Genomic DNA, 87,004 nt, shown 5'->3' on the forward strand with positions numbered 1-87,004 from the left:
TTCGGGAAAGTCCGCACCGAAATAGTTCACGTCGACGCTGAAGGAGTGCGCATTGCCGGGCACGCGCACATTCAAGGTCAGCATCACGGGATCGTGGGCCAGGTTGACCGGAACGGCGGGACAATTGGGTGGCCGGGGAATGGCGTTTCCGTTCGCAGCCAACCAGTCTCCGGGCAAGGCACTGGAGATGGCATGGTTGAAGCCGGGCTCGAACGCGACAAAGCTCGGCGCAGTGTCGCCCTGACCCGCCGCCGCACCGGTGGATAGCACCACGGTGGAGTCGCCGAAGGTGGGTAGCGTCCCCGTTCCGAAGCGCGGACGCACCGCGTAAGAGGAAGCGGCCGGCGAGCCGGTGCCGTCGACCCGGCTCAGCACGGCGCTGACCACGCCGGACGTCTGCGCACCGGGCGCGTACACCGAGCACAGGTCCATGGCCTTGGCATAATCCTTCAGATCGCCGGGCTGGGTCGGAATTGCCATATCGCAAGGAGGCGGATCAAAGCCCTCGAAATCGTCACCGTAGATCTCGTCGGGATCGGCATGCGCCGATGTGGAAAAGACCAGACTGCAGCAGGCCGTCGCGGCATGCAGGAAGCGGGAAAGACCCTTCGTACGCTTCATCGGAACCTCCAAAGTCCCCGGTTCGCATTCAGCGAAAGCGATTGGTACCACTGCTTGGCGGCTCGAGGCAAGTCAGGGCGTGACTTGGTCGCCCGGCACAGGGCGCGAACCGACCCGCTGCGACGCCAGCCGCCAAGGGCTGGCCGCCCGATCTCGGTGGCAAGGCCGGCGCGGAGCGGTCGGGCGACGATCGCTCAAGGATCGAAGCCGTCGGCGAAGATCCGGTCCGGCAACGGTGTGCAGTGCTGGTACCACGGGCTTTCGCCGGTCGCCCGATCCCAGTCGGCATTGGGAATCGGGGTCAGGTAGTTTCCGCACAATTGCGAATCGCCGTCGAGGAGGATGCCAGGGTTCGGTGGTGACGGCATATCGCCACGCAACTGGTTGTCGTTGAGTTGGATCCGCTTCAAGCGTTGCAGGGCATCGAGCGAGGGCACGAAGCCGGTAAGTTCGATGTAGTCCACATAGAACGATTCGAGACTGCCGAGCGCATCGAGAGACGGCAGTGATCCGCTCAGCCGATTGCCCAGAGCCACAAATCCGCGCAGTGCGGGAAGATCCGCGAACGGGGGGATCGGGCCGCTCAGCTGGTTGAGTTGGGCGCCGAAAATTCCCAGGTTTTGCAGGTCCGACAACGAGGGCAACGGTCCGCTCAGTTGATTGACGCTGACTTCGAAGTAGCGCAGGTTCGCCATCCCCGCGAGCTCGGGAATCCCGCCCGACAACGCATTGCCGAACGCGGAGATTGCTTCGAGCGCGGTCAATCCGGTCAGCGAAGGCAGGCTGCCGGCCAGATGATTCGAGTCAAGAAATAGCCCGGTCACGTGGTCGCCACTGCATTCGACGCCGTACCAGGTGCACTCGCTGCCGGCTGCTCCGCCCCAGCCGGCATGGTCGGTCCAGCCGGCGCCATTTGTATTTGTGTACAGCACCAGCAATACGTTGCGTTCGGCTTCCGGAATCGCCGCCCGGGCCGGACCGGCGCTGCCCATCAGGGCGGCCATGAACAGGCTTGCGCCGGCAAGGGAGAGGCCGTGTTTGCGCGTCTGGGGAACGATCTTCATTTTGCACTCCTTCCGGTCTGTGCACGGCTCTGAAGCCGGGGCGCGATGATCCCGATCGGTGCCCCTTCCCACGCATTGCGCCCGCGTTCCGGGCGCCGGCGCGTGCGCATCCATGGGCTGCTCACTGCGCATCCGAGATGCACTCCAGCAAGCGGATCGCGCAGGCGTATGCGGAGCGGGTGTAGTTTTCGGAGCTGACGCCATGGCGCGGCGAACCGAGGAAGCCGCCACGCTGCCGCTCCGGGGTGGCTGCGACTTCGACGATGCCGGTCGCGCCGTCGGCGAGCACGCCAGCGTGGACCACGGACCTGGCGAAGTTCGAACCGCAGGCATACAGATCTGTGCCCTGCACGCGGCCCCTGCCGGCAGCGAACGCGGTGACGAGGAACGGCCGGCGCGTGCCCGGGTCGACCATGTCGCCGAGCGAGTCGGTGGCGCAGGCCGCGTGGTACTTCGCCACGGCCCTTTCGATGCGCGTGCGCCGGTCCGCTTGGCCGCCGGAGCGGACGCTCCCGCGACCAGTCCGGCGGCTCGGGTTGGGCTCAGGCCGCGTTGCGCAGGCGCGCAGCCGGGAAGTCGACTTCGACGGCGAGGGCGTTGTTGACGTAGTTCGTGAACAGGTTGAGGGCGACGTGGGCGAGGATCTCGACGATCTGTTCGTCACCGTAGCCGGCCTCGCGGATGGCTTTGACGTCGGCGTCGCTGACGCGGCCGCGCGTATCGACGATGCGGGCGGCGATCTGCAGGGCGGCGCGGGTCTTCGGGTCGGTCGATTCGGCGTTCTGTGCCTCGCGCATCTGCTCGGCCGTCGCGCCGGCCTTCTTGCCGAGCATCGTGTGCGCGGCCAGACAGTATTCGCAGCCATTGCGGTCGGCGACGGCGACGGCGATCTGTTCGCCGAGCTTCGCATCGAGGGTGCCGCCGCCGAGGGCGCCGAACGAACCCCAGAGGCTCTTCAGTGCGGCCGGCGAGTTGGCGACGGCGCGGAACATGTTTGGGGTCGCGCCGAAGGCGCCGTGGATCGAATCGAGCAGTTGCTTGCGATCGGGACTGGTGGCGCTGCGGTCGATCAAGGGAACACGGGTCATGATTGTCTCCAATGGATGGTGGGGAAGGAGCCGGGCCGGTTGAACCCCGATGGGTCCGCTGCGGTGATCCGGTGGGCGGCAGTTTCGTGGAAGATGCAGGACTTATGGTTCTATTTAGTCCATTATTCGATCCAATTCGTCCAGAATCGCTGCCGGCCATGGAATCGATCGACCGTCTCTCCTCCCTGCTCGAACGCTTCCGCGTGCGCGCCCATCTGTTCCACAGCGGCTCGCTTTGCGGGCTGACCCGCTTCGATGCGCGGCCCGGGCGCGCCTTCCTGCACCTGCTCAAGCGCGGCGAGATGGCTGTGCTGCATCCGCGCGGCTCGGGTGCACCGGCTCGGGTGCAACTCGACGAGCCGACCCTGCTGTTCTATCCGCGCGCGTTCGAGCACACGTTCGAGAACCCGCCCGAGGACGGCGCGGACCTGGTCTGCGCGACGCTCGATTTCGATGGTGGAGCGAACCATCCGTTGGCGGCCGCGTTGCCGCCGGTGCTGGTGCTGCCATTGCGTCGAATCGACGGAATCGGCAAGACGCTCGAACTGCTGTTCGCCGAGGGCGAGCGGGTGCAGTGCGGCCAGCGCCTGCTGGCCGATCGCCTGTTCGAAGTGCTGGTCCTGCAACTGCTGCGTTGGCTGCTCGACCATGCCGAGGAAGCCGGCCTGCAGGATGGCCTGCTCGCCGGGCTTTCGCATCCGCGCCTGGCCCGTGTGCTGACGGCGATCCATGAGGAGCCGGGCAAGCCATGGACGCTCGCGTCGATGGCCGAGGCGGCCGGCATGTCGCGCAGCGCGTTCGCGGCAAGCTTTCGCGATGTGGTCGGTTCGACCCCGGCCGACTACCTGCAGCGCTGGCGCATCGCGATTGCGCAGTCGCTGCTGCGCGAAGGCGCGTCGATCAAGACGGCGAGTTTCCAGCTCGGTTATGCAAGTCCAGCCTCGTTGTCGCGCGCCTTCACGCAGACCCTCGGCGAGTCACCGCGCCAGTGGTTGCAGGCGCAGCGTACGGCGGCCTGATCTCTCGTTTCCTGGTTGCGCGGACGAGACCGTGCGCGGGCGGCTGCGCCTGCAGTGGAATGTGCATTGCACCATCGACCCGGGACGATCGGCAGTTGTGAATGCGCGCCGCGCTTGTCACAGTGGCCGTCGATGTCCGAATTCCGGACGAGATGGGGAAACGACGCATGAGCCTGTTCCGCGCCCTGATGGCGACCGCCGTGCTGGTGATGCTGCAATCCGCGGCGCAAGCCGATGAATCATTCAGCGTGATCTTCGGCGGCAAGGTGCTCGGCCACCTGACCACGACCACGAATGACGGCGAAACCCGCGTCGACTTCGACTACAAGAACAACGGCCGCGGCCCGACCCTGGCCGAGACGATCCGCCTCGACGGCAAGGGCCTGCCGACCGCCTGGACGATCCAGGGCGCGACCACCTTCGGCAGCAAGGTCGACGAACACTTCGAGCAGGTCGGCGACAAGGCGCAATGGACCGATTCGGTCGGCAGCGGCAGCCTCGATTCGCCCGAGCACCGGCTCTACATCGGCCAGGGTGCGAGCCCGTGGGCACTCGGCCTCTATGCGCGCGCCCTGCTCGGCGATATCGACCGCACCCTGCCGACGCTGCCCGGCGGCAGCGTGCATCTCGACGAAGGCGAGCCGATCAGCGTCAGCGACGGCAAGACGACCGAGCGCGTGCGCAGCGTGGCGCTGAGCGGCCTCGAGCTCAATCCGTCCTACCTGTTGCTGGACGAAAAGCAGGCGCTGTTCGCCTACATCACGCCGAGCTTCGTGATCGTGCGCAAGGGTTTCGAGGGCGAGGAAGTGCGCCTGCGCGGCATCGCCGCACAGCTCTCGACGACGCGCTTCGAGACGATCCAGAAAGAGACCGCGCATCGCTTCGAGGCGCCGCTGCGAATCCGCAACGTGCGCGTGTTCGATCCGCACACGCTGGCGCTGTCAGCGTCGGTCTCGGTGCTGGTCTCCGGTCAGCGCATCGCTGCGGTCGAACCGCTCGACAGTCCGGCGACGCCCGGCGAAGTGCTGATCGACGGCGAAGGCGGCAGCCTGGTCGCCGGCCTCAACGACATGCACGGCCATGTCTCGCAGGAAGGCGCCCTGCTCAACGTCGCGGCCGGGGTCACTTCGATGCGTGATATGGGCAACGACAATGCCGTGCTGGCAAAGCTGATCGAGCGTATCGAAGCCGGCACGATCGCCGGCCCGCGCATCACGCGCAGCGGCTTCATCGAAGGCAAGAGTCCGTTCAGCGCCAACAACGGCATCCTCGTCGACAGCCAGCAGGCCGCGATCGACGCGGTGCGCTGGTACGGCGCGCGCGGCTTCTGGCAGGTCAAGCTCTACAACAGCATGAATCCGGCCTGGGCCAAGGCGACCGCGGCCGAGGCACACCGGCTCGGCATGCGTGTCGACGGCCACGTGCCGGCCTTCTCGAATGCCGACGCGATGATCGATGCCGGCTTCGACGAGCTGACTCACATCAACCAGATCATGCTCGGCTGGGTGCTGGCGCCCGACGAGGACACGCGCACCCTGCTGCGCCTGACCGCGCTGCGTCGCCTGCCGGGACTCGACCTGCAATCGACGAAGGTGCAGCACACGATCGACCACATCGTCGCGCGCAAGGTCGCGGTCGAGCCGACCATCGGTATCCACGAAGCGCTGCTGCTGTCGCGCGACGGCGAGGTGCCGGCCGGCAAGGTCGACACGATCGAGCACCTGCCGATCGGTGTGCAGCGTGATGCGAAGAGGGCCTGGTCCGACATGTCCGCACCCGGCGATGCCGAGGCCTATGCCGGCGCATGGCAACAGATCCTGGCCACCCTGCGCATGATGCGCGAGCGCGGCATCCTGCTGATTCCCGGCACCGACACCGGCGGCTCGTTCAGCTACCACCGCGAACTCGAACTGTTCGAGAAGATCGGCTACAGCGCGCCCGAGGTGCTCAAGCGGGCGACCTGGGACATGGCCGAATACCTCGGCCGCGAACAGTCGCTCGGCTCGATCGAGAAGGGCAAGCTGGCCGACTTCTTCCTCGTTGCCGGCGACCCGACGAAGGACCTCAAGGCCATCAAGCGCATCCGCATGGTGGTCAAGGACGGCGTCGTCTACTTCCCCTCGGAAGTCTATCCGCACTTCGGCATCAAGCCATTCGCCGAGCCGCCAAAGCTGACCGCGCCGAAGTCCTGACGCCGACGGCGCGCGGATCACTGGCCGAGGTCGGCCCGAGCTCGCCACCGCGCGCGGGGACCGCTCGCGTGCGGCTCAACGAGGCCCGCCGTCCGACCCGTTGCCCGGGTCGGCGAGCGGACCCGGACGGCTCATTGCTGCGCGTCGCCGAGGGCCGACTGGGCAAAGCCCAGATTGGCCTCGATCCGCGCGCGCTCGGTCCCGGGCAGCAGCGGATTCGCCAACAGTTCGCGTGAGAGTTCGGCGCTGCGTGCGTACTCGCCACACCAGTAGCTCGATACGGCCAGCTCGTCGCGCGCACGCCAGGCGTAGACGCTGTGATCGACGAACAGGACATCCTCGGTCGGCGGCAGGGCGACCGCGATGGCGGCGAAATCGCGACCCAGCGCGTAGTGCTTGTGCAAGCGGCAATAACGGGCCAGTTCGCACGGCGCTTCGGCACGGCCGGGGCGATAGTCGTAGGCATGCAGGTAGGCGGTCAGCACCTCCGCTTCCGGGCGCCCGCTGCGTTCGCCGAGCAGGGCGATCTGCAGCATCGACTGATAGACCTCCTCGCTCCAGCCGCCCATGGCCACGCGCTGGCGGTAGGCCGTGATTGCGTCCTCGATGCGACCTGCATCGCGCAGGCTCTGGGCCAGGTAGAACGCGTAGCGGGCATTGTCCGGCTCGTCGGCCAGGGCGCGTCGCAGCACTTCGGCATCGGCGGCGAATTTCTCGGCCTGCGGGCGCTGGCTGCGCGCGCCATCCGAATGCACATGGATGCGCAGACCGGGCAGATAGCGCGCCTCGGCGGCGCGGCTCGAGACCAGGGCCTCGTGCAGGACGCCGCGCCAGCACCAGTCGAGATCGAGGCGCGGCAGCGCGACGCGCCGGTAGCGCGTGGTGCCGTAGACGAGTTCGAGCAGGTAACCCGGCGCGTCGAGCGCCGGCCAGCTGAAGTCCGCATCGCCGACCAGCACTTCGTCGGCATCGATGATCAGCGCGTAGTCGCCGTGCGCTCGCGCCAGTTGCAGGGCCTCGTTGCGGTTGTGGGCGAAATCGACCCAGGGCCGCTCGATCAGCTCGCCGGGCAGATCGGCCATGGTGCGCCGAACGAGGTCCTGGGTGCCGTCGTTCGATCCGGTATCGGCGATTGCCCAGCTGTGGATGTACGGTCGAACCGAGCGCAGGCAGCGCTCGATCACGGGCGCCTCGTTGCGGACGATCATGGACAGGCAAATTCGCATCGGATCAGTGTGCCGCAAGCGGGTCGCGACTGGCCAGTCGCAGGGCCACGGTCAGCCTTCGTGCGGCACGGACGATCCGCACGGGCCGGTTTTCCGCATCACGCACGAAGGTCGGATCGGCCAGCGGACAGGCAAGCGGCCCCCGCGCGTTGCATCCTTCGAACGAACAGTGCGCCTGAGCCGTTCGCTTGCGCCCAACCTGCGCTGGCAGCATGGGTGGCCGGCGAACCGGCCACTTTGTCTGCTCCGCGACGCCCCGAACGCGGCCTACTGCAGTTCCTGCTTGGACGGCGCCGCAGGTTGCGGCGCGGTGTCGAAGCGCACCTTCTGGCCGTCCCACCAGATCGGCTTGGCCGAGTGCGCGGTGTCGGCTTCGTTGAACATGACCGCCTTCAGTTGCGCATCAAAGCCGCCATTGGCGAGTTCGGCTGGCAAGGACTTGACCTTGCTCGCGTCGGTACGGCTGCCGACCGCGATCCAGCTGAAGCGCACATTGGCCGTGCCCGAGGCCACCGCGACCGTAAAGCCGTTCTTGTCGATGCTCGCGATGTACAACTGCGCGGGCGAACCGACCGGGGTCACGGTGACGTCCGGCACGCCACCGAGCATGCCGGCGTAGGTGCTGCTGAACGGCACGAACACCGAAGCGCCGGCGATCTGCGCCGAGCCGTTGTCGTAGACCTTCAGATCGGGCGAGGTGACTGCGAAAGCCGGCGCGCGCGGCGCGGCGGCGTTGGTGCTGTTGGCGACCAGATCGGCCGAGTAGCCGCTGGTATAGACGTTGCCGAGGTTATAGGAAGCGAACATCTCGCCGCTGCTGACCGCGCCCATGACCTCGCCGTGCGACCACGAGCCGATCATGCCGCCGTAGAAGCCGCCGCCGATGCCTTGCTGGTCGGGTGCCTGCGGACTTCCACCGCCGCTGGCATAGGCGGAACTGCCGTAGACGCCGTAATTCGCCAGGCCGCTGCTTCGGTAACCCAGCGATCCCCAGTAGGCACCGTTGACCTCGGCGCCGAGCACGCCGCCCGTTCGCGTATAGTCGTTGTAGTTGTGACCGGCCACGCCGAAGGTGTAGACGTCCCCCCAGAAGTTGTAACCCGCAACGGCGCTGTTGACTTCGCTCTGCCTGTAGCTGAACCCATCATTTTGCGAATCGCGCGTGCGGTAGCCGAAGATGGTGGATTGCCCATCACCGTTTGCAGTCAGTTGCTGGCGGTAGACGTACTGCTGGTAAATCGCGGTAGGCGCGCCATTGATTGCTACGCTGGTGCCATTGTCCTGGATCAGGGAATTGCCCATGGTCGTGGCGGCCGTGAACTTGCCGACATAGTTCGGGGTGCCGGCCACGGTGCCGGTTCCGGCCGGACCCGTGGCACCGGTCGCGCCGGTCGCGCCGGTCGCACCCGTGGCGCCGGTCGGACCCGGCGCGCCGTCCGTGCCGGGGGGGCCGGGGGGACCGATGAGTCCATCCAGTCCGGTTGCGCCGGTCGGGCCGGTCGGACCGATGTCACCGGTTGCGCCGGTTGCGCCGGTTGCGCCCGTTGCACCATCTGCACCGGTCGGACCTGCCGCGCCGGTCGCGCCCGTTGCCCCGGTCGCACCCGTGGGACCGGCGGTGCCGTCCGCGCCGGTCGGGCCGGCGACGCCCGTGGCGCCGGTGCTGCCGGTCGCGCCGGTCGGACCCGCCGGGCCGGTGGCGCCCGTTGCACCGGTCGCACCCGTCGGAATCGTGTTGCAGGTTCCGAGCCGGCCGCTGACCGTATCGAAGCAGAGGAACTGGTCGACGCCGGCACTGCCGGGCAGGGCCGGCACGACGACGCTACCGTCGTCGTTGACGCGCAGCCGGACCACCGAGCCGGCCTGGCTGTTGACGACGAAACCATCGCCGGGGGCGAGTTGCGCCTCGATGTCGGCGGCGCTGGCGGCGCCGCTGACCAGGGCAAGCTGGAGCGCGAGTGTGAGCGGATGACGGAGCATTTGGATCGGGCGCATTAGTGTTCCCCTCGGTTCAGCGTACGCAATTGGGTCAGGGCGAAACCGGCAACCAGCAGCAACAAGGCCAGCAGGCCGCCCGGCGAAAGCGTCGGGAGCGGCAAGGCCAGTTCCTCGCCGAGGAAGCGCGGTGTGTTGCCGCGATCGATACTGTCGTAGAACTCGGGCGCCTGCGGAGCCAGGAACTGGCCGAAGGGCGCGCCACCGACATCGATGGCATCGACGCGACTGACGAGCTGGCTACCGCCGCCCGGCAGGTCGAGGAAGCCGACCGCACCCGGACTGCTGCTGCGCATGACCAGGCGTTCGGCGCCGCCGGCCAGTTGCAGCGAGCTCGCAATGAACTGGGTGCCGCCGGCCGGCAGCTCGAGGGCATGGGCCGCCGAGGTCTGCACGACGAAGTTGTTGAACTGATGATTGCCGATGATTCGGCTTTCGCTGCTGCCGCAGCCGTCGCCGATGCGCACCGTGCCCGTCTGCGGATTCAGGCCGCCCGCCGCGGCCAGATCGCCACTGAGCGAAATCAGGCCCGAGCCGCCGTCGAGCTGGCCGCTGACGGTGAGATCGCGCACGCCCTGCAAACTGCCCGAGCCGATCGCGAAATTGCCGGGGATCTGCACGTCGCGACAGCCCGCATCGATCACCGAGCTGCCCATGACCAGACGGGCGCCGCTGCCGACGACGATCTGCTGGGCAAAGAGTGCGGACGACAGCGCGCATCCAGCCAACGCCGCGCAAACGAGTGCGCGTCGAAACCTCGAGTTCATTGCCTTGCCCCCTGTGGCTCAGCAGCATCTTTGCGATGCGAGTGGGGCGAGATTGTCACTTCGATTCGTGCTTGTAAATAGGGCCCGGTGCGCTTGCCTCGACGCATGCCCGCAGCCTGGCGCCCTCGCGCTTCGGCGTTTCCCGCGAAATCCGATCGGGCCGCGGCATCGTCGATGCGCACCGCGAATCAGCCGCACACCGAGGACTCAGATTCGTTCCTGTGGCGGCAGGTAGCGCCACTGCCCGGGCGGCATCTTGCCGAGCGGTATGCGGCCGATGCGGATACGCCGGATGGCCAGCACCTCAAGGCCAACCTGTCGGCACATGGCGCGCAATTGCCCGCCCTGGACAGCCTTGATCGCGAAGCGCAGGCGCGTTTCGCTCTGCCAGCTGACCTTGCACGGTGCCAGTTCGCGGCCTTCGTAGCTGAGCCCGTGATTGAGCCGGCGCAGCCCCCACGGCGCGATCTCGCCGGCGACCTCGACCACGTATTCGTGTTCGATCTCGTCACCATCCTCGCTGAGCCTCCGCCAGACGCGGCCATCCTGGGTCAGCACGACCAGGCCGCTGGCTTCACGATCGAGTGGCACGAGCGGAGTCAGGTTGACCAGGTGACGGCGCAACGGACGCACGCCGCTGCCGTCTTCGCTCCAGTGCTTTGCCGGGGTGGCCAGGACCAGCGCGGGTTGGACGCCGCTGATCGCGTCGTAGCCGGGCGGCTTGTGCAACAGCAGGGTCGCCGGTTGCGGGGCTTCGAGCCGCGCCGCGGGATCGATGGCGACGTGCTGGTCGGTGACCTTGTGCTGCGGCCGGTCGACGATCACGCCATCGACCGTGACCCAGCCGTCCTCGATGTAGCGCTCGGCATCCGCGCGCGAGCACTGCACGATTTCGGCGACGCGTTTGGCCAGGCGGATCGGATCGGTCATCGTTGTTGCCGGGAAGCGGGACGGCCAGTGTACGGCGCGCCGTCGAATCGAGGGCGCTCGATTCGGCTCGTGCCTACTCGCGAGCACGCAGGCGCAGGCCGCGCGGCATCAGGATCCGTTCGAGCCCCTCGAACAGGCCCTGCACGACCAGTGCCAGCAAGGCCGCGGGTACGGCGCCTTCGAGGATCAGCGCGAGATCGTCGAGGCGGATGCCGGCGAGGATCGGCTGGCCGTAGCCGCCGGCGCCGATCAACGCCCCGAGCGTGGCCGTGCCGACATTGATCACGGCGGCGGTCTTGATGCCGGCCAGGATCGAGCGCGAGGCCAGCGGCAGTTCGATGCGCCACAGGCGGGTCGAATGCGGCAGTCCTATCGCAGCGGCGGTTTCGCGCAACTCCGCCGGGATTCCAAGGATGCCGGCGTGCGTGTTGCGCACGATCGGCAGCAGGCTGTAGAGGAACAATGCGGCAATCGCCGGTCGCGCGCCGATGCCGAGCAAGGGGATCATGAACACGAACACGGCCAGCGACGGCAGGGTCTGCAGCAGACCGGCCACGGCGAGCACGACCTGGCCGAGTCGCGGCCGGCGCGCGGCAAGGATGCCGAGCGGCAGCGCCACGAGCAGGGCCAGGCCGAGCGAGACCACGACCAGGGCGAGATGCTCGCGCGTTCGCTGCGCGATGCGCTGCCAGCGATCGGGCGAATGCTCGGCGGCGATGCCGATCCAGCTCGCGGCGACATCGGCTTCCTGTTCCTTGTCGATCTTCACGCGGCCATTGAGCGCCTGCATGGTCGCTGCATCGAGGCGCCCAGCCATGCCTTCGAGGGCGGCGACCCAGGTCGGCGCGCGCCGCACGAGATCGTCGCGGTAGAGATAGATCGCCTCGTAGACCGGAAAGTACCGACGGTCGTCCACGAGCACGCGCAAGCCGTAGTAGGGGATCTCGGCGTCGGTGCTGTAGAGATCGGTGGCATCGAGCGCATCGCTGGCGAGGCCGCGATAGGCGAGGTCGTGGTCGAGACCGTTGGCCGTCTGCGGCAAGGCATACGCCTGGCGCAGGCCGGGCCAACCGTCGGCACGTTGCATGAATTCGTTGCTGAGGCCGAGGCGCAACCGCGGATGGTTGCGCAGGTCGCCGATCGTGCGGATACCGAGCGTGCTGGCCTTTTCTTCGCGCATGCCGATCGCGTAGGTGTCGTTGAAACCGAGCGAGGCGGTCATGCGCAAACCGCGCATCGCGAGCGCCTTGCGCACAGCGTCCTCGTCGGCATCGGGTATCTGCAGCAGTTCCTGCAGCAAGGTTCCGCTGTATTCCGGATAGACGTCGATTTCGCCATCGAGCAGGGCGCGCCAGAGGATGCGCGTGCCGCCGAGCTGGCGCCGATGCGAGACCTCGACCCCGGCCTGACGAGCGAGCCCTTGCGCAATCTCGCCGAGGATCACCGATTCGGTGAAGTTCTTCGACCCGACGGTCGGCGTCTGCGCGTCGAGTGCCGGCGCGAGCAGGAAAAGCCCGAGCCCCAGCAGCGCCGTTGCAGCCTGTCGACCGCTCACGCGGATACCTTGAGGCTGCGTTGCGCCGTCATGAAAGGGCGCACGAACGGTTCCGCCGGCGCGTCGAGCAGATCGCGCGCGCTTCCCTGCTGGATGATCGCGCCATCGCGCATTAGGACGAGGCGGTCGGCCAGGAAGGCCGCCTCGGCGACATCGTGGGTGACCAGCACGACGGTCTTGCCGAGCGTGGCAAACAGTTCGCGCATTTGCGCCTGCAGGTCATGGCGCACGATCGGATCGAGCGCACCGAGCGGTTCATCGAGCAGCAGCGCCGGCGGATCGAGCATCAACGCGCGGATCAGGCCGACGCGCTGACGCTGGCCGCCGGAGAGCTCGGCCGGATAGCGTGCCAATGCGTCGACCGGCAACTGGCAGCGTTCGGCCAACTCGCGGCTGCGCTCCGTGATGCGTGCCGGCGACCAGCCCAGCGTGCGCGCGAGCAGGCCGACATTGGCCGCGCAATTCAAGTGCGGAAACAGGCCACCTTCCTGGATCACATAGCCGATACGTCGCCGCGTCGAAAGCAGGTCGGCGCGTCGCAGCGGCGCGCCGTCGAATCGGACTTCACCGGCATCGGGCCAGTCGAGCCCGAGCAGCAGGCGCAGAATCGTCGACTTGCCGGCACCGCTCGGTCCGATCAGTGCGGTCGTGCTGGCTGGCGCCAGGGCCAGGTCGATAGGACCCAGGGCGAAGCCGGGCCCGTAACGCTTGCTGACGGCGGTCATCGAGAACATCGCGGCACCATAGCGCAACCACGCGATACGTGGCGGCATCACGTGCCCGGTCGGCGCCGGGTACGCAAGGCGCCGGACAATCTTGCATCTCTGCAAAAGGGCTCCATGTTCAGGCATTCGTGGCCGCCCCTCGCCCTGGAGCTCGCGATGATTCCGTTGTCGATCCTCGATCTTGCCCCGGTCACCGAAGGCAGCGATGCCAGCCAGACCTTCGCCAACACCCTCGACCTGGCCCGCCACGCCGAACGTCTCGGCTACAAGCGCTACTGGCTGGCCGAACACCACAACATGCCCGGCATCGCCAGCGCGGCGACCGCGGTGCTGATCGGCCATGTCGCTGGCGGCACGGCGGCCATCCGGGTCGGCGCCGGCGGCATCATGCTGCCGAACCACGCGCCGCTGCAGGTCGCCGAACAGTTTGGCACGCTCGCTTCGCTGTACCCCGGCCGCATCGATCTCGGTCTCGGTCGCGCCCCGGGCACCGACCAGGCCACCGCGCGTGCATTGCGCCGCTACTACGAGAACGCCAAGGAGTTTCCGAACGACGTGGTCGAACTGCTGCACTATTTCGAGCCGGCAACACCGGATCAGCCGGTGCGCGCCGTACCCGGCGCCGGCGTTGCCGTGGAGACCTGGATCCTCGGCTCGAGCCTGTTCGGCGCGCGTCTGGCCGCCCTGCTCGGCCTGCCCTATGCCTTCGCCTCGCACTTCGCGCCGGCCGCGCTGAGCGAGGCGGTCGCGCTCTATCGGCGCGAGTTCCGGCCCTCGGCGCGACTCGACCAGGCCCACGTCATGCTGGCCCTCAACGTGGTCGCCGCCGACAGCGACGAAGAGGCGCGCCGCCTGTTCACGACCCAGCAACAAGCCTTCGTCAACCTGCGCCGCGGCCGACCCGGCCTCGTGCCGCCACCGCTCGAGCACGCCACCGACATCGAAAACTGGTGCAGTCCGGAGGAGAAGGCCGGCGTCGACCAGGCCCTGGCCTGCGCGGTGGTCGGCTCGACCACGACCGTGCGCGATGGCCTGCGCCAGTTCATCGAAACCCATCGCCCCGACGAACTGCTGCTGACCGCCAATGTATTCGACCATGACGCGCGCATGGCCTCGTTCCGGCGCGCCATGCAGGCGCATCGCGCCAACGCCTGAATTCGGCCGCCAACGACGTCCGCTGAAGCGGCAGGGGCGCGACGAGGCTGCCACCGCCGCGCCCGGTCAAGCGCCTGGCGCGCGCTCCCGGCGGACCCGAGTTCGCGTCGCCTGTTCGCCCGCAGCCGGTTCGACCGTGCCTCGCCATTTCCACAGCAAGAGGATGACGCCGAGGTCGACGAGCACCGCGAACACGCTCGACTCGGGACCGAACTCACCGCCGCTCAGCCATTGCGGCCGATCCGAGAAAACCGGCTGGAACCAGCCCACGTAATCGAAGCCGCTGACGCCGAAGCCGAGCACGTGGCCCTGCATCCAGTTCCAGCCGAGGTGCAGTCCGACCGGCAGGGCGAGGCTGCGCGTGCGCAGCCAGGCCAGCCCGAGCATGATCGCGCCAAGGGCCAGATCGAGACTGGCGACGACTTCGGTGGCGCCCTGCATGCCCGGATTGCCCCAATGCCCGGCGGCGAACAGCAAGGCGAGACTGAGCTGGGCGATCCAGATCCCGGCTCCATCGACGAGACGCTGGAACAGGAAGCCGCGGAACAGGGTTTCCTCGAACAGGGCCACGCAGAGAAACAGGTACAAACCGTAGCCGAGCGTGCCGAAGTTGCGCGCAGGCTCGAGGACGAGACGCACGCCGCCTGCCATCCAGATCAGGCCGACGATGACCAGCATCGAAGCGATGCCGAGTCCGCTGCCGATCATCAGCTGGACCAGCCACTGGCGATTGAGGCGGAAACCGACGCTCGCCAGCGGCTCGCCACGCAGGCGTACGCAGATCCAGGTCACCAGCAGAACGAACATCAACCGCAGCGGCTCGAGCCAGGTGGCCGGAACACCGGCATGGCGGAGCGCCTGTGACAGCGGCGTGTAGAGGGCGCGACTGAGCAGGAACAGCGTAACGAACAGCACAATCCACCAGCCGTTGCGCAAACGACGGTTCGAATCGAGAAAGAGGGTCTTCAAAGTCGGCGCCCGGCAACGGAAAGGCAAGAATGGCGCAAATCCGTCGGCGAACCTGCACGGCGCCATCTTCGCAGAATGTACCCGATCGACGATGTGCCATCGGTCTGTTCAACGTCTGGTGCCGAAAGCGCATCGCCTCGTCGGTCGCCAGCCGTGTCCGGAATGGCCGGACGCCCCAGAATCAGTCCGGGGCAAGGTCACCGTCGAGGTAGAACCAGCGATCTGCTTCGCGCACGAATCGGCTGCGTTCATGCAGGCGCTCGGCGCGCCCGCCGCCGACGCGGAAGCGCGCGACGAACTCGACCTCGGCACGATCGGTCGCCATGGGCCGGTGAGCGCTGACCGAAAGCCCGAGCCAGCGTGGCTGCCCTGGCACCAGCCCGAGCGCCGCGGGTCGCGTCGAGGGATGCCAGGTTTCGAGCAGGTAAGGCTCGAGCCCGAGCGCGTAGGCGCTGTAGCGCGAGCGCATCAGGCTCTCGGCATCGGCGGCCGCCGCACCCCCGTGCAGCGGCCCGCAGCAACGTGCATAGGCGCGGCCCGAGTCGCAGGGACAGGGGCTATTTGGCGGATTTCTCGCGGACATGTGTCCATTCTCGCAGCACCTGGGTCCGGCCGCACGCGGGAATCGTCCTGGAGGCGCGCCGGTGTTTGCATTTGGACGTCTAGACGTCGACACGTTAGAGTGCAGGATCAGTCAGCCTTGCCGGGATCCCGATGTCGCGTCTTCTCGTCTTCCAGCACGTCGCGGCCGAGCCGCTAGGCACGCTGGATCCGCTGATCCGCCGGCGCGGCCATCGCATCAAGTTCGTCAATTTCGAGCGCCAGCCCGAGGCCCGGCCGAACATGGACCGCTATCGCGGCCTCATCGTGCTCGGCGGGCCGATGAACGTCGAGGAACAGGCAGCGCGGCCGCACCTGCGCACCGAACTGGCGGTGATCGAGCAGGCCCTGGCCCAGGGCAAGCCCGTGCTCGGCATCTGCCTCGGCGCGCAACTGCTGGCGCATGCTCTTGGCGCGCTGATTTCGCGCAGCGCGCAGACCGAAATCGGCTGGTACGAGCTCGAAACCCATGCCGAAGGTGCCGCCGACCCAGTCATGGCCAGCTTCGGCACGCGTCTACCGGTGTTCCAGTGGCACAGCCGCACTTTCGCCATTCCGCACGGCGCCGTGCACCTGGCCCGCACGGCCAGCTGCGCGCACCAGGCGTTCCGGTACGGCAGCAACGCCTACGGCTTCCAGTTCCACCCCGAGGTCAACCAGGCCCTGATCGAGCGCTGGCTCGGCATTCCGGCCTATCGCACCGAGTTGGCCGAGGCCGGCCTCGGCCACGACGCCGACGCGATCCGGACACGCACGCCGGATGCACTGGCCTTGATGCAGACGCGCGCGCTGGCCGCCTTCAACCGCTTCCTCGACCAGGTCGGACGCCCGCGCCGGCTTCAGGTTGGACCCGCCGCAGCCCTTGCCGGGGCTTGAATCCTGCCGAATATCGCGGCCGTTCAGGTTGCAGGCGGCACGGCAGCCGCAGTTCGTGTAAAATCCGCGCGCCCATTCAGGCCGGACCTGGATGTTCGTGCGGGTCCAGACCCGCCACGGGACAGGGCAGCAAGTGCAGTTTCCACGACAACCACCGGACAGCAGCGCGATCAAACGCGCCGATGCTGGTCGGACGGGTGTCGTCTTTTTCGTGGTCGAAAGCTGGCGCGTTTCTTGATCGCCTGTCGGTTCGGCCCAGCATTTTCATCTTAGGCATCAGAGAAGAACCATGGCCAGGCAGAAAGAGCTCAAGCTCTACCGCAACATCGGAATCATCGCCCACATCGACGCGGGCAAGACGACGACCACGGAGCGCGTGCTCTATTACACCGGTCGCAAGCACCAGATCGTCGACGTGCACGACACCAAGGACGGCAAGGGCTCGACCACGACCGACTACATGGAACAGGAGCGCAAGCGCGGCATCACGATCCAGAGCGCGGCGGTCTCGACCGAGTGGAAGGGCTTCCAGATCAACGTCATCGATACCCCGGGACACGTCGATTTCACGATCGAGGTGAACCGTTCGCTGCGCGTGCTCGATGGTGCGGTCGTCGTTTTCGACGGCGTCGCCGGCGTCGAGCCGCAGACCGAGACCAACTGGCGCCTGGCCGACCAGTACAACGTGCCGCGCATGTGCTACGTCAACAAGATGGACCGCATTGGCGCCAACTTCGGCCATTGCGTGAAGGGCATCCGCGAGCGCCTCGGCGCCAACGCCCTGCTTTGCCAGATCCCGCTCGGCAGCAACGACGAATTCGTCGGCATGGCCGACCTGGTTGCCGGCGTCGGCTACATCTGGGCTTCGCACGACAAGGACAGCACCTGGGAAACGGTGCCGCTCGAGGACCTGCGCGCGCGCCTGAACTTCGCCTCGACTGCCGACAACGACTGGATCGACCAGCTGCCGAAGCTGCGCCAGGACATGCTCGAAACCGCCCTGGCCATGGACGATGACGCCTTCGAGCGCCTGCTCGAAAGCGGCGAATTCGATCCGGCCATGCTCAAGCAGTGCATCCGCAAGGGCACGGTCAGCGGCAAGCTGGTGCCGGTCTTCTGCGGCTCCTCCTACCGCAACAAGGGCGTCCAGCAGCTGCTCGACGGCGTCATCGACTACCTGCCGTATCCGGGCGAGAACGGCGGCATCTCAATGGTCGACGCCGACGGCAAGGTCATCGGCGAGCAGGAAGTGCGCGACGACGCGCCGGCCCGCGCGCTGGCCTTCAAGGTCATCAACGACCAGTTCGGCACGCTCACGTTCTGCCGTATCTACTCGGGCGTGATCAAGAAGGGCGACACCCTGCTCAACGTGACCCGCGGCAAGAAGGAACGCGTCGGCCGCATCGTCGAGGTGCAGGCCAACGCGACCAAGGACATCGACGAAGTGCGCGCCGGCGACATCTGCGCGTTCGTCTCGATGAAGGACACCGAGACGGGCGATTCGCTGTCCGATCCGGCGCATCCGGTCCTGCTCGAGCGCATGCGCTTCCCGGATCCGGTGATCAGCGTCTCGGTCGAACCGAAGAACCGCAACGACATCGACAAGATGTCGACCGCGCTCTACAAGATGGCCAAGGCCGATCCGTCGCTGCGCCTCGAGGTGGACAAGGAAACCGGCGAGACCGTGCTCAAGGGCATGGGCGAGCTGCACCTGGAGATCACCGTCGACCGCATGCGTACCGAACTCGGCGTCGAGGCCGTCATGGGTAAGCCCAAGGTCAGCTTCCGCGAAGCCTTCGGCGGTCCGATCGAACTCGTCTACACGCACAAGAAGCAGTCCGGCGGTTCGGGCCAGTTCGCCGAGGTGAAGATGATCTTCGAGCCGGCCGAGCCGGGCACCGGCATCGAGTTCTCCGACGAGATCGTCGGTGGCCGCATTCCGCGCGAGTACATCCCGGCGGTCGAGCACGCGATCCGCACCGAGAGCCGCAAGGGCCAGGTCGCCGGCTACGAAGTGGTCGACTTCAAGGCGCGCCTGATCGACGGCAAGTTCCACGACGTCGACTCCTCGGCACTGGCCTTCGAGATCGCCGGCAAGGGTGCCTTCCGCGAAGCGCATCGCGGCAGCCGTCCGAAGCTGCTCGAGCCGATCATGGGCGTCGAGGTGGTGACCGAGGCCGAGTTCCTCGGCGACATCATCGGCGACGTCAACCGCCGCCGTGGCACGGTCAGCGAGCAGGGCCAGAAGGGCCCGCAGTCGTTCGTGCAGGGCCAGGTGCCGCTGTCGGAGATGTTCGGCTACATCAACTTCCTGCGTTCCGCCACGCGCGGCCGCGGCACGTTCACGATGGAGTTCGACAACTACGCCGAAGTGCCGGCCAACCTGGTCGAGAAGCTGATGGAGAAGGAAGCCAAGTAATCGGCTGACTTATCCGCGCGGCCCTTCGAGCCGCCGAGAGAACGCCTGCGTGCCGTATCCCGGCCGCAGGCGTTTTCGTTTCCGGCCCTGCGATCCGGGCAACAGACGGCGGCGCGCAGGTGCGGAATAATGCCGCCTCCTCCGCAGTCGGCCGATCGATGACGACACCCGACGAGACACCGCCAGCGGCCGCCGGTCGCAACGCCGCCATCGACCTGTTGCGCGGCTTGTCGATCCTGCTGGTCGTGGTGCATCACGTTGCACTGCGCATTCCCCTGCGCGATGGCGCCCTGCAGACCTTCCTGCCGCGCTCCGTGCTTGGTGCCCTGAGCTACAACGGCTATGAGGCCGTGTTCCTGTTCTTCGTCGTCTCCGGGTTCCTGATCGCCGGCAACGCCCTCGAACGTTGGGGCAGCCTCGCCGCGATCGACCTGCGCGTTTTCTATGCCCGGCGCGCGGCGCGCATCCTGCCGTGCCTGGTCTTGCTGATGCTCGTGTTGAGCGCCCTGCACGTGGCAGGCGTGCCGTATTTCACGATCGAGCGCGACGGCCAGTCGCTCGGCCGCGCCGTGCTGGCCGTGCTCGGCCTGCACCTGAACTGGTACGAGGGCGTGACCGGTTACCTGCCCGGCAACTGGGATGTGCTGTGGTCGCTGTCGATCGAGGAAGTGTTCTACCTGGGCTTTCCGCTGCTCTGTCTGGCGACAAGAAGGGAAACCACGCTGTTGGCATTACTGGCGTTGCTGATGCTTTCATTGCCGATAGCGCGAGCGGCACTTGTTGGGAACGAGATCTGGCAGGAAAAAGCCTACCTGCCGGGCATGGCCGCGATCGCGAGCGGCGTGGTCAGCGCGATCCTGGTGCGCCGCTGGCGCGGGGTTCCGCGGATGCTGCGGTCCATCCTTTGCGTCCTCGGCTGCGTCGGCATCGCGGCCAACCTGCTGTTCGGCTCGATGCTGTGGCCCGTGCTCGGCAACGGCCTGATGCTGGTGCTGACGCTGGGCGCGGCCGTGCTGCTGTTCGCCCTGCACGGCGAGCACGCCGCGGCGCCGCGCGGCACCGGCTGGCTCGCATCGATGGGCCGACTCAGCTACGAGATCTACCTGACCCACATGTTCGTCGTGTTCGCGGCCGTGGCGCTGTACCGGCACTTCGAAGGGAATCCGTGGTTCGGCTTCCTCTGGTACGCACCGGTGGTATTGCTCTGCTGGTTGCTCGGTGCGGCGCTGGCCCATGCCTGGTCGATTCCCTGCGATCGCGCGTTGCGCCGGCGCTGGCTTGCCGATATGCAGCACGCGCCCATGCCATCCGCGCCGGCAGCACCGGTTATCTCGCGCTAACCCTGACGGCGTTAGCATCCGCCCAACCTCAAGGAGACCCCGCCATGAGCACCAAGACGAACGTAAACCCCATCCCCGAGGGCTATCACTCGGTCACCGCCTACCTGACCGTCGATGATGCGGCCCGGGCAATCGAGTTCTACAAGGCCGCTTTTGGCGCCGAAGAGCTGTACCGCCTGCCGATGGGCGAGCGCATCGGCCATGCCGAGATCCAGATCGGCGACACGCGCCTGATGCTTTCCGATGAATTCGCCGACATGAACATCCGCGGGCCGAAGGCGCGCGGGGGCCCGACCGCGGCCTTCATGATCTACACCACCGACGCCGACGCCGCCTTCGTGCGCGCAATGAAGGCCGGGGCAATCGAGGATCGACCGGTCAGCGACCAGTTCTGGGGCGACCGCATGGGCTCGGTGTTCGATCCGTTCGGCCACAAATGGTCGCTGGCGACCCATGTCGAGGATGTCTCGCCCGAGGAAATGCAAAAGCGCATGGCCGCCTGGAGCGCCTCCCAGGGCGGCTGATCCCGGCACGGCGCGGATGCTCGCGCCGACGCGGAGTATCTGCGACGGTCGATCGCCGCGGCGTGGCCACGCTTTGCAGCGCGCGGGAACAATGCGAGCATCCCGGGATGGAGCTACGCACCGTCACCGCAACCCGCTATGTCACGCCGCTGCGCGAGGGTGGCTCGCTGCCGGCCATCATCGAAGCCGACGATTCGGGCATGTACGTGCTCAAGTTCCGCGGCGCCGGCCAGGGACCGAAGGCGTTGATCGCCGAACTCGTTGGCGGCGAACTGGCCCGCGCGCTGGACCTGCCGGTCCCCGAGATCGTCTTCGTCGAGGTCGATGCCGAGCTCGCGCGCACCGAGCCGGACCCGGAAATCCAGGACCTGATCCGGGCCAGCACCGGCCTCAATCTCGCCCTCGACTATCTACCCGGCGCGGTCACGTTCGACCCGCTGGCCTGGCCGGTCGATGCCGAACTGGCCTCGCGCATCGTCTGGTTCGACGCGTTCGTGACCAACATCGATCGCAGCCCGCGCAATGCCAACATGATGGTCTGGCATCGCCAGCTGTGGCTGATCGACCACGGCGCGGCCCTGTATTTCCACCATGCCTGGGACGGTGCGCTGGCGCGCAGCCGTTTCCCACTCGCGCAGATCCGCGACCACGTGCTGTTGCCGATGGCGAGCCGCCTGGCCGAGATCGATGCCGACATGGCGAGCCGCCTGGATTGCGGGCGGGTGCGCGATATCGTCGCTTCGATACCCGATGCCTGGCTCGGCCACGAACCGGGTTTTGCCAGTCTCGACGCGCACCGCGCGGCCTACCTCGATTGGCTCCAGCAGCGCATCGAGGCACCGCGCGCCTTTGTCGAGGAGGCCATCCGTGCCCACGCCGCACTGGTATGACTATGCGATCGTTCGCGTCGTGCCGCGCCCCGAGCGCGAGGAGTTCCTCAACGTCGGCGTGATCCTCTCGTGTGCCGCGGCAAAGTTCCTCGAGGCCCGCATCGAGCTCGACAGCGGCCGGCTGCTTGCCTTCGATCCGTCGATCGACCTCGACCTGGTCGAGGGCCACCTGGCGACCATGGCACGCATCTGCGCGGGCGGCGCCGCGGCGGGCCCGATCGGCCGGCTCAGCCAGCGCGAACGCTTCCACTGGCTGGTCGCGCCGCGCAGCGCGGTGATCCAGACCTCGGCTGCGCACAGCGGCCGCTGCGCCGAGCCGGCCGAGGCCGTCGAGCACCTGCTGGAAACCATGGTCCGCCTGCCCGATTCCTTGCGCTGACGCGGCAGGTTCCCGCGCCGGCCCCGGCATCGATGGCTGGTCGCCGGATTGCGCAACCGAAGAGCCCTGTGCCGGTACTCACTGCATGCGCGGTTGCACTTCCGCGATCCGTCGCGTTCCTCCACCCACGTTTTCCACAGGGAGATCCAACCATGGCCTTGCGTCCCTTTAGCCCGCGCGCCCATGTCCGCACGGCACTGTTCGCCATCGGCCTGCTCGCCGCCAGCTCATCCGCCTGGGCCGGCGATCCGCCGATTTCGATGGATGTCGTCAACAACGGCATGAGCAGCTGGAGCATCGATGGCGTCGCCAATCCGCCACTGACCCTGCTGCGCGGCAAGACCTATGCCTTCGTCATGCAGAACGTCAGCGGCGCCCACCCGTTCAACATCAACACGACCAACACCACCGGCTCGGCCAACCTGTACAACGACGGAGTCACCAACAATGGCGCCACCGGCACCCAGACGCTGACCTTCGTGGTGCCGCTCAATGCGCCCGACAGCCTGCACTACAACTGCGGCAACCATGCCCCGATGAACGGTCCGATCACGATCCTGAGCGACGCGATCTTTGCCGCCGGATTCGACTGAGCGACAACCGGGCTGGCCAGGCCGCGGTCGGACCACATCCAACCTGAACCGTCTCGACGCAGGGCCTGAGACGCGTTCGGGTGTAGGCTTGCTTTTCCCGTCAAGCCGACGCATATCGCCTCGATGTCCGCTTCGTCCGCCCTCGATGCCTTCCATCCGGCCGTAGCGGCGTGGTTCGCCCAGACCTTCGCCGCCCCGACGCCGGCCCAGTGTGACGCCTGGCCGGCGATTCGCGCCGGCCGGCACACCCTGGTCGCGGCGCCGACCGGCTCCGGCAAGACCCTGGCCGCGTTTCTCGCTGCAATCGACGGCCTCGTGCGCGAAGGTGTCAGCTCGGGCCTGCCCGAGCAGACCACGGTCGTCTACGTGTCGCCGCTGAAGGCCTTGTCCAACGACATCGCGATCAATCTCGAGGCACCGCTGGCCGGAATTCGCGACGAGCTGGCGCGGCGTGGACTCGGCGACCTCGAAATACGCACCGGCGTGCGTACCGGCGACACACCCGCGGCCGAGCGCCAGCGCATGCTGAAGCGGCCACCGCAGATCCTCGTCACCACGCCCGAGTCGCTGTACCTGCTGCTCGGTTCGGAATCCGGGCGCCTGATGCTGGCCGGCACCCGCTCGGTCATCGTCGACGAGATCCACGCCATTGCCGACGACAAGCGTGGCAGCCATCTGGCCCTGAGTCTCGAACGCCTCGAGGCGCTGTGCCAGCGCCGGCTGATCCGCATCGGCCTGTCGGCCACGCAGAAACCGATCGAGGAGGTTGCGCGATTCCTGGTCGGCGCCAGCCATGTCGATGCGCACGGCGTACCCGACTGCGCGATCGTCGACAGCGGCCACGTGCGCCCGCGCGACCTCGCCATCGAGATGCCGCCGGTGCCGCTCGAGGCAGTGATGTCGAACGAGGCCTGGCAGACCGTCTATGACCGCCTCGCCACCCTGGTCGACGCGCATCGCACGACCCTGGTCTTCGTCAACACGCGGCGCATGGCCGAACGCGCCGCCCGCCATCTCGGCGAGCGCCTCGGCAAGGAACATGTCGCCGCCCACCACGGCAGCCTGGCCCGCGAGTTGCGCCTCGAGGCCGAGCAGCGCCTCAAGCGCGCCGATCTGAAAGTCCTCGTGGCCACGGCATCACTCGAGCTCGGCATCGACATCGGCGATGTCGACCTGGTCTGCCAGCTCGGCTCGCCGCGCTCGATCGCGGCCCTGTTGCAGCGCGTCGGCCGCTCCGGACATGCGGTCGGGGCGACCCCGAAGGGGCGCCTGTTTCCGCAATCGCGCGACGATCTGGTCGAGTGCGTGGCCCTGCTCGACTGCATCCGTCGTGGCGAACTCGATGCCCTGAAGATTCCGACCGCGCCGCTCGACGTGCTCGCCCAGCAGATCGTCGCCGAGGTTGCCTGCGGCGAGTGGGACGAGAGCGCGCTATACGACTGGCTGCGTCGGGCCTGGCCCTATCGCGAGCTGGCGCGCGCTGATTTCGACGCGGTCGTGCGCATGCTCGCCGAGGGTTACACGACGCGGCACGGCGCGCGCGCTGGCTATGTGCACCGCGACGCCGTGCACGGCAAGCTGCGCGGCCGGCGCAATGCGCGCCTGACCGCACTGACCTCGGCCGGCACGATTCCCGATACCGCCGACTACGCCGTCGTGGTCGAGCCGGCCGCGCTGACGGTCGGCAGCGTGCACGAGGATTTCGCCATCGAGAGCATGGCCGGCGACATCTTCCAGCTCGGCAACACGAGCTACCGGGTTCTGCGCGTCGAGCGCGGCCAATTGCGCGTCGAGGATGCGCAAGGACTGCCGCCGAGTATTCCGTTCTGGATCGCCGAGGCACCGGGGCGCAGCGACGAGCTCTCGCTCGGCGTCTCGCGCCTTCGCCAAGCGGTCGAGGCGCGACTGACTGGCGCCACGCAAGCGATGGTCAGTGCGAATGCGGATCGTGCTGTCGTAGGAGGCGGCTTCAGCCGCGATGCTTCTGATCCCTCGACAGATGACGCAAAGGCATCGCGGCTGAAGCCGCTTCCGACGATGGACAGAGACAGTATCGCGTCGGCCTGCGCCTGGCTGGTCGACACGGTCGGCATCGATGCGGTCGCTGCGCAGCAACTGGTCGACTATCTGGCCCGTGCGCGCAATGCCCTCGGCGTGTTGCCGACCCGGCGGCAAATCGTCCTCGAGCGCTTCTTCGACGAATCGGGCGGGACCCAGCTGATCGTGCACTCGCCGTTCGGCAGTCGCATCAACAAGGCCTGGGGACTGGCCCTGCGCAAGCGCTTCTGCCGCACCTTCAACTTCGAGCTGCAGGCCGCGGCCACCGAGGACGCAATCGTGCTGTCGCTGTCGACCAGCCACAGCTTTCCGCTGATCGAGGTCTCGCGCTACCTGCATTCGGCCAGTGCCGGCGACGTGCTCGTGCAGGCCCTGCTCGATGCGCCGCTGTTCGGCGTGCGCTGGCGCTGGGCGGCGACCACGGCCCTGGCCCTGCCGCGTTATGCCGGCGGGCGTCGCGTCGCTCCGCAGCTGCAGCGCATGAAGTCCGAGGACCTGCTTGCCAGCGTGTTTCCAGATCAGGTCGCCTGTCTCGAAAACATCGTCGGTGAGCGCCAGATTCCAGACCACCCGCTGGTCGCGCAAACCCTCGATGATTGCCTGCACGAAGCCATGGATGCCGAAGGCTGGCTGGCGGTGTTGCGTGGTCTCGAGGACGGCTCGATCGGCATCCTCGCGCGGGATCTGCCCGAGCCCTCGCCGCTGGCTGCCGAGATTCTCGGCGCGCGGCCCTACGCCTTCCTCGATGACGCGCCGCTCGAGGAGCGTCGGACCCAGGCCGTGCAGATGCGGCGCTGGAGCGATCCCGAATCGGCCGACGATCTCGGCGCGCTCGATGCGGCCGCGATCGAGGCCGTGCGCGAGGAAGCCTGGCCCGACCCCCGCGATGCCGACGAGATGCACGAGACCCTGATGGGCATCGGCTGGGTCAGTGCCGAAGAGGCCGCCAGCCATCCGCATTGGGCCGACTGGCTGAACCAGCTTGGGCATGCGAAACGAGCCACCCGGCTTTCTGTAGGAAGCGGCTTCAGCCGCGATGCTTCTGCGTCTGATGGAATCGAAGCATCGCGGCTGAAGCCGCTTCCTACGCCACCGGGCGACGGCGGGGGCGACGGCGCAATTTGGGTCGCCGCCGAACGCCTCGGCCAGTTCATGGCCATCCATCCCGGCGCGTCGTTGCAGCCCGCGATCGCGGCGCCGGCGGAGTATGCGGCGATCCCGTGGACGCAGGACGATGCCCTGGTCGAAGTACTGCGCGCGCGGCTCAGCGCGCTTGGACCCGTCACGGTCGGCACCCTCGCAGGATCGCTGCATGTCAGCCCGGCGCAGGTCGAACAGGCCGTGCTCGCGCTCGAGGCCGAGGGCACGGCGATGCGCGGTCGCTTCAGTCCGGGCAGCGCGGACGAAGAGTGGTGCGAGCGCCACCTGCTTTCGCGCATCCATCGCTACACGCTCAAGCGTCTGCGGCGCGAGATCGAGCCGGTCGAGGCGCGCGACTTCATGCGCTTCCTGTTCGACTGGCACCGATTGACGCCGGGAATGCAGGCGCGCGGTGCGGATGCGCTGCCTGGCGTGCTGGCCCAGCTCGAGGGCTTCGAATGCGCGGCCGCGGCCTGGGAAGCGGAGGTGCTGCCGGCGCGCCTGGCCGACTACGCGATCCACTGGCTCGACGAACAGTGCCGCAGCGGTCGCATCGTCTGGGCGCGTTTCGCATCGGCCCATACCGCGAGCCGCGAGCGCGTCGCGAGTCCGCTGCGCAGCACGCCGGTCGTTCTCCTGCCGCGCCGCGCGCTGGCCCTGTGGAGCCGACTGGCCGCGGCGACGGTGCGCGAGCCCGCGCGCACGTCCTCGCGTGCCGGCGCCGTGCTCGACTACCTGCGCCGCAATGGCGCGTCGTTCTTCGACGAGATCGCCCACGGGGCCCATCTGCTCAAGGTCGAGCTCGAGGAGGCACTCGGTGAACTGGTCGCCCGGGGTCTGGTCAATGCCGACAGCTTTGCCGGGCTGCGTGCACTGCTCGTGCCCGCGGCCAGGCGCAACTCGCGCCGTGGCCGCTCCTTCCGACGCGCCAGCCTGCTCGGTATCGAGGACGCCGGACGCTGGGCGCTGAGTCCTGCCGCGGCGGTGGCGATCGAGGACAGCGGCGAACCCGCGCGCTCGGGGACCGCCGCCAGTCCGGCTGGCGCGATCGGCGCCGATGCCGAAACCGTCGAGCATGTCGCGCGTACCCTTCTGCGCCGCTATGGCGTGGTCTGCTGGCGACTGCTTGCGCGCGAAGCGGCGTGGCTGCCGCCCTGGCGCGAACTGTTGCGGGTTTTTCGCCGGCTCGAGGCGCGCGGCGAGATCCGCGGCGGCCGCTTCATCGCCGGCCTGAGCGGCGAGCAGTTCGCGCTGGCCGAGGCGATTCCGCTGCTGCGCAAGGCGCGTGCACGCGATCGCGACGGCCAGGGTGTGGTGGTGGCGGCCGCCGACCCGCTCAATCTGGTCGGCATCCTCGGTGGCGGGGCCCGCGTTGCGGCGGTGGCGCGCTCACGGGTCCTCTACGTCGACGGCGTGCCGGTCGCGGCCCTTGTCGGCGGCGATTGTGTGCGCCTCGACGGTGCGGCAGACCCGTTGCCGGCCAGCTGGCGACAGCGGTTGACCTCGGCACGGCAGGACGAAAACCAGCTACTTCAGGTCGACCCGGGCTGATCCGCCAGCGAAGTCGGATTGGCAAGCATCAGCTGTGCGAGAATCCGGCATGCGGAACCGCATACAGTACCGACGATTCTGCCCGCGCTGCCCCATCACCCAGGGAGTACCGCCATGATTCGCATCGCCCTTGCATTCGCCCTGTTCATCCTCGCCGGCGCCTTGACCCCCTCGTCGGTGCGCGCCGATTCCGGCGCCGACGCAAGCTTCCAGGGTGAGCTCAAATCCATCCTCGCCCGTGGACTGGAGTCGAAGCGCGGCATCGTGTTCCACATCAATGGCCAGGAGGTGGCGGGCGTCGTCAAGCGCATCCTGTCCGATGCCGTCATCGTCGCCAACCAGCAGAATGCGACCGTGCTGATCCGCCTCGATCGCATCGATGCGGTGGCCCTGGATTGACCGATCCGGCCGGGCCGTACCGGGCCCGGCCGCGCGGATGCCTCCAGGCCGTCCGCGAACCGGTCGCCGCAGCGATGAACGAGGCCACGTTCAACGAGTTCCTGCTCGCCTTCCCGATGCGGCGCACGCGCGCTGCCCAGCTCGACGCGGACCTCGCGACGACCCCGGCCCTGCTCGACATCCTGTTCCTCTGGGGTCGCGACTGCGTGAACTGCGAGATCGCCAAGGCCGCCATGCTCGCCGCGGGTCCGCGCTTCCACTGGGTCGATGTGCGCTGGCTGCATGCCAACGTCTACTCCGATCCTGACATGGCCACGCGATTCGGCTTGCATGGCGTTCCGACCTTCTTCGTTTTCCATCACGCACGCCGGCTGGGAAGGATCACCGAATGGCCGGGCGCCGATGCGTTCGTCGGCGCGATCGAGCACCAGCGCGCGCGCCTGATCGCCGCGGCCGCCGCGCGCTGAGTCCGCGGTCCGGCGCGGATTCGCGGACGAGCGCGATCAGCCGTCTTCGCCGGTCAGCACGACGTCGGCACGGCGCTGCGCGAACAGGCCGACCGTCACCACGCCGACGATCTGGTTGATCTCGCGTTCGAGGGCCACGGGGTCGGTGATGCGCAGGTTGTGCACGTCGAGGATCCAGTTGCCGTTGTCGGTGACGACGCCGTCGCGCCAGACCGGCTGGCCGCCGAGCAGCACGAGCTGGCGGGCGACGTGGCTGCGCGCCATCGGAATCACTTCGACCGGAAGCGGGAACCTGCCGAGCACCTCGACACGCTTGCTCGGGTCGATGATGCAGACGAACTGGCGCGAGACCGCGGCAATGATCTTCTCGCGGGTCAGCGCGGCGCCACCGCCCTTGATCAGGCAGCGATTCGGATCGCACTCGTCGGCGCCGTCGACATACAGGGCGAGCTCGCCGACCGAATTGAGATCGACCAGCGGTATGCCGCGCTCCCTGAGCAGACGGCTCGACTGTTCCGAGCTCGAAACCGCGGCTTCGATGTCGCCGCGGCGCTCGCCCAGGGCATCGATGAAGTGGGCCACGGTCGAACCGGTGCCGACGCCGACGATCATGCCGGGTTCGACGAATCGCATGGCGGCACGGCCGGCGCGGCGCTTGCCTTCTTCCTGGGACATGGGGCTGGCTCCAGAGGAATGGAAAATGGAAATGTCGTTGCAACGTATCGGGGGACGCCGACGGCTGCCGGCGAGCGGCTCGCCTTGCCCGCGTCTATCCACTCACTGCATTTCGAGATCGATGATGAAGTCCCAGTGCGCACGCGTCACCGGCATCACCGAGAGCCGGTTGCCGCGCCGGACCAAGGTGAATTCCGAGAGTTCGTCGTGGTCCTTCAGCTCGGCGAGGCTGATCGTGCGCACCAGTTTGCGCACATAGCGCACGTCGATGGCTAGCCAGCGGGGTTCTTCGCGCTTGCTGGCAGGGTCATAGTAGTCGCTGCGCTTGTCGAACTGGGTCGGATCGGGAAACGTCGTGCTCGCCACTTCGGCGATGCCGACCACGCCCGGCTCCGGGCAGTTGGAGTGGTAGAACAGGATGCCGTCGCCGATCTGCATGCCGTCACGCATGAAGTTGCGTGCCTGGTAGTTGCGGATACCGGTCCAGGGCTCGACCTTGACCTTGGCCAGGGCGTCGATCGAAAACTCTTCTGGTTCGCTCTTGATCAACCAGTATCGCTTGGTCATGGCTTCCCCGAGGCGGTTGGTTCGCTCTTGGTCAACCCGTAGCGCTTGGTCATGGCTTCCCCATGAAGGCTGGTTCGCTCTCGATCAATCCATGGCGCCTGGTCATGGCATCCCTCCAGAAGTTCGTCACGGCCACCGGCTGCGGCCCGAATCGCTCGACCATCAACCCGGATGGCTTCGCCATTCTTGCCGGCTTTCGGGGTGAATTCAAAGGGCCGCGCACCAACCTCGTTCGGACGGAAAGGTGTCCGCTGCCGCACGCCCGAACCTGACAATACGCAGCCGGTTGAACGCCTGCCAGACCGGCCCGCATGCGGCCTTCGCCGTTCAGTTATCTGTCCCGTCGTGTTCCGATGCCCCCGGGAGCCTCTGGACACGTGGCACAACCGTCACGACACCTGCCTGCGTGCAGATCGCGGCGCGCCGACGCAGACAGACTGGCCGTCTTTCAAGGCGGCGCAACAACGAGCTGCGCGCAGGCAGGCGTCGCCCAATCGATTGATTCAATGGAACGCGGGTGGTGTTCAGAGGCTCCCTAGGATTCCCAGCAGTCGATCAGCCCGCGTTCGGTCGCGACATAATCGAGTCGGACGTCCCATGGAGCCAGCTCGATGAGGTCGAGTTCCTGGGCCGAATAGGCGATGCCGACCAGCAGCGGGCGGGTCGCCTCGCTGCGCTCGCGCAGGAAGGCGAAACTCGCATCGTAATAGCCTCCGCCGTAGCCGATGCGCCCGCCGCGGCGGTCGAATCCGAGCAAGGGCAGCAGGACGATATCGAGATCCGCGGGCTCGAGCAGGTCTTCCTTCGTGCACACCGGTTCGGGAATGCCGTAGCGGTTCGATTCGAGGTCGGCGCCGGATTTCCAGGGCACGAAGGAGAGCTGGCGGGGGCCGGTAATGCGCGGCAGGCAATATTGCTGGTCGCGACGCGCGAGGTTCGACACCACGATGTGCAGCGGCAGCTCGCCATCGATCGCCCAGTAGCCGGCGATCCGATGATCGACGAGAAAATCGGCCAGCTGTTCCAGCGATTCGGCGACGCCATTGGCTGCGGCGATACGCTCGCTGGCATGCAGGGCCTTGCGCCGCGCGCGCAGTTCGGCACGCAGGGATTGGCGCGCATCGTCGACCGTCATGCTGCCAACACGAAAAGGAAAGGGGTGGCGTCCTCCGCCATGCCGATGCGCATCTAACGACCTTGAACCGATCGGTTCAGGTGGGAAGGTCTGGCACGGTCATCAGGCTTTCCGCTCGGGGCGGACTTGCACACCGACCTGTACGTAACCGACCCGGGGTCGCTACAGGAACAAGGCAAAATGTTGAATGAGCTGTCGGACACTGCCGAGGACACCGGGGTCTATTGTAGTGATGTCGGCAAACCCGCTTCAAGCTTTGTCTTGATCGCTTGCAGATGCTGTGCCAGGTTTTCGCTGCTGCTCGCCTGCTGCTGCTGCTGATCGAGCAGTTCATGGGCGATGTTCAGCCCGGCCAGGATAGCAATGCGTTCGAGGCCACCGCCGCGGTGGCTGTCGCGCAGCTCGCGCAACTTGCCGTCCAGGTAGGCGGCAGCGGCGACCAGGCCCTTGCGCTCCTCGGGCTTGCAGGCGATCAGGTATTCCCGATCAAGGATTCGTACCGCGACCGGGTCACTCATGCCTGGTTCTGCTCCAGCGATTTGAGACGGCCGATCATCGCCTCGACCCGGGCCCGCGCCTGTTCGTTGCGAGCGATCAATCCGGCCCGTTCGCTGGCCAGCTGTTCCTGGCTCTGGCGCAAGCTGCGGTTTTCCTCGCTCAGGCGCCGGCACAGTTCGACCAGCTGGTCGACGCGGGCGGCGATTTCGGCGACGGTATTCTGCATCGGCTCGTTCTCGGGCATGGCAGGAACTATACACCGGTGGACGGGCATTGCCTCGACGCGGTCGACACTTGCCCGGATCGCCGACAAGCCCCCTGGCGAGCGCCTCTGTGCAGCCCCGACCCGGCCCCGGCGACGCGCCCGCGGACCCCGCAATTCGCACGTACGGCCCGGCTACTTGTTGTCATCGAGCACCTCCTGGCGCCGCCGCGCGCGGTCGCGCAGGAACACGAAGCACTGCTCGGGCGGCAGCGGCGTCGACAGCCAGTGGCCCTGGATCTCGTCGCAGCCCTGCTCGCGCAGGTATTCGGCCTGCTCGGCCGTTTCCACGCCCTCGGCGACCACGTTGAGGCCGAGCGAATGGGCCATGTTGATGACGGTCGCGGTGATCGCCTCGTCGTCCGGATCGGTGGTGATGTCGCCGACGAATTCCTTGTCGATCTTGAGCGCATCGATCGGCAGCCGGCGCAGGTAGCTCAGCGACGAGTAGCCGGTGCCGAAATCGTCGATCGACAGGGTCACGCCGACCGCCTTGAGCTGGCGCAGCGTGCTGATCGACTGTTCGGCGTTGGCCATGATCACGCTCTCGGTCAGCTCGAGTTCGAGCTGGTTCGGCGCCATGTCGTTTTCGGCGAGGATGTCGCACAGGCGCTGGGTCAGGTCGCCGCGCTGCAGCTGCAGCACGGAAAGATTGACCGACATCGAGATGTCACGCAGGCCGTCGCGGTGCCATTGCGAGAGTTGCTCGCAGGCCCTGACCAGGACCCAGTCGCCGATCTCGATGATCATCCCGGACTCCTCGGCGACCGGGATGAAGGTGACCGGGGAAATCTCGCCGAGGTCCTGGCTGTTCCAGCGCAGCAGGGCCTCGACGCCGGTGATGCGTTCGTCGAGCAGGGACAGCTTGGGCTGGTAGACCAGGCTGAATTCGCCGCGCTCCATGGCCTTGCGCAGCGCACCGACCAGGGTCGCGCGCATGCGCGCCGCGGCATCCATGGTTTCGGTGTAGACCATGTAGGTCTTGCGGCCGCGATCCTTGGCCTGGTACATGGCCGTGTCGGCGAACTTGAGCAGGTCGGTCGGCGTCTGCGCGTGATCGGGATAGAGGCTGATGCCGATCGACGGCGAGATGACCACGTCCTGGCCATCGTTCAGCTCGAGCGGCTTCTCGAAGGCGGTGATCAGCTTCATGGCGACGCGCTCGGCCTCGCCGGCATCGGCCAGTTCCTCGAGCACGACCGTGAACTCGTCGCCGCCGATGCGGGCCACGGTATCGCCGTCGCGGACGTTGTCGCGCAAACGGCTGCCGGCCGCCTTGAGCATGCGGTCGCCGGCGGCGTGGCCCATCGAATCGTTGACGTGCTTGAAGCGGTCGAGATCGAGAAACAGCACGGCCACCTTGCGCCCGCCACGGCGCGCGCGAATCACGGCGTGACCGAGCCGCTCCGAGAGCAGGGTGCGGTTGGGCAATCCGGTCAGGGTGTCGTAATTCGCCAGGTAGCGCAGTTCCTGCTCGGTCCGCTTGCGTTCGGTGATGTCGGTGAGGACGCCGATGTAGTGCGTGCGCTGGCCTTGCGCGTCGCGCACCTCCGAGCTTTGCAGCCAGCACAGGAATTCCTCGCCGTCCTTGCGGCGCTGCCACAGCTCGCCGCGCCAGAGGCCTTCGCGCATGACCGAATCGCGCAGGTTCTGGTAGTACTCCGGGGAGTGTTGCGCGCAATTGAGCAAAGCCACGGAACGCCCGACGACCTCGTGTTCCTGCCAGCCGGTGATCCGGGTGAATGCCGGGTTCACCGAAACGAACTTGAACTCGAGGTCGCAGACCGTGACCGCCTCGCGCATGCTGCTGATCACTTCCTGGACGATGCGGCGCTCGCGCTCGGCTTCGCGCGAAGCCGTGATGTTGCGCGCGGTGCCGCAGATGCGCAGCGGCCGCCCCTGCTCGTTGCGCTCTACGATCTTGCCGCGCGCCAGCACCCAGATCCATTTGTCCTTGCGAACGCGCACCCGCTGCTCGGATTCGAACAGGGCGACCTTGTTGCTGATGTGATCGTCGAGCCGCTGGGCAATGGCGCGCTGGTCGTCCGGATGCACGTGTTCGCGCACCCAGTCGTAGACCGAATGGATTTCCTCGCGCTGGCTGGCCTGGGTGCGTGCCGCGCTGAGTCGGACCAGCACGCCGGAGTCCATGTTGAGATCCCAGAATTCGTCGCTGGAACCCCACAGGGCCAGGCGCAGGCGCTGTTCGCGCTCCTCCAGTTCGCGGGCGTGCTGGCGCTGGGCCTGGCGCTGGCGCCGCATCGCCCACCAGAATGCCAGCGCGATCAGAAGTCCCGCGCCGGCATAGGCGATCCTCATCGCCCGCGTGTTCCACCAGGCCGGCTCGACCTGCAGCTCGACGGACGCTCCGGTATCGCCCCAGTGCCCGTCGTGGTTGCTGGCCAGCACGCGGAATTTGTAACGCCCGGCATCGAGGTTGGTGTAGGTGGCCTCGTGGCGCGTACCTGCATCGACCCAGTCTTCGTCGAAGCCTTCGAGGCGATAGCGGAAGCGGTTGCGTTCGGGCGCAGTGTAGTCGAGTGCGGCAAAACTGAAATGGATGAGACGGTCGACCTGCTTCATGTGCAATGGCTGTCCGGCAAGCACCCTGACCGGATCGGCATCGCCGATACGAACCTCGTTGATCTCCACCGGAGCGACGAATCGGCTCGCCGCGACGGCTCCCGGCTTGACCAGATTGAGGCCGTTGATTCCACCGAAGGCAAACTCGCCGCTGCGCAGTACGGCGACGGCGCCACCGTTGAACTCCTGGCCCTGCAGGCCGTCCTTGACCGAGAACGGGTGCACCGCGCCGGTGTTGCGGTCGTAAGAGGCGATGCCGCGATTCGAGCTCAGCCAGAGGCGGCCCATGCCGTCTTCGAGGATGCCGTAGATGGTCGCATCGGGCAGGCCGTCGCGCTGGAGGACGCGGTCGAACCGGGGCGAGACGGCATCCGCGTCGATGAGCCGGTTGAGGCCGCTGTGGGTACCGATCCAGAACGTCCCGTCATCGCTTTCGTGGATCGAGCGCACGATGTTTCCGGACAGCGAGTGCGGATCACCGGGCACGAATCTGACCGTGCGCACCTGGTCGGATTGCGGATCGATGATGTTGAGTCCATCGACCGTTCCAGCCCAGATGCGCCCCTCGCGATCCTCGTGGAGGGCAAGCACGTGGTCGTGGGTCAGGCTGGTGGCATCACCATCGCGGTGCCGCCAGTTTCGCCTCGATCCATCGCGCGGGTCGTAGCGCACGACACCCGTGCTGCGACCCGAGAACCAGATGCTGCCGTCGCGCGCGATGATGAGGCTGCGCCGCCCGCGCTCCGGGTCATCGACGGCGCTGCCAAGTCCGGCTGGCAGGGCCGCGACCTTGCCCGTTCGCGGTTCGAGCGAACCGACGCCGAGGCTGCCGGCGAACCAGATCTTTCCATCGACGGCCTCGGCAAGCGCTTCGATCTGGATGCGCGCCGGCAGCGCGACCTCGAAGGCGCGGGCCAGGTCCGCATCGTGGTATTCGAATTCGCCGGCTTCGCGCGAATAGCTCTTCAGGCCGTCGCCATCGGTGCCAAGCCAGATCCTCCCGGTCTTGTCCTCGAGAATGGCGCGGATGTTGTTGGTCGAGCCCGGGTCGCGCGAACGCTCGTTGTCGACGATGTAGTGAAAGGTCGCTCCGAGCGGGTCGGCCTTGCTCAGGCCAAGCGCTTCGCTGCCGATCCAGAGCAGGCCGGACTGGTCGACCAGCAGTGTCGTGACTTCGGAGGGCGGCAGGCTGCCGCGCAGGTTGCGGTCGCTGCGGATCCACTGTAGCCGCCCCGATTGCGGATCGAGGTTGGCGAGGCCGCGGCCGCGCGCCGCCATCCAGACCTTGCCCACGCCATCCTCGGCGATCGCGATGATCGGGTTGATGCCGTCGTTGGCCCAGATCTGTACGGCCTTTCCGGCGACCGGGTCGATCCGGAAGAGGCCCAGCTTGCTGCCGACAAGAATGGAATGGTCCGTGGCCTCGTGGACGCTGTACAACTCTCCGAGCACTCCGGCGTCGATGCGCTCGGCGCGATCTGCGCTGGCCGGGATCCGCCACAGTCCGCCGTTGCCGACCACCCAGATCGTATGGTCGCCGGAGATCGCGATGCCGCGCACGGCGCCGATGGCGCCGGAGTCGTTCTGCGGCTGGATGCGCTGGCGCTCCCCGGTCTCCGGGTCCATCCGCTCCAGACCACTGCGGCCGCCCAGCCAGAGGCCGCTCTGGCGATCGAAGGCCAAGGCGCTGAGTGCCTCGCGCTCGTTGCGCTCGGCCGCCTCCGCCGGCAGCGCGAACGAATCGAAACGGGACGTTCGCGGATCAAAACGGGCGACGCCACTGGCGCTCGTGGAGACCCAGAGGCGACCCTCGTCATCTTCGGCGAGTGCGGAGATCACGCTGTCGGGCAGGCTATGCGGATCGTCCGGATCGTGTTCGTAGACCTTGAATCGATAGCCGTCGAACTGATGCAGGCCGGCCTGGGTGCCGATCCACATCGTGCCGTCGCGTGTCTGCGCCAGCGCCTGGATCGAGTTCTGCAGCAGGCCCCTTTCGTTGTCGAGATGGTCGAAGAAGTACTCGCGCTCGAGCGCGGAAGCCGCGAGCGAGCCTGAAACCATCAGGCCGATCACCAGGCCACGCGCCAGCAGACAGACGAGATGTCGGAAGCGGCAGGCTGTCTGCATCCCGTTCATCGGTCGGCGCTGGCTCCCGGATTGTTGCGAGCGCATTCACGCCCAGTCTCCAGTGTAGGCAATCGGCCCGGGGCTTGCCACGAGTCCCGCCAGGGCCGGTTTCCCGTCGCCAGTGCCCGGGCCGACGGTCTCCGGGGTGAACACGGACAACGGATGCAGGCTAGAATCAGCCATCGCTCGTACTTCCCGTTCGCCATGCCTCACGCGCGTATCAGCCATCAGGAACTTGCCGACATCCTGGCCCGCCTGCAGGTCGGGGTCAGTGCCAGCGATCTGCATGGCTCGCTGACCGGCTATCTGTGCGCGGGCGGTTCGACCACGGCCGAGTCCTGGCCGGAGGCCCTGGAACTCGATACCGGCCCGACCGGGATCCCGCAGGATGCCGCATTCCCGCTGCTGTTCCGCCATTGTCGCGAACAGCTCGACGATGTGGATCTCGGCTTTGAACCGCTGTTGCCGGGCGAAGACGTGGCCCTGGCCAGGCGTGCCGAAGCCCTGGTCGAATGGTGTCGCGGTTTCCTCGGCGGCGTCGGGCTGGCCGGCATCGGCGGCAAGCGCGAGGCGCTGTCGGCTGAGGCGCGCGAGATCGTCCAGGACTTCAGCACGATTGCCGCCTCGAACTTCGACTATTCCGACGACGACGAAGACGAGACCGCACTCAGCGAGGTCCTCGAATTCGTCCGCGTCGGCGTCCTGCTTCTCTACAGCGAACTCGACCCGACTCCGCTGCGCCGGGATCTCCGCACCGCGCCCAGCCGACGCCTGCACTGATGATAGACCGCAAGGAGTTCAGCCGTCGCCGACGCCAGCTGATGCGCATGGCCGGACGCGACGCCATCGTCATCGTGCCTGCGGCTCCGGAACACCTGCGCAACAACGATGCGCACTATCCGTATCGCCAGGACAGCGACTTCCATTACCTGACCGGCTTCGGCGAGCCCGAAGCCGTGCTTGCCCTGGTCCCGGGCCGGGCCCAGGGCGAGACCATCCTGTTCTGCCGCGAGCGCGATCGCACCCGCGAACAGTGGGACGGCTACCGTGCCGGACAGGAAGGCGCCGTCGCCGACTTCGGCATGGATGATGCGTTTCCGATCGAGGACATCGACGACATCCTGCCGGGATTGATCGAGGGGCGCTCGCGCGTCTATTACCATTTCGGCCGCGACAGCGACTTCGACCTGGTCCTGATCGGCTGGGTCAACAGCGTACGCTCGCAGATCCGCCAGGGCGCCCGTCCGCCGCACGAATTCGTCGCCCTTTCGCATTTGCTGCACGACTTGCGCCTGTACAAGTCGCGGGCCGAACTGCGCCTGATGCGCAAATCGGCGCAGATCGGTGCCGAGGCGCACGTGCGCGCGATGCGCGCGACCCGGCCCGGCATGAACGAACACGAGGTCGAGGCCGAACTGCTGCATACCTTCCGCCGCCACGGCGCGGTGCCGAGCTACGAACCGATCGTCGGCGGCGGCGCCAATGCCTGCGTGCTGCATTACCGGGCCAACAATGCGGTGCTCGCCGACGGAGACTTGCTGCTGATCGACGCCGGCGCCGAATACGCCTGCTACGCCTCCGACATCACCCGCACGTTTCCGGTCAATGGCCGCTTCTCACCCGAGCAGCGCGCGCTTTACGAAGTCGTCCTCGCTGCCCAGCATGCCGCGATCGACAAGGTCCGCGTCGGCAAGCCGTTCGATGTCTACCACGAAGCGGCGGTGGGCACGCTGACCGAGGGCCTGATCGAGCTCGGCCTGCTCAAGGGCAGCCTGGCGAAGAATCTCGCCGAGCACAGCTACCGCAAGTTCTACATGCACAAGACCGGCCACTGGCTCGGCCTCGACGTGCACGACGTCGGCGATTACCGTGTCGACGGCGAGTTCCGCGAACTCGAGGCTGGCATGGTGGTGACGGTCGAGCCGGGCCTTTACATCGGCCGCGACTTGAAGGGCGTACCGGCCCGCTGGCGCGGCATCGGCATCCGCATCGAGGACGATGTCGTGGTCACCAACGGCGATCCGGAGGTGATCTCGGCGGCGGCGCCCAAGGATCCGGATGACATCGAAGCGCTGATGGGATCCCGCTGACTCCGCAACGCGGACATCACGCCTGGCCATGATGGCCGGCGGCCGACGGCGCTGGCCGCCTGAAGACGATGGCCTTCACTGTTCGCCGGCGCAGATCCGGCGCTGACCGCTCAGCTGCTGCCGACGAGGCTGTCGCCGGAATGCTCGACCAGCACGTCGGGTCGTCGCGCTCCGGCGAAGCGGCGCGACCAGTAATGCTCGGACAGGCTGCTGACGCTGACCGTCTTGCCGCTGCTCGGGGCATGGATGAAGCGGCCCTCGCCCAGATAGATGCCGACATGGGACACACGCTTGCCGCGGGTCCGGAAGAAGACGAGGTCGCCGCTGCGCATGGCATCGCGCGCAACGGCGTGGCCGGTGAGGAACTGCGCCGACGAGGTATTCGGAAGCTCGGCGCCGATGCCCTGGCGGAACACGTAGCGGACAAAGCCGCTGCAGTCGAATCCGGTCGTCGGTGAGCGTCCGCCGCGCTTGTAGCGGATATTGCGCAGGCCATCGGCGAGCCGGGTCAGCAGTTGCACCGGCGAGAAGGACGCGGCGCCGGTCGCAGCCGCGGGTGCAAGCGATGGCTTCGGCAAGGCGGTGTCGGCTACCGGCGGAGCCAGCCATTCCGCCATTCCGCTGTCGATCTGCCAGACCGGTGGCGGCGCCAGTGCGACCGGCCCGGCCAGCACGCTGCCCGAGCCGAACAGGCAAAACAGGACGACAACGGATAGGGGAAACCGGCGGCAGGTTCGCATGCGCTCAGGCTCTCGATCGGAATGCTGAATCGGTCGTGCCCGGGCGGTCTCCCCGCGGGCCGCCGCGACCTTAGCAGACCGCGCTGCGGGCGGTGTTCAAGCCTCGTTAACCGCACCGCGCTGGCCGCCATGGTGGGCACCCGCACCGGCATGGGCGACAGTGCTGCTGGCGGGTGGCCAGTTTCCGCGTAGGGTCCCAGCGGCCCCTACCCCTTGGAGGTGGCGCTGCACGTGCAAAGCTTCCTCCACTCCTCCGCACGGTCGCTGGCAACCCGCGCGTGGACGGGCGCGCACTCCGGGAAACAATATCCATTCATGCTCGAATGGATCACGCGGGCTTAGGATGTCACTTCTTCTTAACCACTCGCGTCGTGTGAGCGGCTACGCTTATTGCCGAAGGGGACATGTGAAATGCGTGCGCTGCGCCAATCGGGGCCCGACCCTGGCGGCATTGCCGGCTTGCGATGATATTGCGCACATCAAACCAGGAGAGGGAACATGCTGAATACGACTCATCATGCGTTCTTGGCTCTTCTCGCGGGGCTTGCCGTGACTTCGTCCTGCATGGCCTGCAGCATCGCGCCCTTCAACGAAACCTGGAGTCCCTCAGGAACGGTCGCCTGGGTCCAGAATGGTGACGACTGCGTGCTTACTGCCGCGGTCGCGGCGGCCCAACCTGCTGCGGCGACGGTCCACTATCGCCGCGCCGACCGAACTGCGGCTTTCCGCATCAGCTTCGTGCTAACGCCTGCGCCTGCACTGACCTCGATCGACCCCACGCAGAGCGCAACCCTGAGCTCGGGAGCGGCGCTCGCCGTGCCGGATATCGGTCCGCCGCAGGTCTCCCTGTACGCGCTGAGGCTATCGGGAGACGCGTCGGGGACGCATCCGCAACTGACCGTGGACGCGGCCTGCGCGTCGCCACAAGGCCAGAATGGCCTGTGCAGCGGGACACTGCCATTCGCCCTGACCGACCTGCCCCTGCGCATCACCCTGGAGCTCGACGTGGGCGCGGGTGATGGGGATCAGGGTCAGTTGCGCGCCTGGCTCGGCGACGACACCTCGGGCTCACCCGCGCTGACGCTGGATCATCTCGACAATGCACGCTGGGGCGGTATCGACCGGATCAGCCTCGGTCTCAGCGATGTTTCGACTGCACTCGCCACGACGATCGGCTCGCAGCCGTTCACGTTCAGCGAAATCGCGGTCAACGAACCGCGACTGTTCTGGAGCGATTTCGAAAGCGATCGGGTCGGCAATATCGTCGTCACCGGCTCTCCGCTCAACAGCCCGACCAACATCTCCGGAACCACGTGCAATGGACAGTCGCAGTTTCCGACGATTGCCTCGGGAACGACCCGGCTGTCGGGCTTGTCCGTTGTCCACCCGCTGACCCTGGGCCCCTCGGCGACCTTCGCCGTTCAAGTGATCCCGAACTCGACTTCCATGGTGGCATTCGCCTGCCCGGCCGGCAGCGGTCCGTCAGGGCCTTGCGTGAGCGCGATCAATGCGATCGGACAGAATCTTCAGTTTCCTCAGCTTCCGGCCGGCGACTACCAGATCGTGATCGGCGACACGGATGGGGCGTGCGGGAATTACAGCCTGAATCCCATCGGTTCTCCGAACTGACGCTTCGGGTTGGCGCTCACGAACTGGAAGCGCCGGCTCAACGCGACTGCGCTTCCTCGTCCGCATTGCGCTTCGCCGCTGCGTCGGCATGCAGCTCGAACCACATCGCATTGAGGATGGCGAAGCTGCAGGCCAGGCCGACGCCGAGGATCCAGCTGAAATACCACATGGCGGATGGCTCCTGTGTTCAGTACAAAGAGTGCGACTCGCGGATGTGCTTGCGGCTGATGCGCCCGCGCAGCACGTGGTAGACCCAGGTCGTGTAGGCCACGATCAGCGGCATGAAGACGATCACCGCGATCGGCATGAAGCCAAACGACCATCGTGCTACGGCATAATGGCAATGCGCAGCTCGTCTCCAACCGTATTCGGTGTGATACTGGGTGTCTGGATTACAAGCCAGAAAAGCCTTTGTGATAGCAGAAGCTTTTTTAGGAATAGGGAGGATGAGAATGCAGCGGCGGATGATAGCTTTCCTGATTGTTGCTATCGGGTCTTTTCCATTGACGACCCTGGCCTGCATTTCGCCGCCATTCGTCGAGACGTGGACGAACAGCGGTTCGGTGAGCTGGACCGAAGGTCCATCGGCATGCAGTCTTGATTCAAGCGTGAGCGGGCCAAGCCCCAGCGCGGCAACGGTTCATTTTCGCCGAAGATCGCCGCACGAGCCGCTGCAATTGAGCTTTGTCGTCGACCCGCACCTGACTTCATTGGCTGGTACCCAATCCGCAACCTTGGCAACCGGAGTCGCCGAACGGGTGCCGGTGGCGGGTCCGAATACCGCAACGCTGTTCCAGGTTTCGCTGACGGGAAACACCGGCGGGAGCCCCCGAATCGTGCTTTCCGGTGCCTGCAACCAAGCGGCAGCAAGCGATGGCGTGTGCTACTCGATCGCATCGACATCGTTCGAAAATTTTCCGCTGCGAATCACTGTGGAAGTGCAGATAGGCTCCGGTAGTGCCGGTCAAATCCATGCGTGGCTCGGTAATGACACCTCCGGGCCCCCGACTCTGGCGCTGGACGATCTCGACAATGAGCGCTGGGCAGGTGTCGACCGCGTCGGCATCGGTCTGAGTGACGTGTCACCAGCGCTTTTCGCGGCGATCGGGACGCAAGCCTTTACGTTCAGCGACATCTCGGTCAGCGACCCCGAGTTGTTCTGGAGTGGATTCGAGAATGACTCGGTTGGTGGGATAGCAATCAATGCCGGGGATCTTTCGACCATTCCTTTTTCACTGACAGGAAGCACTTGCGGCGGAAGCGTGCAACTACCGGTCATCGCATCGGGGAGCACACGACTCGCGGGCCCAACTGCCATCCATTCGCTGGCAGCGCCCAGCGCAAACCAGCGATGGGTGCAACTCTCATCGTCGGTGCCCGGCATGGTCGTTTTCGCGTGCCCTGCGGGTAGTGGACCTTCGGGTCCGTGTGTCCAGGGGAGCGTCGACCAGGGAATCGTGGCGATGCAACCGGGCAACTACCAGATCGTCGTCGGCAGCCTCTATCCGAGTTGTGGCGTGTACCAGGTCAACGTGGGAGGAACGCTGGGCCAGGCTGAGCCCTAGCGAGGGTCAAATGCCGCAGCGCCTGCTGGCAAGGATTCTGCAGGCCGACGCGGTCGAGCGTACTCAGTGTCGACCCGAAATTTCGTCGGCTTTCGACAGGGCTGCGGCTGCGGCGTCGGCATGCAGCTCGAACCACATCGCATTGAGGATGGCGAAGCTGCAGGCCAGGCCGACGCCGAGGATCCAGCTAAAGTACCACATGGCGGATGGCTCCTGTGTTCAGTACAGCGAGTGCGACTCGCGGATGTGCTTGAGGCTGACGCGCCCGCGCAGCACGCGGTAGACCCAGGTCGTGTAGGCCAGGATCAGCGGCATGAAGACGGTCACGGCGATCAGCATGAGGCCAAGCGTGTGCTGGCTCGACGAGGCGTCCCAGACGGTCAGGCTGCTGCGCGGATCGAGGCTCGAGGGCAGCAGGAACGGAAACAGCGCGAAACCGGCCGAGAACAGCATGGCGAAGACCATCATCGCGCTGGCGAGGAAGGCGCTGCGATGGTGCTGGCGACGCGCCAGCAGCGGCACGCCGGCGGCGAGTGCGATGGCGATCGCGGCGAGTGCGCAGGCCCAGCCACCGAGGGCGCCATCGGCGAGCCAGTGGCCGCCGACCATGACCTGCTTGGCCAGTGGATTCGATGGCGCGGCAGCCGCGGCGACGCCGTCGATCGCATAAGCCTCGATGCCGAACGCGAGCCAGGCGCCCGCGCCAAGATAGAGCACGATCAACGCAGGCGAGAGCCAACCCAGCAGGCGCTCGGCGCGCGGCCCGATCGGTGCCTCGGACTTCAACGCGGCCCAGGCGCATCCATGCAGCAGGAGCATGATCAGGGAAACACCGCCGACCAGCAGCGGAAACGGCCCGAGCAGATCGATCAGGCCGCCCTCGTAGCTCATGCGCAGGGTGTCGTCGAAGCGGAACGGCACACCGAGGAACAGATTGCCGATGGCGACGCCGAAGATCAGCGCCGGCACCACGCCGGACACCGTGATGACCCAGTCCCAGGCATTGCGCCAGCGTGGATCGGCGACCTTGTTGCGGAAGCTGAATCCGCCCGGGCGCAGGATCAGGGCGAACAGCACCAGCAGCATCGCGAAGTAGAAGCCCGAGAAGGCCACCGCATAGAGCAGCGGCCAGGCCGCGAAGATCGCGCCAGCACCGAGGACGAGCCAGACCTGGTTGCCTTCCCAGGTCGGTTCGATCGTTTCGAGCAGGGCACGGCGTTCGGTGTCGTCGCGGGCCAGCACGCGGACCAGGGCGGCGATGCCGAGATCGAAGCCGTCCATGATCGCGAAACCGGCCAGCAACACGCCGAGCAGCAGCCACCAGATGATCCTGAGGGTTTCGTAATCGATCATGCTTCTGGCCCTTCGTGGATCAGCGGTGTGCCTGACATTTCAGGCTCGCTTCGTTTGACTTTGGCATTTGTGCGTTCGTCCTTGAACGCAAAGCCAGAGCAGCGGCCATCCGTGGCCGCACTTTTCATAGAGGCGCTTCCGCTCATCCGGGATTCTCCGCGGATTGGTTCGGCCACATGCCGAGGCCGTCGGGGCCCTTGCGCGCGTAGCGCACCATCAGGAAGGCATCGACCACGGCCAGGGTCGTGTAGAAGATGACGAAGCCGATCAGGCTGGTCCAGACCTGGCTCGCCGAGACCGACGAGACACCAAGCGCGGTCGGCAGGATGCCTTCGATCGCCCACGGCTGGCGCCCGTGCTCGGCGACGATCCAGCCGAGTTCGGCGGCGACCCAGGGCAGCGGCAGGCTCCATAGCGCCACGCGCAGATACCAGCGCTTGCGGTCGAGCTGACGCTTCGAGGCGAGCCAGAACGAGTAGGCGAACAGGGCAATGAAGTAGAAACCGCAGGCGACCATGATGCGGAACGACCAGAACAGGACCGGCACGTTCGGAATCGTGCTGTCGGCAGCGCGACTGACGTCCTCCGGGGTCGCCGTCAGCGGATCGATGTTCAGGCGCGAGAGCAGCAGGGCGTAGCCGAGGTCGTCCTTGTGCGCCTCGAATTGCGCCCGCGCTTCGGCATCGTCCCGGTTGGTGCGAAGTTTCTGCATTGCCGCATAGGCGATGCGTCCGTTTTCGATCTTGTCGGCGGTTTCCTCGACGAGCTGGCTGATGCCAGGCAGCACGCCATCGAGCGAACGCGTGCCGATCAGGCCCATGACCCAGGGAATGTGCACGGCGTAGTGGGTCTTGCGTTCGGCCACGTCGGGCAGGCCGAACAGGGTGAAGGCGGCCGGCGGCGGCTCGGTCTCCCACATCGCCTCGATCGCAGCGAGCTTCATCTTCTGATGCTCGGTGATCGTGTAGCCCGATTCGTCGCCGAGCACGACCACGCTGAGCGCAGCGGCCAGGCCGAAGCTCGCGGCCACGGTCATCGAGCGCTTGGCGAAGTCGATGTTGCGGCCCCTGAGCAGGTACCAGGCGCTGATCGAAAGCACGAACATCGCGCCGAGCACGTAGCCGGCGCTGACCGTGTGCACGAACTTCGACTGCGCGACCGGATTGAAGAAGACTTCGCTGAACGAGGTCACCTCCATTCGCATCGTATCGATGTTGAACTCGGCACCGACCGGATTCTGCATCCAGGCATTGGCGGCGAGGATCCACAGTGCCGACATGCTGGTGCCGAAGGCGAGCAGCCAGGTCACGACGAGATGGGCGACGCGGCTGAGCCTGTCCCAGCCGAAGAAGAACAGGCCGACGAAGGTCGCCTCGAGGAAGAAGGCCATCAGGCCCTCGATCGCCAGCGGCGTGCCGAAGACGTCGCCGACATAGTGCGAGTAGTAGGCCCAGTTGGTGCCGAACTGGAACTCGAGGGTGACACCGGTGGCCACGCCCATGGCGAAGTTGATGCCGAACAGGATGCCCCAGAACTGGGTCATGCGCTTCCAGATCTCGCGTCCGGTCATCACATAGACCGACTCCATTATTGCGAGCATGAAGACGAGACCAAGCGTCAGCGGCACGAACAGGAAGTGGTACAGCGCGGTCAGCGCGAACTGCAGGCGCGAGAGGTCGACGACGGCGTGATCGATCATGGCTTCGCCTCCTGGCCGGCCGGCACCGAGAAATGCTGCTCGATCGCGGCCGGTGCGGTGTCGGCCCGCGGCAGGGGCCGGATCACGAGCACCCAGAGGGCGCTCAGTAGTACCAGCTTGACGACGATGATCAGGGCGAACTCGAGGGCAAAGCGCCGACCTCCGCGGCTGCGGAACCAGGAGCTCGGCACATCGCTGCGCTTGGTCGACATCGTCATAACCTTGTCGCGCAGTCTAGTCCGATCGGATTTCCATTTCGTGCGGCTAGCTGTCACAGCGTGCGGGTTTGCCGCACTTGAAAAAGATCGGGCCCGCCAGCGAGACCCGGGAATCGCGCGCACAAAAAACCCCGCGCGAGGCGGGGTTTCTTGTGCATGTTGCCGTTTTCCGTTGGCATCCCGGCTGGATCGTTTCCGATCCTGGGCCGGTGCGGCGGTCGCTCCCTTGACCTGGATTTGGCAGCCCCGGATGGATTCGAACCACCGAATGCCTGAGTCAGAGTCAGGTGCCTTACCGCTTGGCGACGGGGCTGTGGACGGATTAGCGCTTCGAGTACTGGGTCGCGCGACGGGCCTTGTGCAGACCGATCTTCTTGCGCTCGACCTCGCGCGCATCGCGGGTCATGAAACCGGCCTTGCGCAGCGGCGACTTGAGGTTCTCGTCGTACTCGACCAGGGCGCGGGCGATGCCGAGGCGGATGGCGCCGGCCTGGCCGGTCGTGCCGCCGCCGGAAACGCTGACCAGCACGTCGAACTTCTCGGTCGCATCAACCAGCTGCAGCGGCTGGCGCACGATCATGCGCGCGGTTTCGCGGCCGAAGAATTCGTCGAGGGCCTTGCCGTTGACCGTGATCGCGCCGCTGCCCTTGCGCAGGTACACGCGCGCTGCGGAGGATTTGCGACGGCCGGTGCCGTAGTTCTGCTGGATCGCTGCCATGACTGTCGATGCCTAGTAAATTAAATATCCAGCACTTGCGGCTGCTGGGCGGTATGCGGGTGGTTCGGGCCGGCGTAGACCTTGAGCTTGCGATACATCGCACGGCCCAGCGGGTTCTTCGGCAGCATGCCCTTGACGGCGATCTCGATGACGCGCTCCGGATGGGTCGCGAGCATGTCCTTCAGCGAGGTCGTCTTCAGGTTGCCGATGTGGCCGGTGAAGCGGTGGTAGTTCTTGTCATTCAGCTTGTTGCCGGTGACCGCGACCTTTTCGGCGTTGACCACGACAAGGAAATCGCCGGTATCGACGTGGGTCGTGTAGATCGGCTTGTGCTTGCCCTTCAGGCGGCGTGCAAGTTCGGTCGACAGGCGCCCCAGCGTCTTGTTGGTGGCGTCGACAATGAACCAGTCGCGCTTGACGCTTTCTGGCTTGGCGCTGATCGTCTTCATATCAAAACCTTGATGCCCCTGATGGGCTGGATGCGGCGAAAGGCGCGGGAGAATATAGGAAGCGCCCGCGCCACGCAAGTCTGAGCGCCCCGGAAAAGGCCGAGCGCAGCGAGCCGCGAATGATAGCATCAACGCATGGCCGAAACGACCCCTGGGCAATCCGGCAGCGCCATCGAGGCCCTGGCCGACCAATGCGTGATGTGCGGGCTCTGTCTGCCGCACTGCCCGACCTATGCCCTGGACCGCCATGAGTCGGAGTCGCCGCGTGGCCGCATCGTGCTGGCCCGCCAGTTCGCCCGCGGGGCCCTGCAACCCACGGCCGAGGCCGTCGCCCACCTGGACCGCTGCCTGGGCTGCCTGTCCTGCCAGGCGGTTTGCCCTTCCGGGGTCCGCTACGAGGCCATCCTGGTGCAGAGCCGGGCCCTGCTGGCTCCGTTGCGACCGGCGCCCGGCCCGCTGCGGCGCTGGCTGACCCAACCTGCGCGGCTGCGCCGACTGGCCGCGCTCAGTGCGTTCGTGCGTGCCGAGCGCTGGCTGCCGCGGCTCGGGCGCTGGCTGCCGGCCGCTTCGCCCCTGCGCCGGCTGGCCCTGGAAGTGCCGGCGGCGCCCAAACCCTTGGCTTCATCGACCCGGAATCCCCCGAATGCCGCCCCGCGCGGTCCCTTGACCCTGTTTCCGGGCTGCATCGCCAGTGTCTTCGACCGCGATACGCTGGCCGCGGGCCGCGTCCTGCTCGAGGCGCTCGGCTACGAGGTTCGCCTGCCGCAGGGAACGGTCTGCTGCGGCGCGTTGGCCCTGCACGCCGGTGACAGCGCGGGTGCAGCAGCGAGTGCAGCCGGCACCCGGGCGGCGCTGGAGTCGCTCGGCGCCGACCGCGTACTGGTCAGCGCATCGGGCTGCCTGGGCAGCCTGCGCGATCATGCCCTGGCCGGCAGCCACCTCGAGGTCGAGGACATCCTGGCCTTCGTGGCCCGGGATCCGGGACTCGAAACCCTGCGGTTCCGGCCGCTGGCCGCGCGCGCGGCCCTGCACCTGCCCTGTACGCAGCTCAATGGTGGCTCGGGGGCAGCACCGATCCGGGCCCTGCTCGGCCGGATTCCGGGCCTCGAAGTGCTCGAGTTGCCGGCGCAGCCACGCTGCTGCGGCGCGGCCGGCAGCTATTTCCTCGAGCACGCCGACCAGGCCGACCGTCTACGTGCCGATAGGCTCGACCAGGTCGTGGCCCAGGCGCCCGACCTGCTGCTGACCAGCAACATCGGCTGCCGGATCTTTCTCGGCAACGGCCTGCGCCAGCGCGCCTCGGCGGTGCCGGTCCGCCATCCGCTTGCCATGCTCGCCATGCAACTGGAAACTGCCCGCCCATGAACCCGCGTCCGCTCTCCCGAATCGACCGCATCCTCGTCGAAATCGAACGCGCCCTCGGCACCGCGTTCGATGCCGAGCCGATCGCCCGCCGGCCTTCGCCGGCCGGTGAACTGGCCGACGCCGACCTCGACGAGGCCGCCCGCCGCCATGCCGGCGGCCTGATGCGCATCAACCATGTCGGCGAGGTCTGTGCGCAGGCGCTCTACTCGGGCCAAGCCGCGGTCGCCCGCGATTCCGCCGTGCGCGAACAGCTGCTCGAGGCGGCGGCCGAGGAAACCGACCATCTGGCCTGGTGCGGCGAACGCCTGCGCGAACTCGGCGACCGCCCGAGCCTGCTCAACCCGCTCTGGTATGGCGGCGCCTACGCGATCGGCGCCGTGGCCGGCCTGGTCAGCGACCGCCTCAGCCTCGGTTTCGTGGTCGAGACCGAACGCCAGGTCGAGGCCCATCTGCAGGGTCATCTCGGCAAGCTGCCGGCAAGCGACCAGCGCAGCCGTGCGATCGTCACGCAAATGAAGGAAGACGAAGCCCGCCATGCCGAACTGGCCCAGGCCGCCGGCGGCGTCGCGCTGCCGGCACCGGTCCGCGGCGCGATGCGCCTCGCCGCCAATGTGATGCGGGCGGTGGCTTATAGGATCTAGGGATTCGGGATTCGAGATTGGGGATTCGGTAAAGCCGGCTCATGGCTGGCTGGTCGTTCCTCGCTCCAGCCCGCGAATTCTGGAGTCGGAACCGCGGCGTCGCCCGCAAAGCGGCGACCTGCGTTTCCCAATCCCGAATCCCCAATCCCGGCCTTCAGGCCAGATTGCGCCCGTGGAAGAGTTCCTCGATCTCGCGGCGGAGCAGGGCGCCGATGCGCTGGCGTTCCTTGAACGAGAGGTCGTCGGAGTGGGCTTCGAACAGGTAGGTGTCGAGGTCGAAGTCCTTGATGTGCATTTTCGTGTGGAACATGTTTTCCTGGTACACGTTGACGTCGAACATCTCGTATTTCTGGCGGATGTGCTTGGCCAGGTATTCCTGCACCGAGTTGATGCGGTGGTCCATGTAGTGCTTGCGGCCCTTCACGTCGCGGGTGAAGCCGCGCACGCGGTAGTCGGCGATGACGATGTCCGACTCGAAGCTGTCGATCAGGAAGTTGAGCGCCTTCAGCGGCGAGATGACGCCGCAGGTGGCCACGTCGATATCCGCGCGGAAGGTCGCGATGCCGTTGTGCGGATGCGTTTCCGGATAGGTATGGACGGTGATGTGGCTCTTGTCGAGGTGGGCGACGACGGCGCCCGAGATCGTGTCGCGACCGAGCTTCTCGACCACCGGCTCCTCGGAGATCAGGATCGTCACGCTGGCGCCCTGCGGATCGTAGTCCTGGCGCGCGACGTTGAGGATGTTGGCGCCGATGATGTCGGCCACGTCGGTCAGGATCGTGGTCAGGCGCTCGGCGTTGTAGGCCTCGTCGATGTACTCGATGTAGCGCTGGCGCTGGTCTTCCGACACCGCGTAGCAGATGTCGTAGATATTGAAGCTGAGCGCCTTCGTGAGGTTGTTGAAACCCTGCAAACGCAGACGGGGGATGGGCTTTACCACTGCGACGACCTCCGACCCGGACCCCGGGGAAACGGCGCGCATTATGGGGCAATCAGGCAGGTGAATAAACCTTTGTCATGCCGGCCCGGCCGATTTCCGCGCATCCTGTGATCATCATCCTCAGGTCACATTCATATGCATGCCCGCGCCGGCCAAGCCAACCGGCAGGCGCTGGCAGTCCGGCTGGCTCCCGGCTGGGCCAGGTTCGCCGTTCGCCTGGCCTCGGCGCTGGCGGCGCTTGCATGCGCGCCACGCCGGGCTGCCATCGGCTGCTTGCCGACACCTGAGAGCCGATTTGCAATAAGATTGAGGCGAGGCTGCGAATCAGGGGCGCAGTCGATGGAAAATTCCAGCCGCATATGACCTGCGAATGCGGCGCCATGGGAGAACCTCGCGTGAAAATGGCTGATTTCCGATACACCCTGCAGCGCAATGTCTCAAAGGTGCAGGCCCCGCCATCGCTGACGCCGGACCGCGAGGCCATGGAGCGGTTTCTCGGCATGTGCCATCGCCGGCGCTACCCGAACAAGACCGCGATCATCCGACCGGGCGATTCGGCCAACATTCTCTATTACGTCATCGACGGCTCGCTGACGGTCTCCTCGGAAGACGAGGAAGGCCGCGAGCTGATCCTCACCTATCTCAACCGCGGCGAGTTCATCGGCGAGATGGGCATCTTCGTCGAGACCCCGCGCCGCGAGGTCATGGTGCGCACGCGCACGCCGTGCGAGCTGGCCGAGATCGGCTACGAGCGCATGTTCAACCTGTTCGAGGGCCCGCTGCGCGACGAATGCCCGAAGATCCTGTTCGCGATCGGCTCGCAGCTGACCAACCGCCTGCTGCACACCAGCCGCAAGGTCAGCCGCCTCGCCTTCATGGACGTCACCGGCCGCGTCGGCAAGACCCTGATCGACCTGACCAACGAGCCCGATGCGATGACCCATCCGCTCGGCACCCAGATCCGCATCTCGCGCCAGGAAATCAGCCGCATCGTCGGCTGTTCGCGCGAGATGGTCGGACGCGTGCTCAAGCAGCTTGAAGAGCAGCGCATGATCGATGTCTCGGGCAAGACCATCGTCGTGCTCGGGCGCCGCGCGGATCCGCCCTGAAGCCGACGACGGGGCGGCTCAGAACCAGTCGACCCGGCGCACCGTTCGCCCGAGCGCCGCTTCGACCCGCTTCACGGTCTGCGGCCCGGCATTCACCAGCACCGCTTCGCGCGCCGCCCTGAGCATCGGGATGTCGCGCGAGGAATCGCTGTAGGCGATGTCCCAGGTTTCAGCAAGCCCATGCGCTGCGATCTGCACCGGTTTGCGCGCGCCGATGTTGTGCACATCCTTGCGCATGCCGAGCCGGCCTTCGCGCAATCGCGATGCGATGATTTCAAGATCGTGCAGGCCGACGGCCTCGAAGATCGCGCGGGCCAGGGTTTCCTCGCAACCAGTCACGATGACGACCCGATCGCCGTCGACGACATGGCGGCGCATCGCGGCAATGCCATCGCGGATGAAGATGCGCGGCCGCTGCACGAGCTCGGCGGCGAACGCGCGCGCCATCTCGCGGTAGCGCGCGGCGCCCACGCCGAGCAGGCCGATGCGCACGAACACGCCGGCCACCGGCATGCGCAACGAGCGGATCCCGGTCAACGGCAGCAGCAGCGGCACCGCGACCAGGGCAATCGAAAGCCGCCACCACGAGCGGCGCAGGCGCGAACGCACGAAGCGCGTATAGGCATCGCCGCGCATCAGCACGCCATCGAAATCGAACAGGACCAGGCGCTGTCGGCCTTCCGCCGTGCCTGGCGGAACGGCGCTTTCCAAAGAGGCGTCCATCAGTCGGCCTGGAACAGCGCGCGCAAGGCCACGCCCGGATCCTCGGCGCGCATGAACGATTCGCCGACCAGGAACGCACCGATGCCGGCTTCGCGCAGGCGCGCGACGTCGGTACGGGTCGCAATGCCGCTCTCGCTGACCAGCAGACGATCGGCCGGCGTCTGCCGACGCAGGTCCAGCGAGGTCTCCAGCGCCACCTCGAAGCTGCGCAGGTTACGGTTGTTGACGCCGATCAGCGGCGCCGGCACGTCGAGGGCCCGCTCCAGCTCGTCGGCGTCATGCACCTCGACCAGCACGTCGAGATCGAGCTCCGCGGCGAGCAGGCAGAGCTCGAGCAGGCGCGCGTCGTCGAGCGCGGCGACGATCAGCAGGATGCAATCGGCGCCGATCGCGCGTGCCTCGTAGACCTGGTAGGCATCGATCGTGAAATCCTTGCGCAGCACCGGCAAGGCGCAGGCGGCACGCGCCTGCTGGAGGAAGGCCTCGCTACCCTGGAAGAAATCCGCATCGGTCAGCACCGAAAGGCAGGTTGCACCGCCCTTCTCGTAACTGCGCGCAATCGCGGCCGGATCGAAATCGGGGCGGATCACGCCCTTGCTCGGGCTCGCCTTCTTGACCTCGGCGATCACCGCCGGCTGGCCGGCTTCGAGCCGCGATTCGATCGCCGCCGCGAAGCCGCGCGTGTCGGCGAGGTCGGCGCAGCGCGCGACCAGCTCGCGCAGCGGCGTGCGCGCGCTGCGCTCGGCGATTTCCTCGACCTTGCGGGCAAGGATACGGTCCAGAATGTCACTCATCGGTGCCCCTGTTCACTCATCATCATCGAATCGTAGGAAGCGGCTTCAGCCGCGATGCTCTTCGTTTCATATCCAAAGCAAGGGCATCGCGGCTGAAGCCGCTTCCTACAAGGGTTTCTCGACGGCCAGCCGCTGCGTGGCGCGCACGAATTCGTCGAGCTTGGCCCGGGCCGCGCCGCTTTCAATGGCCGCACGGGCCAGACCGATGCCCTCGGCGATCGAACCCGCTGCATTCGCCGCGTACAGCGCCGCGCCGGCATTCAGGCTGACGATGTCACGGGCCACCCCGGGCCGGTTCTCCAGCGCCTCGAGTACGCGCTCGCGCGACTGCTCGGCATTGTCCACGCGCAATTGCTGGCCGGAGGCCATGGCCAGGCCGAATTCCTCGGGATGCACTTCGTATTCATGGACGACGCCGTCACGAAGTTCGCCGACCAGGGTCGCCGCACCGAGCGAGATCTCGTCCATGCCGTCCTTGCCCCAGACCACCAGCGCATGGCGCGCGCCGAGCTGCTTGAGCACGCGCACGAGGATGCCAACCAGGTCGGGATGGAAGACGCCGAGCAGGATGTTCGGCGCGCCGGCCGGATTGGTCAGCGGACCGAGGATGTTGAAGATCGTGCGCACGCCCATTTCGCGGCGCACCGCCGCGACTGCTTTCATCGCCGGATGATGGATCGGCGCGAACATGAAGCCGATGCCGACCTCCTCGATGCAGGCGGCCACCTGGGCCGGTTGCAATTCGATCGCGGCACCGAGCGCCTCGAGCACGTCGGCGCTGCCCGATTTCGACGACACGCTGCGGTTGCCGTGCTTGGCCACGCGCGCGCCGGCAGCGGCCACGACGAACATCGAGGCCGTGGAGATGTTGAAGCTGTTGCCGCCGTCGCCCCCGGTGCCGACGATATCGACGAAGTGCTCGCGCTCGGCGACGATCACGGGCGCGGCCAGCTCGCGCATGACCTCGGCCGCCGCGCTGATCTCGCCGATGCTTTCCTTCTTCACGCGCAGGCCGGTCAGGATCGCCGCCAGCATCGCGTCGGAGACTTCGCCGCGCATGACCTGGCGCATCAGCGCGACCATCTCGTCATGGAAGATCTCGCGATGCTCGATGGCGCGCTGCAGGGCCTGTTGGGGCGTTATCGACATGTCAGTTTCGTCTCAATCGCTTCCGTAGGAGCGCCTTCAGGCGCGATGCTTTTCCGGGGCGCATCGTCGAAAGGCATCGCGCCTGAAGGCGCTCCTACGCCGGTGCCGGCGAATGCGTGGATGTTGCGCGCGTTCATCGACGCAGAAAATTCCGCAGCAAGGCATGGCCATGCTGGGTCAGGATCGATTCGGGATGGAACTGCACGCCTTCGACGGCGAGCTCGCGATGGCGAAAGCCCATGATTTCGTCGCGACTGCCGTTGGCGCTCTCGGTCCAGGCCGTGACTTCGAGGCAATCGGGCAGCGAGTCCTTGTCGACCACGAGCGAATGATAGCGCGTGGCCTCGAACGGATTGGGCAGGTCGCGGAACACGCCCTTGCCGGTATGGTGGATCGGCGAGGTCTTGCCGTGCATGATCTGGCGCGCACGCACGACCTTGCCGCCGAAGGCCTGGCCGATCGCCTGGTGGCCGAGGCAGACGCCGAAGATCGGCACAACGGCCGAAAGCTCGGCGAGCAACTCAAGCGACACCCCGGCTTCGTTCGGCGTGCACGGCCCGGGCGAAATCACGATGGAACTCGGTTTGAGCTCGGCAATCTGCGCCACCGACAACTCGTCGTTGCGCACCACCTTGACGTCCTCGCCCAGCTCGCCCAGGTACTGCACGAGGTTGAAGGTGAAGCTGTCGTAGTTGTCGATCATCAGCAGCATGGCGGGCGCCCAGGGTTCGATCCGGGCGTGACGCCAGCGGAAGCGGCCGCCGATTGTATAGGCGAACCGTGCGGGCCTCCATCGACGCGGGAGGGTCCCGGCCCGCCGCCGATAGTGTCGGCCGCGGGCCGCTGCTGCCGGAAGCCGGATCGCTCTGGCCTCAGCGCGGCAGGTCGAACAGCAGGAACTCGGCGTCGTTGCCACCGTCGACCACCACCGCCGTTTCGTCGGTAATCTTCAGGGCGTCACCGCCCTTGAGGGCAATGCCGTTGGCCGACAGGGAACCGCGGATCAGGTGCAGATAGGCGATGCGGCCCGGCTCGAGCGCGTGCTGCAGACGATCGGCGCCATCGACGATCGAAGCGTAGATGGCCACATCCTGATGCACGAGCACCGAACCTTCGCGGCCATCGTCCGAAGCGATCAGACGCAGCCGTCCGCGCTTGGATTCCGTCGGGAAGTGCTTCTCCTCGTAGCTCGGCGCGATGCCACGGCGCTCGGGGATGATCCAGATCTGCAGGAAGTGCACCGGTTCGCGGTTCGAGTGATTGAACTCGCTGTGCTGCACGCCGGTTCCGGCGCTCATGCGCTGCACGTCGCCGTAGCGGATGACCGAGCCGGTACCCATGCTGTCCTTGTGCTCGAGGGCGCCATCAAGCACGTAGGAGATGATCTCCATGTCCTGATGGGCATGGGTTCCGAAACCCTGGCCTGGCTGCACGCGGTCCTCGTTGATCACGCGCAGGGGACCAAAACCCATATGTGCCGGATCGTGGTAGCCGGCGAACGAAAAACTGTGGCGCGACGACAGCCAGCCGTGCTCGGCCGGACCACGGTCCTCGCCTTTGTGGACTTGCAACATGATGCTTCTCCTGATCCTGTTCAAATTCATCGACACTTGAATTTCGGCTACTTGACGGGCCCGAACTCAGTGCTACCTTGGATGACGCGCATTATCCGCCCAGCAAACCGATTCCAAAAACGAGTAATTTCCGTGTCTATCATCGATTTCTTCGAATGTTGCGCCTGAGCCTCGATGCGCTCGAGGTCGTCGACGCGATCGATCGCCGCGGCTCGTTCTCGGCGGCCGCACGCGAGCTGTTCCGGGTGCCCTCGACGGTCTCCTACACGGTGGCCAGGCTTGAGGAAGACCTCGGCGTGGCGCTGTTCGAGCGTCACGGCCCACGCGTGGTCCTGACCCAGGCCGGCCAGGAGCTGCTGCGCGAGGGCCGACACCTGCTGAAGGCGGCCGAGGATCTGGAACATCGGGTTCGCCGCGTCGCCTCGGGCTGGGAAACCGAGTTCGCCATCGGCATCGATTCGATGTTCGCGCCGATCTGCCTGCGCGCCGAAATCGAAGCCTTCTGCGCGGTGGCCGAACAGACCCGCCTGCGCATCGCCCAGGAGACCCTGTCTGGTACCTGGGAGTCGCTGCTCGATCATCGCGTCGACCTGCTGGTCGGCGCCGCCGGCGATGGCCCCTCCGGAGGCGGCTATGGCTCGGTACCGCTTGGCACCATGCAATTCGTTTTTGCCGTCGCGCCCGAACACGCCTTGGCGCGCCTGCGGCGACCGCTCGGCAAGGGCGATCTGCAGGCCCACCGGGCCATCGTTGCGGCCGACTCCGCGCGCCGACTGGCGCCGCGCACGGTCGGCGTCATGCTCGGGCAGGACACGCTGACCGTACCCGACATGCGCAGCAAGCTCGACTTCCAGCTGGCGGGGCTCGGCTTCGGCTTCCTGCCGAAGGCGTGCGCCCAGGCCGCCATCGATGCCGGTCGCCTCGTCGCCCTGGAGGTCGAGGAGCCCAAACCCGACGAGACCTTTCACCTCGCCTGGCGCACCGAAGAGGGCGGGCAGGCACGCGCCTGGTGGCTGCACGCGATGGGCCAGCCGAACGTGTTCGACCGCATGCTGCGTCATTGCATCGAACCTTCATTCATGGCGGAGGCTGTGCCTTGACCCCTTCTGCGTTGCCGCACCCGAACGAACTGATAACCCTGGTCATCCGCCACCTGATCCGGCCTGGCCTCGCACCAGCCTATGAAGCGTGGCTCAGCCGGATCATGCCGATCGCACATGACTTCCCTGGCCATCTTGGTACCCAGGTGATTCGTCCGACGACTGCGTCGGAGCCCTACACGATCGTGATCCGCTTCATCGACAGCGAACATCTGAATGCATGGATGGGTTCGCCGCAGCGGCGCGCACTGATTGCCGAGATCACGCCGATCCTGGCCAGCCCCGATACTTTTGAAACACATCCCGGTGCGGCGTTCTGGTTCACGCCGAGCGTCGTCGGCAGCCGCGCGCCCGTACGCTGGAAGCAGGCCCTGCTGACCCTGCTCGTGATCTATCCATTGACCGTGCTGGTGCCGTTCCTCCTGCACCCGCTGTTCGACGCCGTGCCCTGGTTCGCAACCCAGCCGCAGCGCGGACTGCTGGTCACGCTGTGCATGGTGCTGCTCGTCGTCTACCTGATCATGCCGCGGATGACGCGTTGGCTGGCGGGGTGGCTGACGCGCTGAATCAGACCGGCTGCGGACTCTCGCCGGCAGCCTCGCCGGGGGTTGGCAACTGGTTGGCCGCCTCGAGGCGCTGGGCCAGGCGCACCAGCGATTCGACCGAATCGCACATGCTGCGCGCGATTTCACTTTCGCCCATGATCGTGGCGTCCGCGCCGGCCTTGTGCAGATAGGCGACCTCCTCGTCGGAGTGCGCGCGCGCAAGGATGGCCAATCCCGGATTGGCCTCGCGGGCCAGCTTGATGATCGGGCCCGCCTCGAGGGCCTGGGAGATCGCCACCAGCAGCGCGCGCGCGCTGCCCAGATGGGCGTCGCTGAGCACTTCGGTCGAGACTGCGTTGCCGAAGATGCACGGAATGCCGAGCTTGCGCGCGTCGATGCAGTGGTCGCGGTCGGAATCGATCAGGACCAGCGGCATGCCGTGCTCGTGCAGCGCCCGGGCCACGCGCGAACCGACCTGGCCATAGCCGACCAGGATGATGTGGTTGGCGGTCGGAATGGCGGCGCGATCCGGCAGGATATCGTCTTCGCGGCTATCCAGTGAGCGCTCGGCGGCCGCATGGATCTCAGGCCCGTGAGCGGCCGACCAGCGATCGAGCAGGACGAACAGCATTGGATTGACGATGATCGAAAGCAGCGCGGCGGCGAGGATCAGGTTGCGCGCGTCGGGGCTGAGCAGACCGAGGCTGACGCCCAGCGCGGCGAGGATGAAGGAAAACTCGCCGATCTGGGCCAGCCCGGTGGCCAGGGTCAGCTGGGTCTGCTTCGGCTGGCGAAAGATGCGGGTGACGATGAAGCCGCAAAACGAATTGCCGAGCACGATGATCAGGAAGGTGGCGAGGATCGCCAGTGGTTGCTCGAGCAGGATGTGCGGATCGAACAGCATGCCGACCGAAACGAAGAACAGCACGGCGAAGGCATCGCGCATCGGCAGCGAATCGTTGGCCGCCGCATGGCTGAGCTTGGACTCGTTGAGCATGACCCCGGCGAGGAACGCACCGAGCGCGAAGGAAACCTCGAAGATCGCCGCGGAAACATACGCCACGCCAAGCGCGATCGCGAGCACGGCCAGGGTGAACAGTTCGCGCGAGCCGATGCTGGCGGTGCGCTCGAGTGCCCACGGAATGACGCGCCGGCCAATGGCCAGCATCAGCACGATGAAGACGGTGACCTTGCCAAGGGTCCAGCCCAGTGCACTGAGCAGGCTGCCGCGAGCGCCGGCATCGGCCGCATCACCGCCGAGCACGCCGGCCAGCGGCGGCAGCATGACCAGCACGAGCACCATCAGCAGGTCTTCGACGATCAGCCAGCCGATCGCGATGCGACCGCGCTGGGTTTCGAGCAGGCGGCGTTCCTCGAGCGCGCGCATCAGGACCACCGTGCTGGCCACGGACAGGCAGACCCCGAAGATCAGCCCCGAACCCCAGCTCCAGTCCATGAACCAGCCGAGCAGCATGCCGAGACTGGTCGCCACGAGCACCTGGAACAGGGCGCCGGGCACGACGATCTTGCGCACCGCCCAGAGGTCGCCGATCGAGAAGTGGAGGCCCACGCCGAACATCAGCAGGATCACGCCGATTTCGGACAGTTGCTGGGCGATCGCCGAGTCGGCCACGAATCCGGGCGTGAATGGACCGACCACGACCCCGGCGACGAGATAGCCGAACAACGGCGACAGGCGCAGGCGCTGGGCCAGCATGCCGAACACGAAGGCCAGGCAGATGCCGCCGACGAGCATCGCGATCAGGGGCGTATGGTGCACGTTCGTCCCTCCTTCACCCGCGCGAGCATCGCTCGGGCGTGGACTTCACTATAGCAAGCGTCGATCGGGCCACGCGCTCGGCACACGCCCATGCACGGCGCGCGTGCGGCGCGGCCGGGTCGAATTGAAGGGACCTGCCTGAGATCAGCGAACGGGGCAGTACTCGAGCTTCGGGATGTCGGCGTAGAACGACCACAGCTGCGAGTAACCACTCAGCAGCTCGGCCTGCAGCGCCGCCGACCAGACCCTGCCGCAGGCGGCATGGCGCGCCTTCGCGTCGGCCGGGCAGGCGTCGGTGAACGTGTAGTAATCCGATGCCTCGCTCATCGTGCAATGACAGGTCACGCTGCCGTCCGCATGCACCGCGCACGGGGCGTCGAGGCAGAACGCCCAGACTCCGGCATCCTCCCCCGTGCACGCGAGCGAGTGCTTGGCCGCTTTTTTCGCGGTGCGCGTGAGGTCCCAGACCGAGAACGTCGAGGTCAGCGTCGCGGCGCGCGATTGGCAGGTCGAATCGCCGATGTTGAGTCCATCGAGTGGGCCTTCACAACGGCAGGTCGCGTGCTGCGGATCCTTCGCGTCGATGCTGCAGGCGGCCGACGAGCACAGCGCGTAGCGTCCGTCGCAGATCTGCTGGCCGCCGGAACTGTTGGCGCGAGCCAGCGTGAGCGCGGAGACACCGGCAAGCACGACCGATGTGAGGATCGACGCGAAGCGGAATCCGGAGTCCATGGCAACGTCCTCGAAGCGAAGGTCATCGCAGGCTAGCATCCACTCTGCGCGAACTTCCAGTTCTATCGATGTGGCGCCCGTGGAATCGCAAGAGCCACGTCTGCTCAGAGGCCAGCGGCCGCCTTCGTGACCGCACGGAACAGGGCGCGGCCTTTGTTCATCGTCTCCTCCCACTCGGTAGCGGGATCGGAGTCGTAGACGATGCCAGCGCCGGCCTGCACATGCAGGCGCCCGTCTTGGATCACTGCGGTGCGGATCGCGATCGCGGTGTCGGTGTCGCCGTCCCAGCCGATGTAGCCGATCGCGCCGGCGTAGATGTTGCGCTTGATCGGTTCGAGTTCGCGGATCACCTCGAGCGCGCGGATCTTCGGCGCGCCGCTGACCGTGCCGGCCGGGAACGATGCCTTCAGTACATCCATGGAATTGAGGCCCTCGCGCAGCTCGCCTTCGACCTGGCTGACGATGTGCATGACGTGCGAATAGCGCTCGACCACGAAACTGTCGGTGAGTCGCACCGTGCCGGTCCTGCTGACCCGGCCGACGTCGTTGCGGCCGAGGTCGATCAGCATCAGGTGCTCGGCACGCTCCTTCGGATCGGCGAGCAGCTCGGCCTCGAGGGCAAGATCTGCTTCGGGAGTCGCGCCGCGCGGGCGCGTGCCGGCAATGGGACGCAAGGTCACGCGGCCCTTCTGTTGGCGCACGAGGATCTCCGGCGATGAGCCGACGATCTGGGTCGCGCCGAGGTCGATGAAATACATGTACGGCGACGGATTCATCGAACGCAGGGCGCGGTAGACGTCGACCGGCCGCGCGCGGAACGGCACGCTGAGGCGCTGCGACAGTACGACCTGGAAGATGTCGCCAGCGCGGATGTAGTCCTGGGCCCGGCGCACGGCGTTCTCGAAGCCTTCGCGCGTGAAGCCCGATACGAAGTCCGATTCATCCAGGGGCTTCGGATCGAGCGTTTCCGGATAGCTCGAGCCCGCGTGGCGCAGGCGGAATGCGAGCTGGTCGAGGCGCCGGCAGGCCTGCGCGTAGGCCTGCGGCTGGGCCGGTTCGGCATGTACGATCAGGTATAGCCGGCCCTTGAGGTTATCGAAGACCGCGACTTCCTCGCTCAGCATCAGCAGCGCGTCGGGCGTGCCGAGCGGGTCGGGCTTGTCGTCCATGGCGAATCGCGGTTCGATCCAGCCGATCGTTTCGAAGCCGAAATAGCCGACCAGCCCGCCGGTGAAGGCCGGCATGTCGGGCAGCACCGGCACGCGGTACTGCGCCCGCAACGCTTCGATCTCGGCGAGCGGATCGGCCAGTTCGCGCGTCTCGACGACTTCACCGAGGTCCTCGATGCGAAGCGTGCGCCCGCGCAGCGAATGGATGCGCCGGCAGGGCAAGCCGATGATCGAGTGGCGTCCCCAGTTCTCGCCGCCCTGCACCGACTCGAGCAGGTAGGCATAGGGACCATCGGCGAGCTTGAGGTAGACCGAAAGCGGCGTGTCGAGATCCGAGAGCACCTCGCGCATGACCGGAATGCGGTTGTAACCCTGCGCGGCGAGCGCGTTGAATTCGTCCTGGCTGATCACGAAACGGGTCTTCGGCGGCGGGCGGCCCGAGAAGATAGCAGGGCCCAACCGGGTGCAAAAGCGCCGTCTGGATCCACCAGGGAGGATCTGAACAAGTGGAACAACCGCCACGACGCCTGCCTGCGCGCAGGCAGGCGTCGCCCAAGCGATTGATTCAATGAACCAAGGGTGGCGTCCACAAGGCCCGGCCCAGGCGTCGCGCCAAATCCCTATCCGTCGCCGAATCCGTCGGCGAAGATGGCATCGAGGACGACCACGGCCGGATCGCGGACGATGTCGTAGTCGCCGCTGCCGAGTGGCGATTCGCGGCCCCAGTAGAGCTCGACGAGACCGGGCGACGCGCCGACCAGCGGGTGGGGTTCGACGTCGTTCTCATCGGCGCTCGCCGTCACGACGATGTCATCGCTCCAGTTCGCCCCATCCGCCGAGCGGCGCGCCGCGATGTCGAACTGGCCACCGGCCTCGCGAATCCAGAACAGGACGAACGCATCGTCCCGCATCACCACCGGCAGTGAATCGTGGTTGTTGCCGCTCGTCGCAAACGCCTGCGCCGGCGCGCCCCAGTCGCGCAGGTCGGTCGTGGTCTTGACCCACATCTGCAGGTCCGTGCCGCCGGTCTGGTAGCTGGCCAGATAGAGGCCGTCGCTGTCACGATAGGTGATCCGCGGCAACTGGCCATTGGCGTTGATCGCGGTCTGTTGTGCATCCCAGGTCACCCCGCCGTCGCTCGATTCGGCGACGTAGACGCCGCCCGAGAGGCGCTGGTAGCTCATCGTCAGCCTGCCGTCCGCGCGGCGGATCACGTGCGGATTGACCTCGCCGCCGGTCGCCCAGCCGAGGTCGAGCATGCCCTGTTCGCTGAAGGTGATGCCGTCGCTGCTGGTCGCGCGCCACAGGCGGTAGCTCGAACCCGCGCCACTGCCCTTCAGATAGAACAGCGCAAACGCACCCGGTGCCGTCTCGACCAGGGCCGGGTGGCGTTCGTTCGCGGCGCTCGCGATGATCGGGACCGGTGGACTCCAGGTCTGGCCGCCGTCGATCGATCGGGTCAGCCACAGGTCGCCGGACACCGACGCATCCAGGCGTTCGAAGACGACGATGCGGGCGCCGCCGCTGCTCGCGCGCAGGATCGCGGCCTGGTAGTCGAGCCCGCTGCCCGAGGTCACCGGTTGCACGCTGGCCGCGGCCAGCGCCGGCAACATGCCGAGCAGCACGAAGGCGCATGCACGAATCATGGTCATGTGGAATCACTCTCGCTGAGGCGTCGGCGCGGCATGCCGGCCAGGCGCAGGCTGAATTCGACGCCGCTGCCGTCGGCGAGATTCGCCGCCGAGGCGCGTCCACGGTGCAGCTCGGCGACCAACCGCACGACATGCAGGCCGAGCCCGAGATGGGGTGTCTCGCCGGCCGTCCGACTCGAGCGTTCGCGCAGGCTCACGAGCGAATCGAACAGGCGATCCTGGAGCTGCCTCGGCAGCGCGGGGCCGCTGTTGGCCATCGTCACGAGCACGCCGCCATGCTCAGCGCGCAGGCCGATCGCGATCCAGCCATCCTCGGCGCTGAACGAGCGCGCGTTGTCGAACAGCTTGTCGAGCGCCTGGGCGAGCAGGTCCGGTGCGCCATGGAACGGCAGCGGCGAGTCCGGCAGGCTCACGCGCAGGTCACGCGTGCCGGCCAGGGCCCGATAGCCTTCGGCGCATCCGGCGACCAGCGCACGCAGGTCGAAGTCCTCGGCATCGGCCGATGCGATGGCGCGCTCGACGCGACTCGATTCACTCATCGCGCGGACGATCGCACCGAGCCGTCCGGCCCCGTCGCGGGCGCGGTCGAGATAGGACTGCGAGTCGGCCGGCAAGCCCTGGTGATCGAGATTGTCGAGCGAGGACTTGACGATCGCGAGCGGTGTGTTGAGCTCGTGCGAGAGTTTCGAGGCCAGCGTGCGCAGGTACTCGGTGTAGGCCTCGACTTCGTCGAACAGGCGGCCGAAGCTGCGCGCGAGGTCGCCCAGTTCGTCGTTGGCGTCCGCCAGCGGCAACGGGCCTGACAGGCGGCCGCCGGCGCGCGTGGCGCGCTCGGTGGCATTGCGCAGGCGCCGGATGCGCCAGCTCAACAGGCCGCCGAACAGCAACAGCAGTGCGGCGGTGACGAGCAGGGCCAGCAGGCTCGCGCCGAGCAGACTCGACAGGGCACGGTTGGCCAGCATCGGCAAGGCCGGATTGGCCTGTTCGAGGACGAGGGCGCCGAGCAAGGCATCGCGGCTGCGCAAGGGCACCGCGGCGACCAGCAGCACGCCGCCGTCGTCGCTCGATCGCCATCCGGTCGCCGGCGCCCCGGACAGGGCCTGCCAGAGATCCTCGCCCTGCAGGCGCGGGTCGATCGTGCCGAACGCGTCCACGTTCGGTCGCCTCGCCGTCGCATCGGTGGACTCCGGGGCGAGCAGGTTGCGATAGATCAGTCCGGCCAGCCAGCCCTGCTGGGCGGACGAGGGCGCCACCGCATCGAGCGAACCGCCCGCGGCGACCAGCCAGCCATCGGCAGAAACCATGCGCACGCGCACGTGTTCGGGGGCCAGTCGCGCCAGCATGTGCGCGGTCGTTTCGTTGTAGCCGAGCAGGGCCAGCGCCTGTCCCGGCACCGGATCCGGCACCGCCGAGTCGTGCACGTCGAAGCGCAGGTGGTCGGGTACTTCGTCGCGTCGCATGCGCAACTCGATGCTGTAGCTCGAGCCGTCTTCCTGCCATTCGCCGGTCAGGCGATCGGGAAACGGGCCGATGCCGTCGATGGCCGGCGCATCGAAGCTGCCCGGAGCCGCGCTGGCGATCCGGTAGCGCCGGCTCTGATCGCCTCGGCTCAGGACCAGGTCGAGATAGTCGCTGCGTGCGATCGCCGGGTCGCGCGCGTCGACGCGCTGGCGGGTTGCATCGCGGACCTGGGCGAACAGGTAAAGCCACTGCGCATCCTCGGCGAGCATGACCTCGAGTTTCGCGCTGTCGCCATCGGCGGCGAAAGTCTGCGCATAGGCACGGAACGGTTGCCAGTCATCGGCGTAGCCATCGATCCGCAGCACCGTGCTGCGCTCGTGCACATAGAGTGCGGCATCGGGTTGCGGCGGCTCGATGCCGAGCACGTCGAGTGCGCGCGCCAGGGTGCTCGCCGAGGCCAGCAGGGTCTGCTCCTGGCCCTGGCGCAACACCGCCTCGGTCTGGCGCACGAACTGCCAGCCAGCCCAGGGCAAGGTCAGGGTCGAGAGGGCGACGAGCAGGAGTTTCAGGCGGAGGGACATTCAGGGGCCGGGAATGGAGAATGGGGAATGGAGAATCGATGAGGAGCAGTGCTTTTCAAGATTCCGCTCTGCTTATTCAAATGGCCATTCAGCAATCGAAGCTCGCTCGGCAACTGCGATGGTTGAATCATTTCGGGAAACCCGGCTTTTTCCATTCCCGACTCCCCATTCCCGACTCCCCATTCCCCATTCCCAGTTCCAACTCATTCCCGGCTCCAACCCATTCCCTATTCCCCATTGTCCATTCCCGGCTAGCCCCGACCAACCCACCGATACCCCGCACCATGCACGGTGTCGATGGCGTCGAAGGCCGGGTCGATGGCGAGGAACTTGCGGCGGATGCGTTTGATGTGGGAGGTGATGGTGGCGTCGTCGACGACGACCTGGGCGTCGCGCATGAGTTGTTCGCGGCTCTTCACGTGGCCGGGGAAGCGCACGAGGGTGTGCACCATCCAGAATTCGGTCACGGTCAGCGGCACTTCCTCGCCGTTCCAGGTCACGCGCATGCGTTCGGATTCGAGGCGCAGCGGGCCCTGTTCGTGGACGCTGTCGGCGACGGTCGGCTTGCGCAGCGCCTCCATGCGCCGGAACAGCGCGCTGATGCGTGCAGCGAGCTGGTGGAACGAGACGTCCTTGGCCAGGTAGTCGTCGGCGCCGAGGCGTAGTCCGGAAATCACGTCGAAATCCGAGTCGCGCGCGGTCAGGAAGATGATCGGCAGGGTCGGCGCCCTGGCCCGCAGGCTGCGACAGAGGTCGAAGCCGCCCTCGGGTTCGTCGCCGAGGCCGACATCGATGATGACCAGCTCGGGCATGCGCTGGGCGAAGGCGGTTTCGGCCTCGATGCGACCGGCATGGCCGCGCACTTCGTAACCGGCGCGGGTCAGGGCCTCGACATAGTTGGCCCGGATCAACGGTTCGTCTTCGACGATGGCGATGCTGCGCGGCATTGGCGGTACTCCCGGGACTGGAATCGAGCTTACGCAGCGCCGCGGGCCGTGCGCAATGCGCGGGGCGCATTTGCCCGCAAATCGCCAGAACTCGTCGCCGGCCTGCCCGCGTCGCGTCGCCGTCGCGGCCGCGGCCGACGCTGCAATGGCAGCGAACCCGACCGGAGCGTGCGATGAAAGCGAACCGCAGCGAAAAAGACACCGATCTCGAACGCGGCTTCGAGCCGCTGCGTACGATCTTCGCCCTGCTCGTCCTGCTGCTCGGCTTCGCCGCCGGCGCGCGCGCCGAAACCGGATTCGGCACGATCAAGGCAACGGCCAGGGACGGCCAACCTTTCGAACTCGTTGCGCTGGCCAGCGATGTCCACTACCAGATCGGCGGGCTCATCGCCGAAGCCAGCATCCGCCAGCGCTTCAGCAATTCCAGCAACGACTGGGTCGAGGTCGAGTACCTGCTGCCCCTGCCCGACGGCGCGGCCGTGCACGACATGACCCTGCGGGTCGGCGAGCGCGTCATCGTCGGCGAGATCCGCGAGAAGGAACAGGCCCGCGCCGAATACGTCGAAGCCGCGGCCAGCGGCAAGCGTGCGGCCCTGGTCGAGGCCGACCGGGCCAACCTGTTCCGCACGGCGGTGGCGAATGTCGGACCGGGCGAGACGATCGAAGTCGAGGTGCGCTGGTGGCAGACGATCCAGTATCGCGACGACCGCTTCACGCTGAGCCTGCCGCTGACCTATACCCCGCGCTATGCCTCACAGCAGGCCCTCTCCGCCGAAATTCCGAGCATCGACGACGCCCTGGCCGGATATGACTATGAGCGCCTCTCGACCACGCACGACGACGTCCACTCGAACAACGCGCCACGGGTCGAGGTCCGCATCGATCTCGATCCAGGCGTAAGCCTGAGCCGCATCGAGAGTTCGAGCCACGCGATCACGGTCGCCCGTCGCGGCGCGGCCTATTCGATCAGCCTCGCCGATGGCCCGGTGCCGGCCGATTGCGACTTCGTGCTCGAGTGGACGCCGGTCCTCGGAAAGGCGCCGGCCTCGGCGGTGCTGACCGAAACCGTCGACGGCGACACCTATGCGATGGTCATGATGCTGCCGAACAGCCAGCTCAGCCGTCCGCTGCCGCGCGAGCTGATCCTCGTCATCGACACCTCGGGCTCGATGGGCGGCGAGTCGATCCGCCAGGCCCAGGCCGCGCTCGACCTCGCCCTGGCCTCGTTGCGCCCGAACGACCGGTTCAACGTGATCCAGTTCAATTCGGTCACCGAGGCCCTGTTCGACAGCGCCGTGCCGGCCAGCCCGCGCGACGTCGCCCTGGCCCGCGAGTGGGTCGGTCGCCTGTACGCCACTGGCGGCACCGAAATGCTCGGTGCGCTGCGCACGGCCCTGCAGGGTACGCCGCCACCCGGCTACGTGCGCCAGGTCGTGTTCGCCACCGATGGCGCGGTCGACAATGCCGCCGGCCTGTATAGCCTGATCGATCGCGAACTGGGCCAGTCGCGGCTGTTCCCGATCGGCATCGGCAGCGCGCCGAATGCGCAGTTCATCGCCCGCGCGGCGACCTCGGGTCGCGGTTCCTCGATCGTGATCCGCGGCCCGGCCGAGGTTGGCGAGCGCATGCGCGAACTGTTCGGAAAACTCGATCGCCCGGCCCTGCGCGACCTCAGCCTGAGCTGGCCCGGCACGGCCGAGGTCTATCCTGAGCGCCTGCCCGACCTGTATGCCGGCGAGCCGCTGCTGGTCGTGGCCCGGGTGTCCGCTCTGAACGGGACCCTCGAGGCGCGCGCTGCCAGCAGCGAGGCGCCGTGGGCGGCCTCGCTGGCGCTCGCTCGCGCGGCCACGGCTGGCGGAATCGCGCGGCTCTGGGCGCAACGCAAGATCGAGAGCCTCGAACAGTCGCTCGAGCGCGGCGCCAATGCCGCCGAGGTCCGCAACGAGGTGCTCGGGCTGGCCATCGCGCACCATCTGGTCAGCCCGTACACGAGCCTGATTGCGGTCGACCGCACCCCGGCACGCGACCCGATGCTCGACCTCGCCTCGCATCGCATCGCCAACGGCCAGCCGGCAGGCAGCCTGGCCTATGCGGCGACCGCGACCTCGGCGCCGCTGCAGTTCCTGATCGGCCTGGTTCTGCTTGCCCTGGCTGCCCTGCTGGCCTGCGGCGGACGTCGCCGCGGCGATCTGGCTGCTTGATCAGACCGTCCCTGACCCACTGAACCAGGAGATCCGTCATGTCTTTTTCACTCTTTGCACAACGCCGCGGCAACGCCGCTTCGACGCAGGCCAGCCCGGCGTTCGAGGGCGACTGGTTCGGCGCCGAGGCCTGGGTGGTCGCGGCCGGACTGGCCGAACGCCACGCCGAAGCCGACCGCGAAGTGCGCGTCGAGGACGCAGCCAGCGATTGGCTGCCGCTCTAGGGGGATCTGAACCAATGGCACAACCATCACGACGACTGGCCCTGCTGCTCGCACTGTGCGCCTGCATGCCGCTCGGCCACGCGAGCTATATGCAGGCCAAGGCCGGCCTGGCCCAGGTCCTGCTGCGACAGGCCTGGCAGCGGCATCTCGAGAGCGGCGACGCGGCCCGGCCGTGGCCCTGGGCCGACATGTCGCCCGTGGCGCGCCTGCGCGTGGCCCGCCTCGGCGTCGACGAGATCGTGCTGAGTGGCGATTCGGGCCGCACCCTGGCCTTCGGTCCGGGCTGGGCCGAATCGAGTGCGCCGCCGGCGTCGTCCGGTCTCAGTGTCATCAGCGCGCACCGCGACACCCACTTCGCCTTTCTGCGCCAGCTCAGCGTCGGCGATGCGATCACGCTCGATGCGATGCACGAAGCGGAAGACTACCGCGTGGCATCGATCCGAATCGTCGACGCCCGCCATGAGCGCATCGAGACCGCGACCGCGGCCGATGCGCTGCTGCTGGTCACCTGCTATCCGTTCGATGCCCTCGACCCAGGTGGCCCGTTGCGCTACGTGGTCACCGCCGTGCCGGGCCGATCGGCCCAGCCGGCGGTTACGCAGGCTCAGGCCTTCGGTGCGTCGTCGCTCTCGTCCTCGTCGATCGGCGGCGCCTGGTCGGGACCGCCGGACATGCCGGGACCGCCGCGCATGCCTGGATGACGACGATCACCATGCTTGCCGCGCGCATGCATGCGACCCTCTCCGCGACCGTGGCCGTGCGACAGTTTCCATTCGGCATACTTGCGATAGCCCTCGTCACCGAGCGCCTTGCGCAGCTTCTGCGCCGTGTCGGCGTCGATGCGCTCGCGCTCGGCGCGCTGCTTGGCGAACAGGTCGGCATAGGCCGAGCGACGCTCGTTCTCGATACGGTGGATGGTCTCCTGCTGGGCAGCGCTCGTGTCGGGCAGGGTCGCGAGCATTTCGTAGGAGTTCGGCCCGCGGGCCTGGCTGACCGCGCTCGCGCCGACGAGCAGGGCGGCGATGACGGCATTTCGGATGGCAGTTCTCATGGGGATTTCCTCGTTGGGGATGGTGAGGTGGATGAAGCGACCCCGGACCAGGACCGGGAGTGGGAGCGGGAGGGTTCGGTGCACGCGCTCATAGCCTGAGTCGCGCCGGCCCGGGGTCGATTCAGGCTCCACCCTACGCCGCCAATGCGCAGCGAATACGCAGGAATCGTGGATTTTTTGCGCAACCCGGACGCGCGCCCGCCAACGGCGCTATGGTGTCGCCATGCTTTCCGTTCTCACCCGCCCATGAAGCTGCGTCTCTGGCAACGCCTGTTCCTGACCTTTGCCGCGATCAGCAGCCTGGCCCTGGCCGCCTTCGTGATCTGGCAGCAGCAGACGTTCCGCAAGGGCTTTCTCGGCTATCTCGATGAAGTCGCGCTCGAACGCCTGCAGCCGGTCAGCGAACGCCTGGCGATCGCGTATTCCGAAAACGGCGGGTGGACCTTCCTGCGCGGTGATCCGCGCGCGTTTGCCGACCTGATCGAACCCGATCTGCGCCGCGGCCAGCGCATACCGCGGCATCGACCGCCACTCGACCGGTCCGGATCCGACGACGAACCACCACCGCCGCGCGACGACGACTGGCGCCGTCCACCACCACCAAGGCACGGTCCGGAGCGGGCCCGGCGGGCGCATCTGGCCGAGCTGAACCTGCTTTCTCGGCTGCTGCTGGTCGACGCGCGCGGCCTGCCGGTGGTCGGCGATCCCGAGATCGCCGGCGCTGCGGCCAGCCTGCCGATCGAGGTCGATGGCCAGACGGTCGGCACCCTGTACCTGCGTCGGTTGCCGCAGTTGCGTGGCGATACCGACCTTTCGTTCGCCCGCGACCAGCTCCGCAACGCCTTGATCGCCTGCGTGGCGATCCTGGCCATGGCCCTGCTGCTGGCCTTCGCTCTTGCCCGCTGGCTGCTCGACCCGGTGCGCGAGCTGGCGGCCGGCACCCGCGCCCTGGCCGAAGGCGACTATGGCCGTCGGGTCGGCGACCGCCGTGGCGATGAGCTCGGTGAGCTGGCCCGCGATTTCAACCACCTCGCGCACACCCTCGAACAACACCGCGAATCGCGGCGGCGCTGGGGCGCCGACATCGCGCATGAGTTGCGCACCCCACTGAGTGTGCTGCGCGGCGAGATCCAGGCCCTGCAGGACGGCATCCGCGAGGTCACGCCGTCGGCGCTGAACTCGCTGAACGCCGAGTGCGAGCGCATCGGCAGCCTGGTCGAGGATCTCTACCAGCTGTCGCTGGCCGATGCCGGCGCGCTCGAATACACCTTCGAGCCGGTCGACCTCGGCGAACTGCTGCACGAAGCGGTCGATCTGCAGAAAAACGGTTTCGCCGATGCCGGTCTCGAACTCGGGCTCGCGATGCACGGCGACGCGCGCGTGCGTGGCGACACCCGGCGGCTCGGCCAGCTCGTCGACAATCTGCTCGCCAACAGCCGGCGCTACACCGCATCACCCGGACGCGTGCGCGTGACGCTCGAGGACGATGCGGACAGCGTCTCGATGGTGATCGAGGACAGCGCACCGGGCGTGCCGGAAGCGGACTTGCCGCGCCTGTTCGACCGGCTGTTCCGCGTCGACCCCTCGCGCAACCGCGACGCCGGCGGCGCCGGTCTCGGTCTCGCCATCTGCCGCGCCATCGTCCTCGCCCACGGCGGCAGCATCGGCGCCGCGGCATCGACGCTCGGTGGCCTGCGCATCGAGGTGCGCCTGCCGGCGCTGGCGAGGGGCCCATGAACACGCCATCGATCCTGATCGTCGAGGACGAGCCCAAGCTCGCCTCGGTGCTGCGCGACTATCTGCTCGCCGCCGGCTATACGGCCGAAATCTGCGCGAGCGGCGAGGGCGTGGTCGAGCGCGTTCGCGCGCACCCGCCGGCCGCGGTCCTGCTCGACATCAACCTGCCCGGCATCGACGGCCTCAGCATCTGCCGCGAGCTGCGCCGCTTCAGCGAGGTGCCGATCCTGATGCTGACCGCGCGGGTCGAGGAACTCGATCGCCTGCTCGGCCTCGAGCTCGGCGCCGACGACTACATCTGCAAACCGTTCAGCCCACGCGAAGTCGTGGCTCGCGTGCGCGCCGTGCTGCGACGCATCAATACGCCAGCGAAGGTCAGGGAGGCCGCTGTCGTTCTCGACGAAGAGCGCTTCGAGGCACGCGTCCACGGCATCGCGCTGACCCTGACCCCGGTCGAATTCCGCCTGCTCGGCAAGCTCTGCGGACAGCCCGGACGCGTGTTTTCGCGTGCCCAGCTGATTGGCGCGCTTTATGCAGATCACCGCGTGGTCAGCGATCGCACGGTCGACAGTCACGTCAAGAACCTGCGGCGCAAGCTGGTGGAGGTCGGCATCGATCCGATTTCCGCCGTATACGGAGTAGGCTATCGCTTCGAGCTCGACGACGATGTCGGGAGCGAGACCTGAAGCCCTCCGCGTAAGACATTGCCGAAATTTGTCAGTGCTCGCCAAAACACTTTTCTTCATCCGGCCCGATACCCAGCGAGCCGGAAGGTCATGAGGGACATCCAATGCTCGAGAGTGCCATTCCGGTCAAGACGGCGGCCGGCCGCCAGGAAATCGACGAACGCAAGCACAAGCTTGGTCCGCGCCATCGCATGGTGCTGATATCGATCAACGGCGAGCGCACCGTCGCCGGGATCCGCCAGCAGTTCGCCGCCATCAACGAGATCGACCATGTGCTCGACGAGCTGGCTGCCGGAGGCATGATCGAGGTTGCCGACGGCGGTGAGGTGCAGGCGCTGGCTGCTGCTCCGATCGTCGCCGCCAAGGAAGAGATCACCGCGCCGCCGCCGGAAGCGCGCCCGGCACCGAAGCCGGTTGCCGCGACGGCCTCGCGTTCGGCCAACGATGGCGAGTCGCTGCAGCCCGCGCGCGATTTCATGACCCGCATGCTGACCGCCAAGATCGGCCTGCGCGCTTTCCTGTTCAACCAGAAGATCGAAAAGGCCCCGACCCGCGAGGCCCTGCTCGAATTGCTGCCTGAATTCCGTCGCGTCCTGCGCAAGAGTGTCGATGCCGGTCGTGTCGCCGAGTTCAGCGCGCACGCCGAACAACTGATCGGCCAGGACTGAGCACGGTCGACCTGCCGGGCGCCGGGTTGCTTCGGCACCCGGCGCCCACTTTTTCCGAGGCCACGTAGCGCTGCGCCGTTCCCGGCGACTGTGCGATGCTTTGAGGAGGGTCTGAACAAGTAGCAGAGTCGTCATGGCGTTCAGAAGGTTTTCCACATGTACCGCGTGGCGAAGTGAAGGCGGGTTGCCTTGACGAGGCGCGCGGTGCAAGTGGGAAGCCTTCTGGACGCCACCTTTTCAGGATCCAATCACCCAGGCAAGCGTCGTGACAACTTTGCTACTTGTTCAGACCCTCCTCAACGGTCCCCGCCCGGGTTATTCATGAGTTGCGCGCGCCCCGCTTGTTCCTTGAATCCACACGACTTTCGGCTCATTCGGCGATAATGCCCGCTATCCCCTCATTCTCCGAAAACCGCGTGAATCCAGGGCCCTGGGCGATCATCGCGCGTATTCACGAATAATCCGGGCCAGGCCCGGCACCTGGCATGCTCAACAAACTCTGGCTCGGCTTCTTCCTGACCGCCACCATCGCCGCGCTGGCCCGCTGGCTGGTCGGCGGCGACGAGACCGTGTTCGCCACGATGGTCGCCAGCCTGTTCGACATGGCGCGGCTGTCGGTCGAGGTCATGGTCCTGCTGTTCGGCACGCTGACCCTGTGGCTCGGCTTCCTGCAGATCGCCGAGCAGGCTGGCCTGGTCGGCGCCCTGGCGCGCTGGCTCGGCCCGCTGTTCGCCCGCCTGATGCCCGGCGTGCCGCGGGGTCATCCGGCGATCGGCCTGATCACCCTCAACTTCGCCGCCAATGGCCTCGGCCTCGACAATGCGGCGACGCCGATCGGCCTGCGCGCGATGCGCGAGCTGCAGACCCTGAATGAAGAACCGGAATCGGCGAGCAACGCGCAAATCCTGTTCCTGGTCATGAATGCCTCGTCGCTGACCCTGCTGCCGGTCTCGATCTTCATGTACCGCGTGCAGCAGGGTGCTGCGGATCCGACCCTCGTGTTCCTGCCGATCCTGCTCGCCACCTGCGCCTCGTCGCTGGCCGGCCTGCTCGGCGTCGCCGTGGTCCAGCGACTCAAGTTGTGGGATCCGGTCGTGCTCGGCTTTCTGGGCGCCGGCGCCCTGCTGCTGGGCGGCTTCATTGCGGTGCTCGCGGCGCTGTCGGCGACGGCCCTGGCCGCGCTCTCCTCCTTGCTCGGCAACCTCGTCCTGTTCGGTATCATCGTGCTGTTCCTGCTCGTTGCCGCGTTTCGCAGGGTGGCGGTCTACGAAAGCTTCATCGAAGGCGCGCGCCAGGGTTTCGACGTGGCCAGGGACCTGCTGCCTTACCTGGTTGCGATGCTGTGCGCGGTCGGCGTGCTGCGCGCCTCGGGCGCCCTCGATTTCGCCCTCGACGGGATCCGCTGGCTGGTCGCCCACGCCGGCCTCGACACCCGCTTCGTCGACGCCTTGCCTACCGCGCTGGTCAAGCCGTTCTCGGGCAGTGCGGCGCGCGCGATGCTGATCGAGACGATGACCACGCACGGTGTCGACAGTTTTCCGGCCCTGCTCGCCGCGACCATGCAGGGCAGCACCGAGACGACCTTCTATGTGCTCGCGGTCTACTTCGGCGCGGTCGGCATCAAACGTGCGCGCCATGCGGTCGGCTGCGCGTTGTTCGCCGAACTCTGCGGCGTGCTCGCCTCGATCGGTGTGTGCTACTGGTTCTTCGGCTGAGAGCGGCTTGCCGACCGGCTTGGACGCTGGCCGTCGGCGATTTGCGGGTAATCTGTCGTCATGCAAAAGCCGGTTTTCCGCTTCGACCGCTTTCGACTCGATACCCAGGCGCGCGAGTTGTTCGAGGACGGTCAGCGCGTCGTACTTCCGCTCAGCACCATCGATTGCCTGATCTACCTGATTCGCCATCGCGATCGCCCGGTCGGTCGCGATGAACTGGCCGCGGCGGTCTGGGAGCGGATCGATGTCAGCGAAGTGTCGGTCAGTCACGCGATCATGCGCCTGCGACGGCGCCTCGGCGACACCGGCAGCGATCAGCGCATCATCCGTACCGTGCCGCGACTGGGCTACCGATGGGTCGGCGAAGGCACCATCGAGGAAGCGCCTGCCGCGCAGGCCGGTTCGACCGCAGCGGATGCAACGCCGGCGCCGCACGAGCCGGAACCCGCGGCCGCGGCGGGCATGTCCGGCGCGCGCTGGATGGGCGCGTTGCGTTACCGGCTCATCGCGGGTGCCGTCGGCGTGGCGGCATTGGCCGCGCTGGGTGTCGGCGTCCTGCGCTGGACCGGACTGGCGCCGGTGCCGCGGGAGCCAGGCCCTGCCCCGGTTCCCGCGCTGGTGCTTCCCGCCGAAATCAGCGCACCCGCTCAATGGGAGTGGCTCGAACTCGGACTGATGGATCTCGTGGCCTCGCAGCTGCGCCGCGGCGACCTGGCAACCGCACCGAGCGAAACCGTCGTCGCCCTGCTCGAGCGCAATCCCGGCCTGCGTCCGGTCGAAGCGCTGCGGCCACTGGCTGCCGATCTGCAGATCCAGCCAAGCGGCACCCTGACCCGCGGGCAGTGGACGATTCGTCTCGAAGCTCGGCGCCCGCGCGGGACCCTGGTCGTCGAATCGCACGCGCCGGATGCGATCCGGGCCGCGCGCATGGCCAGCGACGAACTCCTGATCAAACTCGGACATGCGCCGCCCGCGGAAAACACCAGTGATGCAACGCTGGTCAGGGAAACCCTCCGGCAGCGGGTCAATGCGGCGGTACTGAGCGGCCAGCTTGCGGTTGCCCGCGCCCTGATCGAGGAGGCCACGCCGGCCCTGCAGAACCAGCCCGAAATCGCCCTGAGCCAGGCCTCGGTCGAATTCTTCTCGGGCAATTACGAGGCCGCCGCGCAGCGCATCGACTCCTTGCTCGAGCGACTGCCCGCGGACCGCTTTGCCGAATTGCGGGGCCGTGCACTGATCACCCTCGGCGCCACCCGGTATCGACAAGGTCAGTTCGAGAATGCCAGCGCGGCCTATGCCGAAGCGATCCGCCTGCTGGCCGAAGGCAGCCAGCCGATCAGCCTGGCCAAGGCCTATGTCGGCCGAGGCGGCATTGCCAGCCAGCACATGGACCTGGAGGCGGCGGCGGCCGACTATGGCCGTGCCCGGGCCCTCTACGAATTCGGCAACGACGTCTTCGGGGTGGCCGTGGTCGATCTCAATCTCGGCATGAACGCGATCCAGCGCGGGCAGCCCGCGATCGCGCTGCCGATCCTGCGCGGGGCCAGCGAGCGCCTGCGCGAACTCGGTGCCGACGACGCCTGGGCGGCCAGCATGGCCAGTACGATCGAGGTCGAACTGCAGTTGCTCGATTTCGATGGGGCGCTTGCGACCAGCGAGCGCTTGCAGGATGCCGGGGCGCAGACCGGCAACCAGCGCCAACGCTGGGAGCTGGTGCTGTCGCGCGCCCGCGCCCTTGCGGCCAATGGGCGCTTGAGCGAGGCGGACAGCGAGTTGTCGCGAATACGCGAGGCCAGCGAGGCCCAGGCCGATGCCGCGGTGCGCCTGCAGGCCAGCGGACTGCTGGCCGAGAACGCGTTCGCCCGTGCCGACTTCGCAGCGGCGATCCGCCTGGCCGATGCGGCGGCGACTCCGGAGCTGGCAAAACGCGCACCCGGGGACTATGCCCGGGTCGCCCTGGTCCGCATCCGAGCCCTGCAGGCCCTGGGTCGACAGGTGCAGTCCGGCGCCGAACAGACCCATCTGGCCAGCTGGGCCGCTTCGGCGCGGGATCAGGCCGCGCGCATCCAGGCAGAACTCGGCGCGGCCTATCAGTTCCAGGCCGAAGGCCGGGCCGAGGACGCTCGCCAGCGTTTTCGGGAGGTCATGGCGCAGACCGAGGCGCGCGGAATCCCGGACGAAATCGTGGCCGCCGGCAGCGCCCTGGTTCCGCTGCTGATCGATGCCGACCGGCTCGACGAGGCGAGTGAAGTCCTGCGCCAGTTGGCGCCATGGGTGGCCCGGGACATGCGTGTCGCCTGGTCCTCGGGCCTCCTCGAGGCGGCGCGCGGGCATTCCGAGGAGGCGCGCACCGCGTTTGCGCGGGCGCGCCAACTGGCCGGAGAACGGGCCCTGCCCGAGCCGACAAGGTCGCACGAAGCGATGCGCCGAGGCACCGATTGACCCGGAAATGCGGCGATCCACGTGCCGGTACATGGTTTCTACATGCCCTCTACATGCACCGGCTGGCGCACTGGTGGATGGTCGGTGCACCGGCTGGACAGGCGGAATCGATCTTCCCGATCGACGATCGCCGCCAGCTTCCCTTCGATGAGATCGCGCCCATGACCCTTTCCGCATCAACTTCCCAGGCACCCTCACGCTACCTGCTGACTCTGCTGTCGCTCACCCTGACCGCGTTGTGCGGTTGCGCCCTGGCCGGATCGCCTCCGCTCTATCACCTGACCCGACTCGAGGTACCCGGGGCGTGGAGCGTGACGGTCAAGGACATCAACAACGTCGGCCAGGCGGTCGGCACCTACCAGGACCAGGATTTCGTCAGTCACGCGGTCCTTTGGGACGATGCCGGCTGGCATGAGCTGGCGATCCCTGCCGGCGCCGAAGTGCTCGGGATCGCCTACGCAATCAACGATGCCGGCCAGATCGTCGGTACCGCCGACGATTTCATGACACTGCGCGGTCTGCTCTGGAACGCGGCGACGCCGGATCAGTACACCGTGATCGGCGATGGCACCGCCCTGCAGGTGCAGCCGAACGGGATCAGCGAGAACGGCGTGGTGGTCGGTTCCGTGCGATGGCAACAGGGCGTTCCGAACCACGCCTTCGTCTGGCAGGACTCCACCGGCCTCGTCGACTACGGCCTGCAGGACCCGACCATGCTCGATCCGGACCAGAATGCGCGCTGGTCCGACGTCAACAGTGCCGGGCGTATCGTCGGCAACTGGTACACCCAGAGTTCGAACGTCCATGCCACGGTCGGCCAGGTCGGTAGCGTAGCGGTCCAGTCGATGAGCGACATGACCGAATCGCTGCCGAGCTTTCCCGCAGCCATCAACGAGGCCGGCCTTTCGGTCGGTGTCGGACTCGATCCGGCAACGGCCAAGCTGGTACCGGTCATCTTCTCCCTGGACGGGACGTTCACCCAGATCCCCGGCGCCATCCTCGACCAGGTCAATGGCGCAGCGCTCGACATCAACGCCGCGGGCGTCATCGTCGGCTCGGCCGGCATCGGCACCCAGAGCGGACCGGGCCTGGGCCTGAAGGCATGGGTGTGGCGGGATGGAACGATCCACGATCTGTTCGACGTGGTCGACGACACCGGCGGATTGACGAGCTTCCGTGGCGGTACCGCCATCAACGACCTCGGCGTGATCGTCGGCAACGGCCGAGACGCCTCGGACGCACCCGCGAGCTTCATGCTCACGCCGATCCTGGTGGATCCTGTCTTCGTCGACGGCTTCGATCCGGCACCCTGAGGATTGGCGAGACCCTGCTGCAACGGCCGCTGCCTGCGCACGCGGCGGCGGCGAGCGGCGCCATGCGATCGACCCCGATCGCGTCCGCCGCTCGCCGCCGGACCGCGATGGCCGGCCCCTGATGTGGCGCTACGACGTCGGCGGAAACTTGATTGCGGTCGGCGCGGATTTCCCGCGCAATCCGCCACGGCCACCCGGTGCTGGACGGATCGGGTCGGTGCAGGCACGATTGTCTGTTCGCTTTTGCCGATCGGTCGACCTGCGCCGCATGGAAGAGTCGTTTTTCCGCCAGTTGCTCTCGCGCAGCGCCAATGCGGTGCTCGATCAGCACACCCTCGCCAAGGGCGCCGACTACGTGCGTCGCGGGCGCGTGCGCGAGGTCTGGTACGAGCGTTCGGACGATGCCGGAACCCTGTTCGGGGCGGTCCAGGGACGCGAGCCCGAACCGTACACCGCCGCGATCCTGATCGGCCTGAACGGCGGCAAGCCCAAATTCGACACCCAGTGCACCTGTCCGCTCGAAGGCGAATGCAAGCACGTCGCGGCGATCGCGCTGAAGATGCTCGGCGCGCGCTCCGAAGCCTACAATCCGACCCCCTCCGCGGCCGCGCCGCGGGCCGACCTCGGCGCCTGGAAACCTTGGTTCGAGGCGCTCGGCGCCGCTCCGAAGGTGTCCCAGCGCAAGCCGCCGGCCGACGCGGGCCTGGTCTTCGGCATCCTGCTGCGCATCGGCGACGGGACCTTGCCGGGCATGCAGGCGCAGCCGGTATGGCTCAAACCGAACAAGCGCGGCGGCCTCGGCGCGCCGCAACCGGTCGGCCAGTTCCAGTTCGGCGCCGATCCGTGGCAACGCCTGACCCCGCGCCAGTTCGAGCACGTGGCCCGGCTGCGCATGGCCAGCCCGCATTACGCATCGAGCGCTTGGTATCCGCTCAGCGGCGAACGCGACGAGGCCCTGCTTGAAATCCTTCTCCACGACTACCCCTGCTTCGTCGAGAAACCCTCGCGCGGACAGGTGAGCCTCGGCGACAAGCGCACCCTCGAATGGGGCTGGACGCTGTCCGAGGATGGCAACCAGAAGCTCGTGCCGCAGCTCGAAGGCGCGGACAGCTCGACACGCCTGCTGCGCATCGCGCACATCTGGTACTTCGATGCTTCGGCGCGGGCGCTCGGCCGGGTCGATGGCGATGCCCAGGTCATCGACGCAGCCCTGCGCGCGCCGGCCCTGATGCCCGAACATGCCGAGTTCGTGGTCGAACACTGGCACAAGACGAGCCAGCTCGAGGGCTTGCCGAAGCCGGCCAGGGCGAGTGCGCCGGAGACCCATCAGGCGGTGCCGACACCGGTGCTGACCCTGCGCGCATTTCCGCTGCTGACCCACCAGAACGGCATGCCGCATCGCTACCAGGCCGGCTGCGTGCGCCTGAGCTTCGACTACGACGGGCCGCGCCTGCCATTCGCTCCGGTCCGGCCACGCGAACGTCGCCTGTACGACGGCCGCCTGCTCGATATCGTGCGTGACCGCTCGGCCGAGATCGCCGCGGTCGAGCAGCTCGAGGCGCTCGGCCTGATCGATATCGACCTGCTGCCACGCCTGCCGAACGTGCCGCGCGACGTGTTCAGCGATGGCGACTTCGTGCTCGAACCGCGACGCGGCCAGCTGATCGCCGCCGAGCACCTGTTCGCACTCGCACCACGCCTGCGCGACCACGGCTTTCGGCTCGAGACCGATGCAGGCTTTCCGTTCGAGCTGCTCGACGAGCCCGATGACTGGTATGCCGAGATCGAGGAATCGGGCAATGCCTGGTTCGATCTCAGTCTCGGCATCGACATCGGCGGCGAGCGTGTCGACCTGTTGCCGATCCTGCGCCGCCTGCTCGCCGATCCGGGCTTTCCGTTGCATCCGCGCAAGGGCGAGGAGCCCGATGCCCTGTGGCTGGTACCGATCGATGGCCGCCGTCGCGTGCCATTGCCGCTCGAGCGCCTGCGCCAGCTCATGGCGCCGCTGCTCGAATGGCTGCAGGACATGCCTGAACGCGAGATCGAACGGGGCAGCCTGCGTCTGCGTCGATCGCAGGCCAGCGTGCTCGACGAACTCGCCGCGCGCAGCGAGATGCCATGGCGCGGCGGCGAACGCTTGCGCACGGAGCTCGCCCGCTTGCGCGATGCGCGAACGCCGGCGACCGAGCCGCCCGGCTTCAAGGCGACCCTGCGCGCCTATCAGCGCGACGGCCTGGCCTGGCTCGGCTTCCTCGCCGATGCCGGTCTCGGTGGCGTGCTCGCCGACGACATGGGCCTTGGCAAGACCGTGCAGGTATTGGCCCATCTGCTCGCCGAGAAACAGCGCGGCCGGCTCGACCGACCGGCCCTGATCGTCGCCCCGACCAGCCTCGTCTCGAACTGGCGTGAAGAGGCGCGGCGGTTCACGCCGGACCTTTCCGTGCTGGTCCTGCACGGGCCGACCCGCGGCGGCCTGCACGACGCGATCCCGCACCATGACCTGGTCATCACCACCTATCCGCTGCTGGCCCGCGACCGCGACGCGCTGCTCGCGCACGAATATGCCCTGCTCGTCCTCGACGAATCCCAGGTGGTGAAGAACTCGAAGAGCCAGGCGGCGCGGATCGTGCGCGAAATCTCCGCGCGCCGCCGCCTGGCCATGACCGGCACGCCGCTGGAGAACCATCTTGGCGAACTCTGGGCGCAATTCGATGCGGTCGAGCCCGGCCTGCTCGGCAGCGACCGCCACTTCACGCGCTTCTACCGCACGCCGATCGAGAAGCACAACGACGCCGAACGCCGCGAACGCCTGAGTCGGCGCATCGCGCCGCTGCTGTTGCGCCGGCGCAAGGAGGACGTGCTCGCCGACCTGCCCGAAAAGACCTTCATCCCGCGTCATGTCGAACTCGACGGCGCCCAGCGCGAACTCTATGAAACCCTGCGCCTGGCCCAGCACGAGCGCGTCCTCGCCGAGGTGCAGAAGCGCGGCCTCGCGCAAAGCGGCATCATCGTCCTCGACGCCCTGCTCAAATTGCGCCAGGCCTGCTGCGATCCGCGCCTGGTCAAGCTCGAAGGGGCCAAACGCATCAAGGAGTCGGCCAAGCTCGACCTGTTGCTCGAACTCACCGACAGCCTCGTCGACGAAGGCCGCCGCATCCTCGTCTTCAGCCAGTTCGCCGAGATGCTCGAGCTGATCGCGAAGGCCCTGACCCTGCGCAAGCACAAGTACCAGATGCTGACCGGGCAGACCCCCGGCACGCAGCGGGCCGAACTCGTGGCGCGGTTCCAGGCCGGCGAAGTGCCGATCTTCCTGATCAGCCTCAAGGCCGGCGGCGTCGGCCTCAACCTGACCGCAGCCGATACCGTGATCCACTACGATCCGTGGTGGAATCCCGCAGCCGAGGCGCAGGCCACCGATCGTGCGCACCGAATCGGCCAGGAAAAGCCGGTATTCGTCTACAAGCTGATCTGCACCGGCACGGTCGAGGAAAAGATCCTCGCCCTGCAGGAACGCAAGGCCGAGCTCGCGGCCGCCGTGCTCGAAGGCGGCAGCACGCAATCGCTGCGCTTCGACGAGGACGACCTGGCCGAGCTGTTCGCACCGCTCTGAACGGTGGCCGGCGCGCGGGCTGCCAATGACCAATGGCGCTGCCGTCTTTTCGAGGAGTCGGGTACCGTGTCCGCGGCTCACGCTCACCGGGCGCGGCAAGTGTTTCGAACCCATGCTTGATTGCGACGAGACCTGACACCACCTGTCTCCTGGAGAGCGCGGTCGCCAGATGGGGCGTTCATCGGCGCCGTTCCGGTGGATCGACCCGTAACAAGCCCGGCCCGATCCTTCGTGCGCTCAAACACAGGAGCTGACATCGATGCGTGCACTGTTCGTCCTGCTGCTCTGGGCCATCCTGCTGGTGCTGTGCTGGCCGGTCGCCCTGGTCCTGCTGATCCTGTGGCCGATCCTCTGGCTGCTGTCGATCCCGTTCCGCATCGTCGGCGCCTTGATGGAAGGCATCCTGGCCCTGATCAAGGCGATCTTCCTGCTGCCGGCGCGCATCCTCGGCTATCGCCCGCCCGCTGCGAGCTAGCTCTGCGACGCAGAGGCGGGCGCAACCCGCGGCGTGCATCCGGCGGTCGCTCGAGAGGGCCGCATGCCGCCAGCTCTATCTCGGCGAGCCGGTACACGGCGCTGCGGGCAAATCCCATTTCTGCGGTGATTCGAACTTGTAAAGGAATCCAATCGGGCGTCAAATCCCGTCCGCTGGATTCCGGCTTCGCGCAATACCGGAATGCATTCCCCGCCGCAACAAGCGCGGCCATCCTGGCGCAAGCTGACAAGGAGGATCACCGTGATGTCGGACAATGCCAATATCCAACTCGCCCGCCGCTGGTTCGAGGATGTCTGGAACCGTCGCCACGACGCCACCGTGCACGAACTCCTGCATGCCGAGGCGGTCGGCCACCTCGAGGGTGCCGACGTGCACGGCGTCAATGAATTCCTCGCCGCACGCGCCGCCCTGCTCGGCGCGTTCCCCGACCTGCGCGTGACCCTCGAATCGGTGATCGGCCAGGGCGACGACGTGGTCGTGCGCTGGTCGGCCACAGCGACCCATCGGGGAGCCGACCTGGGCCTCGCGCCTTCGAATCGCGCTGTCGGCTTTCGCGGCATCAGCTGGTTTCGCTTCGCCGACGGCCGGATCGTCGAGGGTTGGGACGCCTGGAACCAGGGTGGCCTGCTCGCCTCGCTGCAGGCTGTTGCCTAGGATCTTCCTGCGCCTGCGGACTGCGGCATCGGCGCAGCCGGTTGACAGCGCTACCTGTGCGTCCTCTCCGTCCCACGCCGGAGCCTGCTCCCTGCATGAAGCCATCGACCGCCCTGCTCACGGTCAAGCTTGTCCATACCGCGGTCTGGCTGTTCTTCGTCGTCTGCATCGTGGCCATTCCGGTGGCCGCGCAGCTGCGACGATTCGAATGGGCTGCGGCGATGGGCGGCGCGGTACTTTTGGAGACGCTGGTGTTGCTGGTCAACCGCTGGAGCTGCCCGCTGACCGGCGTCGCCGCTCGCTATACGCAGGACCGTGACGCCAATTTCGATATCTTCCTGCCGCTCTGGCTGGCGCGGAACAACAAGCTGATCTTCGGCACCCTGTACGTCTGCGCGGTGGCCTATGCGGCATGGCTCTGGGTCGTGCAGGGGCGGTCGGCATGAGCGTCGCCCGGGGGCGGGAGCGTGGCCGAACCTGGCGGAGAGGGAGTCCAGGCTGACCCCGCTGCCGCTGCTGATCGGCGAACCCTGCAAGAGGCCTGGGCCGGCAGGCTCCCCAGGCTCAGATCCGCGAATTGACCAGGGTGATGTCCGCGTTCTGCCAGGAGCGCTCGAAGGCCTGCTCCGTTTCGGCGGCTTCGGCGTTGCGCTTCTGCGCACGCAGGCTCTTCGCCAGACCCACCAGCGACCACCCGTTCTGCGGATTGCGGGCCAGCTCGGCCCGATAGACCGCTTCGGCTTCGGCGGCTTTTCCGGCATCGAGCAGTACGGCACCGAGCGCATGCCGGGTCGGCGAGTGCCAGCCGGGTGGCTCGTCGTACGGAATGCTGTCCTCGATCGTCGTCGCCTCGCGCAGCGCGGCGAGTGCCGCATCGGCGTCCCGGTCGAGCAGAGCCACTTCGGCGGTCAGGCTGCGCTCGGCGATATCCGCGGCATGGCTGAGCGGATAACGGTCCCAGACCGTGATCTTGCGCAGCTCGGGCGAGGCGACCAGCGGGCGCATGGCCTCGAGGTGCTGCCTGGCATCCTGCGTGCGGCCCTGGCGCGCCGCCGCCATGCCTTGGGCGTAGTGCCAGACCACGCTGACATAGGGCAGGTCGGGCGCCGGGTTGGGCTTGCCGGCAATGTCGTCCCAACGCCCGAAGCGCACATCATCGAACCAGGGCGTCATCCAGTAATGCTGCATGGCTTCGAAGCCTGCCGTTCGCATCAGCTGCGCGTCAGCGGTGCGTTCCGCGGTGTGCCGGGCGGCCTCGCGGGCAAGTGTGCTGTTGCCCTCCATGCTCGCCGCGAACCAGAGGAAGTGATGGTTGTGCGGCACGTAGCCGAGCGGATAGACGCCGCCGGTATTGCCGCGGCAGAGGTTCAGGTAGGCATCGTCGGATTCGATTGCGATCTGGTTGGCGAGCACGGCATCGTGCCAGCGGCCGACACGTGAATAGATGTGCGCGGGCATGTGCACGAGATGGCCGGAACCCGGAATCAGCGTGCGCAGATGGTCGGCCGCGGCGACACCGCGCTCGGGATGCGCTGAGGCTTCCACCGCATGCACATAGAGGTGCAGGGCGCCGGCATGGTCGGGGTCGCGCTCCATCACCGATTCCAGCGCCGCCACGATCTCGTCGGTATGGCCCTTCGGTTGGCCCTGGCCGTCGTAGTAGTCCCAAGGTTGCAGGTCCATCAGCGCCTCGGCATGGAACACCGCGGCATCGAGGTCGTCGGGCCGCGCCTTCGTCAGCGCGCCGGTCGCTGCGGCATAGGCCTCGTCGAGTGACCGGCGGTTCTCCGGTGGTTGTTCGGCATAGCGCGCGGCGAGCGCTTCGATGAACGCCTGTTCGCGAGGCGTTGCGCCAGCGGCCAGTGCCTGCGCGCGCTGCAGGCGCTTCCACGCCTTCTCGTTGTTGCCGGGGTCCATGCCGGCGTTGACGTGCGGACCCAGCACGAGTGCCGCGCCCCACCAGCACATCGCACAATCGGGATCGAGCGATGCGGCGCGCAGGAACGAGCGTTCGGCGGCATCATGGTTGAACCCGTACGTGAGCATCAGGCCCTGGTCGAACCAGCGTTGCACATCGGGCGTGGTGCTGCTGATCGTGAAGTGGTAGTTGCCCAGGCCCGGGATCAGGGTGGCGCCGGGGATCTCCTCGGCGATCGTCCCAGCGGTCGCCGCAACGGGCGTCGGACCCGCCGTGGGCGCAGGCGCTTCGGGGGCGCGGTTGCAGGCGCTCGCAACGACGCACGCCAGGACCAGGGACACATGGCGAATGCAGCTCATGTCAGACCCCCGCAGTCATCCGAGGAATGTATTTTCTACACCGCCGACGGATGACCTGCAAGCGCGTCGCGCCAGGGAACTCCGAACCGCCACGTGCCCCAGGATGCGCCCGTGCCCGCCGCGGGGGATGCCTGCCCGATGCAAGCCGCGCTTCTCGAGGCAATGCGCCGGGTCAACGCCGCCGTGCGGCACGGAACGGCGATTCCGGTCGACCGGTGCGCCCTTGCGCGGGACCGATCCGGTGCGCACTCTTCGTGGGCCTTCGATCCGGAAGCCTGCCGATGTTTCTCGTCGTCCTGACCTATACCCAACCCCTCGCGATCGTCGACCTTCACCTGCCCGCACACCGCGCGTTTCTCGAGCGCGGCTACGAAGCGGGCGTATTCCTGCTTTCGGGCCGTCGCGAACCGCGCGAGGGCGGCATCATCCTGGCCAGCGCGAGCAGCGAAGCGCCGTTGCGCGAGCTGCTCGCGACCGACCCGTTCCAGATCCATGGTGTCGCCCGCTACACGCTGATCCGCTTCACGCCGACGATGGCCTCGGCCCTCCTGCAGCCACTGCTCGATGCCTGAATGCGGGAGCTTCAAGCGAGGCCTGGCGTGTCGACACGCCGACCGGGCAAATCTCGGTGCGCTTGCGCGGCAAGCCGTCACGACGGACAGTGACGCGCATCCATCCTCACCAAACCCGGAAACCGCATGCGAGTCGAAAACTGGCGCCAGGGAGTGCTCGTTGCGATTTCCCTGATCGCGGTGCTCGCGCTGTCCGTGGCTGGACGCGTGGCGCAGGATCCCGGGTACCACCGGTTCGCCGATTCGACAACGCTCTTCGGCCTCGCGAACTTCTTCAACGTGGTCTCGAATCTGCCCTTCATCGGGGTTGGCGCGTTCGGCCTGTGGCGCGCGCCGCGGCTGGCGCACGCCCCCGCGCGCGACGCCTATCGGGTCCTTTGCATGGCCGTGATCCTGGTCGGCTTCGGTTCGGCGTATTACCACCACGTGCCGGGCAATGCGACCTTGCTCTGGGATCGCCTGCCGATGACCGTAGCCTTCATGGCCTTGTTGACTCTCCTGCTCGAGGAGCGCGTGCTCGAACGACGCAAGCCGGGACTGCTCTGGCTGCTGGTCGCAGTGGGCGCAAGTTCTGCCGTCTATTGGGCCCTGACCGAGTCGCTCGGCCAGGGCGACCTGCGACCTTACATCCTCGTGCAATTCCTGCCGGTCGTCCTGATCCCGCTGATCATCGCCCTGTTCCCGACCGGACCATCGAGCAATCGCCTGCTGCTGGCCGCGCTGGGTCTCTATGGCCTGGCCAAGCTGCTCGAAACGTTCGACTCACGCACGCTCGAACTGACCGCGGTGGTCAGCGGGCATTCGCTCAAGCACGTCGCGGCGGCCGCGGCCGTGCTCTGCATCGTCCGCGCGATTCCGACGCGAGCCTGACCGCGGTCGCGGCCACCCCTCGCCGAGCCCGGGGGGGGGGGGGGTGGCCGCGCCGGCGTCTCAATCGATCCTGCGCTCGGCCGTCCCCGTCCGCACGACCGCGAACGCCGTCAACAGCAGGGCGAGCAGGGCCAGCGACCAGGTCGAGCTGGCCGGAATCGCCGTGGCCGGCGCCGGACCGCCATTTGCATCGTTGTCGAGAATGGTCAGGTTGGCCGTAGCCGGTGTTCCAAGTACGGCGCCGCCGCTCGGTGCGCCGAGAACGAGCGCTACGCTTTCGCTGCCCTCGATCCCGCTGTCGTCGATGACCGTCAGCGTGATCGTGCGATCGGTCGCGTCGCCGTCGGCCCAGTCGAGGACCAGGTTCGAGCTCGTGTAGTCGCTGCCCAGGATCGCGCTGCCGCCGAGCGCGACCGTGGCGCTGATGGCGCCGACACTGCCGCCACCCCGGCTGACCATGAAATTCACGGTGCCGACGCTCTCGACCACGACCTGGTCGGGGGGATCGGCGGCAAACCGGAGCACGCCGGCTGCGGCGTCATTGGCGATGATGGTCAACGTGGCCAGCGATGGCGAGCCGAGAACCGCGCCACCGCTCGGCGCACCGAGGGTCAGACTCACCGTTTCGTCGCCCTCGGGTGCGGCGTCGTCGTTGATCGTGATCGTGACCGTGCGATCGCTGGCATCGCCGTCGGCCCAGTCCAGGGTCAGGGTCGAGGTCGTGTAATCATTGCCGGCGCCGAGTGTCGCGCTGCCGCCGAGGGCGATGGTCGTGCTGATCGCACCCGATGCGCCGCCGCTGCGGGTCACCGTGAAAGTGGCCGTTCCGGCATTTTCCGCCACGGTCTGGTCGGCCGGATTCGGCGTGAACTGCAGCGAGCCGGCCGCGGCATCGTTGGCGAGGATGGTCAGGATCGCTGTCGACGGGACACCGAGGGTGGCGCCACCGCTCGGCGCACCGAGGGTCAGGCTCACCGTTTCGTCACCTTCGGGTGCGGCGTCGTCGTTGACCGTGATCGTGACCGTGCGATCGCTGGCATCGCCGTCGGCCCAGTCCAGGGTCAGGGTCGAGGTCGTGTAGTCGTTGCCGGCGCCGAGTGTGGCGCTGCCGCCGAGGGCGATGGTCGTGCTGATCGCACCCGATGCGCCGCCGCTGCGGGTCACCGTGAAGGAGGCCGTCCCGGCATTTTCCGCCACCGTCTGGTCGGCCGGGTTCGGCGTGAACTGCAGCGTGCCGGCCGCGGCATCGTTGGCGAGGATCGTCAGGATCGCGGTCGACGGGACACCGAGGGTGGCGCCGCCGCTCGGCGCGCCGAGGGTCAGGCTCACCGTTTCGTCACCTTCGGGTGCGGCGTCGTCGTTGATCGTGATCGTGA

The 87,004-nt window shown here is 67.2% G+C and carries 80 protein-coding genes, 1 tRNA gene and 1 other RNA gene (1 of these 82 running past the window's edge); 38 read left to right on the top strand and 44 right to left on the bottom strand.

Going from position 1 to position 87,004, the window contains the following annotated elements; all coding sequences use genetic code 11:
• The 4 genes from BM125_RS08030 to BM125_RS08045 form a co-directional block, all read right to left on the bottom strand.
• Positions 1 to 621 carry the 5' portion of a hypothetical protein gene (locus BM125_RS08030; RefSeq protein WP_092406741.1) on the bottom strand. Its footprint begins 477 nt before the window's first position, so the window shows 621 of its 1,098 coding nt (coding positions 1-621); its start codon is at positions 619 to 621; its stop codon lies off the left edge, out of view.
• Positions 622 to 815: 194 nt separating this feature from the next.
• Positions 816 to 1,685 carry a hypothetical protein gene (locus BM125_RS08035; RefSeq protein ID WP_092406743.1) on the bottom strand — a complete coding sequence of 290 codons (870 nt, stop codon included), beginning with the start codon at positions 1,683 to 1,685 and terminating at the stop codon, positions 816 to 818.
• 121 nt (positions 1,686 to 1,806) lie between these two features.
• Positions 1,807 to 2,145, bottom strand: coding sequence for an LCCL domain-containing protein (locus tag BM125_RS08040; protein WP_092406745.1), 339 nt, complete (start codon positions 2,143 to 2,145; stop codon positions 1,807 to 1,809).
• Between the two features lie 82 nt (positions 2,146 to 2,227).
• On the bottom strand, positions 2,228 to 2,773 hold the full coding sequence (locus tag BM125_RS08045; RefSeq protein WP_092406747.1) for a carboxymuconolactone decarboxylase family protein: 546 nt from the start codon (positions 2,771 to 2,773) through the stop codon (positions 2,228 to 2,230).
• Between the two features lie 158 nt (positions 2,774 to 2,931).
• Between BM125_RS08045 and BM125_RS08050 the strand changes: the two genes are divergently transcribed.
• Both BM125_RS08050 and BM125_RS08055 read left to right on the top strand, forming a co-directional pair.
• Complete coding sequence (locus BM125_RS08050; protein WP_092406749.1) at positions 2,932 to 3,792, top strand: AraC family transcriptional regulator; 861 nt, start codon at positions 2,932 to 2,934, stop codon at positions 3,790 to 3,792.
• Between the two features lie 167 nt (positions 3,793 to 3,959).
• Positions 3,960 to 5,984, top strand: a complete 2,025-nt coding sequence (locus tag BM125_RS08055; protein ID WP_092406751.1) for an amidohydrolase family protein — start codon at positions 3,960 to 3,962, stop codon at positions 5,982 to 5,984.
• A gap of 131 nt (positions 5,985 to 6,115) precedes the next feature.
• On the opposite strand, the gene BM125_RS08060 is transcribed toward BM125_RS08055, so the two are convergent.
• The 6 genes from BM125_RS08060 to BM125_RS08090 all read right to left on the bottom strand — a co-directional run bounded on the left by BM125_RS08060 (position 6,116) and on the right by BM125_RS08090 (position 13,191).
• Positions 6,116 to 7,192: a glycosyltransferase gene (locus tag BM125_RS08060; protein ID WP_217647828.1), complete on the bottom strand. Its 1,077-nt coding sequence runs from the start codon at positions 7,190 to 7,192 to the stop codon at positions 6,116 to 6,118.
• 285 nt (positions 7,193 to 7,477) lie between these two features.
• Positions 7,478 to 9,205: a hypothetical protein gene (locus tag BM125_RS20185; protein WP_175497968.1), complete on the bottom strand. Its 1,728-nt coding sequence runs from the start codon at positions 9,203 to 9,205 to the stop codon at positions 7,478 to 7,480.
• The gene (locus BM125_RS08075; protein ID WP_139224906.1) at positions 9,205 to 9,972 is read right to left on the bottom strand and encodes a hypothetical protein; all 768 of its coding nucleotides are present in this window, start codon (positions 9,970 to 9,972) and stop codon (positions 9,205 to 9,207) included. Before BM125_RS08075 ends, BM125_RS20185 begins: the two co-directional genes overlap by 1 nt.
• A 207-nt stretch (positions 9,973 to 10,179) precedes the next feature.
• Positions 10,180 to 10,902 (bottom strand): rRNA pseudouridine synthase, encoded by a 723-nt coding sequence (locus BM125_RS08080; protein WP_092406759.1) that lies wholly within the window; start codon positions 10,900 to 10,902, stop codon positions 10,180 to 10,182.
• Between the two features lie 73 nt (positions 10,903 to 10,975).
• Entirely contained in the window at positions 10,976 to 12,430 is a 1,455-nt protein-coding gene (locus BM125_RS08085; RefSeq protein WP_092406888.1) for a glycine betaine ABC transporter substrate-binding protein, read from the bottom strand.
• 23 nt (positions 12,431 to 12,453) lie between these two features.
• Positions 12,454 to 13,191, bottom strand: coding sequence for an ATP-binding cassette domain-containing protein (locus tag BM125_RS08090; protein ID WP_092406890.1), 738 nt, complete (start codon positions 13,189 to 13,191; stop codon positions 12,454 to 12,456).
• 147 nt (positions 13,192 to 13,338) lie between these two features.
• Between BM125_RS08090 and BM125_RS08095 the strand changes: the two genes are divergently transcribed.
• Complete coding sequence (locus BM125_RS08095) at positions 13,339 to 14,337, top strand: LLM class flavin-dependent oxidoreductase (RefSeq protein WP_092406892.1); 999 nt, start codon at positions 13,339 to 13,341, stop codon at positions 14,335 to 14,337.
• A 66-nt stretch (positions 14,338 to 14,403) separates the two neighbouring features.
• Here the strand turns inward: BM125_RS08095 and BM125_RS08100 are convergent, their stop codons facing one another.
• Together BM125_RS08100 and BM125_RS08105 are read right to left on the bottom strand one after the other, a co-directional pair.
• A complete protein-coding gene (locus tag BM125_RS08100) occupies positions 14,404 to 15,306 on the bottom strand; it encodes a CPBP family intramembrane glutamic endopeptidase (protein WP_175497969.1) in 903 nt (300 codons plus the stop codon).
• Positions 15,307 to 15,487: 181 nt separating this feature from the next.
• A complete protein-coding gene (locus tag BM125_RS08105; RefSeq protein ID WP_092406763.1) occupies positions 15,488 to 15,889 on the bottom strand; it encodes a YchJ family protein in 402 nt (133 codons plus the stop codon).
• Between the two features lie 131 nt (positions 15,890 to 16,020).
• Here BM125_RS08105 and BM125_RS08110 point away from each other — a divergent pair, with 131 nt between their 5' ends.
• The 10 genes from BM125_RS08110 to BM125_RS08150 all read left to right on the top strand — a co-directional run bounded on the left by BM125_RS08110 (position 16,021) and on the right by BM125_RS08150 (position 28,542).
• On the top strand, positions 16,021 to 16,782 hold the full coding sequence (locus BM125_RS08110; protein ID WP_092406765.1) for a type 1 glutamine amidotransferase: 762 nt from the start codon (positions 16,021 to 16,023) through the stop codon (positions 16,780 to 16,782).
• A 289-nt stretch (positions 16,783 to 17,071) separates the two neighbouring features.
• Entirely contained in the window at positions 17,072 to 19,201 is a 2,130-nt protein-coding gene (gene fusA / locus BM125_RS08115) for an elongation factor G (RefSeq protein WP_092406767.1), read from the top strand.
• Between the two features lie 158 nt (positions 19,202 to 19,359).
• Entirely contained in the window at positions 19,360 to 20,541 is a 1,182-nt protein-coding gene (locus BM125_RS08120) for an acyltransferase family protein (RefSeq protein WP_092406769.1), read from the top strand.
• A 44-nt stretch (positions 20,542 to 20,585) separates the two neighbouring features.
• Complete coding sequence (locus BM125_RS08125) at positions 20,586 to 21,065, top strand: VOC family protein (protein WP_092406771.1); 480 nt, start codon at positions 20,586 to 20,588, stop codon at positions 21,063 to 21,065.
• 107 nt (positions 21,066 to 21,172) lie between these two features.
• The gene (locus BM125_RS20410; RefSeq protein ID WP_217647829.1) at positions 21,173 to 21,955 is read left to right on the top strand and encodes a HipA family kinase; all 783 of its coding nucleotides are present in this window, start codon (positions 21,173 to 21,175) and stop codon (positions 21,953 to 21,955) included.
• Entirely contained in the window at positions 21,933 to 22,334 is a 402-nt protein-coding gene (locus BM125_RS08130; RefSeq protein WP_217647830.1) for a DUF3037 domain-containing protein, read from the top strand. Before BM125_RS20410 ends, BM125_RS08130 begins: the two co-directional genes overlap by 23 nt.
• A gap of 152 nt (positions 22,335 to 22,486) precedes the next feature.
• Positions 22,487 to 22,927 carry a cupredoxin domain-containing protein gene (locus tag BM125_RS08135; RefSeq protein ID WP_092406775.1) on the top strand — a complete coding sequence of 147 codons (441 nt, stop codon included), beginning with the start codon at positions 22,487 to 22,489 and terminating at the stop codon, positions 22,925 to 22,927.
• 123 nt (positions 22,928 to 23,050) lie between these two features.
• Positions 23,051 to 27,676 (top strand): DEAD/DEAH box helicase, encoded by a 4,626-nt coding sequence (locus BM125_RS08140; RefSeq protein ID WP_092406777.1) that lies wholly within the window; start codon positions 23,051 to 23,053, stop codon positions 27,674 to 27,676.
• Positions 27,677 to 27,790: 114 nt separating this feature from the next.
• A complete protein-coding gene (locus tag BM125_RS08145; protein ID WP_092406779.1) occupies positions 27,791 to 28,075 on the top strand; it encodes a hypothetical protein in 285 nt (94 codons plus the stop codon).
• A 74-nt stretch (positions 28,076 to 28,149) separates the two neighbouring features.
• Positions 28,150 to 28,542 (top strand): YbbN family protein, encoded by a 393-nt coding sequence (locus BM125_RS08150; RefSeq protein ID WP_139224907.1) that lies wholly within the window; start codon positions 28,150 to 28,152, stop codon positions 28,540 to 28,542.
• A 36-nt stretch (positions 28,543 to 28,578) separates the two neighbouring features.
• Here the strand turns inward: BM125_RS08150 and rpiA are convergent, their stop codons facing one another.
• The gene (gene rpiA / locus BM125_RS08155; protein WP_092406783.1) at positions 28,579 to 29,217 is read right to left on the bottom strand and encodes a ribose-5-phosphate isomerase RpiA; all 639 of its coding nucleotides are present in this window, start codon (positions 29,215 to 29,217) and stop codon (positions 28,579 to 28,581) included.
• A gap of 102 nt (positions 29,218 to 29,319) precedes the next feature.
• Positions 29,320 to 29,784, bottom strand: coding sequence for an EVE domain-containing protein (locus tag BM125_RS08160; protein WP_092406785.1), 465 nt, complete (start codon positions 29,782 to 29,784; stop codon positions 29,320 to 29,322).
• A 62-nt stretch (positions 29,785 to 29,846) separates the two neighbouring features.
• Here BM125_RS08160 and BM125_RS08165 point away from each other — a divergent pair, with 62 nt between their 5' ends.
• Positions 29,847 to 30,056: a hypothetical protein gene (locus BM125_RS08165; RefSeq protein WP_092406787.1), complete on the top strand. Its 210-nt coding sequence runs from the start codon at positions 29,847 to 29,849 to the stop codon at positions 30,054 to 30,056.
• 263 nt (positions 30,057 to 30,319) lie between these two features.
• On the opposite strand, the gene BM125_RS08170 is transcribed toward BM125_RS08165, so the two are convergent.
• From BM125_RS08170 to BM125_RS20605, 5 genes are all read right to left on the bottom strand, one after another.
• Positions 30,320 to 30,919 carry a 5-formyltetrahydrofolate cyclo-ligase gene (locus tag BM125_RS08170; protein WP_092406789.1) on the bottom strand — a complete coding sequence of 200 codons (600 nt, stop codon included), beginning with the start codon at positions 30,917 to 30,919 and terminating at the stop codon, positions 30,320 to 30,322.
• A 27-nt stretch (positions 30,920 to 30,946) separates the two neighbouring features.
• Positions 30,947 to 31,133, bottom strand: a non-coding RNA gene (gene ssrS / locus BM125_RS08175) — 6S RNA.
• A 7-nt stretch (positions 31,134 to 31,140) separates the two neighbouring features.
• Positions 31,141 to 31,437, bottom strand: a complete 297-nt coding sequence (locus BM125_RS08180; RefSeq protein ID WP_092406791.1) for a cell division protein ZapA — start codon at positions 31,435 to 31,437, stop codon at positions 31,141 to 31,143.
• Complete coding sequence (locus BM125_RS08185; RefSeq protein ID WP_425429607.1) at positions 31,434 to 31,643, bottom strand: TIGR02449 family protein; 210 nt, start codon at positions 31,641 to 31,643, stop codon at positions 31,434 to 31,436. Before BM125_RS08185 ends, BM125_RS08180 begins: the two co-directional genes overlap by 4 nt.
• 171 nt (positions 31,644 to 31,814) lie before the next feature.
• Positions 31,815 to 36,389, bottom strand: a complete 4,575-nt coding sequence (locus tag BM125_RS20605; protein WP_175497970.1) for an EAL domain-containing protein — start codon at positions 36,387 to 36,389, stop codon at positions 31,815 to 31,817.
• Between the two features lie 162 nt (positions 36,390 to 36,551).
• On the opposite strand from BM125_RS20605, the gene BM125_RS08195 reads away from it, so the two are divergent.
• Both BM125_RS08195 and pepP read left to right on the top strand, forming a co-directional pair.
• On the top strand, positions 36,552 to 37,169 hold the full coding sequence (locus BM125_RS08195) for a UPF0149 family protein (protein ID WP_245778845.1): 618 nt from the start codon (positions 36,552 to 36,554) through the stop codon (positions 37,167 to 37,169).
• Positions 37,169 to 38,479: a Xaa-Pro aminopeptidase gene (gene pepP / locus BM125_RS08200; RefSeq protein ID WP_092406799.1), complete on the top strand. Its 1,311-nt coding sequence runs from the start codon at positions 37,169 to 37,171 to the stop codon at positions 38,477 to 38,479. The genes BM125_RS08195 and pepP overlap by 1 nt, the downstream gene beginning before the upstream one ends.
• Before the next feature lie 110 nt (positions 38,480 to 38,589).
• On the opposite strand, the gene BM125_RS08205 is transcribed toward pepP, so the two are convergent.
• Positions 38,590 to 39,219, bottom strand: a complete 630-nt coding sequence (locus BM125_RS08205) for a C40 family peptidase (protein ID WP_092406801.1) — start codon at positions 39,217 to 39,219, stop codon at positions 38,590 to 38,592.
• 498 nt (positions 39,220 to 39,717) lie between these two features.
• On the opposite strand from BM125_RS08205, the gene BM125_RS08210 reads away from it, so the two are divergent.
• A complete protein-coding gene (locus tag BM125_RS08210; protein WP_139224908.1) occupies positions 39,718 to 40,848 on the top strand; it encodes a hypothetical protein in 1,131 nt (376 codons plus the stop codon).
• A 37-nt stretch (positions 40,849 to 40,885) separates the two neighbouring features.
• On the opposite strand, the gene cydX (BM125_RS08215) is transcribed toward BM125_RS08210, so the two are convergent.
• Entirely contained in the window at positions 40,886 to 41,017 is a 132-nt protein-coding gene (cydX, locus tag BM125_RS08215; protein WP_092406805.1) for a cytochrome bd-I oxidase subunit CydX, read from the bottom strand.
• 277 nt (positions 41,018 to 41,294) lie between these two features.
• On the opposite strand from cydX (BM125_RS08215), the gene BM125_RS19760 reads away from it, so the two are divergent.
• On the top strand, positions 41,295 to 42,413 hold the full coding sequence (locus BM125_RS19760; protein ID WP_139224909.1) for a hypothetical protein: 1,119 nt from the start codon (positions 41,295 to 41,297) through the stop codon (positions 42,411 to 42,413).
• Between the two features lie 63 nt (positions 42,414 to 42,476).
• On the opposite strand, the gene cydX (BM125_RS08225) is transcribed toward BM125_RS19760, so the two are convergent.
• The 8 genes from cydX (BM125_RS08225) to rplM all read right to left on the bottom strand — a co-directional run bounded on the left by cydX (BM125_RS08225) (position 42,477) and on the right by rplM (position 46,850).
• Positions 42,477 to 42,614 (bottom strand): cytochrome bd-I oxidase subunit CydX, encoded by a 138-nt coding sequence (cydX, locus tag BM125_RS08225; RefSeq protein WP_092406809.1) that lies wholly within the window; start codon positions 42,612 to 42,614, stop codon positions 42,477 to 42,479.
• An 18-nt stretch (positions 42,615 to 42,632) separates the two neighbouring features.
• Positions 42,633 to 43,766, bottom strand: a complete 1,134-nt coding sequence (gene cydB / locus BM125_RS08230; RefSeq protein WP_092406811.1) for a cytochrome d ubiquinol oxidase subunit II — start codon at positions 43,764 to 43,766, stop codon at positions 42,633 to 42,635.
• Positions 43,763 to 43,912 (bottom strand): hypothetical protein, encoded by a 150-nt coding sequence (locus BM125_RS20190; protein ID WP_175497971.1) that lies wholly within the window; start codon positions 43,910 to 43,912, stop codon positions 43,763 to 43,765. Before BM125_RS20190 ends, cydB begins: the two co-directional genes overlap by 4 nt.
• On the bottom strand, positions 43,909 to 45,465 hold the full coding sequence (locus BM125_RS08235) for a cytochrome ubiquinol oxidase subunit I (RefSeq protein ID WP_092406813.1): 1,557 nt from the start codon (positions 45,463 to 45,465) through the stop codon (positions 43,909 to 43,911). Before BM125_RS08235 ends, BM125_RS20190 begins: the two co-directional genes overlap by 4 nt.
• Positions 45,462 to 45,677: a cytochrome oxidase putative small subunit CydP gene (gene cydP, locus BM125_RS08240; RefSeq protein ID WP_139224910.1), complete on the bottom strand. Its 216-nt coding sequence runs from the start codon at positions 45,675 to 45,677 to the stop codon at positions 45,462 to 45,464. Before cydP ends, BM125_RS08235 begins: the two co-directional genes overlap by 4 nt.
• Before the next feature lie 244 nt (positions 45,678 to 45,921).
• Positions 45,922 to 45,996: transfer RNA gene (locus BM125_RS08245), tRNA-Gln, on the bottom strand.
• A gap of 9 nt (positions 45,997 to 46,005) precedes the next feature.
• Positions 46,006 to 46,401 carry a 30S ribosomal protein S9 gene (rpsI, locus tag BM125_RS08250; RefSeq protein ID WP_092406817.1) on the bottom strand — a complete coding sequence of 132 codons (396 nt, stop codon included), beginning with the start codon at positions 46,399 to 46,401 and terminating at the stop codon, positions 46,006 to 46,008.
• Between the two features lie 20 nt (positions 46,402 to 46,421).
• A complete protein-coding gene (gene rplM / locus BM125_RS08255) occupies positions 46,422 to 46,850 on the bottom strand; it encodes a 50S ribosomal protein L13 (protein WP_092406819.1) in 429 nt (142 codons plus the stop codon).
• A gap of 135 nt (positions 46,851 to 46,985) precedes the next feature.
• Between rplM and BM125_RS08260 the strand changes: the two genes are divergently transcribed.
• Together BM125_RS08260 and coq7 are read left to right on the top strand one after the other, a co-directional pair.
• The gene (locus BM125_RS08260; protein ID WP_092406821.1) at positions 46,986 to 48,215 is read left to right on the top strand and encodes a (Fe-S)-binding protein; all 1,230 of its coding nucleotides are present in this window, start codon (positions 46,986 to 46,988) and stop codon (positions 48,213 to 48,215) included.
• Complete coding sequence (coq7, locus tag BM125_RS08265) at positions 48,212 to 48,856, top strand: 2-polyprenyl-3-methyl-6-methoxy-1,4-benzoquinone monooxygenase (RefSeq protein WP_092406823.1); 645 nt, start codon at positions 48,212 to 48,214, stop codon at positions 48,854 to 48,856. The genes BM125_RS08260 and coq7 overlap by 4 nt, the downstream gene beginning before the upstream one ends.
• Before the next feature lie 154 nt (positions 48,857 to 49,010).
• Here the strand turns inward: coq7 and speD are convergent, their stop codons facing one another.
• Complete coding sequence (gene speD, locus BM125_RS08270; protein ID WP_092406894.1) at positions 49,011 to 49,796, bottom strand: adenosylmethionine decarboxylase; 786 nt, start codon at positions 49,794 to 49,796, stop codon at positions 49,011 to 49,013.
• 401 nt (positions 49,797 to 50,197) lie between these two features.
• Here speD and crp point away from each other — a divergent pair, with 401 nt between their 5' ends.
• Positions 50,198 to 50,905 carry a cAMP-activated global transcriptional regulator CRP gene (gene crp, locus BM125_RS08275; protein ID WP_092406825.1) on the top strand — a complete coding sequence of 236 codons (708 nt, stop codon included), beginning with the start codon at positions 50,198 to 50,200 and terminating at the stop codon, positions 50,903 to 50,905.
• An 18-nt stretch (positions 50,906 to 50,923) separates the two neighbouring features.
• Here the strand turns inward: crp and BM125_RS08280 are convergent, their stop codons facing one another.
• From BM125_RS08280 to BM125_RS08300, 5 genes are all read right to left on the bottom strand, one after another.
• Positions 50,924 to 51,628: a haloacid dehalogenase-like hydrolase gene (locus BM125_RS08280; RefSeq protein WP_092406827.1), complete on the bottom strand. Its 705-nt coding sequence runs from the start codon at positions 51,626 to 51,628 to the stop codon at positions 50,924 to 50,926.
• Positions 51,628 to 52,422 (bottom strand): indole-3-glycerol phosphate synthase TrpC, encoded by a 795-nt coding sequence (gene trpC, locus BM125_RS08285; RefSeq protein WP_092406829.1) that lies wholly within the window; start codon positions 52,420 to 52,422, stop codon positions 51,628 to 51,630. The genes BM125_RS08280 and trpC overlap by 1 nt, the downstream gene beginning before the upstream one ends.
• Before the next feature lie 105 nt (positions 52,423 to 52,527).
• Entirely contained in the window at positions 52,528 to 53,571 is a 1,044-nt protein-coding gene (gene trpD, locus BM125_RS08290) for an anthranilate phosphoribosyltransferase (RefSeq protein ID WP_092406831.1), read from the bottom strand.
• Between the two features lie 133 nt (positions 53,572 to 53,704).
• Positions 53,705 to 54,283: an anthranilate synthase component II gene (locus tag BM125_RS08295; protein WP_092406833.1), complete on the bottom strand. Its 579-nt coding sequence runs from the start codon at positions 54,281 to 54,283 to the stop codon at positions 53,705 to 53,707.
• 160 nt (positions 54,284 to 54,443) lie between these two features.
• On the bottom strand, positions 54,444 to 55,145 hold the full coding sequence (locus BM125_RS08300; RefSeq protein WP_092406835.1) for a pirin family protein: 702 nt from the start codon (positions 55,143 to 55,145) through the stop codon (positions 54,444 to 54,446).
• 158 nt (positions 55,146 to 55,303) lie between these two features.
• Between BM125_RS08300 and BM125_RS08305 the strand changes: the two genes are divergently transcribed.
• Together BM125_RS08305 and BM125_RS08310 are read left to right on the top strand one after the other, a co-directional pair.
• Complete coding sequence (locus tag BM125_RS08305; protein WP_217647835.1) at positions 55,304 to 56,245, top strand: LysR substrate-binding domain-containing protein; 942 nt, start codon at positions 55,304 to 55,306, stop codon at positions 56,243 to 56,245.
• Complete coding sequence (locus BM125_RS08310) at positions 56,242 to 56,811, top strand: antibiotic biosynthesis monooxygenase (protein ID WP_217647831.1); 570 nt, start codon at positions 56,242 to 56,244, stop codon at positions 56,809 to 56,811. Before BM125_RS08305 ends, BM125_RS08310 begins: the two co-directional genes overlap by 4 nt.
• A 1-nt stretch (position 56,812) precedes the next feature.
• On the opposite strand, the gene ybaL is transcribed toward BM125_RS08310, so the two are convergent.
• The 6 genes from ybaL to pdsR form a co-directional block, all read right to left on the bottom strand.
• A complete protein-coding gene (gene ybaL / locus BM125_RS08315) occupies positions 56,813 to 58,570 on the bottom strand; it encodes a YbaL family putative K(+) efflux transporter (RefSeq protein WP_092406841.1) in 1,758 nt (585 codons plus the stop codon).
• A 144-nt stretch (positions 58,571 to 58,714) separates the two neighbouring features.
• Positions 58,715 to 59,302: a hypothetical protein gene (locus BM125_RS08320; protein WP_139224911.1), complete on the bottom strand. Its 588-nt coding sequence runs from the start codon at positions 59,300 to 59,302 to the stop codon at positions 58,715 to 58,717.
• A 104-nt stretch (positions 59,303 to 59,406) separates the two neighbouring features.
• Positions 59,407 to 60,882 carry an anthranilate synthase component I gene (trpE, locus tag BM125_RS08325; RefSeq protein WP_092406896.1) on the bottom strand — a complete coding sequence of 492 codons (1,476 nt, stop codon included), beginning with the start codon at positions 60,880 to 60,882 and terminating at the stop codon, positions 59,407 to 59,409.
• A 209-nt stretch (positions 60,883 to 61,091) separates the two neighbouring features.
• Positions 61,092 to 62,123: a sialidase family protein gene (locus tag BM125_RS08330; protein ID WP_092406845.1), complete on the bottom strand. Its 1,032-nt coding sequence runs from the start codon at positions 62,121 to 62,123 to the stop codon at positions 61,092 to 61,094.
• Positions 62,120 to 64,165, bottom strand: a complete 2,046-nt coding sequence (locus BM125_RS08335) for an ATP-binding protein (RefSeq protein WP_092406847.1) — start codon at positions 64,163 to 64,165, stop codon at positions 62,120 to 62,122. The genes BM125_RS08330 and BM125_RS08335 overlap by 4 nt, the downstream gene beginning before the upstream one ends.
• A 251-nt stretch (positions 64,166 to 64,416) precedes the next feature.
• The gene (gene pdsR, locus BM125_RS08340; protein WP_092406849.1) at positions 64,417 to 65,112 is read right to left on the bottom strand and encodes a proteobacterial dedicated sortase system response regulator; all 696 of its coding nucleotides are present in this window, start codon (positions 65,110 to 65,112) and stop codon (positions 64,417 to 64,419) included.
• Between the two features lie 173 nt (positions 65,113 to 65,285).
• Here pdsR and BM125_RS08345 point away from each other — a divergent pair, with 173 nt between their 5' ends.
• From BM125_RS08345 to BM125_RS08355, 3 genes are read left to right on the top strand one after another with little or no spacing between them, the layout of a single operon-like run.
• Positions 65,286 to 67,313: a marine proteobacterial sortase target protein gene (locus BM125_RS08345; protein WP_092406851.1), complete on the top strand. Its 2,028-nt coding sequence runs from the start codon at positions 65,286 to 65,288 to the stop codon at positions 67,311 to 67,313.
• A gap of 38 nt (positions 67,314 to 67,351) precedes the next feature.
• Positions 67,352 to 67,537 carry a hypothetical protein gene (locus BM125_RS08350; RefSeq protein WP_092406853.1) on the top strand — a complete coding sequence of 62 codons (186 nt, stop codon included), beginning with the start codon at positions 67,352 to 67,354 and terminating at the stop codon, positions 67,535 to 67,537.
• Between the two features lie 14 nt (positions 67,538 to 67,551).
• Positions 67,552 to 68,238, top strand: coding sequence for a class GN sortase (locus BM125_RS08355; protein ID WP_217647832.1), 687 nt, complete (start codon positions 67,552 to 67,554; stop codon positions 68,236 to 68,238).
• On the opposite strand, the gene BM125_RS19770 is transcribed toward BM125_RS08355, so the two are convergent.
• A complete protein-coding gene (locus BM125_RS19770; RefSeq protein WP_139224913.1) occupies positions 68,142 to 68,588 on the bottom strand; it encodes a hypothetical protein in 447 nt (148 codons plus the stop codon). The two genes, BM125_RS08355 and BM125_RS19770, sit on opposite strands and share 97 nt — an antisense overlap.
• A 246-nt stretch (positions 68,589 to 68,834) precedes the next feature.
• On the opposite strand from BM125_RS19770, the gene BM125_RS08365 reads away from it, so the two are divergent.
• The 10 genes from BM125_RS08365 (at position 68,835) to BM125_RS08410 (ending at position 82,355) form a co-directional block, all read left to right on the top strand.
• Positions 68,835 to 70,325, top strand: coding sequence for an ATP-binding protein (locus tag BM125_RS08365; protein ID WP_175497972.1), 1,491 nt, complete (start codon positions 68,835 to 68,837; stop codon positions 70,323 to 70,325).
• Positions 70,322 to 71,011 carry a response regulator gene (locus tag BM125_RS08370; RefSeq protein WP_092406858.1) on the top strand — a complete coding sequence of 230 codons (690 nt, stop codon included), beginning with the start codon at positions 70,322 to 70,324 and terminating at the stop codon, positions 71,009 to 71,011. The genes BM125_RS08365 and BM125_RS08370 overlap by 4 nt, the downstream gene beginning before the upstream one ends.
• A gap of 104 nt (positions 71,012 to 71,115) precedes the next feature.
• Positions 71,116 to 71,679, top strand: coding sequence for a hypothetical protein (locus BM125_RS08375; protein ID WP_092406860.1), 564 nt, complete (start codon positions 71,116 to 71,118; stop codon positions 71,677 to 71,679).
• A 485-nt stretch (positions 71,680 to 72,164) separates the two neighbouring features.
• Complete coding sequence (locus BM125_RS08380; RefSeq protein WP_092406862.1) at positions 72,165 to 73,394, top strand: nucleoside recognition domain-containing protein; 1,230 nt, start codon at positions 72,165 to 72,167, stop codon at positions 73,392 to 73,394.
• A 60-nt stretch (positions 73,395 to 73,454) separates the two neighbouring features.
• Complete coding sequence (locus BM125_RS08385; RefSeq protein ID WP_092406864.1) at positions 73,455 to 75,836, top strand: winged helix-turn-helix domain-containing protein; 2,382 nt, start codon at positions 73,455 to 73,457, stop codon at positions 75,834 to 75,836.
• Between the two features lie 161 nt (positions 75,837 to 75,997).
• Entirely contained in the window at positions 75,998 to 77,149 is a 1,152-nt protein-coding gene (locus BM125_RS08390; protein ID WP_139224914.1) for a hypothetical protein, read from the top strand.
• Positions 77,150 to 77,417: 268 nt separating this feature from the next.
• Positions 77,418 to 80,759, top strand: a complete 3,342-nt coding sequence (locus BM125_RS08395) for a DEAD/DEAH box helicase (protein WP_092406900.1) — start codon at positions 77,418 to 77,420, stop codon at positions 80,757 to 80,759.
• A gap of 259 nt (positions 80,760 to 81,018) precedes the next feature.
• A complete protein-coding gene (locus BM125_RS08400) occupies positions 81,019 to 81,234 on the top strand; it encodes a hypothetical protein (RefSeq protein WP_092406868.1) in 216 nt (71 codons plus the stop codon).
• Positions 81,235 to 81,498: 264 nt separating this feature from the next.
• Positions 81,499 to 81,909, top strand: a complete 411-nt coding sequence (locus BM125_RS08405; protein WP_175497973.1) for an ester cyclase — start codon at positions 81,499 to 81,501, stop codon at positions 81,907 to 81,909.
• Positions 81,910 to 82,004: 95 nt separating this feature from the next.
• Positions 82,005 to 82,355: a hypothetical protein gene (locus tag BM125_RS08410; protein ID WP_092406872.1), complete on the top strand. Its 351-nt coding sequence runs from the start codon at positions 82,005 to 82,007 to the stop codon at positions 82,353 to 82,355.
• Between the two features lie 118 nt (positions 82,356 to 82,473).
• On the opposite strand, the gene BM125_RS08415 is transcribed toward BM125_RS08410, so the two are convergent.
• Complete coding sequence (locus tag BM125_RS08415) at positions 82,474 to 84,186, bottom strand: tetratricopeptide repeat protein (RefSeq protein WP_092406874.1); 1,713 nt, start codon at positions 84,184 to 84,186, stop codon at positions 82,474 to 82,476.
• Positions 84,187 to 84,467: 281 nt separating this feature from the next.
• Here BM125_RS08415 and BM125_RS08420 point away from each other — a divergent pair, with 281 nt between their 5' ends.
• The gene (locus BM125_RS08420) at positions 84,468 to 84,758 is read left to right on the top strand and encodes a YciI family protein (protein ID WP_092406876.1); all 291 of its coding nucleotides are present in this window, start codon (positions 84,468 to 84,470) and stop codon (positions 84,756 to 84,758) included.
• Positions 84,759 to 84,884: 126 nt separating this feature from the next.
• The gene (locus BM125_RS08425; RefSeq protein ID WP_092406878.1) at positions 84,885 to 85,628 is read left to right on the top strand and encodes a ceramidase domain-containing protein; all 744 of its coding nucleotides are present in this window, start codon (positions 84,885 to 84,887) and stop codon (positions 85,626 to 85,628) included.
• A 60-nt stretch (positions 85,629 to 85,688) separates the two neighbouring features.
• Here the strand turns inward: BM125_RS08425 and BM125_RS08430 are convergent.
• A partial coding sequence (locus tag BM125_RS08430) for a Calx-beta domain-containing protein (RefSeq protein ID WP_217647833.1) occupies positions 85,689 to 87,004 on the bottom strand: 1,316 nt, incomplete at its 5' end.

This window comes from Dokdonella immobilis (assembly GCF_900115085.1).
In the GTDB taxonomy this organism is placed as follows: Bacteria; Pseudomonadota; Gammaproteobacteria; order Xanthomonadales; family Rhodanobacteraceae; genus Dokdonella; species Dokdonella immobilis.

Coding starts and splice junctions, on each gene's coding strand:
- BM125_RS08150 (WP_139224907.1), top strand. CDS start 28,150: ATGAACGAGGCCACGTTCAACGAGTTCCTGCTCGCCTTCCCGATGCGG.
- BM125_RS08145 (WP_092406779.1), top strand. CDS start 27,791: ATGATTCGCATCGCCCTTGCATTCGCCCTGTTCATCCTCGCCGGCGCC.
- crp (WP_092406825.1), top strand. CDS start 50,198: ATGGCTGATTTCCGATACACCCTGCAGCGCAATGTCTCAAAGGTGCAG.
- BM125_RS08165 (WP_092406787.1), top strand. CDS start 29,847: ATGAAGGCTGGTTCGCTCTCGATCAATCCATGGCGCCTGGTCATGGCA.
- rplM (WP_092406819.1), bottom strand. CDS start 46,850: ATGAAGACGATCAGCGCCAAGCCAGAAAGCGTCAAGCGCGACTGGTTC.
- BM125_RS08160 (WP_092406785.1), bottom strand. CDS start 29,784: ATGACCAAGCGATACTGGTTGATCAAGAGCGAACCAGAAGAGTTTTCG.
- BM125_RS08260 (WP_092406821.1), top strand. CDS start 46,986: ATGGCCGAAACGACCCCTGGGCAATCCGGCAGCGCCATCGAGGCCCTG.
- BM125_RS20605 (WP_175497970.1), bottom strand. CDS start 36,389: ATGCAGACAGCCTGCCGCTTCCGACATCTCGTCTGTCTGCTGGCGCGT.
- BM125_RS08385 (WP_092406864.1), top strand. CDS start 73,455: ATGCAAAAGCCGGTTTTCCGCTTCGACCGCTTTCGACTCGATACCCAG.
- BM125_RS20185 (WP_175497968.1), bottom strand. CDS start 9,205: ATGCGCCCGATCCAAATGCTCCGTCATCCGCTCACACTCGCGCTCCAG.
- BM125_RS08390 (WP_139224914.1), top strand. CDS start 75,998: ATGACCCTTTCCGCATCAACTTCCCAGGCACCCTCACGCTACCTGCTG.
- BM125_RS19770 (WP_139224913.1), bottom strand. CDS start 68,588: ATGAGAACTGCCATCCGAAATGCCGTCATCGCCGCCCTGCTCGTCGGC.
- pepP (WP_092406799.1), top strand. CDS start 37,169: ATGATAGACCGCAAGGAGTTCAGCCGTCGCCGACGCCAGCTGATGCGC.
- BM125_RS08345 (WP_092406851.1), top strand. CDS start 65,286: ATGAAAGCGAACCGCAGCGAAAAAGACACCGATCTCGAACGCGGCTTC.
- BM125_RS08180 (WP_092406791.1), bottom strand. CDS start 31,437: ATGAGTGACCCGGTCGCGGTACGAATCCTTGATCGGGAATACCTGATC.
- BM125_RS08170 (WP_092406789.1), bottom strand. CDS start 30,919: ATGACGGTCGACGATGCGCGCCAATCCCTGCGTGCCGAACTGCGCGCG.
- BM125_RS20190 (WP_175497971.1), bottom strand. CDS start 43,912: ATGAGCGGAAGCGCCTCTATGAAAAGTGCGGCCACGGATGGCCGCTGC.
- BM125_RS08205 (WP_092406801.1), bottom strand. CDS start 39,219: ATGCGAACCTGCCGCCGGTTTCCCCTATCCGTTGTCGTCCTGTTTTGC.
- BM125_RS08055 (WP_092406751.1), top strand. CDS start 3,960: ATGAGCCTGTTCCGCGCCCTGATGGCGACCGCCGTGCTGGTGATGCTG.
- BM125_RS08090 (WP_092406890.1), bottom strand. CDS start 13,191: ATGTTCTCGATGACCGCCGTCAGCAAGCGTTACGGGCCCGGCTTCGCC.
- cydB (WP_092406811.1), bottom strand. CDS start 43,766: ATGATCGATTACGAAACCCTCAGGATCATCTGGTGGCTGCTGCTCGGC.
- BM125_RS08330 (WP_092406845.1), bottom strand. CDS start 62,123: ATGACCATGATTCGTGCATGCGCCTTCGTGCTGCTCGGCATGTTGCCG.
- cydX (WP_092406805.1), bottom strand. CDS start 41,017: ATGTGGTATTTCAGCTGGATCCTCGGCGTCGGCCTGGCCTGCAGCTTC.
- rpiA (WP_092406783.1), bottom strand. CDS start 29,217: ATGTCCCAGGAAGAAGGCAAGCGCCGCGCCGGCCGTGCCGCCATGCGA.
- BM125_RS08395 (WP_092406900.1), top strand. CDS start 77,418: ATGGAAGAGTCGTTTTTCCGCCAGTTGCTCTCGCGCAGCGCCAATGCG.
- BM125_RS08050 (WP_092406749.1), top strand. CDS start 2,932: ATGGAATCGATCGACCGTCTCTCCTCCCTGCTCGAACGCTTCCGCGTG.
- BM125_RS08185 (WP_425429607.1), bottom strand. CDS start 31,643: ATGCAGAATACCGTCGCCGAAATCGCCGCCCGCGTCGACCAGCTGGTC.
- BM125_RS08405 (WP_175497973.1), top strand. CDS start 81,499: ATGTCGGACAATGCCAATATCCAACTCGCCCGCCGCTGGTTCGAGGAT.
- BM125_RS08350 (WP_092406853.1), top strand. CDS start 67,352: ATGTCTTTTTCACTCTTTGCACAACGCCGCGGCAACGCCGCTTCGACG.
- rpsI (WP_092406817.1), bottom strand. CDS start 46,401: ATGGCAGCGATCCAGCAGAACTACGGCACCGGCCGTCGCAAATCCTCC.
- trpD (WP_092406831.1), bottom strand. CDS start 53,571: ATGTCGATAACGCCCCAACAGGCCCTGCAGCGCGCCATCGAGCATCGC.
- BM125_RS08375 (WP_092406860.1), top strand. CDS start 71,116: ATGCTCGAGAGTGCCATTCCGGTCAAGACGGCGGCCGGCCGCCAGGAA.
- BM125_RS08365 (WP_175497972.1), top strand. CDS start 68,835: ATGAAGCTGCGTCTCTGGCAACGCCTGTTCCTGACCTTTGCCGCGATC.
- BM125_RS08235 (WP_092406813.1), bottom strand. CDS start 45,465: ATGATCGATCACGCCGTCGTCGACCTCTCGCGCCTGCAGTTCGCGCTG.
- cydP (WP_139224910.1), bottom strand. CDS start 45,677: ATGTCGACCAAGCGCAGCGATGTGCCGAGCTCCTGGTTCCGCAGCCGC.
- BM125_RS08280 (WP_092406827.1), bottom strand. CDS start 51,628: ATGGACGCCTCTTTGGAAAGCGCCGTTCCGCCAGGCACGGCGGAAGGC.
- BM125_RS08420 (WP_092406876.1), top strand. CDS start 84,468: ATGTTTCTCGTCGTCCTGACCTATACCCAACCCCTCGCGATCGTCGAC.
- BM125_RS08300 (WP_092406835.1), bottom strand. CDS start 55,145: ATGTTGCAAGTCCACAAAGGCGAGGACCGTGGTCCGGCCGAGCACGGC.
- BM125_RS08080 (WP_092406759.1), bottom strand. CDS start 10,902: ATGACCGATCCGATCCGCCTGGCCAAACGCGTCGCCGAAATCGTGCAG.
- BM125_RS08125 (WP_092406771.1), top strand. CDS start 20,586: ATGAGCACCAAGACGAACGTAAACCCCATCCCCGAGGGCTATCACTCG.
- BM125_RS08415 (WP_092406874.1), bottom strand. CDS start 84,186: ATGAGCTGCATTCGCCATGTGTCCCTGGTCCTGGCGTGCGTCGTTGCG.
- BM125_RS08295 (WP_092406833.1), bottom strand. CDS start 54,283: ATGCTGCTGATGATCGACAACTACGACAGCTTCACCTTCAACCTCGTG.
- BM125_RS08355 (WP_217647832.1), top strand. CDS start 67,552: ATGGCACAACCATCACGACGACTGGCCCTGCTGCTCGCACTGTGCGCC.
- BM125_RS08135 (WP_092406775.1), top strand. CDS start 22,487: ATGGCCTTGCGTCCCTTTAGCCCGCGCGCCCATGTCCGCACGGCACTG.
- BM125_RS08410 (WP_092406872.1), top strand. CDS start 82,005: ATGAAGCCATCGACCGCCCTGCTCACGGTCAAGCTTGTCCATACCGCG.
- BM125_RS19760 (WP_139224909.1), top strand. CDS start 41,295: ATGAGAATGCAGCGGCGGATGATAGCTTTCCTGATTGTTGCTATCGGG.
- fusA (WP_092406767.1), top strand. CDS start 17,072: ATGGCCAGGCAGAAAGAGCTCAAGCTCTACCGCAACATCGGAATCATC.
- BM125_RS08140 (WP_092406777.1), top strand. CDS start 23,051: ATGTCCGCTTCGTCCGCCCTCGATGCCTTCCATCCGGCCGTAGCGGCG.
- BM125_RS08095 (WP_092406892.1), top strand. CDS start 13,339: ATGATTCCGTTGTCGATCCTCGATCTTGCCCCGGTCACCGAAGGCAGC.
- BM125_RS20410 (WP_217647829.1), top strand. CDS start 21,173: ATGGAGCTACGCACCGTCACCGCAACCCGCTATGTCACGCCGCTGCGC.
- BM125_RS08320 (WP_139224911.1), bottom strand. CDS start 59,302: ATGGACTCCGGATTCCGCTTCGCGTCGATCCTCACATCGGTCGTGCTT.
- trpC (WP_092406829.1), bottom strand. CDS start 52,422: ATGAGTGACATTCTGGACCGTATCCTTGCCCGCAAGGTCGAGGAAATC.
- cydX (WP_092406809.1), bottom strand. CDS start 42,614: ATGTGGTACTTTAGCTGGATCCTCGGCGTCGGCCTGGCCTGCAGCTTC.
- BM125_RS08045 (WP_092406747.1), bottom strand. CDS start 2,773: ATGACCCGTGTTCCCTTGATCGACCGCAGCGCCACCAGTCCCGATCGC.
- BM125_RS08400 (WP_092406868.1), top strand. CDS start 81,019: ATGCGTGCACTGTTCGTCCTGCTGCTCTGGGCCATCCTGCTGGTGCTG.
- coq7 (WP_092406823.1), top strand. CDS start 48,212: ATGAACCCGCGTCCGCTCTCCCGAATCGACCGCATCCTCGTCGAAATC.
- BM125_RS08425 (WP_092406878.1), top strand. CDS start 84,885: ATGCGAGTCGAAAACTGGCGCCAGGGAGTGCTCGTTGCGATTTCCCTG.
- BM125_RS08075 (WP_139224906.1), bottom strand. CDS start 9,972: ATGAACTCGAGGTTTCGACGCGCACTCGTTTGCGCGGCGTTGGCTGGA.
- BM125_RS08035 (WP_092406743.1), bottom strand. CDS start 1,685: ATGAAGATCGTTCCCCAGACGCGCAAACACGGCCTCTCCCTTGCCGGC.
- BM125_RS08110 (WP_092406765.1), top strand. CDS start 16,021: ATGTCGCGTCTTCTCGTCTTCCAGCACGTCGCGGCCGAGCCGCTAGGC.
- BM125_RS08105 (WP_092406763.1), bottom strand. CDS start 15,889: ATGTCCGCGAGAAATCCGCCAAATAGCCCCTGTCCCTGCGACTCGGGC.
- BM125_RS08210 (WP_139224908.1), top strand. CDS start 39,718: ATGCTGAATACGACTCATCATGCGTTCTTGGCTCTTCTCGCGGGGCTT.
- pdsR (WP_092406849.1), bottom strand. CDS start 65,112: ATGCCGCGCAGCATCGCCATCGTCGAAGACGAACCGTTGATCCGGGCC.
- BM125_RS08060 (WP_217647828.1), bottom strand. CDS start 7,192: ATGATCGTCCGCAACGAGGCGCCCGTGATCGAGCGCTGCCTGCGCTCG.
- BM125_RS08195 (WP_245778845.1), top strand. CDS start 36,552: ATGCAGGCTAGAATCAGCCATCGCTCGTACTTCCCGTTCGCCATGCCT.
- BM125_RS08370 (WP_092406858.1), top strand. CDS start 70,322: ATGAACACGCCATCGATCCTGATCGTCGAGGACGAGCCCAAGCTCGCC.
- BM125_RS08335 (WP_092406847.1), bottom strand. CDS start 64,165: ATGTCCCTCCGCCTGAAACTCCTGCTCGTCGCCCTCTCGACCCTGACC.
- BM125_RS08380 (WP_092406862.1), top strand. CDS start 72,165: ATGCTCAACAAACTCTGGCTCGGCTTCTTCCTGACCGCCACCATCGCC.
- BM125_RS08120 (WP_092406769.1), top strand. CDS start 19,360: ATGACGACACCCGACGAGACACCGCCAGCGGCCGCCGGTCGCAACGCC.